Raw genomic sequence first — 112,982 nt, forward strand, 5'->3', positions numbered from 1 at the left:
TCGGGACTCCCGGAAGTGTCGAGAACCGCGCCGGGCCGACGGAACCAGCGCGGGTAGTGGAGACGGGCGACCTCGCCGTCGCTGCGCAAGGCATGACAGCGGTCGAGCTGGAAGGGTTTGACGCCGCTGTCGCCGCGCGTGTCGATGACCTCGCCGGCAAAAGCCTGGATGACCGCCGTCGGCAGCACCTGGGCGAGTTCGGTGATGTGGGTGCAGCCGAGCACGCCGCCGACACGCTGCTGCAGCCCCTTGCGGAAGCCGCGCGCGAGGTTCAGGCCGATCAGCGAGCGGTAGGCCTCGCCGTGGTCGTCGCAGTGGCCGGCGTAGGGCATCCAGCGGGTCCTGGCGCCGGCGTCGACGACGTTCAACGAGGTGTCGACGACGAGCCGGATCAGCATGTCGTGGATCGGCGTGCCGGCCGGGCGCACTTCGCCGGCCAGGCGGGCGTCGCGGGTCTTGGTGTCGATAAGCGTCGCGTCGACCTCCCACAAACCGTCGTCCCGGGCATAGACCTGCACGTCGATCTGACGACGGTGCTTGAGCTGGCGTCGGGCCGCGGCGGGAGGAAGACTCATGGAGGAGGACAGGGCCGGCGGCTGGCCGCTGAAAAAGCGGCGGCAATGTAGCACGCGGCGCCGCGGCCGGCAGGCGGCGGCTGGACAAGCCCTGGACGGCGCTCGGGTGCGCGCCGTCGGCGCTTCACGCGACGATCAATCGAGCTCGGGATCGCCGTCATCGGCGGCGCCGATCGACGGCACGACACGGCGGATCACGTCGCCGTCGAAGCCCCGGCCGGCGAGAAAACGCATCTGCTTCGCGCGGCCGGCCGCATCAGCCGGCACGCTGCCGAAACGCCGGCGCCAGACCTCGCGTGCACGGTCCAGCTCGGTGCTGCGGGCCTGCTCGAGCGTCTGGGAGACCAGCTCGGGCGCCAGGCCCTTGGCCTGCAGGGTCTGGCGCAGGCGGCGGCTGCCGAAACGCGCGCCCTGCGTGAGCACCGACTCGGCGACCCGCGCCTCGCTCAGCAGCCCGGCGGCCTGCAGTTCGTCGAGTGCACGCGCGATGCGCTCGGCGGCGCTGGCGTCGGGGCCGTCCTCGGCGTGGCGGGCGAGCTTGCGCTCGAGCTCGGCACGCGAATGTTCGCGCTGCGCCAGATAACGCAGCGCGCGGCCTTTCAGCGAGGGGGCGGAGAAAGCCATCGAGGTGTCGACCGGGCCGGGTGACGGAGCATCACCCGGCCCCGGAAAGCCACCGGGGCGCGCTCGCGCCCCGGCCGCCGGCCTCAGGCGCCGGCTTCGGCGCCTTCGGCGGCGGGCAGCTGCGGAATGCCGAGCGACTCACGCACCTTGTTCTCGATCTCGCGGGCGATGTCGGGGTTCTCGCGCAGGAACTCGCGCGCGTTGTCCTTGCCCTGGCCGATCTTCTCGCCGTTGTAGGCGTACCAGGCGCCGGACTTCTCGACGATGCGGGCGTTGACACCCATGTCGATGATCTCGCCTTCGCGGCTGATGCCTTCGCCGTAGAGGATGTCGAACTCGGCGGTCTTGAACGGCGGCGAGACCTTGTTCTTGACGACCTTGACCTTGGTCTCGCTGCCGATGACCTCGTCGCCCTTCTTGATGTTGCCGGTGCGGCGGATGTCCAGGCGCACCGAGGCGTAGAACTTCAGCGCGTTGCCGCCGGTGGTCGTCTCGGGGTTGCCGAACATGACGCCGATCTTCATCCGGATCTGGTTGATGAAGATGACCATCGTGTTGGTCTTCTTGATCGTCGCCGTGAGCTTGCGCAGCGCCTGGCTCATCAGCCGCGCCTGCAGGCCGGGCAGCGAGTCGCCCATCTCGCCTTCGATTTCGGCCTTGGGCGTCAGCGCGGCGACCGAGTCGACGACGATCAGGTCGATCGAGCCCGAACGCACCAGTGCGTCGACGATCTCCAGCGCCTGCTCGCCGGTGTCGGGCTGGCTGATCAGCAGGTCCTGCAGGTTGACGCCCAGCTTCTGCGCGTACTGGATGTCCAGCGCGTGTTCGGCGTCGATGAAGGCGCAGGTGCCGCCGGTCTTCTGCATCTCGGCGATGACCTGCAGCGTCAGCGTCGTCTTGCCCGACGACTCGGGGCCGTAGATCTCGACGACGCGGCCGCGCGGCAGGCCGCCGACACCGAGCGCGACATCCAGGCCCACCGAGCCGGTGGACACGACCTGGATGTCCTCGATCACCTCGCCTTCGCCCAGGCGCATGATCGATCCCTTGCCGAACTGTTTCTCGATCTGGGCAAGAGCGGCCTGCAGGGCCTTGGCTTTCTCGGCGTTCAGCGGTTTCGGGGCGTCCATCGGGTTCTCCTTGATTGGCGCCGATTATTGCAGAAACTGGATATTCGTACAGTTCTTTGGTGGGCCCTCGACGGTGGGGTGAGCGCCGACTACACCCTGCCCTGTATCAAGAGGCAAGCCGTTAAAATTTCCACAGCCAGAGCCCGACGACGGGCCCGCCGACGGAGACAGTCATGCGCATCCTCATCGCCGAAGACGACCAGGTCCTGGCCGACGGCCTGTTGCGCTCCTTGCGCGCCTCGGGTTACGCGGTCGACCAGGTCGGCAGCGGCACCGAGGCCGACGCCGCGCTGTCGGCGCACGAGTTCGATCTCGTGATCCTCGATCTCGGCCTGCCCAAGCTGCATGGTTTCGACGTGCTCAAGCGCCTGCGCGCGCGTGGCGCGTCGGTGCCGGTGCTGATCCTCACCGCGGCCGACAGCGTCGAGCAGCGCGTCAAGGGCCTGGACCTGGGCGCCGACGACTACATGGCCAAGCCGTTCTCGCTGCAGGAGCTGGAAGCGCGCGTGCGTGCGCTGACGCGCCGCGGCCTGGGCACCGCCTCCAGCGTCATCAAGCACGGCCCGCTGACCTTCGACGCCACCGGCCGCGTGGCCTACCTCAACGACCAGATGATCGAGCTGTCGGCACGCGAGCTGTCGCTGCTGGAGGTGCTGCTGCAGCGCTCGGGGCGCCTGGTCAGCAAGGACCAGCTCGTCGAGCGCCTGTGCGAGTGGGGCGAGGAAGTCAGCAACAACGCGATCGAGGTCTACATCCACCGCCTGCGCAAGAAGATCGAGCAGGGCCCGGTGAGGATCGCCACGGTGCGCGGCCTGGGCTACTGCCTGGAGAAGATCGCGGCCTGACGGCCCACCCCCGAAGCCCCCCGGGACCTGCGCCCTCGACGGGGCGACACCCGCGGACCGGCGCAGCAGGCCCCTCGGCGTCCGCCCGGGAAGACCAGACGGTATCCTGAAGACGCATGGCGGCCCGCGAACAACGCTCCCTCTTCGGCGAGATCCTCGACTGGATGCTCGCGCCACTGCTGCTGCTGTGGCCGATGAGCGTCGCGCTCACCTGGCTGGTGGCGCAGAACATCGCCAACCGCCCCTACGACCGCGAGCTCGGCGTGATGGTGCGTGTCATCGCGCGCCAGGCCGCGGCCGAACACGAGATGCGGGCGCGCGCCAGCGACGCCGCGCGCCGCAGCCTGGAGCAGGCGGCGACGCAGCTGCTGCGCCCCGACGACAACGACAGCCTGTTCTTCCAGGTGCGCGGCGCGCGCGGCGAGCTCGTCGCCGGCGACGCCGACCTGCCGGTGCCCAGCGACGGCCCGCCGACCGTCGAGCCGCGTTTCCGCGACGACGTGATCCGCGACGAGCCGGTGCGCGTGGCCTACCTCTGGACCGGCGAGGACGCCGGCGGCAACGCCGGGCTGATCCAGATCGCCGAGACGGTGGACAAACGTTCGCGCCTGGCCACCGAGATCATCAAGGGCGTGATCCTGCCGCAGTTCGTCATCCTGCCGGTGGCGGTGCTGCTGGTGTGGCTGGCGCTGGCGCGCGGCATCCGCCCGCTGTCGGACCTGCAGCAGCGCATCCGCCAGCGCGACAGCACCGACCTGTCGCCGATCGAGGACCGCCACGTGCCCGAGGAGGTGGCGCCGCTGGTCGGCGCGATCAACGACCTGCTCGGCCGGCTCGACCAGTCGATCGCCGCCCAGCGCCACTTCCTCGCCGACGCCGCGCACCAGCTGAAGACGCCGCTGGCCGGGCTGCGCACCCAGGCCGAGCTGGCCGAACGCGAACTCGACTTCGGCCGCGGCGACACGCAGTCGATGAAGCACTCGCTGCAGCAGATCGCGCTGTCGAGCCAGCGCGCGGCGCACATGGTCAACCAGCTGCTGTCGATGGCGCGCGCCGAGGACAAGGAGCAGGCCCTGCGCAAGCAGGACGTCGACCTCGCCGCCACGGTGGTCGAGACGGTGCGCGACTTCGTGCCCAAGGCGATGGAGAAGCACATCGACCTCGGCTACGAGGGCCCCGACCCCGACAGCCGCGACGCCCGCCTGTGGGGCCAGCCGGTACTGGTGCGCGAGATGGTGCGCAACCTCGTCGACAACGCGCTGCAGTACACGCCCGCCGGCGGCACCGTCACCGCACGCGTGATGCCCGACCCCTTCGGCCAGGTGCTGGTGCTGCAGGTCGAGGACACCGGCCCGGGCATCGCGCCGGCCGAGCGCGAGCTGATCTTCCAGCCCTTCTACCGTGCGCTGGGCACCGACGTCGACGGCAGCGGCCTGGGCCTGGCCATCGTGCAGGAGATCGCCAACGTGCACGGTGCCGAGATCGGCGTCACCGACGCCGAGCTGCGCCCCGGCAGTGCGCACGGCACGCCCGGCGCGGTGTTCACGGTGCGCTTCCCGCTGAACGGCGACGAGGCGGCCGAGGGGTGAGTCGCGGGGTCAGAAAGCCTGGGGTCAGGTCTCGCGAGACCTGACCCCGCCATGTCGCGTCATGCCGATGCACGCGGCCGATGCGCGCGTCAACTCATCATCAGCCGTCGGCTGCGCGCCACGGACATCAGGATCCCCAGCCCCAGCCCCAGCGTCACCATCGCCGTGCCGCCGTAGCTGACGAAGGGCAGCGGCACGCCGACCACCGGCAGGATGCCGCTGACCATGCCCATGTTGACGAAGGCGTAGGTGAAGACGCTCAGCGACATCGCGCCAGCCAGCAGGCGCGAGAACACCGTCGGCGCCTCGCCGGCGATCATCAGCCCGCGGAAGATCAGGAAGACGAAGGCGAACAGCAGCAGCAGCACGCCGGCCAGCCCGAACTCCTCGCAGAAGGCGGCGAAGATGAAGTCGGTGGTGCGCTCGGGGATGAACTCCAGGTGGGTCTGGGTGCCGTTCATGAAGCCCTTGCCGGTCAGCCCCCCGGAGCCGATGGCGATCATGCCCTGGATGATGTGGAAGCCCTTGCCCAGCGGGTCCTGCATCGGGTCGAGCAGCGTGCAGACGCGGTGGCGCTGGTACTCGCGCAGGATCGGCCATTCGACGCCGGGCTGGCAGATCGTCGGCTCGGCGATGACCAGCGCGATGATGCCGGTGGCGCCCAGCACCAGCACCGGCACGATCAGCTTCCACGACAGCCCGGCGAAGAAGATCACGTACAGGCCGCCGGCCAGGATCAGCAGCGAGGTGCCCAGGTCGGGCTGGTGCATCACCAGCAGCACCGGCACGCCCAGCAGCGCCGCGGCGACGAGGAAGTCGGGCACGCGCAGCAGGCCTTCGCGCTTCTGGAACCACCAGGCGAGCATCAGCGGCATCGCGATCTTCAGGATCTCGCTGGGCTGGATGACGATGCCCAGGTTGAGCCAGCGTGTCGCGCCCTTCTTCGTGATGCCGATGCCCGGCAGCGCGGTCAGCACGACCAGCACGACGCCGACGACGTACAGCGGCACGGCGATCTGCTGCAGCCGCTGCGGCGGCACCTGCGCGACGACGAACATCACCACGAAGGCCAGCAGCATGTTGCGGCCGTGGTCGACGAAGCGCGTGCCGTGGTCGTAGCCGGCCGAGTACATCGTCACCAGGCCGATGGCGACCAGCAGCAGCAGCGCCGCGGCGAGCGGGCCGTCGAAGCCGGAGAACAGCGTCCTGACACGCTGCAGCACCGAGGGACGTTCGAACACCGCGTTCATGGCCGGGCGATCCTCTGCGGGGCGGGCACGGCGGCACCGACCGGCGGCGGCGCGAGCGCCGGGGCCGGCCGGCGTTCGTCCGGCCGCAACGGCGCCGACGGGGCCGACGCGGCCGGCGCAGCGGCCACCGCCGCACCGGCGGCGGCGATCTCCACCGCGATCGGGCCCTGGCCGGGCAGCGGCACGTCCTCGGCGCGCCGCGGCGTGCCGAGCGGCGCGCCGGAGCGGCCGCTGCGCACCGCGGCCAGGTCCTCTTCGCTCGGGTACTGGCCGAGCAGCAGGTAGTCGATGACGCGCCGCGCGATCGGCGCCGCCGACGCGGCACCGAAGCCGGCGTTCTCGACGATCACCGCCAGCACCACACGCGGCGCCTCCATCGGCGCCACCGCGGTGTACAGCGCGTGGTCGCGCTTGTGCTCCTCGAGCTTGGCGGCGTTGTACTTCTCGTTGGAGCGGATCGTCACCGCCTGCGCCGTGCCGGTCTTGCCGCCGCTGGTGTACGGCGCCCCGGCGAAGGCGCCGGCGCCGGTGCCTTCCAGCACCACGCCCTGCAGCGCGCGCATCACCACGGCGACGTTCTCGGGCTTGAGCGCCAGCGGCTCGCGCGGCTGGGCGGCGACCTGGCGCCGTTCGCGCGTGATGACGTCCTCGACCTCGCGCACCAGGTGTGGCGTGTAGCGCTGGCCGCCGGAGGCCAGCGTGGCCATCGCGTTGGCGATCTGCAGCATCGTGAAGTGGTTGTAGCCCTGGCCGATGCCCAGCGAGATCGTCTCGCCGGCGTACCAGCGCTGCTGGTCGGCGCGCTTGTAGGCGCGGCGCTTCCAGTCGGTGGACGGCAGCACGCCGGTGACCTCGCCCTCGAGGTCGATGCCGGTGCGCTGGCCGAAGCCGAACGGCGCCATCAGGTCGTGGATCAGGTCCACGCCCATCTCGTTGGCCAGCGAATAGAAGTAGACGTTGCTGGACTTGACGATCGCGCGGTGCATGTCCACCGGCCCGAGCGCGATGTCGCCGTGGCTGCGGAAGGTGTGGTTGCCGAAGGTCCAGCTGGCGTTGTCCTGGATGACCGTCGAGGCGCTGCGTTTGCCCGACTGCAGCGCGGCCATCGCCATGAACGGCTTGTAGGTCGAGCCCGGCGGGTAGGTGCCGCGCAGCGCGCGATTGAGCAGCGGCCGGTCGATGCTCTCGTTGAGCTCGCGCCAGCTCTCGACGTCGATGCCGTCGACGAACAGGTTGGGGTCGAAGCTCGGCTTGCTGACGAAGGCCAGGATCTCGCCGTTGCGCGGGTCGATCGCGACGAGTGCGCCGCGGCGCTCGCCGAACAGCTGCTCGACCAGCGCCTGCAGCTTGATGTCGATGGACAGCACGAGCTTGTTGCCCGGCGTCGGCGGGTGGCTGGCCAGGCGGCGCACGGCGCGGCCGTTGGCGCTGGTCTCCACCTCCTCGAAGCCGGTGGTGCCGTGCAGCTCGCGCTCGTAGCTCTGCTCCAGGCCGAGCTTGCCGATGTACTCGGTGCCGCGGTAGTTGTCCTGCTGCTCCTCGGGCCAGTCGGACATCGCCTTCTTCTCGGCCTGGTTGATGCGGCCGATGTAGCCCAGCAGGTGGCCGCCGACCTCGCCCAGCGGGTACTGGCGGAACAGCCGCGCCTTGACGTCCACGCCCGGGAAGCGGAAGCGCTGGGCCAGGAAACGCGCCACCTCCTCGTCGCTGAGCTTGGTGCGGATCGGCAGCGACTCGAAGCCCTTGCTCTCCTCGAGCTGGCGCTTGAAGCGGCGGCGGTCGCGGGGCTGGATCTCGACGTGCTCGGCGATGCGGTCGATCAGCTCGTCGAGCTCGACGTCGCCGATGCGCGACGGCGTGATCTCCAGCGTGTAGGCCGAGTAGTTGGTGGCCAGCACGACGCCGTTGCGGTCGACGATCAGGCCGCGGTTGGGCACGGTCGGCACGACGGCGATGCGGTTGTTCTCGGCCTGCGTCGCCAGCTCGTCGTGGCGCACCACCTGCAGGTACACCAGGCGCGCGGCGAGCAGGCCGAAAGCGACGAGAACAAAGGCCGCGGCGGCGATCAGCCGGGCACGGAAACGCCCGAGTTCGAGCTCGAGGTCCTTGATCTCGGTCACAGCGGCCGATTCTCGTCCGGATCCGGCGCGCGGCGCTGCGGCGCCAGCAGCACGATCGTGACGAGCGGCCAGATGAGGGCCTCGATCACCGGCGCCAGAAACATCCACCAGCCGGGGAACATGCCGCCGGCGGCCAGGCGCACGACGAGCGCGACGAGGTGGGCGGCGAAGAACAGCGGCGCGATCTGCAGCGCCTGCTCGACGACCCCGAACCACAGCAGCCGGCGATGCACGAGGGTCGCGGCATAAGCCAGCAGCGAGTACGCCAGCGCGTGCTGGCCGAGCAGCGCGCCCTGGTGCACGTCCAGCAGCAGACCGAAGAAGAAGCCGACGCCGACACCGACGCGGCGCGGCTGGTGCACGGCCCAGAACACCAGCACCACGGCGAGCAGGTCCGGGATCGCCGGGTGGCGCCCGAACGGCAGCAGCATGAAGGCGAAGGCCAGCAGCAGCGTCAGCGCGATGAAGAAGGGGTTGACCGGCAGCAGCAGCTGGTCGGAGCCGCGGGGCATGATCATCGGCGGCCGCTCCCCTTGCGCCGCGCGACCTCGGGCGCCGCCGGCGCCGGCTCGGGCCGCGGCGGCAGCATCGCCGCCAGCGGCTCCAGCACCAGCACGTGGCGCACGCCGTCGCTGCCCGCCGCCGGCGCCAGCGTGATGCGCGCGAAGCCCGATTCCGAGCGCCGTTCGACCGCCACCACCTTGGCCACCGGCAGGCCCGGCGGGTAGACGCCGTCCATGCCGCTGGTCTGCAGCTCGTCGCCGGCGCGCACGTCGTCGTTGGCCGAGGTGAAGCGCAGCTCCATGCCGCCGGCGACGCCGAAGGCGGCGCCGCGCTGCTGGGTGCGCACGTTGAGCACCGGGATCGCGGCGTCCTTGTCGACGAGCAGCGTGACCTCGGAGGTCAGCGCGAAGACGCGCGTGACCTGGCCGAGCACGCCGTGCTGGTTGACGACCGGCGAGCCGGCGACCACGCCCTGGGCCTGGCCGCGGTCGATGACGACCTTGCGCGAGTACGGGTCGGCAGCGTCGTACAGCACCTCGGCGGCCTGCGAGCGCACCGCCAGCGCCGGCTTCAGGTCCAGCAGCGCGCGCAGCCTGGCGTTCTCGGCGGCCAGCGCGCCGGCACGCGCCAGCTGGTCGGCGCTGAGCGCCAGCTGCGCCTGCGCCTCGCGCTCGGCGGCGCGTGCGGCCTCCAGGCCGCGCAGGTAGTCGGCGCCGCCGAAAACCAGTTCGACCGGCACCGCCAGCGCCCGCTGCACCGGCAGCAGCACGATGGCGATCGCCTCGCGCACCGGATCGGCAATGCGCAGCCGCACGTCGGCGACCATCAGGAAGAAGGCCAGCGCGGAGAAGAAGACGAGCTTGGTCAGCGCCGGGGTGCCCTGGCGGAAGAAGGGCGGCGGCGTGCGGTCGAGCGTACCCAGCGGCATGTCGGCTCGCGGCGGGTCAGGACAGGCGGCGCGCGCCCAACGGCCGGCCGGCCGTGCGGGGACACGCGTCGCAGGGGTTCACGCCGTCACTCGGACGTGAAGATGCTTCCCAGGCGCTCCATGCGCTCCAGCGCCATCCCGCAACCGCGCACGACGCAGGTCAGCGGGTCTTCGGCGACGAGCACCGGCAGGCCGGTTTCCTCGGCGAGCAGGCGGTCCAGGTCGCGCAGCAGCGCGCCGCCGCCGGTGAGCATCATGCCGCGCTCGGCGATGTCGGCACCGAGTTCCGGCGGCGTCTGCTCGAGCGCGTTCTTCACCGCGCTGACCATCTGGTTCAGCGGGTCGGTCAGCGCCTCGAGGATCTCGTTGGAGCTGATCGTGAAGCTGCGCGGCACGCCTTCGGAGAGGTTGCGGCCCTTGACCTCCATCTCCTTGACCTCGGAGCCGGGGAAGGCGCTGCCGATGTTCTTCTTGATCGCTTCCGCCGTCGGCTCGCCGATCAGCATGCCGTAGTTGCGGCGGATGTAGTTGATGATCGACTCGTCGAACTTGTCGCCGCCGACGCGGATCGAGCCCTTGTAGACCATGCCGCCGAGCGAGATCACGCCGACTTCGGTCGTGCCGCCGCCGATGTCGACGACCATCGAGCCCGAGGCCTCGGACACCGGCAGGCCGGCGCCGATCGCCGCGGCCATCGGTTCCTCGATCAGGTAGACGTCCGAGGCGCCGGCGCCCAGCGCCGACTCGCGGATCGCGCGGCGCTCGACCTGGGTCGAGCCGCAGGGCACGCAGATGATGATCCGCGGGCTGGGCCGTGTCATCGACCGCGGATGCACCATCTTGATGAACTGCTTCAACATCTGCTCGGTCACCGTGAAGTCGGCGATGACGCCGTCCTTCATGGGCCGGATGGCCTCGATGTTGCCGGGCACCTTGCCGAGCATGGCCTTGGCTTCGGCACCGACGGCCTGGATGGTTTTTTTGCCATTCGGGCCACCTTCGTGGCGGATGGCGACGACGGACGGCTCGTCGAGCACGATCCCCTTGCCGCGCACGTAGATCAGCGTGTTGGCGGTGCCGAGGTCGATCGCGAGGTCCGTCGAGAAATAGCGACGCAGGGAGGCGAACATGTGGGGAGACGGCGGTCGGGAGGCGGCTGGATCGAAAGGCGGGGCCTTGGCGCCTGGAGCGCGGGCGACGCGGTCGCACGGCCGGCTACCGACGAGGCATGTGGGGTAACCATAGATAATACCTGATCACCCCCCGCGCTTGCCCTTGGGCAAGCGCCCATTTGCACCTGTTTCCATGGCCCTCACACCGCAGGACGTGAGCCGCATCGCGCATCTGGCGCGGCTCGAGCTTCAGCCCGACGAAGAGCAGCGCATGCTCGCGCAGCTCAACGACTTCTTCGGCATCGTCGAGAAGATGAGCGCGGTCGACACCAGCGGCGTCGAGCCGCTGTACACGCCGCTGTCGGCGGTGCAGGAAGTCGCGCTGCGCCTGCGCGAGGACCGCGTCACCGAGAGCAACGAGCGCGAGGCCAACCAGCGCAGCGCCCCGGCCGTCGAGGACGGCCTGTTCCTCGTGCCGAAGGTGATCGAATGAGCGCCGCACTGCACCGGCTGGGCGTCGCCGAAACCGCCCGCGCGCTGCGCGCCAAGCAGTTCTCCAGCGTCGAACTCGTGCAGGCGCTGCTGGCGCGCGCCGACGCGCATCGTTCGCTCGGCGCCTTCCTGGCGGTCGACGCCGACGGTGCGCTGGCCGCCGCACGCGCCGCCGACGCCGCGCTCGCCGCCGGCAGCGCCCCGGCGCTCGCGGGCGTGCCGATCGCCCACAAGGACATCTTCGTCACGACGGACCAGCCGAGCACCGCCGGCTCGAAGATGCTGACGGGCTACCGCAGCCCCTTCGACGCCACCGTCGTCGCGCGGCTGAAGGCCGCCGGCACGGTGACGCTGGGCAAGCTCAACTGCGACGAGTTCGCGATGGGCTCGGCCAACGAGAACTCCGCCTTCGGCGTGGTGCAGAACCCCTGGGATACGACGCGTGTGCCCGGCGGCTCGTCGGGCGGCTCGGCCGCGGCGGTGGCCGCGCGCCTGGTGGCCGCCGCCACCGGCACCGACACCGGCGGCTCGATCCGCCAGCCGTCCAGCTTCTGCGGCATCACCGGCATCAAGCCGACCTACGGCGTGTGCTCGCGCTACGGCATGATCGCCTTCGCCTCCAGCCTGGACCAGGCCGGCCCGATGGCGCGTTCGGCCGAGGACTGCGCGCTGCTGCTGTCGGCGATGAGCGGTTTCGACGAACGCGACGCGACCAGCGCCGAGCGCCCGCCGCAGGACTACCACGCCCAGATGCTCGCCGTGCGCGAGGGCGCCAGCGCCACGCGCCCGCTGGCCGGCCTGCGCATCGGCCTGCCGCGCGAGTTCTTCCCCGAAGGCCTGTCGGCCGACGTCGCCGCCGCCGTGCGCGGCGCGCTCGCCGAGCTGGAGAAGCTGGGCGCGACGCTGGTCGACGTCAGCCTGCCGCGCACCGAGCTGTCGATCCCGGTCTACTACATCATCGCGCCGGCCGAGGCGAGCTCGAACCTGTCGCGCTTCGACGGCGTGAAGTTCGGCCACCGTGCAGCCCAGTACACCGACCTGCTCGACATGTACAAGAAGACGCGGGCGGAGGGCTTCGGGCCCGAGGTCAAGCGCCGCATCATGATCGGCACCTACGTGCTGAGCCACGGCTACTACGACGCCTACTACCTGCAGGCGCAGAAGCTGCGCCGCATGATCGCCGACGACTTCCAGGCCGCCTTCCGCGACTGCGACCTGATCGCCGGCCCGGTGGCGCCGACCGTCGCCTGGCAGCTCGGCGAGCAGGGCGACCCGCTGCAGGCCTACCTGGCCGACATCTTCACGCTGCCGGCCAGCCTGGCCGGCCTGCCGGGCATGAGCGTGCCGGCCGGCACCGGCGCCCACGGCCTGCCGGTCGGCCTGCAGCTCGTCGGCAACTACTTCGACGAAGGCCGCTTGCTGCACGCCGCCCACGCGCTGCAGCAAGCGACCGACTTCCACACCCGCGCCCCGGCCGGGTTCTGACGCGATGGCGACCTTCCCCCTCATCCGCGGCTACGAAGTCGTCATCGGCTTCGAGACCCACGCCCAGCTCTCCACCGAGAGCAAGATCTTCAGCGGCGCCTCGACACGTTTCGGCGCCGAGCCCAACACCCAGGCCTGTCCGGTCGACCTGGCGCTGCCCGGCACGCTGCCGGTGGCCAACCGCGGCGCCGTCGAACGCGCGATCCGCTTCGGCCTGGCCGTCGGCGCCAAGGTCGCGCCGCTGTCGATCTTCGCGCGCAAGAACTACTTCTACCCCGACCTGCCCAAGGGCTACCAGATCAGCCAGTACGAGATCCCGGTGGTGCAGGGCGGCAGCGTGTCCTTCCTGCTCGACGGCGAGAAGCGTTCGGTGCGGCTGACCCGCGCCCACCTCGAGGAAGACGCGGGCAAGAGCCTGCACGAGGACTACCACGGCCAGTCGGGCATCGACCTGAACCGCGCCGGCACGCCGCTGCTGGAGATCGTCTCCGAGCCCGACCTGCGCAGCTCGGCCGAGGCGGTGGAGTACGCCAAGGCGCTGCACGCGCTCGTCGTCTGGCTGGGCATCTGCGACGGCAACATGCAGGAAGGCAGCTTCCGCTGCGACGCCAACGTCTCGGTGCGCCGCCCCGGCGAGCCTTTCGGCACGCGCCGCGAGATCAAGAACCTCAACAGCTTCCGCTTCCTGCAGCAGGCGATCGACTTCGAGGTCCAGTGGCAGATCGACCGGCTGGAAGACGGCCTGGCGATCGAGCAGGCCACGGTGCTGTTCAATCCCGACACCGGCGAGACGCGGGCGATGCGCAGCAAGGAAGACGCGCACGACTACCGCTACTTCCCCGACCCGGACCTGCCGCCGCTGGTCATCGCGCCCGACTGGGTGGAGCGTGTTCGCGCCGCGATGCCCGAGCTGCCGGCGGTGATGGCCGAACGCTTCCAGCGCGACGACGGCCTGCCGGCCTACGACGCGGCGATGATGACCCAGAGCCTGGCCTTCGCGCGCTACTACGAGGCAGCGCGCGACGGCTGCGGCCAGCCCAAGCTGGTCGCCAACTGGCTGATGGGCGAGGTCAGCAAGCGGCTGAACGCCGAGGGCGGGGCGATCGACGCCGCGCCGGTGGGCCCGCAGACGCTGGCCGCGCTGATCGGCCGCATCGCCGACGGCACGGTGTCGAACAACGGCGCGCGCCAGGTCTTCGACGCGCTGTGGAGCGGCGAGGCCAGCGACGTCGACGCGGTCATCGAGGCCAGGGGCCTCAAGCAGATGAACGACAGCGGCGCGCTGGAGAAGATCGTCGACGAGGTGCTGGCCGCCAACACCAAGTCGGTCGAGGAATTCCGCGCCGGCAAGGACAAGGCCTTCAACGCGCTCGTCGGCCAGGTCATGAAGGCCAGCAAGGGCAAGGCCAACCCGGCCCAGGCCAGCGAACTGCTGCGCCGCAAGCTCGGCGGCTGAGCCGGACTCGGCAGGCATGGGGCGCCTTCCGGCACCCCATGTCCAGGCTCAGCGCGCCGCGGCCGATGCCGGCTCGGCCGGCATCGGGCCCAGCGTGCCGGGCCGGGCGCCGGCCCACAGCCGGCGCAGGCGCTCCAGTTCGGCGTCGTACAGCCGGTTCACGCGCACCAGCTCGGCTTCCTGGTTGGCCATCGCCGTGCGCTGCGCCTCGGTGGCGGCGTCGTTGGCGTCCAGCGACTGGCGCAGCTTGGGCGGCAGAGGGCGTGCGGGATAGAACTCGGCCTCTTCGGTCAGCGGCTTGCGCTCGGCGGCGAGCATCGCCAGCCGCTGCTCGGAAGCCCGGATCGCCACCCGCACGGTGTCCAGCGCGGCCTCGCGCGCACGCCGGTGCGCTTCCTCGTTGGGGTAGCGCGCCATCAGGTTGCGGTCGCGGCGCACCGCGTCGGCCTGGGCGGCGCGCGCCTCGGCCGCACGGCGCTCGCGGGCCTCGATCTCGGCACGCTCGTCGGCCGTCGGCGTCGGCGGCACGACGCGGCGCAGCGAGCCGTCGCGGTTGAGCAGCCGCTGCTCCTTGGCGATGCACTCCGGGATCGGGCGGTCCGAGGTGATCTTGCGGCCGGCGTCGTCGACGCAGGTGTAGATGCCCTCGGCCGGACGCCCCCCCTGTGCCGCCAGCACCGAGCCGGCCAGCAGCGCGGCGCCGGTCAGCGCGAGGCCGCGAGTGGAAGCGAGACGCCCGGCCCTGGCCATTCAGACCCCGTAGCGCTCGCGATAGGCCTGCACGGCCGGCGCGTACTGCTCGAGCGCGGGGTCGGCGCCGGAGCGCAGGTAGGCCAGCAGGTCGGCCAGGGTCGCGATCGCGACCACGTCCAGCCCGAGCTGCGAGCGCACCGACTGCACGGCCGAGAGTTCGGCGTCGCGCCCGTCGGCGTCGGTCGCCTTCTCCTGGCGGTCGAGCGCGATCGCGACGCCGCAGGGCGTCGCGCCGGCGGCGCGGATCATCGCGATCGACTCGCGCACCGAGGTGCCGGCGGAGATCACGTCGTCGACGATCAGCACGCGCCCGGCAACCGGCGCGCCGACCAGCGTGCCGCCTTCGCCGTGGTCCTTGGCTTCCTTGCGGTTGTAGGCGAAAGGCAGGTTGCGGCCTTCGCGCGCCAGCTCGATGGCGATCGCCGCGGCCAGCGTGATGCCCTTGTAGGCCGGGCCGAAGAGCATGTCGAACTCGAGCCCGCTGGCCACCAGACGGCGTGCATAGAATGAAGCGAGACGGCCCAGCCTGGCGCCGTCGTTGAACAGCCCGGCATTGAAGAAGTAGGGCGACAGCCGCCCGGCCTTCGTGCGGAACTCGCCGAAGCGCAGCACGCCGGCCTCGACCGAGAACTTCACGAATTCTTGCGCCAGGGCGTCGGGGGCGTTCATGGAGGTCATCCCTTGGGTTTTCGACTGGTCACGCTCAACCTGAACGGCATCCGTTCGGCCGCGAGCAAAGGATTTCTCGACTGGGCCGAGGCAGCGGCCGCCGATTGTATGGGGGTGCAGGAGGTCAAGGCGCAAGCCGCCGACGTGGCCGGACGCTTCGAACGGGTGGGCGGCCTCGACGGCCACTTCCACTTCGCGCAGAAGAAGGGCTACTCCGGGGTCGGGCTGTACACGCGCCACGAGCCCAGCGACGTCGTCGTCGGCTTCGACGGCGGCGAGTTCGACGCCGAGGGCCGCTGGATCGAGCTGCGCTTCGACAAGCCCGGGCGCAAGCTGTCGATCATCAGCTGCTACTTCCCCAGCGGCTCCAGCGGCGAGGAGCGCCAGGCCGCCAAGTACCGCTTCCTCGACCTGCTGCAGCCGCACCTGATGGCGCTGAAGGCCGAGCGCGAGTTCATCCTCGTCGGCGACGTCAACATCGCGCACAAGGAAATCGACCTGAAGAACTGGCGCGGCAACCAGAAGAACAGCGGCTTCCTGCCCGAGGAGCGGGCCTGGATGACGCGGCTGCTCGACAGCGGCGTCGTCGACGTCTTCCGCCGCCTCAACCCGCAGCCCGAGCAGTACACGTGGTGGAGCAACCGCGGCCAGGCCTGGGCGAAGAACGTGGGCTGGCGGCTGGACTACCACCTGGCCACGCCGGCGCTCGCCGAGACCGCGCGGCGCGAACAGATCTTCCTGGCGCAGCGCTTCTCGGACCACGCGCCGCTGACGATCGACTACGACTTCTGCCTCTGATCGGCGCCGCTGGCGCTCGTTCAAGTCAGTGTCGCAGGGCCCGCGACACGACACAGGTCAAACAAAGGCGATTGACCAACGGCAGAATGGCCGCGCGACAAGAGGCGGGAAGCAGGGCCGCAGAGCCTGCAAGCATGACCCGCCCGGGACGCACATTTCCTCGGGAGGAAGTCACCGCCTGCCCGCCCTCGTTTGGACGACCGACGAAAGGCGATGACCATGCTCGACCGGCAGCCTGCTGCACGCTCCGCAACGCCCGCTCTGTTGCCGCGCTCGATGACCGAGCGCACCCCGACCGGCGGCTGGGCCCGCTGCCTGGGCCTGATGCTCGACGAGATCGACTACGGCCTCGTGCTGATCGACGCCGCCGGCATCGTGCGCTGGCGCAACCACCGCGCGCTGAGCGAACTCGACGACAGCCACCCGCTGCAGATCACCGCCGGGCGCATCGGGGCGGTGCTGCCCGAAGACGCCGCGCGACTGGCCACCGCGGTCTCCGACTCCATGCAGCGCGGCACGCGCGAGATGCTGACGCTGGGCGCCAGCGGCGAGCGCGTCACGCTGGCGGTCGTGCCGCTGGCGGCCGACGCGCTCGACGGCCAGCCGGCGACGATGCTGCTGTTGTGCAAGCGCCAGGTCTGCGAGGACCTCTCGGTGCGCGGCTTCGCGCGCGCGCACCGGCTGACGCCGGCCGAGACGCGGGTGCTCGAGGCCCTGTGCGCCGGCGTGGCGCCGCAGAAGTTCGCCGAGCACCAGGGCGTGCGCATCTCCACGGTGCGCACCCAGATCGGCAGCATCCGCGAGAAGACCGGCGCACGCAGCATCCGCGCGCTGGTGCGCATGGTCGCGCTGCTGCCGCCGATGGTGCCGGCGCTGCGCGGCGTGGTCTTCGAGCCGATGGAACGCTGGCCGCGCGACCGCGCGTCGGACGGCGCCTGACGGCGCGGCGCGCCTAGGCGCGCGCCGGCGGGCCGAAGTTGCGCGCCGGCTTGGCGGCGCGCTCGTACAGCGGCATCACCTTGGGCAGCTTGGACTGGATGTCGGCGATGCGTGTCGGCCCCGAAGGGTGCGTCGACATGAACTCCGGCGGCGCGTTCTTGTTCGCCTGGATCATCTTGTTCCACAGCGAGACGCCGGCGCGCGGGTCGTAGCCCGAACGCGCCGCCAGGTCCATGCCGACGATGTCGGCCTCGGACTCGTCCTCGCGGCTGAACTTCAGCGTCAGCAGCTGGCCGCCCATGTTGAGCAGCGTGTCGCCGGTCTGGCCCAGGCCGAGCAGCGCGCTGAGCACCCCGGCACCGATGCGCGTGGCCGCGGTCTTGCCCATGCGCTCGCGGGCGTGCTCGCGCAACGCATGCGCGACTTCGTGGCCCATGATCGTCGCGACCTCGTCGTCGCTGAGCTGCAGCTCCTTAAGGATGCCGAGATAGAAGGCGATCTTGCCGCCCGGCATGCAGAAGGCGTTGAGCTGCTTGCTGCCGATGAGGTTGATCTCCCACTTCCAGTTCGCGGCGCGCCGGTTCCAGGGCTGGGCGTACGGGACGATGCGGTCGGCGATGGCCCGCAGTCGCACCAGCTGCGGGTGGTCGGCCGGCGCCAGCGCCTTGGCCGCGCGCGCCTCGCGCAGCATCTGCTCGTACTGCTGGGCGGCGGCCTTCTCGACGTCCTCGGCCGGCACCAGCTTGGCGAACTTCGACTCGCCGCCGACGTCGCCACGAACGCCGTCCTGGGCCATCGCCGGGCCGGCGAGCGCAGCGCCGGCGCCGGCTGCCAGCGCCGTCGTGAACAGGCGCCGGCGGTGCAGCGCGCAGCTGCAGCCCATCGCGTGCAGCATCGGGGGCAGGTCGATCCGGGCGTCGGTTTCGAAGGTGTTCGGCATGGCGTGTCGGACCCGGTCGCCAGCGCCGGGGTTCCGTCGGCGGATTCTAGGAGCGCGGGCCCGGCTCAGTCGTCGGCGGGCACCGGCGCGGCGGGATCGAACTCCAGCGCGCGCACGCTGTCGCGCAGCCAGACCAGCATCACCAGCGCCGGCGCCGCGAGCACCGTGCTGAGGATGAAGAAAGTCGGCCAGCCGATGCTCTCGGCCAGCACGCCGGCCAGCGGGCCGACCCAGACGCGGCCGACCGCGGCGAAGGCCGACAGCAGCGCGTACTGCGTCGCCGTGAAACGCTGGTTGCACAGGCTCATCAGGAAGGCGACGAAGGCCGCCGTGCCCATGCCGCCGGAGATGTTCTCGAAAGCGACCACCATCAGCAGCCCGCCGTCGACCGGCGTCGGCTGCGCCAAGCGCACGAAGCCCCAGTCGAAGGCCGGGATCAGCAGCCCGGGCATCGCGCCCTTGCCGTGCACCGCCAGCCACCAGAAGCCGAGGTTGCTCGCCATCTGCAGCACGCCGAAGACGAGCAGCGAGCGCCACAGGCCCAGGCGCAGCATCAGCGCGCCGCCGACGAGCGCGCCGGCGATCGTCAGCCACAGCCCGATCAGCTTGTTGACGACGCCGACCTCGGCCGAGCCGAAGGCCATCGCCTTCAGCAGGAACGGCGTCATCAGCGAGCCGGCGAAGGCGTCGCCGAGCTTGTAGAGCACGATGAACAGCAGGAAGGCCGCGGCGCCGCGCTGCGAGAAGTAGCTGCGCAGGCCGCCGAGCAGGGTCTCGAAGCGCGCCACGCGCGCCGCCCAGGCAGCCAGCGGCAGCGTGAACGCCAGGCCCATCATCAGCACCGCCAGCTCGAGCCAGCGCGTCTGCAGTGACTGCGCCATCGAGCTGGCGGCCAGCACACCGCCGAACAGCGCCTGCGCCACGCCGGCGCCGAAGCGGTCGGTCAGCATCGCGCCGGCGGCCACCGCGGCGAGCACGGCGAAGAAGCCGGCGAGGTCGTTGCGCGCCAGCGTGGCCTGGCGCGGCGCGGTCTTCAGCCGCGGCAGCGCCAGCGCCGACAGCACCGCCAGCGCCGCCATCAGGCCGGCCATCAGGCGGTAGACCTCGGGCCAGGACCAGCCGCCGCCCTGGGCGGGGTCGGTCCAGATCAGCGCGATGCCGCCGGACAGGATCATCGCCAGGCGGTAGCCCATCACGTTCAGCGACGCGCCCAGGCCGCGCTCGCGGTGCTGCAGCAGGTCGGTGCGGTAGGCGTCGATGACGACGTCCTGCGAGGCCGAGACGAAGGCCACCAGCACCGCCAGCAGCGCGAAGGCGCGGATCGAGTCCGACGGCGAGGTCGTCGACAACGCGAACAGCACGCCGGCCAGCGCGAGCTGCGTCAGCACCAGCCAGCCGCGCCGCCGCCCCAGGCCGGGCAGCTCGAAGCGGTCCATCAGCGGCGCCCACAGGAACTTGAAGGTGTAGGGCAAACCGACGAGGCTGAGAAAGCCGATCGTCGCCAGGTCGATGCCGTCGACCGTCAGCCAGGCCTGCATCGCCTGGCCGGTCAGCGCCAGCGGCAGGCCCGAGGCGAACCCGAGCAGGGTGACGACGGCGAGGCGGTGCAGCGCGGCGGCGCGCTGCGCCAGCGAAGAAGGCATCGGCGGATTCTAGGAGGCGGCCACGCCGCCCTTGACGTCGCGGCAGGCCGCCCTCATCTGGCGGAGATGGATCACCCGCTGCACCTGCGCTGCCCGCATTGCGAGGCCATGAACCGCCTGCCCGCCGCCCGCCTGGGCGAGGCGCCGAACTGCGGCCGCTGCGGCCGTCCGCTGCTCGACGGCCGCCCGGTCGAACTGGGCGACGCCGAGTTCGACGCCGCGGTCGGCTCGAGCACCGTGCCGGTGCTGGTGGACTTCTGGGCGCCGTGGTGCGGCCCGTGCCGGGCGATGGCGCCGGCCTTCGAGCAGGCCGGCCGAGCACTCGCCGGGCGCGCCCTGCTGGTCAAGGTCAACAGCGACGACAACCCGCAGCTCTCGACGCGCTTCGGCATCCGCAGCATCCCGACGCTGATCCGGCTGGAGAACGGGCGCGAGACGCACCGCCACAGCGGCGCGATCCCGGCACAGGCCATCCAGCAGTTCGCGCGCGCGGCGGCCTGAGGCCGCGATCTCAGTTGATGCTCGCGGAAGCGGGCGTCTGCGCGGTCATCAGGCGGGCGATGATGCCCGTCTCCTCGCGCGGCGAGAACGCGTAGGGGTAGAGCGAGCGCTCGTCGGCGTCGAGGTCGACACGGCCGCCGAAGGCCTCGATCTGGTCGCGGATGTAAGCGAAGTCGATCGTCAGCAGCACCGCCGGCGCGTTGACGAAACGGTTCAGGCGCTCCTCGCCGATGACGCGTGCGCCGAGCATGCGCTCGTAGTAGCGCACATGGCGGGGGTTCACCTCCATCACCAGCGCGTCGTAGCCGCGGATGCGGTGGGCGACGATGTAGGCGACGTGGAACAGCGCCGCCAACACACGTTTGCTGCCGGAGATCGGGTCGATCGCCAGCTTGGTGAACTCGCAGACCCGGACGCCGTCGCGGCGCAGGGCCTCCATCTCGGCCGGGAACGCGTCCTCCGCGCTCAAGCCTTCGGCGCTGTCGAGCGCGACGGTGATCGTGCCGATGGTGTCGTCGTTCTCGGTAGCCGACAGCGTGATGCGGTTGGTGGTCTGGTCGCTGGGCAGCGACACGGCGTGGTAGCCGCGCCAGGCGTAACGCTGCTTGAGCAGCGAGTTCGCGCTCTGGCGGCAGACGTAGGAGTCGGCGGAGCGGATTCTGAACACCCGCTCCGGCACGTCCACCGCTGGTGCCCGGGCGGGCAGCGCCCGCCCTTCCGACACCGGGCGCCGCACGGCGCGCTGACCGCCGATCGGCGCGACGATGATCGTGTCAGTCGTCATGAATGGTCTCTTTGGATCCCGATTGCGGTGCGAGTCTGCCCAAGCGCACCCGCCGCGACTGTGAGAAAGGTTTACCAGTCTGCCCGAGGATCGTGAGCTCACTCACGAATGCGCCCCAAAGTTGTAACAGCGGGTTTACAGCGCGAGTTTTGTGGCGTATCGCGAAACATTTGGCGTCGCACCGACGCACCAACGCCGTAAGCGTTTGTATCGGGCCGGGATCCGGGACGGCGTCAGTCGACCTTCACGCCGGCGGCCGCGCGCATTGCCGGGTCGAGGTCGACGAGGTGCCACCATTCGCTCCAGAACACCGGGCGGCGGAAACCGCTGACCCAGGGCTGCCACATGTCGGTGCTGACGCGGTGCACCGACGGCTTGTACGGCATGTAGGCCACCGACAGGATCTTGGCCTGGCGGAAGAGCTCGTCGCGCTCGGGGCCGTCGGGCAGCGCCGACATGCGGTCGTACAGCGCGTCGAAAGCCGGCAGGCTGAAGCGCGCGAGGTTCTGGCCGCCGGCCTGCGGGCCGTGCAGGCGGTCGAAAGCGCTCTGGCCGTCACGCCCCGAGGCCGACGAGCCCAGCGTCCAGATCTGCAGCTTGCCGGCACGCGCCAGCTTCAGCTGCTCGGGCCACTGGCCGGTCTGGAAGGTCGTGCGGATGCCGATCGCCTCCATGTTCTTGCGCCAGAGCTCGTCGAACTGGCGGCTGATCTGCGTCGGCTGGGTGGCGTAGACCAGCACCAGCGACTTGCCGTCGGGCAGCTCGCGCCAGCCGTCGCCGTCGCGGTCGACGTAGCCGTACATGTCCAGCAGCGCACGCGCACGCGCCGGGTCGTAGTCGCCGGCCTCGCTCTTGAACTTCGGGTCGTAGCCGGTCGTGTGCGGCACCACCTGCGACTGCGCCGGGATCGCCTGGCCCTTGCGCACGACGCGGATCTCGCGCTCGACGTCCATCGCCAGCGAGAGCGCCCGGCGCAGTGCCACCTTCTCCGGCGTGTAGCCGCCGACCACCGGGTCCTCCATGTTGAAGTAGGTGATCCCGATGTCGGCGTTGACCTGCTGCGCCGCCAGGATGCCCTTGCGTTCGAGGTTGGGCGCGACGTGGCCGTTGGGCATCGCGACGTTGACGAAGGACCCCGGCACCGAGCCGTACTGCCCGGCCAGCATGTCGATCTGGCCGTTGAGGAAGGCCAGCCAGCGCGGCTGCTCCTCCTCGATGATCGAGATGCGCACCTCGTCGATCATCGGGATGCGCCGGCCCTTGAGGCGCGCCAGGATGGCCTGGCCTTCGGCGTCATCGGCCGCCGGCTCGGCGTCGTAGTGCATCTCGCGGAAGTCCGGGTTGCGCTCGAGCACGATCAGCGAGCTGCGTCGCCACTGCTTGAGCTTGAACGGGCCGGTGCCCACCGGATGCTCGGCGATCTTGTCGCCGTAGAACTCGACGACCTCGCGCGCGATGCCGCCCAGCAGGTCCGACGCCGTCAGGTTCTCCAGGAAACGCGGCGACGGTTCGGACAGCGTGAAGCGGATCGTGTGGCGGTCCAGCGCGCGGATGCCCGGGATCACGTGGTCGTAGTCGAAACGCGTTTTCTGCGCCACGACCTCGCGCCGGTACTCGGCGAGCCCGGCGATGTTGAAGGTCTCGACCCAGCTCCAGAGCTGGCTGCGGTTGGCCGGGTCGGCGGTGCGCAGGAAGGCGTAGACGTAGTCCTGCGCCACCAGCTCGCGCTTCTTGCCCTTGAAGGCCGGATCGTCGGCGTAGTAGATGCCGGGCTGCAGCTTCACCGTCCAGACCTTGTAGTCGGCCGAGACCTCGGGCATGCCGGCGGCCGTCAGCGGGCGGATCTTCACCGGCCGCGCGAGGTGGTCGTAGCGGTACAGCGCCTCGAAGATGTGCGGCGTGACGGTGCGCGAGTACAGGTCGCTGATCTGCGCCGGGTCGAAGCCGGTCTCGGCCGTGGTGAACGCGACACGCAGGATCTTGCGGCCGCCGTCGGCCGCGGGCGCGGCGGCGTGCACGGCGGTGGAGCAGGCCAGCAGCACGCCGGCCAGGAGGGAGAGCAGCTTCATCGTCTCGGCAGATTCAGGACCCGCGGCGCGCCTGCGCCTGCGGGTCGATGTCGACGTACTTCCAGAACTCGCGCACGAAGATGTTGCGGCTGTAGCCGCCCACCCAGGGATGCGCGAGGTCGGTCCAGATGCGGTGCGCGTGCACCTTGTAGGGCATGTAGGCGATCATCAGCTTCTTGGCCGCATCCATCGCCGCCTGGCGCTCCGGCCCGTCGGGCAGCAGCGCCTGCTTCTCGTACAGCGTGTTGAAGGCCGGCAGGTCGAAGCGCGCGTGGTTGGCCTGGCCGCGGTTGGGCCCGTAGCCCAGCGCGAGGAAGGTGTCGCCGTCGGGCTGGCCGGCGCTCCAGCCGACGCCCCACATCATCAGCTTGCCGGCGCGCGAGGCCTTCAGCTGCTCGGGCCACTTGGCGGTCTTGAACACGATGCGGATGCCGATCGCGTCCATGTTCTTCTTCCACAACTCGTTGAGCTTGCGGCTCTGCTGGTCGGGCTGCGTGGCGTACTCCAGCACCAGCGGGCTGCCGTCGGGCTGGTCGCGCCAGCCGTCACCGTCGCGGTCGATCCAGCCGTGCATGTCCAGCAGCGCCTTGGCGCGCGCCGGGTCGTAGTCGCCCATCTCGCTCTTGTAGGCCGGGTCGTAGCCCCAGGCCTCCGGGCCGATCGGCGACTGCGCGCGTATCGCCTGGCCGCCGCGCACGAGGCGGATCTCGCGCTCGACGTCGACCGCCAGCGCGATCGCGCGGCGCAGCGCCACCTTGTGCGGCTCGTAGCCGCCGACCACCGGGTGCTCCATGCCGAAGTACGACACGGCGACGTCCGAACGCGGATAGCGCAGCATCAGCACGCCGCGCTTGGCGAGGTTGGGCGCGAGTTCGTTGTTCGGGAACGCGACGCCGGCGAACTCCGCCGGCACGTTCTCGGCGATGTCCTGCTCCTCGTTCAGGAACGACAGCCAGCGCGGCTGCGGCTCCTCGACGATGGAGATCTGCACCCGGTCGACGAGCGGCAGGCGGCGGCCCTTGAACTCGCGCGCCACGGCCTGCAGGCGCTCGTCGCCGGCGGGCGCCTCCTCGTCGTAGAGCACGCTGCGGTAGCCGGGGTTGCGGTCGAGCTCGATGCGCGAGCTGCGCTTCCAGGCGCCGAGCTTGAACGGCCCGGTGCCGACCGGGTGCTCGCCGATGCGGTCGCCGTAGAACTCGACGACCTCGCGCGCCAGCGCGCCGGTGAACGACGAGTCGGCGAAGTTGTAGAGGAACCGCGGCGACGGCTCGGCCAGCTTCACCTGGAAGGTGTAGCGGTCCAGCGTGCGCAGGCCTTCCACCGGACGGTCGTAGTCGAAGGGCTTGCGCTCCTTGATGGCGCGCGAGCGCAGCTCCGACAGGCCGAGCAGCTTGGCGCCTTCGAGCAGGTAGAGGTTGCCGCTCTTCCAGCGCGGGTCGTAATGGCGCTTGATCGAGTAGACGTAGTCCTCGGCGACCAGCTCGCGCTTCCTGCCCTTGAACGCCGGGTCGTCGGCGAAGTAGATGCCGGGCTTGATGCGGAAGGTGAAGGTGCGGAAGTCCTCCGAGACCTCGGGCATCGCCGCCGCGGTGTTCGGCCGCATGCGCACCGGGCGCGCCAGGAAGGCGAACTCCAGCGGCGCCTCGAAGATGCCCGAGACGACGGTGCGCGAGTACAGGTCGGTGATCGCCGCCGGGTCGAAGCTGGTCTCGGCGATCGGGAAGGCGTAGCGCAGCGTCTTCGGCGCCGCGGCGGGAGTCTGCGCGACAGCCGCGACGGCCGTCGCCAGCAGGCAGGCGGCCAGCGCGGCGGAGCGGACCAAGCGTTTCATCGGGCAGCGGTTGGGTGACGAAAGCGGCGGAGTCTACGGCGCGGCCGCCCCGCCGTGGAGCGGCACCACCCCGCGCCGGCGCGGGGCTCCGGACGGCTCGCAAGCGGCGTGCCCCGCCAGGGCCTGGCGCGTGTCGTGCTTGCCCCGCGCCTTCGCGGGGGAATGCCCCGGCGGGCAAGCCCCGTCGGCGCCCCTACACTCGCGCATCCTGTAACACGGGCCCCGGCACGAGCGGGGCCCGCTTCACGTCGATTCCCAGATGGCGGCTTACCTGATACGACGCCTGTGGCAGATGATCCCGACGCTTGCCGGCGTCGTGCTGCTGGTGTTCCTGCTGTTCAAGTTCTTCGGCGGCGACCCCGCGGAAATCCTGGGCGGCCTCAACGCGACCCCCGAGCAGATCGCGGCGATCCGCCAGGAGCTGGGCCTGGACCAGCCCTGGTCGGTGCAGCTGTGGATCTTCGTGAAGTCGATCCTCACCTTCGACTGGGGCCACAGCTGGGCGACCAACGAGCCGGTGTCCAGCCTGTTCGCCAGCCGCCTGCCGGCGACGCTGACGGTGATGGTGCCGATCCTGATCCTCGACACGCTGCTGGCGCTGCCGATCGCGATGTGGGTGGCCTACCGCCGCGGCTCGCTGACCGACCGCACGATCATGGTCGTGACGACGGTGGCGCTGTCGATCAGCTTCCTGGTCTACGTCATCGTCGGCCAGTACTTCTTCGGCTTCCGCCTGGGCTGGTTCCCGGTGCAGGGCTGGAGCGACTCGACGCTGACCAACCTGCTGACCTACGCGCCGCTGCCGGTGCTGCTGGCGGTGGCCGTCGGCATCGCGCCGCAGACCCGGCTGTACCGCAGCTTCCTGCTCGACGAGCTCGGCCAGGACTACGTGCGCACCGCACGCGCCAAGGGCATGACCGAAGGCACGGTGCTGTTCAAGCACGTGCTGCGCAACGCGATGATCCCGATCCTGACGAACATCGGCCTGGCCCTGCCCAGCATCTTCGTCGGCTCCTTCCTGATCGAGGTCTTCTTCTCGATCCCCGGCCTGGGCCGCGAGGTCCTGCTGGCCGTCAACCGCAGCGACTACCCGGTGATCCAGGCGGTCACCGTGTACCTGGCCGTGCTGACGATGCTGATCAACCTGATGACCGACCTGATGTTCAAGGTCGTCGACCCGCGCGTGGTGCTGAAGTGAGTGCCGTCATGTCTTCCCCGGCCGCCGTCGACTCGGCGCAGCAACGTTCCGAAGGCGTCTGGCACGCCGCCTGGCGCCGCTTCAAGGGCGACCGCGTCGGTGTCGCCTCGCTGGTCGTCGTCGTCGCCTTCCTGCTGCTGATCCTGCTGTCCTGGGCCGGCGTCGTCGCCGGCGACTGGCAGCGCGAGGTCGGCGTGGCCAACGCGCCGCCGAGCTTCATGGGCCCGGCCCAAGCCACCGAGACGACGGCGATCGCGGCCCCGAAGGGCCCGAACGTCGACCTGTCCGACGTCGACCCGCTGGCGCCGCGTTATGCCGAGTGGGCCGAACGCGCCGCCAAGCTGAAGACCGAGGAGACGCCCAAGCTCGAGACGCTGCCGCTGGGCGGCGACCGCCTGGGCCGCGACGTGCTCGAGAAGGCGATCAAGGGCACGCAGATCTCGGTCTTCGTCGGCGTGCTGGCGGCCGTCGTCGCGACGACGATCGGCACGCTGCTGGGCGCCTTCAGCGGCTTCTTCGGCGGCAAGATCGGCGACGCGCTGGAGTGGCTCTACAACGTCTTCGAGTCGGTGCCGGGCATCCTGCTGATCTTCGCCTTCGCCGCGGTGCTGGGCCGGGGCATCGACACCGTGGTGCTGATCCTGGGCCTGACCGGCTGGACCGGCATGTACCGCCAGGTGCGCGCCGAGTTCATCAAGCACTCCAGCCGAGAGTACGTGCGTGCCGCCGAGGCCATCGGCGCGTCCAGCGCCTCGCGCATGTTCCGCCACATCCTGCCCAACGTCAGCCACGTCGTGCTGGTGCGCATGGGCCTGCTGGTCGTCGGCTTCATCAAGGCCGAGGTCATCCTGTCCTACCTGGGCCTGGGCGTGCCGGTCGACCAGGTGAGCTGGGGCACGATGCTCGCCGAGGCGCAGAGCGACCTGATCCTGGGCTACTGGTGGCAGCTCGCCGCGGCCACCGGCTTCATGGCGGTGTTCGTCACCGCGTTCTCGCTGATGGCCGACGCCGCGCGCGACGCGCTCGACCCGAAGCTGCGGGGGCTGGAATGAGCACCGCGCACGACACCGTCCCGACGATGACCCCGCTGCTTTCCATCCAGGACCTGACGGTCCAGTTCCGCATGGGCCAGGGCCAGCGCGCCCAGGCCGTCAAGGGCATCTCGTTCGACGTGCCCGAGAACACCACCGTCGCGCTGGTCGGCGAGTCGGGCTCGGGCAAGAGCGTCACCGCGATGTCGGTGCTGAACCTGCTGCCCGAGAACGCCGAGCGCAGCGGCCGCATCCTGTGGCGCGAGCGCGACCTGCTGCAGACCTCGCTGCGCGAGCTGCAGGCCCTGCGCGGCAAGGAGATCGCCTGCGTCTTCCAGGACCCGATGAGCTCGCTGAACCCGGTGTTCAACGTCGGCCAGCAGCTCGCCGAACCGCTGATGCGCCACCTCGGGCTGACGCGCCGCCAGGCCTGGGCGCGCGCCGAGGAGCTGCTCGGCGAGGTCGGCATCCCCGAGCCCAAGCGCCGCCTGCAGGCCTACCCGCACGAGATGTCCGGCGGCCAGCAGCAGCGCGTGATGATCGCGATGGCGCTGGCCTGCGAGCCCAAGCTGCTGATCGCCGACGAGCCGACCACGGCGCTGGACGTGACGATCCAGCGCCAGGTGCTGGAACTGCTGGGCAAGCTGCGCGAACGCCACCGCATGAGCCTGCTGTTCATCAGCCACGACCTGGGCGTGGTCGGCGAGATCGCCGACCGCGTCGTCGTGATGCGCCACGGCGCGATCCGCGAAAGCGGCCCGGTGGCGCAGATCTTCGCCGCGCCGCAAGACGCCTACACCAAGGCGCTGCTCGCCTGCCGCCCGGCGCTGGACCACAACCCGGGCCGGCTGATGGTCATCGACGACCACATCGCCGGCCGCGGCGCGGCCGCCGTCGCCAAGCCCAAGGACGCCGACGCGCCGGTGGTGCTGGAGGTGCGCTCGCTGGCCAAGAGCTTCTGGCTCAAGGAAGGCCTGTTCGGCAAACGCGAGTTCAAGGCGGTGCGCGACGTCAACTTCAAGCTGCGCCGCGGCCACACGCTGGGCGTGGTCGGCGAGTCGGGCTCGGGCAAGACGACGATGGGGCTGACGCTGCTGCGCCTGCACGAGCCCACCGGCGGCGAAGTCATCTTCGACGGCAAGAATCTGCTGAAGCTGAGCGACCGCGAGCGCCAGCTGATGCGCCGGCGCATCCAGATCGTCTTCCAGAACCCGTACGCGAGCCTCAACCCGCGCTTCACGATTGGCCAGGCGCTGATCGAGCCGATGACGATCCACGGCATCGGCGCCGACACCGCCGAGCGCGAGCAGCGTGCACGCACGCTGCTGGAGAAGGTCGGCCTGGACGGCCGCGCCTTCGGCAAGTACCCGCACGAGTTCTCCGGCGGCCAGCGCCAGCGGGTCGCGATCGCACGCTGCCTGACGCTGGAGCCCGAGGTGCTGGTGCTCGACGAAGCCGTCTCGGCGCTGGACGTCAGCGTGCAGGCCCAGGTGCTGAACCTGCTGAAGGACCTGCAGGACGAACTCGGCCTGGCCTACGTCTTCATCAGCCACGACCTGTCGGTGGTGCGCTTCATCAGCGACGAGGTGATGGTGATGAAGGACGGCCAGGTGGTCGAGCAGGCCAGCGCCGAGCAGATCCTGCTGGCGCCGCAGCAGGACTACACGAAGCGGCTGCTGGCCGCGATTCCGCGCGGGTATCGGGCTCCCCCCCCGTAGCGCCTCCGGCGCTCCCCCCCCCCCAGGGGGCGCCTCCAGTGGGCCGGCATAGCCGGTCCACGGCGTCAGCTTGAGGCGTTGCGGCGCTTAGACGCGCCGCGGCTTCTTCTTCGGCGGCGCGGCCATCGTGCCGCGGCAGCGCGGCGCGCCGCAGTGGCACGCGAAGTCGGCCGGCTCTTCGTCGCCGATGTCCAGCGAGTAGTCGATGAACAGCTCCTCGCCGGCGCGGATCGCGCGCCGGGCCTCGATGGCGATCTGCAGCGTGCCGTCTTCGTCCTCGACCTCGTGGGCCGCGCAGTTGGGCGCGCACGAGTGGTTGAAGTGGCGCGTGCCGTTGCCGCCTTCGCGGCCGTCGATCATCGAGCCGTCGGACAGGCCGAAGAAATAGGTCAGCGCGTTGTCCCAGTCCAGGCGCTCGATCTCGGCGGCGCTCCAGCGCCGGCCGGCGTAGAGGCCCAGGCGCTCGCCGCGGCGCAGGTCGCGCGTGGCGAAGGCGCCGAGGCCGTGCACGTGGCTGTCGCGGACCTCGAAGGCAGGGGCGGCGGCGTCGTTCATCGGCGCGCATTGTGACGGCGGCAGCGCAAGGCAGGCTTTCGAGGCGCCGCGGATAATCCGGCCCATGCAGGACAAGGGTCGCGTGGTGGTGGGCTTGAGCGGCGGCGTCGACTCCGCCGTCAGCGCCTGGCTGCTCAAGCAGCAGGGGTACGAGGTCGTCGGCCTCTTCATGAAGAACTGGGAGGACGACGACGACAGCGAGTACTGCTCGTCGCGCCAGGACTTCCTCGACGCCGCGGCGGTGGCCGACGTCATAGGCATCGACCTCGAGCACGTCAACTTCGCCGCCGAGTACAAGGACCGCGTCTTCGCCGAGTTCCTGCGCGAATACAGCGCCGGCCGCACGCCCAACCCGGACGTGCTGTGCAACGCCGAGATCAAGTTCAAGGCCTTCCTCGACCACGCGATGCGCCTGGGCGCCGAGCGCATCGCCACCGGCCACTACGCCCGCGTGCGCGAACGCGACGGCCGCTTCGAGCTGCTGAAGGGCCTGGACCCGGCCAAGGACCAGAGCTACTTCCTGCACCGCCTGAACCAGGCGCAGCTGGCGCGCACGATGTTCCCGGTCGGCGAGCTGCCCAAGACCGAGGTGCGCCGCATCGCCGCCGAGATCGGCCTGCCGAACGCGAAGAAGAAGGACTCGACCGGCATCTGCTTCATCGGCGAGCGCCCGTTCCGCGAGTTCCTCAACCGCTACCTGGCGCAGGCGCCGGGCGACATCGAGGACGAACGCGGCCGCGTCGTCGGCCGCCACGTCGGCCTGAGCTTCTACACGCTGGGCCAGCGCCAGGGCCTGGGCATCGGCGGCCTGAAGTCCGGCGGCGGCGAACACGCGCCCTGGTACGTGGCACGCAAGGAACTCGAGCGCAACGTGCTGCGTGTCGTGCAGGGCCACGACCACCCCTGGCTGCTGTCGCGCACGCTCGCCGCCGGCGACTGCGCCTGGGTCGCCGGCACGGCGCCGGCCGAAGGCGCGCTGGCCGCCAAGACACGCTACCGCCAGGCCGACGCGGCCTGCACGCTGCGCCGCGACGGCGAGGCCGTCGTGCTCTCGTTCGCCGAACCGCAGTGGGCCGTCACACCCGGCCAGTCGGCCGTGGTCTACGACGGCGAGGTCTGCCTCGGCGGCGGCGTCATCGAATCATCAGAACCTTGAGGCAGGCCCTCGCGGCCCGCGTTGCATGACCGAACCCCAAGCCCCGGCCCGCCCGATGCTCCCGCCGCTGGCCGCCGCGCGCGGCGCGGCTCCCCGGCGGCGCGGCCGGCGCTGGATCTGGCTGGGCGTTGTCGGCATCGCCGCGGCACTCGCTGTCGCCGCCTGGAGCCGGCGTGCGCCCGAGGTGCAGGCCACCGGCGTCGCCAGCGCCTATCCGTCGGCACGTTTCGCCGAACTCAGCGCCTCGGGCTACGTCGTCGCCCAGCGCCGCGCCGCGGTGGCCAGCAAGGCCACCGGCCGGCTGGTCGAGCTGGCGGTGCGCGAAGGCAGCGTCGTCAAGGCCGGCGATCTGATCGCGCGCATCGACGCCGCCGACGTGCTGCCGACGGTCATCGCCGCCGAAGCCGGCGTGCGCCAGGCCGAGGCTGCGCGGCGCCAGGCCGCCGTCGAGCTCGACAACGCGCGTGCCGACCTCGAACGCACGCTGGGGCTCAAGCAGCAGGGCTTCGTCTCGCCGCAGGCCGTCGACGCGGCGCAGCGCCGCACCGACGCCGCCGCCGCCGCACTGGCCGCCGCCGACGCCGCCATCGCCCAGTCGCGCGCGCAGCTCAACGTGCAGCGTGTCGCGCGCGACAACACCGAGATCCGTGCGCCCTTCGACGGCGTCGTGCTGGTCAAGAACGCCAACGTCGGCGACCTGATCACGCCGCTGTCCAGCGCCACCGGCGCGCTCGGCGCCGTGGTCACGATGGCCGACATGTCGACGCTGGAGGTCGAGGCCGACGTGTCGGAGGCCAACGTCGGCCGCATCCGCATCGACCAGCCGGTGGAGATCGCGCTCGACGCGCTGCCCGACAGACGGTTCGCCGGCAGCGTCGCGCGCATCGTGCCCACCGTCGACCGCGCCAAGGCGACGGTGATGACCAAGATCCGCTTCGAGCAGCTGGACCCGCGCATCCTGCCGGAGATGGCGGCGCGCGTCGTCTTCCTGTCGCAGGCCGCGACCGAGGCCGACCGCCAGCCGGTGATGGCGCTCAACCCCAAGGCCGTCGTCGAGCGCGACGGCCGCCGCGTCGTGCTGCGCATCGGCGCCGACGATCGCCTGGAGGCCGTGCCGGTGAGCGTCGGCCGCACGCTGGGCGACGTCGTCGAGATCGCGCCCGGCACGCTGAAACCCGGCGAGCGTGTCGTGCTCGCGCCCGCCGACACGCTGGCCGCCGGCACGCGCGTGACGGTGGCCAAGTGAACACGCCGCCGCTGATCCGCATCCAGGGCCTGCGCAAGACCTACCGCCGCGGCGAGCAGGACATCCCGGTGCTCGAAGGCATCGACCTGGACGTGCACGCCGGCGAGTTCGTCGCGCTGATGGGGCCCAGCGGCTCGGGCAAGAGCACGCTGCTGAACCTGGTGGCCGGCATCGACAAGCCGAGCGCCGGCACGATCGAGATCGCCGGCACCGACATCGCGACGCTGGACGAAGGCCAACTCGCCGACTGGCGCGCCGCCAACGTCGGCTTCATCTTCCAGTTCTACAACCTGCTGCCGGTGCTGACCGCGGCCGAGAACGTCGAGCTGCCGCTGCTGCTGACCAACCTCACGGCACGCGAACGCCGCGAGCGTGTCGCCCAGGCGCTGGCGCTGGTGTCGCTGGCCGACCGCGCCGGGCACTATCCGAACGAACTCTCGGGCGGCCAGCAGCAGCGGGTGGCGATCGCACGCGCGCTGGTCGGCGACCCGACGCTGATCGTCGCCGACGAGCCCACCGGCGACCTCGACCGGCACACCGGCGAGGAGGTGCTGTCGCTGCTGGAGCAACTCGTCGCCGAGCTCGGCAAGACCATCGTCATGGTCACCCACGACCCCAAGGCCGCGGCGCGGGCGCACCGCCTGGTGCACCTGGAAAAAGGCGTGCTGGTCGACGAGGCCGAGGCCGGCTGAACGGGGCGACGCGGTGTTCCTGCTGCGCCTGCTGCTGAAGAACGCGTTCCGCCACCGGCTGCGCACGCTGCTGACCATCGTCGGCCTGATGGTCGCGGTCTGCGCCTTCGGGCTGCTGCGCACCATCGTCGACGCCTGGTACGCCGGCGCCAACGCGAGTTCCAGCACGCGGCTCATCGTGCGCAGCGCGACCTCGCTGACGGTGCCGCTGCCGCTGGCCTATGCCGAGCGGCTGCGCGCCGTCGACGGGGTCACCGCGGTGAGCTGGTCGAACTGGTTCGGCGGCGTCTACATCACCGAGCGCAACTTCTTCCCGCAGTTCGCCGTCGACGGCGCGAGCTACCTGCCGCTGTACCCGGAGTTCGTCGTCGACGACGCCGAGCGCACGGCCTGGCAACGCGACCGCCGCGGCGTGCTCGTCGGCCGCGTGCTGGCGGCCAAGTACGGCTGGCAGGTCGGCGACACGGTGCCGCTGCGCGGCACGATCTACAGCGGCACCTGGAACTTCACGATCCGCGGCATCTACCGCGGCGCCGACCCCGGCGTCGACGAGAACCAGATGCTGATGCACTGGGGCTACATCAACGAGATCCAGCGCCAGCGGTTCGCCGGCCGCGGCGACTCGGTCGGCGTGTTCGTCGTCGGCATCCGCGACCCGAACGACGCCGCGCTCGTCGGCCAGCGCATCGACACGATGTTCCGCAACTCGCTGGCCGAGACGCTGACCGAGACCGAGAAGGCCTTCCAGCTCGGTTTCGTGTCGATGAGCGAGGCCATCCTCGTGGCGCTGCAGGCGGTGAGCCTGATCGTCATCGTCATCATCATGGCCGTGATGGCCAACACGATGGCGATGACGGCGCGCGAGCGCCTGGCCGAGTACGCGACGCTGAAGGCGCTGGGTTTCCCGCCGGAGTTCGTCGTCAAGCTGCTGTTCGGCGAGAGCCTGCTGATCGCCGCGATCGGCGGTGTGCTCGGCGTGCTGGTGACGCTGCCGCTGGCCTCGGCCTTCGCCAACGCCGTCGGCACGCTGTTCCCGGTGTTCCGCGTCGCGCCGGAGACGATCGCGCTGCAGCTGCTGGCGGCGCTGGTCGTCGGCGTCGCCGCGGCGGCCTGGCCGGCCTGGCGCTCGAGCCGCATCGACATCGTCGACGGCCTCAGACACGTCGCCTGAGAGCCGATGCGCCGCGCCGTCCCGCTCGCCTACATCGCACGCAACCTCTGGGTGCGGCGCGTGACGACGGCGCTCACCGCCGCCGGCATGGCGCTGGTGGTCTTCGTCTTCGCCACCGTGCTGATGATGACCGAGGGCATCCGCGCGACGCTGGTGGCCACCGGGCAGGCGGACAACGTCGTCGTGCTGCGCAAGGGCTCCACGGCCGAGATCACCAGCGCGATCGCGCGTGAGCAGGCCGGCGTCATCGAGAGCCTGCCCGGCATCGCCACCGACGCCGCCGGCCAGCCGCTGGTCAGCCGCGAGCCGGTGGTGCTGAACAGCCTGGTCAAGCGCAACGGCAAACCCGGCAACGTGACGCTGCGCGGCACCTCGGCCAACGGGCTGGCGCTGCGGCCGCAGGTGCGCATCGTCGAAGGCCGCTTCTTCCGCCCCGGCAGCGCCGAGATCGTCGTCGGCCGCGCGGTCGCGCGTGGCTACGACGGCGTCGCCCCGGGCTCGACGCTGCGTTTCGCCGGCCGCGACTGGACCGTCGTCGGCATCCTCGACGCCGGCAAGACCGGCTTCGACTCCGAGATATGGGGCGACTCCGAACAGCTGATGCAGGGCTTCCGGCGCCTCGCGTACTCCAGCGTCATCTTCCGCCTCGCTGACCCGGCGGCCTTCGAGCCGGTGCGCGCGCGCCTGGAAGACGACCCGCGGCTGACGCTGGAAGCCAAACCCGAGATCCGCTTCTACGCCGAGCAGAGCGAGCAGCTCGCCAACTTCATCAGCATCCTGGGCACGGCGCTGGCGCTGATCTTCTCCACCGGCGCCATCGTCGGCGCCGCGATCACGATGTTCGGCGCGGTCGCCTCGCGCATCGGCGAGATCGGCACGCTGCGCGCGCTGGGGTTCCGCCGCGAGGCGGTGCTCGTGGCCTTCCTCGGCGAGTCGCTGCTGCTGGCCTTCGTCGGCGGCGTCTTCGGGCTGGCGGCGGCGAGCCTGATGCAGTTCGTCGACGTGTCGACGACCAACTTCGCGACCTTCTCCGAACTCGCCTTCCAGTTCCGGCTGACGCCCGTCATCGGCGCCAAGGCGATCGCCTTCGCGCTGGCGATGGGGCTGATCGGCGGCTTCGTGCCGGCCTGGCGCGCGGCACGGCTGAAGATCGTCGACTGCCTGCGCGCCGCCTGATCAGGCGCCGTCGTACCAGACGACCGGCCGGCCGCCGGCGGTCCAGTCTTCATAGCGGCGCGCGAACAGCGCCTCGATGCGCCCGCGCTTGACCTTGAAGGTTGGCGTGACGAGGTCGTTGGCCACCGTCCAGGCGTCGCGCATCGCCACCAGGCAGACCAGGCGCTCGTGCGGGTCGAGCAGCGAGTTCACCGTCGCCAGATGGTCGGCCAGCGAACGCTCCAGCGCGGCGCGACCTTCGGCGTCGTCGGCCTGCGCCGCGGCGGCCGGGTTCAGCATCACCAGGCCCAGCGGCTGGTGCAGGTGGGCGCCACTGACGCAGCAGGCTTCGACCGCCGGGTGCATCACCAGCTTGTCCTCGATCGGCGCCGGCGCGACGTACTTGCCCTTGCTGGTCTTGAACAGGTCCTTCACGCGGCCGGTGATGCGCAGGTTGCCGCCGTCGTCGAGCTCGCCCTGGTCGCCGGTGTGCAGCCAGCCGTCGGCGGTGAAGGCTTCGCGCGTGAGCTCCGGCTCGCGGTAGTAGCCGGTCATCAGCGCCGGGCAGCGCATCTGGATCTCGCCGCTTTGCGGATCCAGCCGCGACTGCACGCCGTCGTAGGGCAGGCCCACGGTGCCGGGGCGCGGCTGGCCGGGCAGCGTGGCGTGGCTGATGCCGCAGTTCTCGGTCATGCCGTAGACCTCGACGACGTCCAGCCCCAGGCGCGCGTACCAGCGCAGCAGGTCGGGCGGCATCGGCGCGGCACCGCCGGCGGCGAAGCGGCAGGCGTCCAGCCCCAGGCCTTCCAGCACCTTGCGCCGCACGATGCGGCCCAGGCCGGGCACGGCGAGCATCGTGTTCAGCTTGGACGGCGGCATCTTCGCGTGCACGCCCTGCTGGAACTTGAGCCACAGCCGCGGCACCGAGAAGAACACCGTCGGCCGCGCGCGGCGCAGGTCCTCGGCGAAGGTCTCCAGCGTGTCGGCGAAATAGACGCGCATGCCGCTGGCGAGCTGCCCGTGTTCGACCAGCGTGCGCTCGGCGACGTGCGACAGCGGCAGATAGCTCAGCATGCGCGCGTCGGCATCCAGCCCGCCGATGCGCCGCAGCCCCGACTGCAGCGCCCAGGCGAAGTGCGAGAAGCGGTGCATCACGCCCTTGGGCGCGCCGGTCGTGCCCGAGGTGTACATCACGGTGCAGAGCTCGTCGCCGGGGCGCACCGGCTCGCCGGCCAGCGGCGAGTTGGCGGCGACGATGTCGTCCCAGCGCGGCGCGCCGCTGGCCGGGCCCAGCGGCAGCTCGACGCAGGGCAGGCCCTCGGGCACGCCGGCCTTCATCTCGTGCCACGTGTCCAGCTTGCCGACGAAGAGCAGGCGCGCACCGCTGTGTTCCAGCACCTGGCGCACGGTGGCCGCGGCCAGCGTCGGGTACAGCGGCACCGAGACGTGGCCGGCCATCCAGATCGCCCAGTCGGCCATCAGCCAGTGCGCGCTGTTCTTGCCGAGGATGGCGATGCACGAGCCATGCGGCAGGCCGAGCGACACGAGATGCGCCGCCATGCGCCGCGCCTGGCCGACGGCCTCGCCCCACGAGACGTCGCGCAGCGTGCCGCCGCCGGGCTGGGTGAAGGCGATGCGCGCGGGCGCGGTCTTCTCCCAGTGCCACAGGCGCTGCAGCGCGAGCGCGTCGTCGGGCACGGTGTCGGGGATCGTCTCGGACATGGCGGCCACCCGCGGGCCGCGACGGGGCCCGGACGCGGCCAGACTAGCGGCCGCTTCGTGCGGCTGACTCAGGGCTTACGACGAGGCCCGGCCAATGCGAGTGCACGTCACCCCGCGAACACGTGACCGGGACGACCCGCAGTCAGCGCCCGTGGCTCAGCGCGTCGGCGAGCTGTTCCTGCACCTGGCGCACGCTGCGCAGCGCCAGCGTGACGTCGAGTTCGGCCAGCGGCGCGATCGTCGCGGTGACCTCGTCGACGGTTTCGGGTTCGTTGATCAGCGCGTGCGCGATCACCGAGACGGCACCGATGGCGCGCCGGTTGGGCGGCATCTGCGGCGGGAACTCCAGGCCGAACTGCAGCAGCACGTGGTGGCGCACGCAGGCCACCGCGGCCTGGCCCAGGCCCCAGCTCTCGCACAGCGCAGCGCCCAGCGCGTCGTGGCTGACGCCGAAGCCGGCGTGCTCGAGCGTCAGCAGCTCGGTGTCCGAGCGTGCGGCGCGCAGCATCGCGCGGTAGTGGTCGGGCGCGTGGCGGAACAGCACCGCCTTGCCGCATTCCTCGAACAGCCCGGCCGAGTGCGCGGCCCAGGCGTCGAGCGAGAGCTTGTGCGCGATGCGCCCCATCACCAGGCCGCGGCTGGCGGCGCGCGCCCACAGCGGATCGAGCTCGGCCGCCGGCGGGAAGGCGGCCCGCAGGCCGATCTCGAAGGTGATGGCCGCGATCTCGCGCATGCCCAGGTAGGTGATCGCCTGCTGCACGCTCTGCACGCGCCCGCGCAGGCCGTAGAGCGACGAGTTCACCGCCTTCAGCACCGCGGCGGCCAGCGCCATGTCGGCTTCGATCAGCGAGGCAGCGGCGGTGAGGTTGACCTCCTCCTCGGCGAGCAGCAGCGAGAGCTTGACGAGCGCCTCGGGTTGCGCCGGGATGTCGATCTCCAGCGTTCGCAGTTCGGCGTTGACGGACATGGGCGGCTCGGAGGATGCAGGTGAAGCGAAGGCAGAACCCGCACATCGTAGACCCCGGGGCCGGGCGGCATCGGCACAACAGCGGGCGCATGACCGGGCTTCTCCGCCGCACCCGGCACCAGAAAGCGAAAAAGGGCGCCACCGGATCCGGTGGCGCCCCTTCGTGCGTCGTGGCCGTCAGCTCGACACCGCCATGTTCGTTTGATGTGCGGCGGCGCCAAGCTGGGCGTCTGTTTGTCTCCTCGACTCCCCGCCTGCCGCACCGGGCCCTCTGTAGAGGCCCCGACGCGGCGCGAGTGGGAACAATGTAGCGGTGCGTTTCAGCTCGGACATCGGGACTTACCCGCCGCCCGCGATCCACTCCGCTGCACGTTCAGCGATCATCAGGGTCGGAGAATTGGTGTTGCCGCTGGTAATCGTCGGCATCACGCTGGCATCGGCGATGCGCAGCCCCGCCAGGCCGCGCACCCGCAGGCGCGCGTCGACGACCGCGCCGGGATCGTCGTCCCGCCCCATGCGACACGTTCCCACGGGATGGAAGATCGTCGTGCCGATGTCACCGGCCAGACGGGCCAGTTCCTCGTCGCTCCGGTACTGCGGGCCGGGTTTGATCTCACGCGGGCGGTAACGCGCCAGGGCCGGCATCGCGGCGATGCGGCGCGTCAGCCGCAGCGAGTCGGCGGCGACCTGGCGGTCCTCGGCGGTCGACAGGTAGTGGGGCGCGATGCGCGGCGCGTCCTCGGGCCGCGGCGACGCCAGCCGGACCTCGCCGCGTGCGCTGGGGTTCAGGTTGCAGACGCTGGCGGTGAAGGCGTCGAAGCGGTGCAGCGGCTCGCCGAAGGCGTCCAGCGAAAGCGGCTGCACGTGGTACTCGATGTTCGGCGCCGCGTAGGCCGGCGACGAGCGCGTGAACGCGCCCAGCTGCGATGGCGCCATGCTCATCGGGCCGCTGCGCCGCAGCGCGTACTCGGCGGCGATGCGCGCCTTGCCCAGCATGCTGGCCGACAGCGTGTTCAGCGTGCGTGTGCCCTCGACGGCGTAGATCGCGCGGATCTGCAGATGGTCCTGCAGGTTGGCACCGACACCGGGCAGTTCGTGCCGCGTCTCGATGCCCAGCGGCTGCAGCCAGTCGCCACGGCCGATGCCCGAGAGCTGCAGGATCTGCGGCGTGCCGATGGCACCGGCGGCGAGCACCACTTCCTGACGGGCATGAACCACCAGCGGCTCGCCGCCGCCGAGCGGGCGCACCTCGATGCCGGTCGCACGGCCGCCGTCGAGCAGCACGCGGGTCACCGTCGCGCCGGTCCAGACCTGCAGGTTGTCGCGCCCGAGCGCCGGGCGCAGAAAGGCCTTGCTGGTGTTCCAGCGGATGCCCGAACGCTGGTTGACCTCGAAGTAGCCGACGCCTTCGTTGTCGCCGCGGTTGAAGTCCTCGGTCGGCGGGATGCCGGCTTCGCGCGCCGCGGCGGCGAAGGCGTCGAGGATGTCCCAGCGCAGGCGCTGACGTTCGACCCGCCACTCGCCGCCGTGGCCGTGCAGCGCGTCGCCGCCGCGCCAGTGGTCCTCGTGGCGGCGGAAGTACGGCAGGCAGTGCTCCCAGCGCCAGTTGGCGTCGCCCGTCGCCGCGGCCCAGCCGTCGTAGTCGCGTGCCTGGCCGCGCATGTAGATCATGCCGTTGATGCTGGAGCAGCCGCCCAGCACCTTGCCGCGCGGGTAGCGCAGGCTGCGGCCGTTGAGCCCGGCGTCGGGTTCGGTCTGGTAGAGCCAGTCGGTGCGCGGGTTGCCGATGCAATAGAGGTAGCCGACCGGGATGTGGATCCAGTGGTAGTCGTCGCGGCCGCCGGCCTCGACGAGCAGCACGCGGCGCGTGCGCCCGGCCGACAGCCGGTTGGCGAGCAGGCAGCCGGCGGTGCCGCCGCCGACGATGACGACGTCGTACTCGGCGGCGCTCACCACGTGGCCGACAGCCAGGAACGGGCGGGGGTCATGGGTGTCTCCTGTCGTTGTCGTGGGTGTCGCCGGGACTCAGGTCAGCGGGCTGGCGAGCACCGGGAAGAGCTTGAGCATGCCCTCGGCCATGATCTCCACGGCCAGCGCCGCGAGGATCAGACCCATCAGCCGCGTCATCACGTTGATGCCGGTGCGGCCCAGCCAGCCGGCGATGCGCTCGGAGGCGGTGAAGGCCAGAAAGGTCGCGACGCCGACCACGACGCCGTAGCCGACGAGCACCGCCAGCTGCCACCAGTGCCGGGTGCGCTCGGCGTAGATGACCATCGTCGAGATCGTCGCCGGGCCGGTGAGCAGCGGGATCGTCAGCGGCACCACCGCGATGCTGGCACCGGCGTCGACACGCTGGTCACCCTCGCTGACGTCGGCGGGCTTGGTCTCGGCGGGCTGGGCGTTGAGCATGGCGACTGCGCTGAGCATCAGCAGCAGGCCGCCGCCGACCTGGAACGAGGCGATCGAGATGCCGAAAAACTCGATGATCTTCAGCCCCGCCAGCGCGCTGGTGGCGATGACGACGAAGGCCGTGAAGGCGCTGATGCGGATCGTGCGCCGGCGTTGCTCGGGGGAGAAGTTCTGCGTGAAATGGATGAAAAAGGGGACGACGCCGAGCGGGTTGACGATCGCGAGCAAGGCGATCAGCGGCTTGAGGAGATCCATTGCGGCGATGGTAGCGGGCTGCCTCGCCTTGCCGCTTCAGGACAGGCCCGGTCTTGCGGACGCCGCGGCCGTGCGCCAGCCCGCGCGTCGACGCACGAAGCGGGCGCCGAGGGGCCCGATCAACGCCGAGGTATCAAATTAGGGGGCACAACCCCGGATTTCGGGTTTGCCTGGGGGGTCGAAAACAACATTTGACGGCCGCCCTCTTTACAGGCCGCGGCCGGCGGCACCCATAATAGGCCGGTCTGTGTCTGGTAGCCGCGCCTTTGAAATGAATGGTTCACGCAAGGGTAGAAGCTCCGCATGGCTCCTTGGTTCTAGATAGAGGGCTTCTCTGTGGGTAACAAACTGTACGTCGGCAACCTTGCGTATTCGGTGCGCGACGACTCTCTGCAACAAGCGTTCGCGCAATTCGGCACCGTCACGTCCGCCAAGGTGATGATGGACCGCGAAACCGGCCGCTCGAAGGGCTTCGGCTTCGTCGAGATGGGCTCGGACGCCGAGGCGCAAGCCGCGATCAACGGCATGAACGGCCAGTCCCTGGAAGGCCGCGCGGTGGTGGTCAACGAGGCCCGTCCTCGTGAAGACCGTCCGGGCGGCTTCCGCAGCGGCGGTGGCGGCGGCTACGGCGGTGGCGGCAGCTACGGCGGCGGTGGTGGCGGCGGCTACGGCGGTGGCGGCGGTGGCCGCAGCCCCTACGGCGGTGGCGGCGGTGGCCGTGGCCCCTACGGCGGTGGCAATCGCGGCGGCAGCGGCGGTGGCTACGGTGGTGGTGGTGGCGGCTACGGCGGCGGTGGCCGCGGCGGCTACTGATCCAGTGCCGGTTGGCCCGGGCATCGCGTCCGGGCAGCACTGATCAAAAAGAAGGGCGGCGGGCCGACAGGTCCGGCGCCTTTTTTTCGTCTGCCGGCATCGCGCGCCGGGCGCGCGGCAGTGAGCCGCTCAGGCGAGTCAGGCCGTGGGCCGCGCCGGCCTCTGAGACCGCCGTCAGTGCTCGCCGCGACGGGGCTTGCGGCCGCGGCCGGCGAACACGGCGTCGAACAGCGCGTTGGGAAGCAGGCGCAGCAGTTTGGCGACCACGCCCATCTGCCAAGGGATCACGCGATAGCTGATCCCGGCCGAAATCGCACGAAACGCGCGTTCGGCGAACTCGTCCGCAGGCAGCAGGAAGGGCATGGAGTACGGATTTCGCGCCGTCAGCGGCGTCGCGACATACCCGGGCAGGAGCGTCACGACTTTCACGCCGCTGTCACGGCACTCGCCTCGCAGGCTTTCGCAGTAGGCGACGACGGCAGCCTTGCTCGCGCAGTAGGCCCCGTGCCCTGGCAGCCCACGGATCGCCGCCACGCTGGCGATGCCGACGAGGGTGCCGGCACCTCGCTCGCGCATTGCGGCGACAAAGGGATGGAAGGTGGCGGCCAGCCCGACGTTGTTGATGGCGAGCGTCTCGCGCAGGACCTCCAGATCGTCGCGGATCGCCGTGTCCATGCCGACGCTGATGCCGGCATTGGCGATGACGACGTCCGGCAGCCCCTGGGTCTCGATGCACTGGCGCCCGACGGCGGCCATGGCGTCGATGTCGGCCACGTCGGCACGGTAGACCGCCGCCTGCTCCGGCCCCAGGCCCTGCGCCGTGAGCCAGGCGCGAACCTCGTCGACACGCCGCGCCACCAGCGCCAGCCGCCAGCCGGCACGCGCGTAACGCAGCGCCAGCGCCTGGCCGATGCCGCTGGACGCCCCGGTGATGATAACCAGCGGCGCGCTCATCGCGACGCTCGCGGCGGGAACACGCCGCGCATCGGGCCGCTGAGGTCGAGCTTGCGCAGGCCGTGGTCGTACTCCAGCCCCCGCGCCTCGAAGACCGCGCCGTCGGGCGCCGTCACGCGCACCGGAAGGTGGCTGCGCACCCGCTCGCTGACGAGGAAGGCATGCAGGAAGTCGCCGTCCATGCGGATGGTCTGGCCGTTGGCGTCGGTGGTGGTGACGTGCGCGGCGCCCAGCAACTGGACTTCACTGGCGTCACCCGTGGCAAGCGCCCGCCGGGCGTCGGCCAGCGTGACGCGGCCGTCGGGCGTGACGGCGCGGATGCGCACGCGGTCCACCTCGATCTGGTCGGTGGCGGGGTAGTGGCGCAGCTGCGCGCCTTCGATGCGCACCTTCAGCCGGCCATCGGCAGCAAAACGCTCGAGCGCGAAGTCGTTCATCGTGTAGTCGGGTTCCTGGCGCACCGCCTGCTCCGCGGACACGCGAGGCGCCGACGGCGTGTTCTTCACCAGCCACCAGGTCGCCAGGGCCAGCGCAGCCATCAGCAGCAGAGGGAGGTAGGCCGAGACGGCGTCGCGCACACGCAGCGCCCAAGGCACGCGTGGCGGCGGCGCGTCGCCCGGCCGGCGCGGCCCCGGGCCGACGCTGATCGGCACCTCGGGCAGGTCGGGCAGGTGCAGCTCGACGCTCATCGCCGCTCAGGCCGTGTCCAGCGAGGTCAGATGGCCGCGCAGCAGCGCCTCGTAGCGCCCGCAGGCGACGAGCAGCAGGTCGCAGAACTCGCGTGCCGCGCCATGGCCGCCGGCAGCCGTGGTGACGTGGTGCGCCACGGCCTTGACCTCGACGTGCGCATTGGCCGGGGCGCAGGCGAAGCCGGCACGCACCAGCAGCGGCAGGTCGGGCCAGTCGTCGCCGATCGCGGCCAGTTCGTCCCAGCTCCAGCCGCGGCGCGCCAGCAGCGCCGCCGCAGCGGCCAGCTTGTCGTGCACACCGTAGACGGCTTCGGTCAGCCCCAGGTCGGCGACGCGGCGGCGCACCGCCGGCGAGTCGCGCCCGGTGATGACCACCGGCTCGATGCCCGCCTGGCGCAGCAGCTTCAGGCCGTGGCCGTCCAGCGTCGAGAACGCCTTGACGCTCTCGCCGTCGGCGCCGATGTAGATGCGGCCGTCGGTCAGCACGCCGTCGACGTCGAAGATCGCGGCCTTCAGGCCGGTGGCACCACCTTGCGCCTTCAGCAGCAGCTCGGGGGCGAACTGGATCGCCGCCATCTCAGATGACCTTCGCGCGCATCAGGTCGTTGGAGTTCAGCGCGCCGACCAGCCGGCCCTCGGCGTCGACCGCGAGCACGCTGGTGATGCGGTGCTGCTCCATCAGGCCGGCGGCGTCGACGGCCAGCGCGTCCTCGGCGATCAGCCTGGGGCCGGCGTGCATGACGTCGCCGGCGGTGAGGTCGCGCAGGTCGGCGCCGCGTTCGATGAGCCGGCGCAGGTCGCCGTCGGTGAAGATGCCGACCGGCCGGCCGTCGGCATCGACGAGCGCGGTGAAACCCAGGCCCTTGCGCGTCATCTCGCGCAGCACGTCGGCGAAGCTGGCGCCGGCGTCCACGCGCGGCACGGCGTCGCCGCTGCGCATCAGGTCGCGCACGTGCATCAGCAGCTTGCGGCCCAGGCTGCCGCCCGGGTGCGAGCGCGCGAAGTCCTCCTCGCGGAAGCCGCGCGCGTCGAGCAGCGCCACGGCGAGCGCGTCGCCGAGCGCGATCTGCGCCGTCGTGCTGGCCGTCGGCGCCAGGTTCAGCGGACAGGCCTCCTGGTCGACGGCGCAGGAGAGCACGTGGTCGGAATGGCGCGCCAGCGTCGAGCCCGGCTTGCCGGTCATGCCGATGATCGTCACGCCGAGGCGGCGCAGGGCCGGCAGGATGGCGGCGAGCTCGTCGACCTCGCCGCTGTTGCTGATCGCGAGCACGACGTCGCCGGCGATCAGCATGCCCAGGTCGCCGTGGCTGGCTTCCGCCGGGTGGACGAAGAAAGCCGGCGTGCCGGTGGACGCCAGCGTCGCGGCGATCTTGCGGCCGACGTGGCCGCTCTTGCCCATGCCCATCACGACCACGCGGCCGCGGCATTCGAGCATCGCCTGCACCGCGGCCGGGAAGCCTTCGCGCTGGCGTTCGGCCAGGCCGAGCAGCGCACGCGCCTCGATCTCGAAGGTGCGGGCGGCCAGTTCGAGCGCACGCTGGGGGTCGAAGGGGCGCGGCGAGGTCATGGGGCGTGCGGGGTCGAATAGGATCGAAGGATTCTAGATGGCCACCACCCTCGAACTCGTCCTGCTGTACCTCGTCGCCGCGGTGCTGGGGGTCGTGGTCTGCCGTTCGCTGAAGCTGCCGCCGATGCTGGGCTATCTGGTGGTCGGCGTGCTGATCGGCCCCAACGCGCTGGCGCTCGCCCAGGACAGCGCCGGCGTGAAGTACCTCGCCGAGTTCGGCGTCGTCTTCCTGATGTTCGTGATCGGGCTGGAGTTCAACCTGCCCAAGCTGCGCAGCATGCGCACCGTGGTCTTCGGCCTCGGGCTGTCGCAGGTCGCGCTGACGATGATCGGCACGCTGGCCGGCCACCTGCTGCTGGCGGCGCTGTACCAGCGCCTGACCGGCGACCCGTGGCGCATGTCCTGGCAGGGCGCCGTGGTGCTCGGCGGGGCGATCGCGATGTCGTCGACGGCCATCGTCGTCAAGCTGATGGCCGAGCGCCTGGAGCTCGAGAGCGAACACGGCCGGCGCGTGATGGGCATCCTGCTGTTCCAGGATCTGGCGGTGGTGCCGCTGCTGGTGCTGATCCCGGCGCTGAACTCCAGCGGCGAGCAGCTGCTGGTGTCGCTCGGCTGGGCCGTGCTGAAGGCCGCCGGGCTGCTGGCCGTGCTGCTGGTCGGCGGCCAGAAGGTGATGCGCTGGTGGCTGACGCTGGTGGCGCGGCGCAAGAGCGACGAGCTGTTCATCCTGAACCTGCTGCTCGTCACGCTGGGCCTGGCGTGGCTGACCGAACACGCCGGGCTGTCGCTGGCGCTGGGGGCCTTCGTCGCCGGCATGCTGGTCGCGGAGACCGAATACAAGCACCAGGTCGAGACCGACATCCGGCCCTTCCACGACGTGCTGCTGGGGCTGTTCTTCATCACCATCGGGATGAAGCTGGACTGGCGCCCGGTGCTCGACCAGTGGCCGCTGGTGCTGCTGCTGACCACCGTGCCGGTGGCCGCCAAGTTCGCGCTCGTCGCGGCGCTGGCGCGCGGCTTCCGCACCGCGCCCGGCGTCGCGCTGCGCACCGGCCTGTACCTGGCACAGGCCGGCGAGTTCGGCTTCGTGCTGCTGACGCTGGGCGCCGAGCGCGGCCTCGTCGACGCCGAGTGGATGAGCCCGATCCTGGCCAGCATGGTGCTGTCGATGCTGGCGACGCCGTTCATCATCATGCACGCCGACCGCATCGTGATGAAGCTCGCCGCCAGCGACTGGCTGATGCAGTCGGTGCAGCTGACCTCGATCGCCAAGCGCGCGATCCGCACCGAGAAGCACGTGATCATCTGCGGCTACGGCCGCAGCGGCCAGAACCTGGCGCGCATGCTGGACACCCAGCACATCCCGTACATGGCGCTGGACCTGGACCCGGACCGGGTGCGCCAGGCCGCCGCCGCCGGGCAGAGCGTGGTCTTCGGCGACGCGGCCCGGCTGCAGAGCCTGATGGCCGCCGGGCTGGCGCGCGCCAACGCCGTCGTCGTCAGCTACCCCGACACGCCGTCGGCGCTGAAGATCCTGCGCCTGGTGCACGAACACGCACCGGCGGTGCCGGTGATCGTGCGCACCATCGACGACTCCGACCTGGAGACGCTGCGCGCGGCCGGCGCCACCGAGGTCGTGCCCGAGGCCATCGAAGGCTCGCTGATGCTGGCCAGCCACGCGCTGGCGCTGGTCGGCGTGCCGATGCGCACCGTCATCCGCCTGGCGCGCGACGCGCGCGATGCCCGCTACAGCCTGCTGCGCGGCTACTTCCACGGCGCCGACGACGACACCGCCGGCGACCTGCAGCAGGAGCGCCTGGCCACCGTCACGCTGCCGCCGGCGGCGGCGGCGATCGGCGAACGTCTGGCCGACCTGGCGCTGGGTGCGCTGGAGGTCGGCGTGATCTCGGTCCGGCGGGCGTCGGGCCCGCCGGGCAAGCCGGCCGACGACACCGTGCTCGGCGCCGGCGACACGCTGGTGCTCTCCGGGCTGCCGGAGGCGCTGGCACGGGCCGAACAGCGGCTGCTGCGCGGCTGACGTCTCCTGCACCCGACGCCGGCCACCGCCAGCTCTTGCTCCAAGTCAATCGCCATCGCGGCGGCGAGCGGCCGGCCGCGGGGCCGCGCCTATCATCCCGCGCCATGAGCCCGGAGCAATACATCAAGACCCACATCCGGACGGTGCCCGACTGGCCGGAACCGGGCGTGCAATTCCGCGACATCACCCCGCTGCTGTCGAACCCGCGCGTCTTCCGCGTGCTGATCGACCAGTTCGTGCACCGCTACTTCGACGTGCGCCCGTCGGCGATCGCCGGGCTGGACGCACGCGGCTTCATCATCGGTTCGGTGCTGGCCTACGAGCTGAACATCGGCTTCGTGCCGATCCGCAAGAAGGGCAAGCTGCCGTTCACGACGGTCGAGGAGAGCTACGAGCTGGAGTACGGCTCGGCCACCGTCGAGATCCACACCGATGCCGTCAAGCGCGGCGACCGCGTCGTGCTGATCGACGACCTGATCGCCACCGGCGGCACGATGATGGCCGGCCGCAAGCTGCTCGAGCGCCTGGGCGCCGAGGTCATCGAAGGCGCAGCCATCGTCGACCTGCCCGAGCTGCACGGCTCGCAGCGGCTGCGCGACTCCGGGCTGCCGCTGTTCACGCTGGTGAGCTTCGAGGGCCACTGAGCCGATCGCGGGCATCGCCCGCAAGCGACCCCCGACGCCCGCCTGCGCGGGCGTCTGCGTTTTGGGTTCGAGCTGCGGGCCGGGGAGCCGGGGAGGCCCGCGGCGAGTCACTTGCCGATGCAGAACCGCCCGAAGATCTCGCCCAGCAGATCCTCGGTGCCGAACTCGCCGGTGATCTCGCCCAGCGCCTGGTGCGCCAGGCGCAGTTCCTCGGCCAGCAGGTCCAGCGCCGCGTCGCGCTGCGCGGCGTGGGCCTGGGCCAGGTGCAGGTGGGCCAGCGTGCGCTGCAGCGCGTCGACATGGCGCGCACGCGCGATGAACACGCCGTCGGGCTGGGCCTGCCAGCCGGCTCGGCGCAGCAACTCGCGGCGCAGCGTCTCCAGCCCGGTGCCGGCCTTGGCCGACAGCACGACGCCGTCGCCCGCCACCTGGGCGGCGGCGTCGGCCTTGTTGTGCACGTGCAGCACGTCGGCGCCCTGCAGGCGCGTGGCGATCTCGGCTTCGGCAGCCTCGTAGGCGGCGTCGCCGCGGCGCGTCAGGTCGTGCACGAAGAGCACGGCGTCGGCGCCTGCGATGGCTTCCCAGCTGCGGCCGATGCCGATGCGCTCGACCTCGTCGGCGGCGTGCTCGCGCAGGCCCGCGGTGTCGACGACATGCAGCGGCACGCCCTCGATCTGGATCGTCTCGGCAACGCGGTCGCGTGTCGTGCCCGGGATCGGCGTGACGATCGCCAGCTCGGCACCGGCCAGCGCGTTGAGCAGCGAGCTCTTGCCGACGTTGGGCTGGCCGGCGATGACGACGCGCATGCCTTCGCGCAGCAGCGCGCCCTGGCGCGCGCGCGCCAGCGCGGCGCCGATCGCGGCTTCGATGGCGTCCAGGCGTTCGCGCGCCCGCGCCTTCTCGAGGAAGTCGATCTCCTCCTCGGGGAAGTCCAGCGTCGCCTCGACCAGCGCACGCAGCTCGACGATGCGTCCGGCCAGCGTGTGGATCTCGGCCGAGAACGCGCCGTCCAGCGAACGCGCCGCAGAACGCGCGGCGGCCTCGGTGCTGGCGTCGATCAGGTCGGCCACGGCCTCGGCCTGGGCGAGGTCGATCTTGTCGTTGAGGAAGGCGCGTTCGGTGAACTCGCCGGCGCGCGCCAGCCGCAGGCCGATGCCGGCGCCGGCTTCGAGCACACGCGCCAGCAGCAACTGCAGCAGCACCGGGCCGCCGTGGGCCTGCAGCTCGAGCACGTCCTCGCCGGTGTAGGAGTTGGGCGCCGGGAAGTGGATCGCCAGGCCGCGGTCGAGCACCGAGCCGTCGGCGGCGGTGAAGGGCAGCAGCGTCGCTGCGCGCGGTGCCAGCGCGCGCCCGAACAGCGCCTGCACCAGCGGCGCGAGATCGGGGCCGGAGGCGCGCACGATGCCCACCGCGCCGCGGCCGGCGGCGGTGGCGACGGCGGCGATGGGATCACGCAATCGGGCGAGCGACATCGGGCGATTGTCTCCGTCGAGAAGGGCGAAGCCCCCGCGGCTCGCGCCGGCGGGGGCTTCGGGTCTGGCGCACTTCAGCCGGCCGTCAGGCCACGCCGAGCTTCTTGTTGATGTACCACTGCTGCGCGATCGACAGCACGTTGTTCGTCAGCCAGTACAGCACCAGGCCGGCCGGGAAGAAGAAGAACATGACGCCGAACGCCAGCGGCATGAACCACATCAGCCGGGCTTGCATCGGATCGGGCGGCTTGGCCCCCAGCGCCACCTGGACCAGCGACGAGGCGGTCATCAGGATCGGCAGGATGAACCACGGGTCCTTGGCCGACAGGTCGGTGATCCAGCCGATCCACGGCGCGTTGCGCATCTCGACGCTGGACAGCAGCACCCAGTACAGCGCGATGAAGAACGGCATCTGGATCAGGATCGGCAGGCAGCCGCCCAGCGGGTTGACCTTCTCTTCGCGGTAGATGCGCATCATCTCCTGCTGCATCTGCTGCGGCTTGTCCTTGTAGCGCTCGCGCATCTCCATGACACGCGGGTTGATGGCACGCATCTTGGCCATCGACTTGTAGGCGCTGGCGTTGAGCCAGTAGAAGGCGATCTTCAGCAGCACCACGAGCGCGACGATCGCCCAGCCCCAGTTGCCGATCGCCGAGTTCAGCTTGTCGAGCAGCCAGAACAGCGGCTTGGACAGCGGCATCAGCCAGCCGTAGTCCTTCAGGTACTCGAGGCCCGGGGCCAGCGCGGCCAGCGAGGTCTCGAGCTGCGGGCCGACGAAGAGCTGCGACTCCAGCGCCTTGCTGGCACCGGGCGCGACCTCGCCCATCGGCAGCACCATCGCGATGGTGTACAGGTTGTCGCCGATCTTGGCCGTGCGGAACTCGCGCTGGCCTTCGGCGTTGACGATCCAGGCCGACGCGAAGTAGTGCTGGACCATCGCGATCCAGCCGTCGTTGGCGGTCTTGTCGTGGCCGGCGTCGTTCTTGGCGATGTCCTTGAAGTCGATCTTCTTGTACTTGCTGGTCGACGTGAACATCGCCGGCCCGGTGAAGGTCGAGTAGAAGTGCGACTCGCCCTCGGGCGCGTTGCCGTCGCGCGCGAGCTGCAGGTACAGCTGCGGCGTGACCGGCGTGCTGCCCTCGTTGACGAACTCGTGGCGCACGCCGACGGCGTAGTCGCCGCGCTTGAAGGTGTAGGTCTTGACCAGCCGGCGGCCGTCCAGCGGCGCGGTCTCGAAACGCAGCGTCAGCGAGTCCTGGCCGTCGGCCAGCGTGCGCGCCCCCGGGGCGACCGTCATCGGCGTCAGGTGTGTCGGCAGCGCCACGCCGGCCTGGCCGGTGATCAGGCCGGTCTGCGCGACGTACTCGCGCGCGGCGACACGGTCCAGCAGGACCACGTTCTGGTCCGGGTGGTTGGCATCGCGGTAGTTCAGCAGCTCCAGGCGCACGAGCTGGCCGCCGATGCTGTCGAACGTGGCCTTGACGAGATCGGTCGTGACGACGACCTGCTCGCCGCCGGCGGGTGCCGCGGGCTGGGGCACGGCGCCGGCCGGCGTCTGCACGGCGGAGGCCGTCGGCACGCCGGCGGACGCGGCGCTGCCGGGCGCGGACGCGGCCGTCGCGGCCGGACGGGCCGGGCCGCCGAACAGCGACGGTTGGCCGTTGTGCTTGTTCCACGCGTCCCACAACAGGAACAGCGAGGTGACGAAGACCACCCAGAGGATGGTGCGGCGGATGTCGGTCATAGGCTCGGTCTACTGGGCATCGTCCGCACCGGGGCGGACGAGCCGGGTGAACAGTCCCCGCGCGGGGTTCGGAAAGCGCTCGGGCACGGGATCGCAGCCGCCGTCGCACCAGGGATGGCAACGCAGCAATCGCCAGACCGTCAGCGCGCTGCCGCGGGCGGCGCCATGGCGGTCCAGCGCGTCCAGCGCGTACTGGGAACAAGTGGGCTCGAAGCGGCAGGCGTTGCCCAGCCAGGGCTTGAGCAGCAGGCGATAGCCGCGCACCAGCAGCACCAGCAGGTGCCGCGGCAGGTGCACGAGCTCGGCGACCATCTCAGCTGCGCCGCGCGCGGCCGAAGAGCTGCTCGAGCTCGGCGCGTGCGGCCTGGCGCAGCGCGTCGGACGCCGCCGACGGGAACTGCGCCACAGCGAAGGGCGCGCGCAGGCGCACCACCCACAGGCCGGGCGGCAGGACGTCGGCGTGCCGCGCCATCGCGGCGCGGATCTGGCGCTTGAGCAGCACGCGCGTGACCGAACGGCGAGCGTGCCGCTTGGGCACGACGCTGCCGAGCCAGCACCCTTCGGGAGCCGGCCGCGCCGAGTCATCCACAGGCTGCGCACCAGCATGTGCGTCGCCTGTGGACAACTTTGATTCCGCGGTGTGCAGCCGCTGCCAGCGGGACGCACAAGGCCCACCGCTCACGTGGTGAACGGCGAAGTGAGCGCTTCGCGATCGGCTGGGCGTCGCGAGCACGCGCTCGAAGTCGGCCTTCTGCACGATCGGCTTCACGTTCGGTTGCACGAGCGGGCGGACCGGACGCTGCGCGGAGCCTCGACAGGCGGTTCGGGCCGCATGAAGCCGGCGCGCGGCACGTCGACGTGCCGGGCCAGAGCGGCCCGTCTCACCTTAGACGGCGAGGCGCTTGCGGCCCTTGGCGCGACGCGCGTTGATGACGGCACGGCCGCCACGCGTCTTCATGCGCACGAGAAAGCCGTGGGTGCGGGCACGGCGGATCTTGGACGGCTGGTAGGTGCGCTTCATGGTGGAGAACTCTCTCTTACCCTGGGTGAGAAATTCGGAAAACCCTCGATTACAGCAAGAAAAGCGTGTCGCGTCAATCAGTTAGATCGGATGTCCCCAGGTTGTGCTCCAAGGGATGGCGCGACACCGCCCGACGGCGATCTGTGGATAACTGGGTTGAAGTGGCGCCGTCGGCACGTAGAATGCGCCCCTTGCATGACAAGATTTCCACAATGACCGTAGACCTCTGGCAGCGCGGTTGCGAGCGCCTCGCGACCGAACTGCCCGAACATCAGTTCAACACCTGGATCCGGCCGCTGCCGCCGGCCCAGCTCAGCCGGGACGAGGCGGACGCCGCGATCGTGTCGGTGCGGGTGCCCAACCGCTTCAAGCTCGACTGGATCCGCGCCCAGTACGCCGGCCGCATCGAGTCGGTGCTCAGTGACCTGGCGGGCAAGCCGGTGCGCCTGGAGCTGACGCTGGCACCGCGCGCCGAGACGCCGACGCCCGCGCCGCTGCGCGCCAGCAACGGCTACGCCCACGCGACGGTGCCCGCGCCGATGGCGGCGCCGGCCGCTGCCGCCGCGGCCGCGGCGATCGCCACGGCGCCGGCCCCGGCGTCCAACCGCCACAAGCTGAACCCGTCGCTGACCTTCGACACGCTGGTGCCGGGCCGCGCCAACCAGATGGCGCGCACCGCGGCGCTGCACGTCGCCGGCGCGCCGGGCCAGATGTACAACCCGCTGTTCATCTACGGCGGTGTCGGCCTGGGCAAGACCCACCTGGTGCACGCCGTCGGCAACGCGCTGCTGAAGGACCGCCCGGACGCCCGCGTGCTCTACCTGCACGCCGAGCAGTTCATCAGCGACGTCGTCAAGAACTACCAGCGCAAGACCTTCGACGAGCTGAAGGCCAAGTACCACTCGCTGGACCTGCTGCTGATCGACGACGTGCAGTTCTTCGCCGGCAAGGACCGCACGCAGGAGGAGTTCTTCAACACCTTCGAGGCGCTGCTGGCCAAGCGCGCGCACATCATCATGACCAGCGACACCTACCCGAAGGGGCTGGTGGACATCGACGAGCGGCTGACCAGCCGCTTCGACGCCGGGCTGACGGTGGCCATCGAGCCGCCCGAGCTCGAGATGCGCGTGGCCATCCTGATCAAGAAGGCGCTGGCCGAAGGCGCCGAGATGCCCGAGGACGTCGCCTTCTTCATCGCCAAGAACGTGCGCGCCAACGTGCGCGAGCTCGAGGGCGCGCTGCGCAAGGTGCTGGCCTACAGCCGCTTCAGCCAGAAGGACATCAACATCGCGCTGACGCGCGACGCGCTGAAGGACCTGCTGTCGATCCAGAACCGCCAGATCAGCGTCGAGAACATCCAGAAGACGGTGGCCGACTTCTACAAGATCAAGGTCGCCGACATGTACTCGAAGAAGCGCCCGGCCTCGATCGCGCGGCCGCGCCAGATCGCGATGTACCTGGCCAAGGACATGACCAAGAAGAGCCTGCCCGAGATCGGCGAGCTCTTCGGCGGCCGTGACCACACGACGGTGCTGCACGCGGTGCGCAAGATCGCCGACGAGCGCCAGCGCAACAGCGAACTGAACCAGCAGCTGCACGTGCTCGAGCAGACCCTGAAGGGCTGACGGCCGTCACCGAAGGCTGTGCAGGCCTGGGGAAAACTCCGGAACAACCGTGAACTTGTCCCCGCCGTCGCCGGCGCCCGGCAAGTTGTCCAGAAAACGCACCGCCAGAACCACGTCGTGACCCACAACGCTGCCCACCTGCTAAAGCGTTGTCGGAAAGGCGGAAAATAGCGTTGTCCCCAGAAGTTGCCGTCGCCTACTACGACCACCAAGTTAAAGAGGAAGACATGATTGTTCTGAAGGCCGCCCAGGAAAAGTTGCTCGAGGCCCTGCAGTCGGTGGCCGGCATCGTCGAGCGGCGGCACACGCTGCCGATCCTGGCCAACGTGCTGCTGCGCAAGAACGGCCCGGTCGTGGAGCTGACGACCAGCGACCTGGAGATCCAGGTGCGCACCAGCGCCGAGCTCGGCGGCGACGAAGGGCACTTCGCGACGACGGTGGGCGCGCGCAAGCTGATCGACATCCTGCGCGCGCTGCCGGCCGAGCAGACCGTGACGCTGTCGTCGGCGCAGAACAAGCTGACGCTGGCCGGCGGCAAGAGCCGCTTCACGCTGCAGTCGCTGCCGGCCGACGACTTCCCGCTGGTCAACGAGGCGGTCGACTTCGGCCCCACCTTCAGCGTGCCGCAGAAGACGCTGCGCCAGCTGATCAACCAGGTGCACTTCTCGATGGCGGTGCACGACATCCGCTACTACCTCAACGGCATCCTGTTCATCGCCGAAGGCAAGACGCTGACGCTGGTGGCCACCGACGGCCACCGCCTGGCGCTGGCCCAGGGCACGCTGGAGACCGACGTGCCCAACCGCCAGGAAGTCATCCTGCCGCGCAAGACCGTGCTCGAGCTGCAGCGCCTGCTGAAGGACGAGGAGACGCCGATCGAGATGCGCTTCGCCGGCAACCAGGCCAAGTTCGCGTTCTCGGGGCTGGAGTTCGTCACCAAGCTCGTCGAGGGCAAGTTCCCCGACTACAACCGCGTCATCCCGCGCAACCACAAGAACGCGCTCGTCGTCGGCCGCGCCGCGCTGCTGGGCAGCCTGCAGCGTGCCGCCATCCTGACGAGCGAGAAGTTCAAGGGCGTGCGCCTGAACCTCGAGCCCGGCGTGCTGCGCATCGCGTCGTCCAACGCCGAGCAGGAAGAGGCCAAGGAAGAACTCGAGATCGACTACACCGGCGATGCGATCGAGATCGGCTTCAACGTCACCTACCTCATCGACGTGCTGGCCAACATGCAGCAGGAGATGGTGAAGATCGAGCTGCAGGACACCAACGCCAGCGCGCTGTTCACCGTGCCCGAGCAGACGGGCTTCAAGTACGTCGTGATGCCGATGCGCATCTGAGCGCCTGTCGGCGCTCAGTCGCGGCATCGGCATTTCATGCCTTTCCCTGAGCACCCCCCTGCCCCCGCCTAGCGGGGGGTTCTGACTTGATGATGGCCCGAGCAGTGCGGGCCGTCTTGCGAAAGCGCCCATGAGCGATTCGAACCAAACCCCGCCGAACGACTACGGCGCCAGCAGCATCCAGATCCTCGAAGGCCTGGAGGCGGTGCGCAAGCGGCCGGGCATGTACATCGGCGACACCTCCGACGGCACCGGCCTGCATCACCTGGTCTTCGAAGTCGTCGACAACTCGATCGACGAGGCGCTGGCCGGCTACTGCGACGACATCGTCGTCACGATCCACAGCGACAACTCGATCAGCGTCACCGACAACGGCCGCGGCATCCCGACCGGCGTCAAGATGGACGACAAGCACGAGCCCCGGCGCTCGGCCGCCGAGATCGCGTTGACCGAGCTGCACGCCGGCGGCAAGTTCAACCAGAACAGCTACAAGGTCTCGGGCGGCCTGCACGGCGTCGGCGTCTCGTGCGTCAACGCGCTGTCCAAGTGGCTGCGCCTGACGGTGCGCCGCGACGGCAAGGTGCATCGTGTCGAGTTCAAGCGCGGCGTCACGCAGGACCGCGTCATCGAGGTCCGAGACGGTGTCGAGACCAGCCCGATGAAGATCGTCGGCGACACCGACAAGCGCGGCACCGAAGTCCACTTCCTGCCCGACGACGAGATCTTCAGCCACGTCGACTTCCACTACGACGTGCTGGCCAAGCGCCTGCGCGAGCTCTCGTTCCTGAACAACGGCGTCAAGATCCGCCTCGTCGACGAGCGCAACGCGAAGGAGGACAACTTCGCCTTCGCCGGCGGCGTGAAGGGCTTCGTCGAGTTCATCAACCAGGGTAAGAAGGTCCTGCACCCGAACGTCTTCCACGCGATGGGCGAGAAGGCCAGCGAGCAGGGCACGACGATCGGCGTCGAAGTGGCGATGCAGTGGAACGACAGCTACAGCGAGAGCGTCCTCTGCTTCACCAACAACATCCCGCAGCGTGACGGCGGCACCCACCTGACCGGGCTGCGCGCGGCGATGACACGCGTCATCAACAAGTACATCGAGGACAACGAGCTGGCCAAGAAGGCCAAGGTCGAGGTCGCCGGCGACGACATGCGCGAAGGCCTGGCCTGCGTCGTCAGCGTCAAGGTGCCGGAGCCCAAGTTCTCCAGCCAGACCAAGGACAAGCTCGTCTCCAGCGAGGTGCGCGCGCCGGTCGAGGACATCGTCGGCCGGCTGCTGACCGACTGGCTGCTGGAGAACCCGAACGACGCCAAGATCATCTGCGGCAAGATCGTCGACGCCGCGCGCGCCCGCGAAGCCGCGCGCAAGGCACGCGAGATGACGCGCCGCAAGGGCGTGCTCGACGGCATCGGCCTGCCGGGCAAGCTGGCCGACTGCCAGGAGAAGGACCCGGCGCTGTGCGAGCTGTACCTGGTGGAGGGCGACTCCGCCGGCGGCAGCGCCAAGCAGGGCCGCGACCGCAAGTTCCAGGCGATCCTGCCGCTGCGCGGCAAGATCCTGAACGTCGAGAAGGCGCGCTACGAGAAGCTGCTGTCCAGCGACGCCATCGTCACGCTGATCACCGCGCTGGGCACCGGCATCGGGCCCGAGGACTTCAACGTCGACAAGCTGCGCTACCACCGCATCATCGTGATGACCGACGCCGACGTCGACGGCGCCCACATCCGCACGCTGCTGCTGACCTTCTTCTACCGCCAGATGCACGAGCTGGTGGAGCGCGGCTACATCTACATCGCCCAGCCGCCGCTGTACAAGGTGAAGCAGGGCAAGCACGAGCAGTACCTGAAGGACGGGCAGGAGCTCGACGCCTTCCTGCTGAAGGTGGCGCTGGACGGCGCCACCGTGCTGCCCGACGGCCTGGCCGAAGGCGGCCGAGCGGCGCTGCAGGGCGAGGCGCTGGAGCAGCTGGCGCGCAAGTACATCGTCGCCAACAACGTCGTGCAGCGCCTGGGCAACTGGATGGACCTGGACGCGCTGCGCGCCATCGCCAACGGGCTGGAGCTGGACGTCGACAGCGCCGAGGCCGCACAGGCCAGCGCCGCGGCGCTGCAGGCGGCGCTGAAGGACGCGACGGTGGAGTTCCACGTCGACCCGCGCACCGACAAGCCGCTGCTGCGCATCGGCCGCCGCCACCACGGCAACGTCAAGACCAGCGTCATCACGCAGGAGTTCCTGCACGGCGCCGACTACGCCGCGCTGGCCGAGGCCGGCCGCACCTTCAAGGGCCTGCTCGGCGAGGAAGCCGTGGTGCGCCGCGGCGAGGGCGAGAAGCAGAAGGAACAGAAGGTCGCCGACTTCCGCGCCGCGATGGACTGGCTGATGGTCCAGGCCGAAGGCGCCGTCGCCCGCCAGCGTTACAAGGGCCTGGGCGAGATGAACCCCGAGCAGCTGTGGGAAACGACGATGGACCCCAACGTCCGCCGCCTGCTGCGCGTGCAGATCGAGGACGCCATCGAGGCCGACCGCGTCTTCACGATGCTGATGGGCGACGAGGTGGAACCGCGGCGCGAGTTCATCGAGAGCAATGCGTTGAGGGCAGGGAATATCGACGTGTGACGCTTGTTGTAGGCATCGGGCGACTACGCCGCAGCCTGCTGCCGAGACTCCAGTCCTTGTCGGTGGGTCAGATGGTCCAGTTTGGCGTCGTAGCCGACCCGCGGGTCACCTTCTGTGGACGACCGACACTGATGGTTGCCATGCCGGCCGGTACGGCAACCCCGGATGACGTGCGGGGCGTTTTGAACCTGGTCTTGGGCTTCGCTTACCCTGCATTGCACTGAGCTCGTTCAATCGCTCGCGTAGCAGGTTGGTAGCTTGGCCCCCAATACTTTCGGGTGACATGGTGTGCCGCAAGTGCCGCGGATACCATTGACCGCAGACACTCTGACGCAGCGCCTCGTCGCATTTATCTGACCTTCGAGTAATCGACTTGCCGGCTTACTGGCGGTCAAGTGCGGCACGGGCCGGTTCGCGGAAAGAGGAGACTGGGAGGTCAAGTTGCGTCTGCGTCGATTCGAGGTCACGAACTACAAGTGCATTGCCCGAGCTTCCCTGGAGTGGGAAGACATTCTTGTCCTCATCGGCGAGAACAACGCGGGCAAGTCCACCATCCTGTCAGCGATTGCTGCATTTCTGAGCGGCAGCGCCATCAAGGACCCATCGCTCTTCAGGCGGCACCAGACGGATGCTGCCAACGCCATTGAGCTCGTCGGTCACTTCGACAGTCTGACTGAAGACGAGAAGGCGCAGGTTGCTGTTCGCGGCCGCATGAACGGCGACTTCTGGATACTGAAGAAGCGCTACTGGTTCGAGCCCGGGGAGGAGGGAGAGGCCGGTGGGTGGAAGGAGCAGCTCTACTCGTTTTCGAGTACCGAGCGCATTGCTGGCTGGCCCGAGAACGATGCGACCTGGGCTACGTTCCCGCCAGAAATTCAGCCACTGATTGAGGCTCTGCAGAACCGGCCTGCTCGTCCGAATGCGGCGTTGAAGGAAGCTCTGCGTGAAGCCATTCGCCAGCAGCGGCCGGACTTGGTGATTCAAGACGCACCCGACTGGGTTCCGAACCCCGGCGGTGGTGGCAACTGGAAGAGTAACGCCAACTCCATCCTCCCGCGGCCCATCTTCGTCAAGGCCGTCCAAGAGGCCAGCGATGAGACCAACGCCAAGGACGCGTCGACCTACGGGAAGCTGGTCAACCTCATCGTCGAAAGGAGCCTGGCCCGGCGTCAGGAGATGGCTGACCTCCAAGCTGCCGTCGACAAAGTCTTGGCGCTCTTTCGCCCTGACGACGCTAACCCTGGACAACAGGCCCAAGAGGTCAGAGACCTGCAGGACCGCATCAACACGAGCCTGAACGAGGTCGTTGGCGGCAAAGCTCGAATTCGGACGGAAGCTCCGGAGCTTCGGACCATGGTGCTGCCCTCGACCTCGCTCGTCATTCGTGACGAGCATGCAGGTATCGATACTGAGGTGGGGCACCAAGGTCACGGGTTGCAGCGGACGCTTGTCATTACGCTGCTGCAGCTACTCGCAGACGCCCAAGCGCAGGCGGCCGCTGGCCAGCAGCCGGTGCCCCAGCGCGCCACAGTCCTGCTGATTGAAGAGCCCGAGCTCTACCTCCATCCGCAGATGGAGCGGCTCATGCGGGACGTACTGCACAAGCTAGCGGCTCATCCCAGTACGCAGGTGGCGTGCTGCACGCACTCCCCGGTCTTCCTCGATATCGCGGGCAACCACCGCGCCATCGTGCGGATGTTCAAGACGGCGAACGGCGACTCGGCAGCACACCAGGTCACGCAAGACTTGTTTGCGGGGCCAGCCCACCAGGTGGAGAAGGCTCGGCTGCAGACGGTTGCTCGCTTTCATCCAACGGTGAACGAGCTGTTCTTTGCCAAGAGCGTCGTGCTGCTCGAGGAAGGCAGTGCCATCGCGGCCTTCGAGCGCGGCGCGGACTTGATGGGCCTGTTTCAACGGCACAAGCGACTGCGCCGCGAAGTCACTCTGGTGGACTGCAACGGCAAGAAGAACATCCCGCCCTTCCAACGGGTGCTCAACGCATTCCAAATTCCCTACCGAGTCGTACACGACGCCGATGGGAACAACCCAGCGGCGGCCGCCGACAACGCACCGATAGCCGCTCTCATGCCGGCTGGTGAGCCATACAGGATTCACCAAGTCGGGCCCAATGACCTGGAGGGTCTTCTTGGCTATGTTGCCCACAAGGGGCAGAGCAAGCCCTACGTGGCGGTGTGCACCGTCGAAGACCTTCATGCTCGCGGCCAGCTGCCACCAGCTTTCCAAGAGGCTGTGTGCATGGCCTACTTTGGACGACCTGCAGAGCCGCAGCCTGCGCCGTAGGGCTGCCTGCAGGGCTACACATCGCACCTAACAACAAGAGACTGAAAACAAATGCTCACCGGCGAACTCCGCTCCCAAGTCGATGCCATCTGGAACGCCTTCTGGTCCGGCGGTATCTCCAATCCGATGGAGGTGCTCGAACAAATTACCTACCTCCTGTTCATCCGCCGCCTGGACGACGCGCACACGCTGGAGGAAAACAAGGCCCTGATGCTGGGCAAGCCCATCGAGAACCGGGTCTTCCCGGCGGGCGCGGACGAAAGGGGTCGCGACCACCAGGAACTGCGCTGGTCGCGCTTCAAGAACTTCGCACCGGCCGAGATGTACAAGGTGGTGAGCGAGCACGTATTCCCCTTCATCCGCAGCCTGGGCAATGAGGGCAGCAGCTACGCACAGCACATGAAGGACGCCCGGTTCACCATCCCCACGCCAGGTCTGCTGGCCAAGGTGGTGGACATGCTGGACCACGTGCCGATGGAGGACCGCGATACCAAAGGTGACCTCTACGAGTACATGCTCGGCAAGATTGCCGCCGCGGGCCAGAACGGCCAGTTCCGCACGCCGCGCCACATCATCAAGCTGATGGTGGCGATGACGCAGCCCACGCCCAAGGACGTCATTTGCGACCCGGCCAGTGGCACCTGTGGCTTCCTGGTCGCCGCCGGGGAGTACCTGCGGGAGCAGCACCCACAGTTGTTCCGTGACGCTGCCGCCCGAGCGCACTTCCACCTAGGCATGTTCCACGGCTACGACTTCGACAACACCATGCTGCGCATCGGCAGCATGAACATGGCGCTGCACGGTGTGGACGGGCCGGACATTCGCTACAAGGACTCGCTCAGCGAGGAGCATGCAGGCGACGAGGAGAAGTACAGCCTCATCCTGGCCAACCCGCCCTTTGCCGGCAGCTTGGACTACGAGAACACGGCCAAGGACCTGCTGGCCATCGTCAAGACGAAGAAGACCGAGCTGCTGTTCCTGGCGCTGTTCCTGCGGCTGTTGAAGCCTGGCGGCCGCGCAGCGGTGGTGGTTCCCGATGGCGTGCTGTTTGGCAGCAGCAAGGCGCACAAGGAGTTGCGCCGCACGCTGGTGGAGGACCACAGGCTGGACGGCGTGGTCTCGCTACCGGCCGGCGCCTTCAAGCCCTACGCGGGCGTGTCCACCGCCATCCTGCTGTTCACCAAGACCAACTCGGGCGGCACCGAGCACGTGTGGTTCTACGACATGCAGGCCGACGGCTGGAGCCTGGACGACAAGCGGCAGCCGCTGCTGGACGAGGCCAAGCTCGGTCCGACACCGGCCTCAGCGCTGACCGAGGCGGAGCACGCTAAGAACAACCTGCCCGATGCACTGGCGCGCTGGGCGCAGCGCAGCGGCAACGAGAAGAGCCGACCGCGCACCGCGCAGAGCTTCTGCGTGCCCAAGTCCGACATTGCGGCCCAGGGCTATGACCTGAGTCTCAACCGCTACAAGGAAGTGGTGCACGAGGCGGTGGAGCATGAGTCGCCGCTGGCCATTCTCGGCAAGCTAAAGGCCTTGGAGGCGGAGATTCAGTCAGGGATGGCGGAACTGGAGGGGATGCTGAAGTGACTCCGACTTTCCTCAAACTCGGCGACGTTGTCGATGTTCTTTCGGGGTTCGCGTTCAAGTCAGAGTTCTTCAACGACAGTGATGGGTTGCCTGTTGTCAGAATTCGAGACGTTGTGCGCGGATACACGGACACCTACTACACCGGCCCGTATACAGAGCAGTTCGTAGTGCGTGACGGCGACATCCTCATTGGGATGGACGGCAACTTCAACGCAGCCAAGTGGCGCGGGGGCCGAGCGCTTCTCAACCAGCGCGTCTGTAAGGTTACCGCTCGTACCTCGTTAGTCGACGAGGCCTACCTCTTTCACTATCTGCCGATAGCGCTGCGGAGGATTGAGGATGCGACTCCGTTCGTGACGGTCAAGCATCTTTCTGCTGGTGACTTGCGAGAGGAGCGAATCCCTATTCCCCCCCTCGCCGAACAACGCCGCATTGCCGCCATCCTCGACAAAGCCGACGTCCTGCGCACCAAGCGCCGGGAGGCCTTGGCCGAACTCGACCGCCTCGTGCAGTCGATTTTTGTCGAGATGTTTGGGGAGCCCCTCAGCAATCCGAAGGGGTGGCCGCAACGAATGCTCAAGGAGCTAGGCGCTGTTTCCACTGGTGGCACACCGCCAAGCGCCAAGGAGGGAATGTTTGGGGGGGATATCCCCTTCGTTACCCCAGGCGACCTCGAAAGTGGCCAGGCCGTCAAGAGGTGGTTGAGCGAAGCTGGTGCGCAACAAGTCGGAACTGTCAGAGCAGGAGCTGCCCTTGTTTGTTGCATTGGAACAATTGGAAAAGTGAGCATGGCCTCGACCAGAAGCGCATTCAACCAGCAGCTCAATGCCGTCGAATGGCGGCGAGACCTGATAGATGACCGCTTCGGTCTTGCGGTGCTTCGTTTCTTCAAGGCAACCATGGCGGCGCTTGGGGCCTCAACAACGGTCCCAATACTGAAGAAGTCCAGCTTCGAGAAGCTCTCAATACCTGTGCCACCACGAAGCCTGCAAATGGAGTTTTCTAGGCGACTGTCCGAAGTTGAGAAGCTTCAGCAGACGCAGCACAAAGCACTTCAGGCGAACGCGACGTTGTTCGAGTCGCTGCAACACCGTGCGTTTCAGGGAGACCTTTGAGTGCAGCAGCAGAACATCCCCATCGGCACCCTCGTCGACATGTACAAGCGCGGCGAGCTGCGCTTGCCCGAAATCCAGCGTCACTACGTTTGGCGCGCTACCCGGGTGCGGGACCTGCTGGACTCCCTGTATCGGGGCTACCCCAGCGGCTCCATCCTGATGTGGGAGACGGATGAGCCGGTGCCGACGCGTGACTTCGCCATCGCGCAGGAGACCACCGCCTTCGCAGGCCGCAAGCTACTGCTGGACGGCCAGCAGCGCCTGACCTCGCTGACGGCGGTGCTGGGCGGCGAGTTGGTGCAGGTGCGGGGCCGCAAGCGCCCCATCGACATTCTGTTCAACCTGGACCACCCGGACGGCCCGCCCACCGACGACACCGAAGTCACCAGCGACGAAGACTCGCCTGTGGCGGCGGACGACGAGCTGGGCGATGACGCTGAAGGCGCCGACGAAGGTGACGACAACGAACAGGGCCTGCAGGAGAAACTGAACCGCCGCACCTTCGTGGTGGCGAGCAAGAACCTCGCGTCGCTACCCAACTGGGTGTCGGTTACCGAAGTCTTCCGTACGGACGACAACGGAGCCTTGCTTGAGAAGGCAGGCATCGAGTCTCTGAAGGACCCTCGCTACAAGCGTTACTCGGAGCGACTTCAAAGGCTTCGCGACATAAAGAAGTACACCTACGTCGTACACGTGCTGGAGCGCAGCATGAGCTACGAGGAGGTTACCGAAATCTTCGTGCGCGTGAACTCGCTGGGTGCGAAGCTGAAGTCCTCCGACCTGGCCCTGGCGCAGATGACCTCGCGCTGGCCCAACTTGCTCAAGGAGCTGGAAGTCTTCCAGGAGGAGTGCGAGAAAAGCTACTTCACCATCGACCTGGGCCACCTGGTGCGCTCCATCGTCGTGTTTGCCACGCAGCAGTGCTTGTTCCGCAGCGTGGCCAGCACGCCGGTGGAAAAGCTGAAGGAGGGCTGGGCCCAGGCGCAAGAGGGCCTGCGCTTTGCCATCAACTTCCTGCGCAGCAACGCAGGCATCGAGGACGAGTCGCTGCTGTCCTCGCCCATGTTCCTGCATGCCCTGGCGGCGCTGAGCCGGGCGAAGGACAACAAGCTCACCGCTGAAGAGCAGCGGCAACTGCTGCACTGGCTGCTGGTGGCTAACGCCCGGGGCCGCTACTCGCGCGGTTCGACCGAGACCCTGCTCAACGAGGACTTGGCCATCATCTTCCGCAGCGGCAACGTGGCGGCGCTGATGGAGCCGGTCAAGCGCCAGTTCGGCCGTCTGCACGTGGAACCCGGCGACTTGGCAGGCCGTGGCGTGGGCAGCCCGCTGTTCTCGCTGGCCTACCTGGCCCTCAAGGCCCAGGGTGCCAAGGACTGGTACAGCGGCCTGGGCCTGTCGCTCACGCACCAGGGCAAGCTGCACTTCATCCAGTGGCACCACGTGATTCCGAAGTCGCTGTTGAAGGAGCGCGGCTACGAGCCCGGCGAAATCAACGAAATCGCCAACATGGCCTTCATCACCGGCCAGACCAACCGCCGCATTAGTAACAAGGAGGCGGTGAACTACTTGCGCGAGGTAGTGGCCAAGCAAGGTGAGGACGCCCTGCAGAGCCAGTGCGTGCCCGTGGACGAAACGCTGTGGAGCACCGACCGTTACCGTGACTTCTTGACCGCGCGGCGCCAGGCACTGGCCGACCGCATGAACGCCTTCATCAAAGAAAAATCAGGGACATGAGCAACTTCGCCTTTCTCCAGGCCGAGTGGGGGCTGGTGTTCGAAGCGGCCAGCAAGGCCGAGCAACATGCCCATGCCGACGCGCGCAGCAGCTGCTTCTACGCGCGCCGGGCCCTGGAGTTGGCGGTGTCCTGGCTCTACACCCACGACAAGGCGCTGAAGCTGCCGTACCAGGACAACCTCAGCGCCCTCATTCACGAGCCGTCGTTCCGCACCCTCGTAGGCGACCCGCTCTTCACGAAGGCGCGGCTGGTCAAAGACCTGGGGAACCTGGCGGTTCACAGCACCAAGAAAGTCGCGTCGACGGATGCGCTGTCAGCGACGCGCGAGCTGTTCCACTTCTGCTTCTGGCTGGCCCGCACCTATGGCCGCACGGCGCGTCCTGACCCCGGCCTTGCCTTCAAGTCGGAGCTGCTGCCTAAGCCGGCAGAGGGTGTGGCTACCGCCCAGTCGGCCGAACAGCTGAAAAAACTCGGCGAGCAGCTGCGAGAGAAGGACACCAAGCTCTCCGAAGTATTGGCGCGGCATGCAGCGTTGAACGCCGAGCTGCAGAAGCTCCAGGAAGAAGTCGCGGCGGCGAAGAAGGCGAACAGCGCCGTCCCCGACACGCACGACTACTCCGAGGCCGAGACCCGCAAGGCCTTCATCGACCTGCTGCTGCGCGAAGCGGGCTGGGAGCTGAACCCGGTCAAGAACTTCGAGGTCGAGGTCGCCGGCATGCCCAACGGCGAGGGCAAGGGCTTCGTCGACTACGTGCTGTGGGGCGACGATGGCAAGCCGCTGATGTTGGTGGAGGCCAAGCGCACGACCAAGAGCCCAATGGTGGGCCAGCAGCAGGCCAAGCTGTACGCCGATTGCCTGGAGCAGCAGTACGGGCAGCGCCCGGTCATCTGCTACTCCAACGGCTACGAGCACTGGATGTGGGATGACCTGAACCATCCCCCGCGAGCCGTCCAGGGCTTCTACAAGAAGGACGAGCTGATGCTGCTGATGCAGCGGCGAAGCTCTCGCAAGCCGCTGGCCGATGCCGTCATCAACGGCGAAATCGTCGAGCGCTACTACCAGACCCGTGCCGTTCGCCGCGTGGGTGCCACCTTTGAGGTGGAACGACAGCGCAAGGCTCTGCTCGTCATGGCCACGGGGAGCGGCAAGACCCGCACCGTCATCGCGCTGGTGGACCTGCTGATGCGCTGCAACTGGGCCAAGCGCGTGTTGTTCCTGGCCGACCGCGTGGCGCTGGTCAACCAGGCGGTCAATGCCTTCAAGACCCACCTGCCCGACTCAGCGCCGGTGAATCTGGTCACCGACAAGGCGACCGAGGGCCGGGTGTTCGTCTCGACCTACCCGACCATGATGGGTCTCATCGACGAGACGCACGACGGGCAGCGGCGTTTCGGCGTCGGGCACTTCGACCTCATCGTCATCGACGAGGCGCACCGCTCGGTCTACCAAAAGTACGGCGCCATCTTCCAGTACTTCGACTCCCTGCTGGTCGGGCTGACGGCCACGCCCAAGGACGAGGTCGACAAGAACACCTACGGGCTGTTCCAGCTGGAGACCGGCGTTCCGACCGATGCCTATGACCTGGACCAAGCCGTGGCCGATGGCCATCTCGTGCCGCCGGTGGCCATCTCGGTGCCGCTGAAATTTCAGCGCGAGGGCATCAAGTACGCAGAGCTCAGCGACGAGGAGAAGGCGAAGTGGGACGAACTCGACTGGAACGAGGACGGCACCACGCCCGAGGAGGTCAGTGCTGAAGAGGTCAACAAGTGGCTCTTCAACGTGGACACCGTGGACAAGGTGCTCGAGGTCTTGATGACCAAGGGCCAGCGTGTTGCGGGTGGTGACCGCTTGGGCAAGACCATCATCTTTGCGAAGAACAACCCGCACGCGGAGTTCATCGAGCAGCGCTTCAACGCCAACTACCCGGAGCACAAGGGGCACTTCGCCCGGGTGGTAACGTACAAGACCGAGTACGCGCAGAGCATCATCGACGACTTCTCCAAGAAGGAGAAGATGCCGCACATCGCCATCTCGGTGGACATGCTCGACACCGGCATCGACGTGCCGGAGGTCGTCAACCTGGTCTTCTTCAAGCTGGTGCGCTCGAAGACCAAGTTCTGGCAGATGCTGGGCCGCGGCACCCGCCTGTGCAAGGACCTGTTCGGCCCTGGCGAGCACAAACAGAACTTCTTCGTCTTCGACTTCTGCCAGAACTTGGAGTTCTTCAGCCAGAACCCGGCTGGCGGCGAAGGCGCGACGGCCGAGTCGCTGTCTACCCGGCTGTTCAAGGCGCGGCTGGACCTCATCGGCGAACTCGACAAACAAGCCAAGCAAGGCCAGGGAACCCAGGAGTCGCCCCCGCGGCCCTATGGCGGTCACCCGACGCTGGCGGAGATGCGCGAGGGCACCGCGACGCTGTTGTACGAGCGCGTTGCCAACATGAACGTCGATAACTTCGTCGTCCGGCCTCAACGGCAGTTCGTCGAGCGCTACGCAAAGCCCGATGCCTGGAAGTCACTGGCGGCTGACGATTACGACACCCTGGCCCACCGTGTGGCCGGCTTGCCTTCGCAGCTCACCGACGAGGACGAAGAGGCCAAGCGCTTCGATATGCTGGTGCTCCGGGCCCAGCTGTCCATCCTGCAGGCGCGGCCTGACTTTGCGGGCCTTCGCCAAAAGATACAGGGCCTCGCCGAGAAGCTTGAAGACGAGATGGCAATCCCTGCCATCAAGGCCGAAGCCTTGCTCATCCACGCCGTGGCGAGCGACGAGTGGTGGGAGGACGTCACCGTCGCCATGCTCGAGACGGCCCGCAAGCGCCTGCGCGCCCTGGTGAAGTTGTTGCCCAAGGGCCAAAAGAAGGTCGTCTACACCGACTTTGAGGACGAGGTTGGCGAGGGCGTGGTCGTTGACCTGCCACAGGTCGCCGCGGGTCTCAACATGGCCAAGTTCAAGGAGAAGGCGCGGGCCTTCCTCAATGAGCACGAGTCCCACTTGGCGCTGCAGCGCCTGCGGCGGAACCAGGCGCTGACGGCCACAGACCTCGAAGAGCTGGAGAAGATGCTCGTACAGGCTGGCGGCACGCAGTCGCTGCTGGCCGAAGTGAAGAGCGCTGGCCTGGGCCTATTCGTTCGTTCCTTGGTGGGGCTCGACCGCGAAGCGGCGATGCAGGCCTTCAGCGAGCTGGTGAACGGCAGCAAGCTGACCCCGGAGCAGATTGAGTTCATCGAGCTGGTCATCGAGGAACTCACGCAGAACGGCGTGGTGCCGCCGGAGCGGCTGTTCGAGGCGCCCTTCACCGATATCAATGCGCAGGGGCCGACGGCGGTATTCCCGATGGCGCAGGTCATGCACATCAAGAAAGTGCTCGAAGAAATCCAGGCACGGGCTGTCGCCTGAAATTTTCTTCAGGGAATGTAGCGGCAGCTACAAAACCTCGCCCCCGTGCGCTCGGTCTGCTCTTGACAGGTATTCGAGGGTCACTTGTAGGATGTCATCGCAGCTTATGGCTGTTGGTGAGAAGGGCTCGGGCAGCCTACCTTGGAGCGGACACATCGTCCGATGGTTAAGTGCCCCTCGATTTGTACGTCTCACCAAAATCAAGGCGAACGGCGCCGGCGGTCTTCGGACCGTAAATCGCTCGGCAATCTCCAGACCGAAGCGTCCTGAACTGTCTGCTTCTTTGCGGACGGGGGATGCTTGTGTCGAGTTTTTGGGGAGTTGCTTGCGCGGGCTGTAACCGGCTCTCGCCGTTATCCGCTGGGATGGAGCGCGCATCATGAAGCGCGCGAAGCCTGCCATCGCGTACGGCACGCGAGGACGCCTGGGCGGCGCTGACGGCGGTATTCGCCGAGTGGCACCCAGCTTTGGCAAGGTGCTCCACCTAACCAGCAGCGACAAGGCTGGCGACCGGTTTGCGGTCGAGTCCGACGCCGAGCGCTTGGTCAGCCACTTGTTGACGGTCGACCCGCGCGTTCGCCGGTTCGAGCCTCAACCGTTCACCGTCGACTTGGTGGATGGTCGCATCCTGCGCTCACGCGAAGCGGTCGCAGAAGCTCGACAAAAGCATCGCCAGCGCACTGAACCGCCCCGGCTTCCGAGGAGGCTCCTTCGCTTGAGAATGGAGTCAGCATGAGGAAGTCAGTGAAGTTTTCCCCCGAGGTCGTCGAGCGTGCCGTGCGCATGGTGTTCGAGGCCGAGGGCCAGCACGAGTCGCAATGGGCGGCCATCGAGTCCATCGCGGCCAAGATCGGCTGCACGTTGGAGACGCTGCGGCGCTGGGTGCGGCAGGCCGAACGCGACCAGGGGCTCAAGCCCGGGCCGACAACCGAGGAGCAGCAGCGCATCAAGGACCTCGAGCGCGAGGTGCGCGAGCTGCGCAAGGCCAACGAGATCTTGAAGCTGGCGAGCGCGTTTTTCGCCCAGGCGGAGCTCGACCGCCGCTTCAAGTCCTGATGGGCTTCGTCGAAGAACACCGCGCTCGATTCGGGGTCGAGCCGATCTGCCGCGCGCTGCAGGTCGCCCCGTCGTCGATGTGGCGCGAGTTGGCGCGCCGGCGAGATCCGCAACTGCGGCCAGAGCGCCAGAAGCTGGATGCGGCTTTGGTGCCCGAGATCGAGCGCGTCTGGACGGGCAACCTGCGCGTGTACGGGGTGCGCAAGGTCTGGAAGCAGTTGCACCGCGAAGGCCGTGCCGTGGCGCGTTGCACTGTGGCCCGGCTGATGCGGGCCAACGGTTGGCGCGGTGCGATGCGCGGCAAGCGAGTGCGTACGACGGTGCCCGATGCCAAGGCGGCCTGCCCGCTGGACCGCGTCAACCGCGAGTTCCGCGCCGAGCGGCCCAACCAGCTGTGGGTGAGCGACTTCACCTACGTCTCGACCTGGCAGGGCCACGTCTACGTCGCTTTCGTCGTCGACGTCTTCGCGCGGCGCATCGTCGGCTGGCGCGCCAGCGGTTCGATGACCACCGACTTCGTGCTCGACGCGCTGGAGCAGGCGCTTTACGCGCGCCAGCCCGAGCGCGACGGCTCGCTGGTGCATCACTCGGACCGCGGCTCAATACGTGTCTATTCGGTACACCGACCGCCTGGCCGAAGCCCGCATCGAGCCGTCCGTCGGCTCCAAGGGCGACAGCTACGACAACGCGCTGGCCGAGACGATCAACGGGCTGTACAAGGCCGAGCTGATCCACCGGCGTGCGCCCTGGAAGACCCGCGAGGCCGTCGAGTTGGCCACCCTCGAATGGGTCTCGTGGTTCAACCATCACCGCCTGCTCGAACCCATCGGCTACATCCCGCCGGCAGAGGCCGAGGCAAACTACTACCGGCAACTCGCCACCCGTCAGGCCGCGATGGCCTGACTCACACCAACCGGCCTCCGAGATTGCCGGGGCGGTTCAGGACCGGCTGGTGCCGGATGGCAGCTGGTCGGGCAACGTGTTCGACTTCTACCGGCGCGTGTACCGCAAGCTGGTGGCCGATCTGAAAGTGCCCTTCGCGTTGAAGGACGGGCAGCGCCAGGACGACACGCCGGTGCACCAGGCGCTGCGGGAAGCGCTGGTGAACACCCTGGTTCATGCCGACTACACGGGCCGGGTCTCGCTGCTGGTGGTCAAGCGGCCGGACATGTTCGGCTTCCGGAATCCGGGCGGGCTGCGCCTGCCCTTGGCGCAGGTGCTGGCCGGGGGAGAGAGCGATTGCCGCAACCGGCTGATGCATCAGATGTTCCTGATGATCGGCCTGGGTGAGCGCGCCGGCTCCGGCATGCCGAAGATCCTGAGCGGCTGGCAAAGCCAGCATTGGCGCCGGCCGCTGCTGAGGGAGAAGGACGAGCCCGAGCAGACCTTGCTGGAACTGCACATGCTCGACCTGCTGCCGGAGGGGGTGGTCCGCCTGCTGAGGGAGCGCATCGGCCCGGCCTTCGACGACCTGGACCGGGGGGAACGTCTCATCCTGGCCACCGCGGCGATCGAGCAGAGCGTCAATCACGCTCGGCTGGCCGGCATTTCCGGGCTCCACCCGCATGACCTGAGCATCAAGCTGGCCCGCCTGGAGCGGGAGGGCTGGCTGCAATCGACCGGCCAAACCAGGGGCAAGGTGTATTTCCTGCCGGGCACCCGCCCGCTGGCTCCCGAGGATGTGTTCTCCGTATCCGCTGTGCCCGAACCTGCTCCGGACACAAGGCTGCCGAGGTCCGGACATAGCGAGCCGAGGTCCGGACATAGCGATTCCGGCTCCGGTCATAAGCCGCCTGAAGGCGCCTCAGAGAGGGAACCCGTCCGGGATGACCAGGGCTGCCTCCTCACCCCCAAGCTCGACGCGCCGGTGATCGACAGCTTGTTGCCGCTGACTCCGGGCCTGAGGGAGGAGCTCGAAGCTCGGGCCGCGCTGCCACGCACACGCCCCCGGCTGGACCCGCAAGCCATGGAGACGGCCATTCTTGCGGTCTGCACCGGCCGCTATCTGCGCCTCAGTGCCCTGGCCGAACTGCTCAAGCGCAACGCGGACTCGTTGCGCAAGAACCATCTGGACCGCCTGGTCAAGGAAGGGCGTCTGCGGCGGGCCTTTCCGCTGACACCCAATCACGAAATGCAGTCTTACCGCAGCAAGGACTAGGAGCATGCAGGGAGGTGTCAGCGAAGACCATGTCGAACAGGCCACGCTGGGCTGGCTCGCGGCTCTTGGCTGGGAGATCGGCCACGGACCGAATATCTCGCCCCCGGACGCCAGGACGCCGGGCACCGAGCGTGATACCTACCGCGAAGTCGCACTCAAGCATCGTTTGCGTGACGCCATCCGGCGGCTGAACCCGCACATCCCGGCCGGCGCACAGGACGAAGCCTGGCGCATGGTGCTCAATCCCAACGTGCCCGGTCAGGTCCAGGCGAACCGGGCCATGCACCGCTGGCTCGTGGAGGGCGTACCTGTCCAGTACCAGAAGGACGGTGAGACACGGGGCGACCGGGCGAGGCTGGTGGACTGGACTGATGTCGCCGGCAACGACTGGCTGGCCGTCAACCAGTTCAGCGTCCAGGGGCCGAAGCTGACACGTCGGCCGGACGTGGTGCTCTTCCTGAATGGCCTGCCCGTGGTGGTGCTGGAGCTGAAGAACCCGGGCGACGAGAACGCCGACATCTGGGCGGCCTTCAACCAACTGCAGGCCTACAAGGAAGACATCCCGGACCTGTTCGTCAGCAACGAGCTGCTGGTCATCAGCGACGGCATCGAAGCCCGAGTGGGCTCGCTGACCGCGGACCCGGAACGCTTCATGGCCTGGCGCACCATCGACGGGGTGACCGTGGACCCGCTGGGCGCCATGAAGGAGCTGGAAACGCTGGTGCACGGCCTGTTCCAGCGCGACCTGCTGCTGGACTACCTGCGCCACTTCATCCTGTTCGAGGACGAAGGCAGGCTGGTCAAGAAGGTGGCGGGCTACCACCAGTTCCATGCGGTGCGGGCGGTGGTCGAGAGCGTGCTCGAGGCCTCCAACCCCGCGGCCGATGCATCGCGCCGCGGCAAGGGCGGCGTGGTGTGGCACACCCAGGGCGCGGGCAAGAGCATCGAGATGAGCTGCCTCGCAGCCAAGCTGATGCAGCACCCTGCGATGGGCAACCCGACGCTGGTGGTGGTGACCGACCGAAACGACCTGGACAACCAGCTCTTCGGCGTTTTTGCCGGCGCGGCCGAGCTGTTGCGCGAGACGCCGGTGCAGGCCGACACGCGACCCAGGCTGCGCGAGCTGCTGGGCAACCGGCCGTCGGGCGGCATCATCTTCACGACCATCCAGAAGTTCACGCCGGGCGAGGACGAGGACAGTTTCCCCGTGCTCTCGGACCGGCACAACATCGTCGTCATCTGCGACGAGGCGCATCGCAGCCAGTACGGCTTCCAGGCCAGCATGCCCAGGCTGCAGAAGCAGCTGAAGGACGCCCGCAAGGCCTCGGCGGCCAACGAGCCCATGGCGTTGCAGGCGGCGGAACCCGCCGCCAACTACGGCGGGCTGCGCAACGTGCGCTACGGCTACGCCCAGCACCTGCGCGACGGCCTGCCGAATGCGACGTTCGTGGCGTTCACGGGCACGCCGGTGAGTCTGGAGGACCGGGACACCCGGGCCGTGTTCGGCGACTACGTGCACATCTACGACGTCGAGCAGGCGGTCAGGGATGGCGCCACGGTGCCCATCTACTACGAGAGCCGCCTCGCAAGGCTGGAGCTGCGGGAGGCCGACGCGCCGCTGCTGGACGACGAAGTCGAGGAACTCGCCGAAGACGAGGAGGACGACACCGCCAAGGCGGCGCAGCTTCGCCGCTGGGCGGCGCTGGAAAAGCTGGTCGGTGCGCCGCCGCGCATCCAGAAGGTGGCCGCCGACCTGGTGGAGCACTTCGAGAACCGGCTGGCCAGCCTGGACGGCAAGGCCATGGTGGTGGCCATGAGCCGCGAGATCTGCGTGCACCTGTACGACGCCATCGTCGCACTGCGGCCGAGCTGGCACGACCCGGACCCCGAGAAAGGGGCCGTCAAGGTCATCATGACCGGCTCGGCCTCGGACAAGGCCCTGCTCAAGCCCCACATCCACAGCAAGGACGTCAAGAAGCGCCTGGAGCGCCGGTACAAGGACCCAGCCGACCCCTTCAAGCTGGTCATCGTGCGCGACATGTGGCTCACGGGCTTCGACGCGCCGTGCATGCACACGATGTACGTCGACAAGCCGATGAAGGGCCACAACCTGATGCAGGCGATTGCGCGCGTGAACCGCGTGTTCAAGGACAAGCCTGGCGGCCTGGTGGTGGACTACATCGGCATCGCCAACGAGCTGAAGGCGGCGCTGAAGGACTACACGCAGGCCAAGGGCAAAGGCAAGCCGACCATCGCCGCCGAGGACGCCCTGGCCGTGCTGCTGGAGAAGATGGACGTGCTGCACGACATGCTGCACGGCTTCGACTACACCGACTTCCGCACCAAGGCCTGGCAGCTGCTGCCCGGCGTTGCCAACCATGTGTTGGGCCTGGAAGACGGCAAGAAGCGCTTTGCCGACACGGTGCTGGCCGCCAGCAAAGCCTTCGCACTGTGCTGCACACTGGACGAGGCACTGGCACACCGGGACGAGCTCGCCTTCCTGCAGGCCGTGAAGGCGGCGCTGACCAAGTTCGGCACCTCGGGCAAGAAGCTCAGCGACGAGCAGAAGGAACACGCGCTCCGGCAAATCATCAGCAAGGCGGTGGTCAGTGCCGAGGTCGTCGACATCTTCAAGGCGGCCGGCCTGAACCGCCCCGACATCGGCATCCTCTCCGAGGAGTTCCTCGAGGACGTGCGCCACATGAAGGAGCGCAACCTCGCCATCGAACTGCTGGAGCGGTTGCTGAAGGACGACATCCGCTCGCGCTTCAAGACCAATGTCGTTCAGCAGGCCAAGTTCTCCGAACTGCTTCAGCAGAGCCTGCAGCGCTATCGCAACCGGGCCATCGAGACGGCGCAGGTCATCGAAGAGCTCATCGAGATGGCCAAGAAGTTCCACGCCGCCGCCCAGCGCGGCGAGCAGCTGGGGCTCAACGGCGACGAGACGGCGTTCTACGACGCGCTGGCCACCAACGAGGCGGCCGTGCGCGAACTGGGCGACGAGACGCTGAAGGCGATCGCCGTCGAGCTGACGCAGAAGCTGAGGGCCTCGGTGACGGTGGACTGGTCAGTACGCGAGAATGTGCGGGCACGCCTGCGAGTCATGGTGAGGACACTGCTGAAGCGCTACAAGTACCCGCCCGACGGGCAGGAACAGGCGACGGAAACCGTGCTGCGTCAGGCGGAGACCTTATCGGCGGACTGGGTTGCAGCGTAGGCTGACGCCGACAGCCAAAACGCGACTTCGTCTCGCGACAGCGAACGGGGATTCGTCACGACCGGCACCGCGGCCGCGCCCGACACTGCGCCGCGAGGATGACAGGCCACAGTGACTTGGGCAGCATGGTCGGAGAACCTACCCTGTCCCCTGCCCACCGATGGCCACCGTCATCCCCGCACTGAGCACCTGCGTCTCGCGCATGACCCCTGGCGAGCGCCGCACGGCGGAACGCCTGGAACAGAAACTCGACGACGACTACCGGGTCTGGTACGACGTGCCGGTCGGCCCGAAGAACGCGCATCCCGACTTCGTCGTGCTGCACCCGCGCCGCGGCGTGCTGATCCTGGAGGTCAAGGACTGGCGCCTGGAGACGATCCGTGCCGCCAGCAAGCAGAGCTGGGAGATCCTGGCCCAGGGCGTGCCGAAACACGTGCCCAATCCGCTGGAGCAGGCGCGCCACTACGCGCACCAGGTGGTCGATGCCTTGTCGGCGGACCGGCAACTGACCGGCACCGACGGCAAGCTGGCCTTCCCCTGGGGCTATGGCGTCGTGCTGACGCACATCACACGGCGCCAGTTCGAGGCCGCCGAACTCGACCGGGCGATCGAGCCGCATCGCGTGATCTGTGGCGACGAGATGACGGCCACCGTCGACGCCGAGCAGTTCCAGCAGCGCCTGTGGGGCATGTTCCCGTACGCGATGCGCGGGGCGCTGTCGCTGCCGCAGCTCGACCGCGTGCGCTGGATCCTGTTCCCCGAGGTGCGTGTGCAGGTGCAGGCCGGGCTCTTCGACGACAGCGCGGAAGCCGAGACCCTGCCGGACATCATGCAGGTGATGGACCTGCAGCAGGAGCAACTCGCACGCAGCCTGGGCGAGGGCCACCGCGTCATCCATGGTGTCGCCGGGTCCGGCAAGACGATGATCCTGAGCTATCGCGCCGAGTACCTCGCGCGCGCAGGAGCGAGCGCCAAGCCGGTGCTGGTGCTTTGCTACAACCAGCCGCTGGCCGTGCGCCTGCAGGCCGTGATGGCGGCCAAGGGCCTGGGCGACAAGGTGCAGGTGCGCAACTTCCACAAGTGGTGCCGCGACCAGCTCGTGTGCTACGGCCAGCCGCTGCCCGCGCAGGGCCCGTGCATGTTCGACGAGATGGTCAACGGCGTGATCCGCGGCGTCGACCGCAGGCAGATCCCGTCGGGCCAGTACCAGGCGGTGCTGATCGACGAGGGCCACGACTTCGAGGCGGCGTGGCTGAAGCTGGCGGTGCAGATGGTCGACCCCGAGACCAACAGCCTGCTGCTGCTCTACGACGACGCCCAGAGCATCTACCAGCGGCGGCGCGCGCAGCAGTTCAGCTTCCGCAGCGTCGGCATCCAGGCACAGGGCCGCACGACGATCCTGAAGATCAACTACCGCAACACGCGGCAGATCCTGCAGACCGCGAGCATGGTCGCGGCCGACCTGCTGACCGCCGCCGACAGCGGTGACGACGGCGTGCCGCTCGTGCACCCGGTGAGCTGCGGCCGCGATGGCCAGGCGCCGCTGGTCGTCCGCCTGCCGAGCCTGCGCGACGAGGCGTACGCGATCGCCGACCGCCTGCGTGCAGCTCACCAGGAGGGCCATGCCTGGGGCGACATGGCGGTCATCTGCCGCCACTACGACGAGATGGCGCTGTGCGCCGACGTGCTGCGCCAGCGCCAGTACCCGCACCAGGTGCGCAAGGGGGCGGGCACCTTCGACCCGCGTGCCGACACGATCAAGGTGCTGACGATGCACGTCAGCAAGGGGCTGGAGTTCCCGGTCGTCGCGCTGTGCGGCGTCGGCCGCATGCCCGCGGACGGCCTGGACGAGGCCGACGAGGCGCGCCTGTTCTACGTCGCCGCCACGCGCGCGACCCAACGACTGTTCATCCCGCTGAGCGGCAACGGCCGGTTCGCGTCACGGCTGCCGGTGATGCACGACCCGGCCGTCTGACCTCGCGGCTCAGCGCCCCAGCAGCCCGCGCGCCCGCAGCCGCTCGCTGCCTTCGGCGAAGCCGGCCGCCAGCAGCTGCTCGGCCACCTGGGCACGCTGCACCTCGTCGAGCCCGGGCTGGCGATCCAGCCGCTCGAGTTCGGCGCGGGCGGCGGCGATGCGTTCGGCCCAGCGCGCCTGCTCGGCCAGTTCGTCGGCCAGGCGCTGGCGCGCTGCGGGGTCCAGGCGCGTGGCGTCGATCAGTGCGTCGGCGCTCGCGGTCTTCCAGCCGCTGACCAGGCGGGCGCGCAGCGCCGCTTCTTCGTCGCCGTAGAAGGCCCGCGCCCAGGCTTCGCCCAGCCACTGCACCCGCTGGGCGTGGCGCTCGTCGAGCGCGGCGGCGATGCTCTCGGGGTCGTCGGCACGCGGCGCCAGACTGGCCGGCGCGGCACGCAGGCCCTGGTAGGCCTGCCAGATGCGCTCGACTTCGGCGGCCGCGGTGGCCGGCAGCTCTCGCCGTGCCTGCTCGCCCACCCAGGCGCCGATGGTCTCGGCCGGGGCCTGGCCATCGAGCTGCAGCGCGTAGTCGAAACGCCGGCGCAGCACGGCCGAAGGCACGAGGCGGCCGTCGACCACCGGCCCCCAGCCGCCGTCGGGCGTGGTGCCGCGCAAGGCGCTGCGCTCCTGCACCCAGCGCTCGAACTCCGGCGGCACGGCCAGCGTGGCCCGCCAGGCCGGGCGCGCCGGTTCGGCCGGCGCAGCGGCCCGGGCGACGAGTGGAGCCGCTGCAGGTGCCACCGGCGGGCGGGGCTCGTCCGGTGTGTGCCAGAGCAGGCCGAGCGCGAGCACGGCCCCCGTCGCCACGCCGGCGGCGGCCAGACGCGGCGCGCTCACAGCCCCGCCGTCTTCAGACGGTTGGCCTGGCTGCGGTAGAAGGCCACCGGGTCGGACGCGAACAGGTTGCGCAAGCCCAGCGCCTGGTTCACCTCGTCGAGGTGGTTCCAGCCGTAGTCGTCGCGCAGCACCGTGCCCCAATGCGACGAGCAGCGGCCCACCAGCCCGTCGTTGAGCTCGCCGCCGAAGAAGGCCGAGGCCAGCGTCAGGAAGGCGTCGCCCGGGTCGAGCAGGTGGGTGACGACGCTGGTGCCGCCCACCGAGGCATAGCGCACGCCGTTGACCACCGCCGGCCCCTGGCCGCAGGCCGAGGTCGGCGCGCCTTGCGGGAAGCGGGTGTTGAAGGCCGCCGCCCCGGCGCTGTTCAGCGAGGTCAGCGAACCCAGCGAGTCCTGCGGCAGCTGGGGCTGGCCCGAGATCCAGGAGATCACCGTGCCCAGCGCGTTGACGATCGCCGCGACGACGCCGGTCAGCCCGGTGGCTCCGGCCGCTGCCTGGATGCCGTCGGCCACCGGCGAGCCGGTGTGCGGCGAGCCGACCGTCGTCACCGAGGCGACCAGATCCGGCGCGACCGCGGCGACGTAGCGCGCCGTCGGCCCGCCGTGACTGTGGCCGATGAGGTTGAACTTGCCGTAGCCGTAGGCTGCCTTCAGCTGGCGCAGCTGGGCCAGCAGCTGCTCGCCACGCGCCTCGCTGCTCTCCAGCGCCGAGACCGAAGGCGTGAAAACCACCGCGCCGCCCGAGCGCAGCGCCGCCGGCACGCCGTAGAAGTAGTCGACCGGGCCGATGGCGCCGAAACCCAGCATGCCGTGCACCAGCACGATGGGGTAGCGCGTCCGGGTGTAGGTGTCGGCCTGCGCCAGCACCGGCGCCAGGGCGAGGGACAGGGTCAGCGCCAGCGCGGCGCGGCAGGCGCGGATGCGTCGGGTCATGTCTCCTCCTGATCTTCTTGGATGCCGCCTGCGACGACGGCGAGCGCATCACACCCGAGCGACCGGGCGGTCGGCATCAGGGCTTGCCCGTGGCGCCGAGGTGACTCCCCAGATCGCAGGCGACAGGTGGTCACCCGCGGCACACTCGCGGCCGAACGCGACACGCCGTCCCCCGATGAACTCCGGCCGAACCTTCAAGGGCAACAAGAGCTTCCTGCCGAGCAAACCCTGCGCGGTCTGCGGCCGGCCGATGGTCTGGCGCCGCGCCTGGGCGAAGAACTGGGACGAGGTGCGCTATTGCTCCGAGGCCTGCCGCAAACGCAAGACCGCGGAGCGCGGCGCATGAGGCATCTGGTGCTGGTGCTCGGCGACCAGCTCGACGCCGAGGCCGCGGCCTTCGACGGTTTCGACGCCGCGCACGACGCGGTCTGGATGGCCGAGGTCGACGAGGAGTCGACCCACGTGCCGTCGAGCCAGCCGCGCACGGCGCTGTTCCTCGCGGCGATGCGCCACTTCGCCCAGGCGTTGCAAGCCGACGGCCGGCGCGTGCACTACACACGGCTGGACGACGCCGGCAACCGCGGCCGTCTGGCCGACGAGCTGGACGCCGCGATCGAGCGCCTGCAGCCCCAGGCGCTGGTGATGACCGCGCCCGGCGACCACCGCGTGCTGCGCGCGCTGCAGGCTGTCGCCGCAGCGCGCGGCCTGGCGTTGGAGCTGCGACCCGACCGCCACTTCTTCTGCACCGTGCGCGAGTTCGCCGCCCACGCGGGCGCCCGGCGCACGCTGCGGCTGGAGTATTTCTACCGCGAGCAACGCCGCCGCCACGGCGTGCTGATGGACGGCGGCGAACCCTGCGGCGGGCGCTGGAACTACGACGCCGACAACCGCGAGGCCTTCGGCCGCGACGGCCCGCCGCCGCACGCCGAGCCGCCACGTTTCGAGCCCGACGCGATCACACGCGAAGTGCTGGACCTGGTGCGGCGCCGCTTCGCCGGCCACCCCGGGCGGCTGGACTCGTTCGCCTGGCCGGTGACGCGGGCCCAGGCGCTGCACGCGCTGCAGCATTTCGTCGCCGAGCGCCTGGCCGGCTTCGGCCGCTGGCAGGACGCGCTGTGGCCGGGCGAGCCCTGGCTCTGGCACTCGCAGCTCTCGGCGGCGCTGAACCTCAAGCTGCTGAACCCGCACGAGGTCGTGGCCGCGGCCGAAGCTGCCTACCGCGCCGGCCGGGTGCCGCTGGAGAGCGCCGAAGGTTTCATCCGCCAGATCCTCGGCTGGCGCGAGTACGTGCGCGGCGTCTACTGGACGCGCATGCCGGGCTACGCCGAGCTGAACGCCTGGGACGCGCACGAGCCGCTGCCGGCCTTCTACTGGAGCGGCGACACGCCGATGGCCTGCCTGGCCGACGCCATAGTCCAGACGCTGGAGCACGGCTACGCCCACCACATCCAGCGCCTGATGGTCACCGGGCTGTACGCGCTGCTGCTCGGCGTCGAGCCGAAAGAGGTGCACGCCTGGTACCTGGCGGTCTACGTCGACGCGGTCGAGTGGGTGGAGCTGCCGAACACGCTGGGCATGAGCCAGAACGCCGACGGCGGCCTGATGGCCAGCAAGCCCTATGTCGCCAGCGGCCGCTACATCGAGCGGATGAGCGCCGGCCGGCTGTGCGCCGGCTGCCGCTTCCGCCCCGGCGAGCGCACCGGCGACAGCGCCTGCCCGTTCACGACGCTGTACTGGGACTTCCTGCTGCGCCACGAGGCCAGGCTGGCCGCCAACCCGCGCATGGCGATGCCGCTGAAGCATCTGGCCCGCATCGACGAAGCCGAACGGGCGCGCATCGCAGAACGCGCGGCGGCGCTTCGCACCGGCACCGCCGGCGTCTGATCAGACGATCAGCAGCGCCCGGAAGTCGTTGACGTTGGTGTAGGTCGGCCCGGTGACGACGAGGTCGCCCAGGGCCTCGAACAGCGGGTAGCTGTCGTGGCGGTCCAGCAGTTCGGAGGCTTTGAGGCCCGCGGCGGCGGCGCGCGCCAGCGTGTCGGGCGTGACGATGGCACCCGCGTTGCGCTCGACACCGTCGATGCCGTCGGTGTCGGCGGCCAGCACGTGCACGCCGGGCTCGCCCTGCAGCGCCAGCGCGCAGCCGAGCAGGAACTCGCCGGCGCGGCCGCCGCGCCCGCCTTTGGTGCGCACGGTGACGGTGGTCTCGCCGCCGGACAGCAGCACACACGGTTTGGCGAAAGGCTGGCCGCGCCGCGCGACGGCACGTGCCAGCGCCGCGTGCACCTTGCCGACCTCGCGGCTCTCGCCTTCGATCTCGTCGCTGAGCACGTGGGCCTCGACACCGGCCTCGCGCGCCAGCGCCGCAGCGGCTTCCAGGCTTTGCTGCGGGGTCGCGATCAGCTCGACGGCATGGCCGGCGAAACGCGGGTCACCGGGTTTGGGTGTCTCGAAGGCGCCGCTCTCCAGCCCGGCACGTGCCGCCGGCGGCAGCTCGATGCCGTAGCGGCGGCAGATCGCCAGCGCGTCGGCACACGTGGTCGCGTCGGGCACCGTCGGGCCGCTGGCGATGACACCCGGGTCGTCGCCGGGCACGTCGCTGATCAGCAGCGAACACACACGCGCCGGTGCGGCCAGCGCCGCCAGCCGCCCGCCCTTGATCGCCGAGAGGTGCTTGCGCAGGCAATTCATCTCGCCGATCGACGCGCCGCTCAACAGCAGCGCGCGGTTGACGGCCTGCTTGTCCTCCAGCGTCAGCCCCGGCGCCGGCAGCGACAGCAGCGCCGAGCCGCCGCCGGAGATCAGCGCCAGCACCAGGTCGTCGGGCCCCAGGCCCTGCACCAGCGCGGCGATGCGGGCCGCCGCGGCGCGGCCGGCGGCGTCGGGCACCGGGTGCGAGGCCTCGACCACCTCGATGCGCCCGCCGCGCGCGCGGTAGGCCGGCGGCACGTGCTCGTAGCGCGTGACGACCAGCCCGGACAGCGGAGCCTCGGCCGGCCAGGCGGCGTCGAGCGCCGCGGCCATCGCCCCGCCCGCCTTGCCGGCGCCGATGACGACGGTGCGCCCGCGTGGCGGCGGCGGCAGGTGTGCGGCGAGCACCTGCTCGGGCAGCGCGCGGCGCACCGCGGCGTCGTAAAGCGCACGCAGGAAGGCGGGGGGGTCCAGGCGAGGGTCGGGCAGGGCAGGCATCACGCCAGCTTATCGGAGCCGCCGGCAGCCCGGCCGGGCGTGGCCTATGCTCGCAGGCCGTTCCCGAAGTTCCGCATCAGCGCCTTGTCTCCCGCCACCCCCCCCGACGACACCCGCATCACGCGCCTGCCCAACGGCGTGCGCATCGTGACGATCCGCATGCCGCACGTGCACACCGCCAGCATCGGCGTCTTCGTGCGCAGCGGCAGCGCGCATGAATCGAAGCTGGACAACGGCATCAGCCACTTCGTCGAGCACATGGTGTTCAAGGGCACGCTGATGCGCGACGCACGCCGCATCAACCTCGACGCCGAGCGCCTGGGCGCCGAAGTCAACGCCCACACCGACAAGGACCACACCGGCTACACCATGCACGGCCGGCCGGCCGACGTGCCGCAGCTCGTCGAGATGCTGGCCGACCTGGTGCGCCACCCCACCTTCCCGGCCGAGGAGCTGGAGCGCGAGCGCCAGGTGCTGCTGCACGAGTGCACCGAGGACGAGGACGACCCGCTGTCGACCGCGTTCAAGCTCTTCGACAAGGCCTGCTGGGGCACCCACGCGCTGGCCCAGTCGGTGATCGGCCCGCGGCGCAACATCGAACGTTTCGGCCGTGATGCGCTCGTGGACTACCTGCGCCGCCAGTACACCGGCGCCAACGTCGTCGTCGGCGCCGCCGGCGACATCGACGTGCCGGCGTTCGAGGCCGCCGTCGAAGCCGCCTTCGGCACGATGGACGCCGGCCACGAGAACCTCGTCGCCGCGCCGGTCTACGCCGGCGGGGTGGCGACCAAACGCCTGTCGGGCAGCAGCCAGGCGCACCTGGTGCTCGGTTTCCCGCTGCCCGGGCTGGCGGTGCAGGACCCGGCCGGTGTGCTGGCCGCAGCCGTCTTCGGCGAAGGCATGAGCTCGCCGCTGATGGACCGCATCCGCGAGCAGCGCGGCCTGGCCTACTACACCGCCTGCTCGGCCGACGTGCTCGACGTCGCCGGCCAGTTCGTCGTCGAGGCCTCGACCTCGCCGGAGCAGATCGACGAGTTGCTCGCCGAGACGCTGGCGCTGCTGAAGGCCCAGGCCGCCCACGTCGGCGACGAGGACCTGGAGCGCGCCAAGGCCCAGCTCGCGGTACGCCGGCTGCGCGCCCACGAGCGCCCGTATCGGCGCCTCGAGGACGCGGTGCTGGACCTCTACGCCACCGGCACGGTGTGCGACACGCGCACCTGGTGCAGCCGGATCGACGCCGTGCCGGCCGAGACGGTGCGCGCGGCCTTCGCCCGCATGCTGGCCGCCGGGCCGACGGTCGCCTTGTCGGGCGAACTGCCGCGCGCCGCCGGCGAACGCGTGCGTTCGCGGCTCGCCGCGGCCTGAACCGGCTTCAGCGCTTGGGCGGGCGGCCCTGGCCTTCGGGCCGCGGGCCGCGTTCGCCACGCGGGCCTTGCGGGCGTGCGCCGTCACGGCGCGGGCCGGGGCCACGCTCGCCGTCACGGCGCGGGCCACGGTCGGGCCGCGGGCCGCCGGGACGCGCCTCGCGCGGCGGCGTCGGCGGGCGTTCGGCACGTTCGCGACGGGCCTGCTCGAGCACCGCTTCCAGCTCGCTCTCGGCGATGCCCTTCAGCGCGCAGAAGTTGGCCGGCGTCAGCGTCGTCGTCTCGAAGGCGCGCAGCAGCCCGGCGCGGTCGCGGCGCGCGTCGTGGTCGGCCTGCTGCTGGCGGCGCGCCTCGGCGTCGGCGGCACGGGCCGCAGCACGTTCGGCGGCGCGGCGCTGCTCGTGCACGCCACGGCGGCGCGTGATCTCGGCGGCGGCCAGCTCGCGGTGCTCGGCGCTCAGCTCGCCGGCCGGCTGGCCGTCGAGGTCGTAGCGCTGCTCGGACTTCACCAGCGCCGACAGATAGGCGTTGGACGTCGTGTAGCGGTGCAGGAAGACCGACAGCGTGCGGCGCGTGAAGACACCCGGCGCACGCGCCTGGATGTCGGCCTGGATGCGCAGCTTCAGCGGCTTGGGCGGCGGGGCGAACAGCGCCGGGAAGAGCTCGGCCAGGCGCGCGGCGCACTCGGCCGGCGACAGCTCGGCCACCGCGCGTTCGGCGGGCGCGGCCGCGCCGGGTTCGGCCGGCGCCTCGGGTACCGCGGCCTCGGCCGACAGCGCGGGCTCCGGGGCCACGGTGGCGGGGGAAACGGACTCCGCGCCGGTATCGGGCAGGATTTGATCGTCGTCAGGCATGGAACACAGCGCGGAAAGGATCGTGGATTGTCGCCGCTGGCGCGGGCGGGCGCGAGTGCGGTCTGCAAGCGCGTGCCGAATCGAAGGACGGGCCCACGGGCTCAGACCCCGCCGTCAGCGAGCACGACACGGTTCTTGCCCGCGGCCTTGGCGCTCAGGCAGGCCCGTCCGGCCCGGTCGATCAGCGCCACCGGCGCCCCATCCTCGGCCGAGAGCATCGCCAGGCCGATGCTGACCGTCACCCCGATCGACCGCCCGTCGGTGGCGACGAAGGTGGCCGCGGCGACGGCCACGCGGATGCGCTCCATCACCGCCAGAGCCGCCTCGACCGGCGTGTCGGGCAGCACGATGCAGAACTCCTCGCCGCCGTAACGCGCCAGCCAGTCGACCAGGCGCACGTTACCGCCGGCCAGCGCCGCGAACTCGCGCAGCACGATGTCGCCCGACGGCCAGCCGTAACCGGCGTTGATGCCGTGGAAGTTGTCGATGTCGAGCAGCGCCAGCGCCAGCGGCCGGCCGCTGCGCTGCGCCTGGGTGACCTCGCGCGCCAGGCGTTCGTCGAAGTAGCGGCGGTTGTGGGTGCCGGTCAGCGCGTCCTGCAGCGCCTGGCGGCGTGCGCCCTCGACGAGGCGCCGGCCCATGTCGCCGACGATGCGCGCGAGCCGGTCGCTGAACACCTTGGTGACCTCGGTGAAACGCTCGAGGTCGGCGTCGATGTCGGGCGCGTTGCCGCCGCTGACCGAGTTCTCGAAGCACATCAGACGGTCGCGGCCGGCGCCCTTGGCCTCGTACATCGCGGCGTCGGCCTGGCGCATCACCTCGACTTCGCTCAGGTGCGGCCTCAGCACCGTCAGGCCGGCGCTGGCCGTCAGCACGAGGCTATGGCCGGTGGACGGCACCTCGATCGGCGCCGACAGCCGGCGCAGCAGCGCGCGCGCATCGTTGAGCAGGGTCTGCAGGTCGTAGCGGGTGAGCAGCAGCACGAACTCGTCGCCGCCGACGCGGCCGATCGCGTCTTCCGGCGATGAGCCGGCGGCCAGGCTCTCGGCGGCGCTGCGCAGCAGCTGGTCACCGACGGCGTGGCCGCATTCGTCGTTCAGGCGCTTGAAGTGGTCCAGGTCCAGCCGCAGCAGGCCACGCACTTCGCCGGGCAGCATCTCCTCGAGCGCCTTGCGCAGGCGCTGGCCGAAGGCGCGGCGGTTCAGCAGCCCGGTCAGCGTGTCGCGATGCTGCCAGGCCGAATCGCGGTCGCGCCGCATCAGCCGGTCGAGGCGGGCCGCCAGGTGGTGCGCCGACTGCGGCGCACGCACGATCTCGTCGCGCAGGTCGCAGACCTCCAGCGCGACCGCCTCGGCAGCGGCGTCGTGGGCCAGCACCAGCGTCGGGCGGCGGTCGCCGGCGCAGGCGGCACGCAGCGCGGCCTCGTCCCAGCAAGCCGATGTCGGCAGCACACGCAGGTCGGCCGCCAGGCGCGGCGCCGCCGCCAGTGTCGATTCGATGACGCCATAGCCCATGGCGCGCAGCGCCGCCGGCGCATCGGCCACGGCACGAGATTCGTCCGGATTGATCCAGACGATGGTTTCCGCTCCCACTCTGTCCTCCCGGGATGGCGGAACAGGGCAGGCACCACCGACGCCGCGACTTCCGGGTGATCCATCCCCGAGAGGATTTTCGCCGCCCACCGCGGCCGGCCGCCTTGCGCCAGCACCGGGTCGCCTGCAAATCGGCCACGCCGCTCCAGCCGGATTTGCTTGACGTGTCTCAGTTCACGCCATCGGCGCCACAAGCTCTCGAGCGACAAGGGAAAAAGCCGATCAGGACAATCTGGTATTGCCCCGATCGCCACGGCAGCACGTGAAACACGACATCGATCCGACCGCACTCCTGCACGGGAATCCGGCTGGTCCGGCCCGCGAGGCGGCGCCGGTGTGCGCGCCACCTCCACAGGGCGCCGCGATGCAGCGCGTCAGGCGTCTCGTGTTGCGCAGCCTGGTCGTCGGACTGACCGGCTGTGCCAGCGTGCCGGGGCCCAGCACCGGCGGCATCACCTGGTCGCCGGCGCTGGAGCTCGGCGGCAGGACCTACGCCGCCGAATGGGTGCTGCCGGCCGGCGAGCCGCAGGCGCTGCTGGTGCTGCAGCACGGCTTCTCGCGCAGCTGCGCCAACCTGCGCGAGACCATGCGCCGCATCGCGCGCCAGGGCCTGGCCACCTTGTGTGTCAACGCCGACATGGCCTACGGCAATCCGGCGCTGGCCGACACGATGGCCGCGGCGCTGTTGAGCGGCCTCGTGCTGCCGGACGGTCGGCCACTGCCGCAGCGCATCGTCGTCGGCGGGCATTCGGCCGGCGCGGCGTTCGCAGCGCGGCTGGGCTGGCGGCTCGATGCCTCGGCCCCCGCTCGCCTGGCCGGCGCACTGCTGCTGGACCCTGTGCCCGTGCCCGGCTTCGCGGACCAGCTGCGCGCGGTGTCGCACGCTGGCCAGCGGCCGGTGCTGTCGATCGCGGCGGCTCCCGACGGCTGCAACGCCGAGCAGCGTGCGACGCCGGTGCTGCGAGAGCTGCACGATGAAGCCGCGCGAGCCGGCCATGACAGCGTCATCGCCTTCGACATGGGGCCGGGCTCGACGCATGTCGATGCCGAAGGCGAGGACAGCGACTGGCTGGGCCGCACCGTCTGCGGCACGCCATCGGCGGCCAAGGTCGAACAGCTCAGGGCGGTTGCGGCCGGCTGGGCTGCGGACCTCGCTGCCGGCCGCGTCCCGAGCGCCGGGACGCTGCTCGGCACGGCCCGAGATCTCTGAACCCCCCTGCGGTTGTCCCGCGATGCGGGCCTGCGCCGCGGGAGGTCTGCAGTGTCGGCGCGCCTCGGCTGTTATCCAGTATTGATGTCATTTCTCTGATTGGTAGTCGTAGTAGAGGCCCCGTTCGCTGGGGACAAGCACCAAAAGCGCTGCGGAATCAAGAGCTTGCAGGGTCGTCAAGGCTGTGGGCCGACCCCGGTACGGTGGCGTTCGCGTTTCTGGACAACCTGCCGGACAGGCCTCGGCCTGTGGACAACCCGGCGCTTGCGCAAGAACCATCCCCAGAGTTGTCCACAATCGAGTGCCAAGCCGTGCCCAGGCTGGCGCCGAAGTGGAAAACCTGTGGAAGAAGTGCCGCGTGGGCCGTGACGGCCGGGGCAGAGGGGGCGCGCGAACGGCGCCGGGAGGCCCGGATGGCGGCGAGTCTGCCGCGGGGCCTGGAGTCAGCCGCTGACCTTATCAGTCTTTTCCAGGCCCGGCGAGCCTTGAAGCCACGCGCCGCTCGGACACCTTGCACCCCGGGCTGCGAGGTTCAGAATGGGCTCGTCAAAGAGGAGTACGACGATGAAGGCGCAAGTCCAGACCCCCACCCGGTTCGTGGCCCCGAACCTCGACGAGGACTTGCCGCTGGACGCCACGCCGCCCGGCGAAGGCGAGATCGTCCAGCGTCCTGACGGCTGGTACTGGCTGGCTGCCACCGGACGCCAGGAGTTCGGCCCCTACGACAGCGAAGACGAGGCCTTGCAGGCGATGGAAGCGGCCTGCGACGGCGAGATCGAGCCCGGCGAGACGCTGTTCGAGGCCGAGCAGGAACTCGGCATCGCCGACTGGCTGGACCCGGACACTGGCGAGCCCGCCGAAGGCGTGCACACGCGCCTCGAAGACCACTGAACCCCGCCCCGCCCGGGTCGTGAGGCCGGCGGCCCGCGACCGCCCGGGCCGGCCGGCTCAGAAGCCCGCGCCGGGCTGCGCCAGGTAATCCCGTTCGTCGGCCGTGCTGGGCCGGCCGAGCACCGCGTTGCGGTGCGGGAAGCGGCCGAAACGGCGGATCACGTCCCGGTGGCGCTGCGCGTAGTCGAGCGCGTCGGCCAGGCGTTCGTCCTCGGCCGCCAGCGCGGTGAACAGGCGCACCGACTCGTCCTGCAGCGGCAGGCTCTCGGCGTGTTCGAACGGCAGGTAGGCGAACCAGCGCTCGATCGTCGTCAGCGCCTGGTCGGCACCGCTGGCGACCAGCGCCTGGGCCAGCGCCAGCGCGCGGGCGTCACCGGCGAAGGCCCGCGGCTGGCCGCGGAAGATGTTGCGCGTGAACTGGTCGAGCAGCAGGATCTCGGCCAGCGGCACGGCCGCCCAGGCGGGTGGCAGCGTGCCGGCGAGCGCCGCCTCGACCTCGGCGCCGAAACGTTCGGCGACGAGGCGGTCGAAGGCGTCGCTCTTGCGGAACCAGTCGGCCCGCGCCGCGTGCGGCGGCGGGCCGAACCAGAAGCCGAGCGTGTCGGCCGGGGTGTTTACTTCGACCCCGCCTTGAAGCTCGTGAAGATGCGGGTCTGCACGCGGCGGATGTCCTGCGGCACCGCGTCCGGTGACGTCAGCTTCTTCATGTCCTCGGGCGACAGGAAGACCGTCGGGTTGGACGCCACTTCCTTCTTGACGAACTTCTTCGACGCCGCGTTCGGGTTGGCGTAGAAGACCTTGTTCGTCAGCGCCGCATGCACCTCGGGGCGCAGGATGTAGTTGATGAACAGGTGGGCGTTCTTCGGGTGCTCGGCGTCCTTCGGGATGGCCATCGAGTCGAAGAACATCGTCGCGCCGCTCGGCGGGATCAGCACCTGGATCTCGACGCCGGTCTTGCTGTCGATCGCGCGCTGGCGCGAGATGTTCATGTCACCGGCATAGCCCATCACCAGGCACAGCGAGCCGTTGGCCATCTCGTCGATGTAGCCCGACGACGAGAAGCGCGTCACGTAGGGCCGGGCCTTGGCCAGCACCTCGCGCGCGGCGTCGTAGTCCTTGGCGTTCTTGCTGTAGGGCTCCTTGCCGGCGTAGATCATCGCCACCGGCAGCACCTCGGAGGCCGAGTCGAGCACGCTGACGCCGCAGCTCTTGAGCTTGCTGGCGTACTCCGGCTTGAACAGCAGGTCCCAGGCGTTGGCCGGCATCGGCGTCGAGCCCAGCGCGGCCTTGACCTTCTTGACGTTGATGCCGACGGTCACGTAGCCCCAGAGCCAGTCGACGAGGTACTGGTTGCCCGGGTCGACCTTGGCCATCTGCTCCAGCACCGCCGGGTCGAGGTTCTTCCAGTTCGGCAGCAGCGACTTGTCGAGCTTCTGGAACAGGCCGCCTTCGATCTGCGCCTTCGCGAAGTGCGCGCCCGGCACGACGATGTCGTAGCCGGTCTTCCCGGCCACCAGCTTGGCGTGCAGGATCTCGTTGCTGTCGAAGATGTCGTACCGGACCTTGATGCCGGTTTCCTTCTCGAAGTTCTTCAGCGTGTCTTCGGCGATGTACTCGGCCCAGTTGTAGATGTTCAGGACCTTGGGCTCGGTGTTCTGCGCGCCCGCGGCGAAAGCCACGGTGGCGGCGCCGACGGCGAGCAGCGAACGCAGGACACGGGTAGTGCGGGACATGAGGGCTTTTCTCCGGAACGGGTGAGGGCCAGACGGGAAGGGTTCAGGCCGGATTTTCGCCGACCGCGGGCGTGCGCCTCTTGAACATCGCCCAACCTTCCATGGACATCACGGCTTCGTCGCGCTGGTTGAACACTGTCCAGGTCGAGCGCACCAGGCCGACCGTCGGCCGGCTGGCCATCGGCCGCGCCTCGGTGACTTCCATGCGCACCTTCAGCGTGTCGCCGGGGTAGACCGGCTTCTGCCAGCGGATGTTCTCCAGCCCCGGCGAGCCCAGGCTGGCGGCGTCGAGCAGGTACTCGTCGCACATCATGCGCATCGTCATCGCCGCGGTGTGCCAGCCGCTGGCGCACAGCCCCTTGAACAGCGAGTGTTTGGCCGCCTCCTCGTCGAGGTGGAATGGCTGCGGGTCGAACTGGCGCGCGAACTCGACGATCGCCTCGCGGGTGACGGTGGTGGCGCCGAAGCTGCGCACGGTGCCGGCGGGGAAGTCTTCCCAGTGATGACGCTTGTCCATGCGAGGCAGGATAGCGGCCGGGCGGCGACAATGCCGCCGCTGTCGACTCTGTGCTGTCACCCATGACGCAACTGATCCTGGGCCTCGTGCTGTTTCTGGCCGCGCACTCGGTGCGCATCTACGGCGAAGACTGGCGCACGCGTTTGCGTGCGCGGCTCGGCGAGAACGGCTTCAAGGGCCTGTACTCGGTGCTGTCGCTGGTCGGCCTGGTGCTGATCGTGCGCGGCTACGGCGAGGCCCGGCTGGACCCGGTCGCGCTGTGGACGCCGATGCTCTGGACCCGCCACCTGGCCTCGCTGCTGGTGCTCGTCGCCTTCATCCTGAACTTCGCCGCCTACGTGCCGGGCAACCAGATCAAGGCGAAGCTGCACCACCCGATGGTCCTGGGCGTGAAGGTCTGGGCCTTCGCCCACCTGATCGCCAACCACACGCTGGCCGACCTCGTGCTGTTCGGCAGCTTCCTGGTCTGGGCGGTGCTGGACTACCGCGCCGCGCGCCAGCGCGACAGCCGTGCCGGCACGGTCTACGCGCCGGGCCGGCTGTCGATGACGCTGGTGACGGTGGCCGTCGGTGTCGCCGGCTGGGCGGTGTTCGCCTTCTGGGCGCACGCCTGGCTGTTCGGGGTGCGGCCGCTGGCCTGAGCCCCGGCGGGCCGGGGTGACCGGCGTGTGAACAATGCACCACCCGTTCGGGGGGCGAAACGGCCGAAAGCGCTGAAACCGGACTTCCGGGTGATGGCGGGCGGCGCGTGTGCGCGTCAGGATGAAGCCCTGCGAATCGCTTGAGGGGGCGACGATGTCCACGGTCTTCATTTCCCGCCGCCGCGGCCGGTCGGCCGATCTGTCCGTCTCGGCCGCCGAGGCGGCCGCGCGCGGTGTCGCGGCCCCGGCCTGCGGCTGGTACGAGTCCAGCCTCGAACTGATGCAGGGCCTGGCCGTCACCGAGCATCCCGGCCTCGACGAGTTCTTCCACGCCGATCTGGCCGAGCCGTCGGCCGCCGCGGCGCACCCGCGCGGCGTCGGCGGCTGACGCTTCGTCGGCGCCGCCGGCAGTTCGTCGGCCTGCGCCACCGGTCGTCGCAAGCCGCTCGCGACCGGCCTCCCCGCTGCCTACAGTGGACTCCATCGCAGCACGTCACCCCAAGGAGTCCACGATGAACAACCGCCTTGCCCCCCGCCTGTTCGCGCTGGCCAGCGCGGCCTTCTTCACCGTCGTGATGCTCTCGGGCATCGACTCGCTGGCCGCCGCCGACGGCGCCTCGGCCTACATCGCGCAGAGCGCTGCCGCCGCGCCCCGCGCCTGAGCCTGCTTCCTCGGCGACGCCCGGCCCCGGCCGGGCGTTCGTCTTTGTGGACGGCGATCTCCGCGTTCGTGCGGAGCGACAGTGGCCGGCACTTTGCTTAGCCTGGGCTCCACATCGTCAAGGAGCCTCGTCCATGCCCCAGATCGTGCGCCCGCTCGCCGTTCTCGCCCTGGCCTTCGCCGCGTCGGCCGCTTCCGCCCAGTCCACGCTGGACAAGGTCAAGGCCAGCGGTGCCATCGGCGTCGCCTACCGCGAGTCGTCGATCCCGTTCTCCTACCTCGACGACAAGGCGCAGCCGGTCGGTTTCGGCTTCGAGATCTGCGGCCGCATCGTCGACGAGGTGAAGAAGGTCACCGGCCGTTCCGACCTGAAGGTCAACCTGCAGTCGGTGACCAGCGCCAACCGTATCCCGCTGCTGGTCAACGGCACGATCGACATCGAGTGCGGCTCGACGACCAACAACAGCGACCGTGCCAAGCAGGTCGCGTTCGCGATCAACTACTTCTACACCGGCACGCGTTTTCTGGTGCGCGCCGACTCGGGCATCAAGTCGCTGGCCGACCTGAACGGCAAGGTGCTGGTGTCGACCACCGGCACGACCAACTTCCGCATCCTGCGCAACCTGATCAGCGAGAACAAGCTGCCGATCGAGCTGATCGGCGCCAAGGACCACGCCGAGGCCGCGCTGCTGGTGCAAAGCGGCCGCGCCGCGGCCTTCGGCATGGACGACATCCTGCTCTACGGCCTGCGCGCGAGCTCGGCCAACCCGGCCGAGCTGGCGGTCGTCGGCGAGTCGATCCAGGTCGAGCCCTACGCGATCATGGTCCGCAAGGACGACCCGGCGTTCAAGCAACTGGTCGACGGTGTGCTGGCCGGGCTGATGAAGAGCGGCGAGTTCGAGAAGCTCTACCGCAAGTGGTTCCTGTTGCCGATCCCGCCCAAGGGCATCGTGCTGAACGCACCGATGGGCAAGGAGTTGCAGGACAACCTGAAGGCGCTGTCGGACAAGCCGGCCACCTGAGCTCCGCGGCGCCGGCACCACGCCGTCACCGGCCTTCGCATGCCGGCAACGTGGCTGGGCGATGATGTCGCCCTGGCCGGCCGTGGCGCCGGCGCCCAGGAGAACCCGATGCAGCAGATCAACCGCCGGCGCTGGCTGACGCTGGCGCTGTCCTCGCCGGTGGCGTTCGCCGGCTGCGGTGGTGGTACCGACACGAGCAAGGCCCATGTGCGCTTCATCAACGCCAGCTCGTACGACGCGCTGACGCTGACCGTCGACGACGAGCGGCTGTTTTCCGGCATCGCCTGGGGCGACGAGACGAGCTACCGCGACGTCGACCCGGACGACTGCCGCTCGACGATCTCGCGCACCGGCTCGGCGACGGCGCTGGTCTCCAGCTTCACGCCGTCGCTGTCCGAGGACGACGACTACACGCTGCTTGCCTGGGGCCCGGTCGGTGCACTCGGCTGGCAGCTGCTGCACGAGAACACGTCCGAGCCCAAGAGCGACAAGACCAAGGTGCGGGTCTTCAACGGCGCGACCGATGCCGGCGTGCTGGACGTCTACGTCACCGCCGAGGACGACGCGCTGGCCGACTCGGTGGCGATGCAGTCTTCGGCTGCGGTTGGCACGCTGGCGGAGTTCGTGACGATCGACGCCGGAACCTGGCGTGTGCGTGTCACGGCCGCCGGCAGCAAGACCGACGTGCGGCTCGACGTCTCCGGCGTCGTGTTCCCGGGCGGCAAGGTGTTCACGCTGGCGCTCGCGGCCGCGGCCGGTGGTGCGCTGGTCAACGGCGTGCTGCTGCGCGAGCACAAGACGACGCTGACACGCATCGATGCCACCCAGGCGCGTGTGCGTGTCGCCGGTGCCGCCGCCGGCAGCGCCACCGTGACCGCGACCGTCGAGGGCCGCGAGCTGGTGTCCGCCGGCTCGCCGGTGGTCAGCGGCTACGCGCTGGTCGCGGCCGGCGTGCCGGCGGTCACGGCGCGCATCGGCAGCACCGACGTCAGCGCCGCGGTCCCCACGGCGACGCTGGCCGCCGGCCGGGACTACACGCTGCTGATCTACGGCAGTGCCGCCTCGCCGGCCTCGGCCTGGCTCGTCGACGACAACACGCTGTCCACCGGCAGCAGCAAGGCGCGCATCCGCCTCGTCAACGCGGTGGCCGGGCTGGGGTCGACGCTGTCGCTGAAGTCGGGCTCGTCGCAACTGGCCTCCGGCGTCGAGGTCGGCGCCGGCTCGGCCTATGCCGAGGTGTCGGCCACGGCCAGCGGCTCGCTGACCGTCACCTCGCCAGTCGTCGACGGGCCGGTGCTGGCGCTCACGGACCTGATCCTCGAGGGCGGCAAGGTGTACACCGTGCTCGTCGGCGGCACGCCGGCGGCGCCGATCGGCGATCTGGTCGAGGACCACTGAGATGAAGACTGCACTGTTTGCCGCCTGTTTGGGCGTGCTGTCGGCCGCCGCGTCGGCCGAGCCGATCGGCGAGGTCGACACGGTCTTCAAGCTGATCGGGCCGGATCACAAGATCGTCGTCGACGCCTACGACGACCCGGGCGTCAAAGGCGTGACCTGCTACGTCTCGCGCGCCAAGACCGGCGGCATCAAGGGCGGCCTCGGGCTGGCCGAGGACAAGTCCGACGCCTCGATCGCCTGCCGCCAGACCGGGCCGATCTCGTTCCCCAGGCCGCTGCCGCAGCAGGAAGACATGTTCAGCGAACGCATCTCGCTGGTCTTCAAGCGCCTGCACGTCGTGCGCATGGTCGACGCCGCACGCAACACGCTGGTCTACCTGACCTATTCCGACCGTGTCATCGAAGGCTCGCCGCAGAACGCGGTGACCGCGGTGCCGGTCGACCGCGCGACGCCGATCCCGCTCAAGCGCTGAGCGTTCGCGGCGCCGCGCTCCGGCCGGTCAGGCGAGGCGGCCGGCGCGGAAGTCCTCGACGGCTTCGAATATCTCGCGGTTGCTGTTCATCACGAACGGCCCGTACTGCGCGATCGGCTCGCCCAGCGGCCGGCCGGCGACGAGCAGCAGCCGCGCGCCGGCGGTGCCGCCTGTGACGACGATGCCGTCGCCGCGATTGGCCATGATCGCCATCGGCCCGGGCTCCAGCGACCGGCCGCCGAGCTCGACGGCGCCGTGCACGACGACGACGAAGGCGTTGTGGGCCGCCGGCAGCGCCTGCTCGAAACGGGCGCCGGGCGCGAGTTCGAGGTCGACGATCAGCGGCTCGGTCGTGTCGCGTTCGACGGCGCCGGCGACGCCGTGCGTGCGGCCGGCGACGACACGGGCGCGCACGCCGGTCGTGCGCCACTCGGGCACCTGATCGGCCTCGATGTCGCGGTACCAGGGCTCGCGCATCTTCTCGCGCGCCGGCAGGTTCAGCCACAGCTGGAAGCCGTCCATGCGGCCGTCTTCCTGTTCGGGCATCTCGCTGTGCACCAGGCCGCGGCCGGCGGTCATCCACTGCACGCCGCCGGGGCCGACACGGCCTTCGTGGCCGGTGCTGTCGCGGTGGCGCATGCGGCCTTCGACCATCACCGTGACGGTCTCGAAACCGCGGTGCGGGTGGTCGGGAAAACCGGCGATGTAGTCCTCGGCGCGGTCGGTCGCGAAGCGGTCGAGCATCAGGAAGGGGTCGAGCCGGCGCTGCAGGTCGTGCGTCAGCAGGCGCACGAGCTTCACGCCGGCGCCGTCCTGCGTCGGCTGGCCAGCGACCAGGCGTTCGATCGGGCGCGGGTCGAGGAGGGTGGGGGTGAGGGTGCTGTCCATGGTCTGCACTGTAGGAAGGCGGCGGCCTTCCGGGGTTCAGTCGCTCTGTATGCAGCGTTCGGCCGGGGTTACCGGCCCTCACACGGAACGGGGCTTGCCCGGGTGAGCACCCGAGCCCCCCACGACCAGAATGCGCCGGACCCCACCGGTCGCAGGAGAGCGCCGTATGCCCGACGCGATGTCCGAGCTTGCCGCCCGTTTCCGCGCGGTGCGCGCCCACAGCGAGGCGCTGGCGGCGCCTCTGTCCGCCGAAGACCAGCAGCTGCAGGCGATGCCCGACGCCAGCCCGACGAAATGGCACCTGGCGCACACCAGCTGGTTCTTCGAAGCGGTGGTGCTGGCGCCGCACGCACCGGGTTTCAGGCCCTACGACGAACGCTGGGCGCGGCTGTTCAACTCCTATTACGAGAGCCTGGGGCCGCGCCACCCGCGGCCGCAGCGCGGGATGCTGTCGCGGCCGTCGCTGGACGAGGTGCTGGCCTGGCGCCGGGTCGTCGACGCCGGCGTGAACGCCTTCATCGCCGAAGCCGACGCCGACACGCGCGCCGCGGCCTTCCCGCTGGTCGAACTGGGCCTGCAGCATGAGCAGCAGCACCAGGAACTGATGCAGACCGACATCCTCGCCGCGCTGGCGCTGAACCCGCTGGCGCCGGCGGCCTTCCCCGGCGAGCCGCCGCCGTGGCCGGCGGGTGTCGCGGGCTGGCTGGGCTTCGAAGGTGGCGAGGCCGAGATCGGCCACGTCGGTGCCGGCTTCGCCTTCGACAACGAGACGCCGCGCCACGCCGTGCGGCTGCAGCCCTACGAGATCGCGCGCCGGCTGGTGACGAACGCCGAGTACCAGGCTTTCGTCGACGACGGCGGTTACCGCCGTGCGGCGCTGTGGCTGTCCGACGGCTGGGCCGCGGTGCAGGCCCAGGGCTGGACCGGCCCGCTCTACTGGCGCGACGACGGCAGCGAGTTCACGCCGCACGGCCCGCAACCGCGTGCACCGCAGGCGCCGGTGCGCCATCTGTCGTTCTACGAGGCTGCGGCCTACGCCGAATGGGCCGGTGCGCGCCTGCCCACCGAAGCCGAGTGGGAGCACGCGGCGAACTCGGCCGCGCCGCCGTCGCAGTGTTTCGGCGCGCTGTGGCAGTGGACCCGTTCGTCCTACGAGCCCTACCCGCGCTACCGGCCCTGGGCCGGTGCGGTCGGCGAGTACAACGGCAAGTTCATGGTCGGCCAGATCGTGCTGCGCGGCAGCTCGTTCGCGACGCCGCCCGGCCACGCACGCGCCAGTTATCGCAACTTCTTTCCGCCCGGGGCACGTTGGCAGTTCAGCGGCCTCAGGCTGGCGCGCGACGCGTGAGACCTCAGGACTTGTCCGGGGCTCATTCCCGCCTGGCGGGATCGGCCGCAGGCCGGAGGGTGCTCCAGTGAGCTTTGCCGACGACTTCGTCGCCGGGCTGCGCACCCGGCGCATCGCGCCCAAGTGGTTCTACGACGCCGAGGGCTCGCGGCTCTTCGAGCGCATCTGCGAACTGCCCGAGTACTACCCGACACGCACCGAGCTCGCGCTGCTGGACCGCCACGCCGGCGAGTTCGCGGCGCGCATCGGCCCGGGTGCCGAGATCGTCGAGTTCGGTGCCGGCGCCAGCGTCAAGGTGCGGCTGCTGTTGCAGGCGCTCGCGGCGCCGCGGCGCTTCGTGCCGGTCGACATTTCGGGCGAGCACCTGGCCGACGCGGCGGCGGCGCTACGCGCCGACTTCCCCGGCCTGGCCGTCGAGCCGCTGGCGGCCGACTTCACCGCCGCGCTGGAGCTGCCGCCGCCGGCCGGGCGGCGCATCGGCTTCTTTCCCGGCAGTTCGATCGGCAACTTCGAACCCGCCGAGGCCTGCGCGCTGCTGGCGCGTTTCCGCCACTGGCTGGACGGCGGCGCGCTGCTGATCGGCGTCGACCTGATCAAGGAGCCGGCGCTGCTGCACGCGGCCTACAACGACGCCCAGGGCGTGACGGCGGCCTTCAACCTCAACCTGCTGGCGCGTGCCAACCGTGAACTGGGTGCGGACTTCGATCTTTCGGCCTGGGCGCACGCGGCGTTCTACCATCCGCCTTTGCGCCGCATCGAGATGCATCTGGTCAGCCGCCGCCGCCAGGCGGTGTGCGTCGCCGGCGAGGTCTTCGAGTTCGACGAGGGCGACAGCCTGCACACCGAGAACTCGTACAAGTACAGCGTCGACGGCTTCCGTGCCCTCGCGCGGCGCGCCGGCTTCGAGCCGGGCCCGGTCTGGACCGACGCGGCGAGGCGTTTCTCGCTGCACTGGCTGGAGCCGGCCGGCGGCGTCAGCGAGAGGACATCGGGATGAAAGCGATCTGGAAGGGCACCGTCGTCGCCGAGAGCGACGACACGGTCATCGTCGAAGGCAACCACTACTTCCCCGCCGAGGCGGTGAAGCCGCAGTACCTGCTGCCGAGCAACACGCGCACGATGTGCTCGTGGAAGGGCGAGGCGCGTTATCACACGCTGTTCGTCGACGGCGACGCCAACCCCGACGCCGCCTGGTACTACCCGGCGCCGAAGGAAGCCGCGGCCAACATCCAGGGCCGCATCGCGTTCTGGAAGGGCGTGCAGGTCGTCGAGTGAGCGCCGAGTGAGCCCGGCGCTGGGCGCCGTGCACCGGCGCCGTCTGCGCGAGATCTGGCGCTCGGCCGGCTGGCCCTGTCGCGACGCCATCGAGATCGACCTGCTGGCCGCCGGGCTGCTGCAGCGCCGCTGGGACGAGGCCGGGCGCGAGACGCTCGTCGTCACCGATGCCGGCATCACGCTGCTGGCGGCGACGCTGACACGCAACCGCGCCGCCTTCGACGCCCACGAGGCGCTGGTCGCGCGCGTCGCCCGCGAGATGCAGCGTGCCGGGCGCATCGTCTGGCGCGGCCTGGCGCTGCGCGCGCCGCTGGCCGGCGACGACGGCAGCACACGCTGGGCGACCGCGATGCCCGACGTCTTCTCGATCCGCCACACGACGGTCGAGGACTACGCCGAGCCGGTGGTGCATGAGATCAAGGTGCGCCGCGCCGACCTGCTGGCCGACCTGCGCCGGCCCGACAAGGGCGCGGCCTACCGCGCGCTGGCCAGCCAGTGCTGGTACGTCTTCAACGAAGGCATCGCCACGCCCGACGAGGTGCCCGAGCCTTACGGCGTGATGCTGGCCTGTGCCGACGGCCGGCTGGAGGTGGCACGCGCCGCACCGCGCCGTGCGGCGCGCGTGCCGTTTTCGGTCTGGATGGCGCTGGCGCGGGCCAATGCCGAGCCGGCCGACGAGGGTCAGCCCGGGCTGGCCGCCGCCGATCCCGGAGCATGAATAAAGGGCCGGCAGAGGCCGGCCCGACGGACGAAGCTGCCGAAGCTTCTGTGTGTCAGACGGTGCGGGCGCGGCGGCGCTTGGCGCCGACGATGCCGGCCAGCGCGAGGCCCGCCAGCGCCAGCGTGCCGGGCTCGGGGACGCTGCCACCGCTGCCGCCGCCGGATTGCGTGGTGCCGGTGAAGGACAGCAGCTTGAAGTAGTCGTTGCCCTTGTCCAGGTAGCCCGAGCCGTCGGCGGCGTAGCCGCTGGCGCCGAAGTAGCTGCTGATCAGCCACCAGCTCGAGTAGCCGCCGCCGCTGAAGTTCCACGAATAGCTCGGGTCGACGTCGCGGCTGGCCACCAGGGTCCAGCCGCTGCTGGTCAGGTTGCCGGTCGAGTTCGTGGTCAGGTCGGGCGCACCCTGGCCGGTCCAGCGCAGCACCGAGATGTCGGCATCGTTCTCGAACCAGCCGATCGACAGCGCGCTGAGCATCGTCGCCGTCGTGAAGTTCAGCATGACCAGCTCGGTCTTGCCGTTGTTGTCGATGGCGTGCTGCGGGCTGCCGGTCGGTTCGCCGCTGTAGGAGACGCCGATGCCGTTGGTGTACCACTCGGTCATCGAGGCCTTGGCGAAGTTGGCGCCGCTGCCGGCCGCGTAGGCGGTGACGGCCACCGACTTGCCACCCGAGGTGCAGGTGGCCAGCTGCGTGGTGCCGCTGTTCGGCGTGCAGGAGTCGAGCAGGCTCCAGGTGTTCTGCGCCGAGGCGGCACCGGCGAAACCGAGGCCCATCACCATCAGGGCCGACGCCGTCACGTGCTTCATGTTCGTTTTCATCGAATGCCTCTCGAGTTCAGCCGCAGCGCTCCCCGTGCCGCGCCAGGCAGGACATGCAAGGCCCGCGCCAGGCCGGAATTTCCCGGCACATCAAGAACTTGCGTGCGATCCTCGCAGAATCGCCGGGGGAATGTAAGAACTTGCGACACCCCGTGCGCCCCTCACTTGAGGGTCTGCAGCAGCGCCTGGGCGTCCTGCGCCTCGGCGAAGTTCTGGCTGCGCAGCGCGGCCTGGAGCTCCTCGCGGGCCTCCGCGCTGCGCCCCGAGCGGGCGAGCACCGTGGCGAGGTAGAAGCGTGTCGTCGGGTTGCCCGGGTCGCGCAGCCGCGCTTCGCGCAGGCGCTGCAGCGCCTTGTCGGTCTGGCCGGCATGGAACGCCGCCCAGCCGGCCGTGCCGACGATGTGCGGCACGCCGGGCTTCAGGGCCAGCGCCCGCTCGGCCGACGCCAGCGCGGCGCCGTCCTTCTGGCGCAGCTGCACATGGGCGAGGTTGTTCCAGGCCTCGGCGTCCTCGGGCGTCAGCTTCAGCAGCGCCTGGTAGGCGTCGCGCGCGGCGGGCCACTGGCCCAGCCGGGCGTAGCCGTCGGCCAGCACGCGGCGCACGACGGCGTCGCGCGGGTGTGACGCGAGCCACTGCTCGGCGAGCTTCTGCGCTCCCTGCGGGTCCTGCGGCGCCGTCGCGCGCAGCAGCCGCAGCAGCGTGTCGGTGCCTGGCTGCAGGCGGTGGGCCGTGCGATAGGCGTCGATCGCGGCGGCGCGCTGGCCGCGGGCGGTCGCCACGTCGCCCAGCAGCGACGGGCCGACGGCCAGCTTCGGGTTCTGCGTGGCGATCGTGCGGGCGCGCTTCTCGGCGGCGGCCAGCTCGCCGAGGCGGATCTCGGCGTCGACCATCAACGCCTGCAGCGGCAGCGAGTTCGGCCGTTCGGCCAGCGCCTTGGTCAGCGTGTGCTGCGCGCCCTGCGGATGGTTGGCCTGCAACTGCAGCACCGCGATGCGGGCGAGTGCGCCGACGTCGTGGTCGGCCAGCGTCGAGGCGCGGTTCAACCCGGTGCGCGCGCCGGCTTCGTCGTCGTTGGCCAGCGAGATGCGGGCCAGCGCGATCAGCACCGGCACCGCCTCGGGGGCGCGGTTGGACAGGCGCTTGCCGGCCTCGCGTGCGGCCTCGGGCTGACCCTGGCGCAGCAGGAACTCGACGAGCTCCAGCGCCGGGTCGATGACGTTGGGCCCGGCGATGTCGTCGGCCTTCTCGTACCAGCGGCGCGCGTCGTCGAGGCGGCCGCGGCGCTCGGCCAGCTGGGCCATCGCCAGCGTCGGTTCCAGCGCCTTGTCGTCCTTGGCCAGCGCCTGCTGCAGGCGCTGCTGCGCGGCGTCGAACTTGCCGGCGTCGGCGTCCAGGCGCGCGAGCTGCACCTGCGGCGACACGAAGGCCGGGTCGACGGCCAGCGCCTGCTCGAAGGCCTGGCGGGCGCCGGCGGCGTCGCCGCCGCGAGCCTTGGCGCTGCCGAGCAGGTTCAGCAGCCCGGCCTGCTTCGGGTGGTGCTGCAGCAGCGTCTGCAGCACCTGGGTCGCCCGCCGGGTGTCGCCGGCCTGCAGCCGGATCTGCGCCAGCGCGGTGCCGGTCGCGAGCTGCTTGGGATCGGCCTTGAACGAGGCCTCCAGCGCGTCCAGCGCGTCGGGCACGCGGCCGCCGACGGCCAGGCTCAGGCCGAGCAGGCCGCGCATCGGCGCCGAGTCCTGGGTGCGCAGCGCCTGTTCGGCGGTGGCCGCGGCGCGGGTGTGCCGGCCCTGGGCGATCTGGGCCGACGCCAGCAGCAGCGTCGCCTGCGTGTCCGCCGGGTTGCGGCGCAGATAGCCCTCGAGCGACTCGATGGCCTTGTCCAGGTTGTTCTGCGAGATCTGGATCTGCGCCACGAGCTTGGCCGCGCCGCTGCCGGGCTGCGAGCGCTGCACCGCCTCGAGATAGGGCAGGGCCTTCTCGCGTTCGTTGAGGCCGTAGTGCGCGAGGCCGCCCAGCATCAGCAGCTGCGGGCGGTAGCGCAGGTACTCCATCGGCACCGGGTCGAGCAGGCCGGTGACGTCGCGCAGCGCGGCCCGCACCTCGGCGCCGCGCCCGGCTTTTTCGGCCAGCAGGGCCTGCAGGTAGCCGCCGCGCGGGTCCAGCGGCGCCACCTGGCGCAGCTGGGCGATGTCGCGCTGCGCCTCGGCGTCGCGCTTGAGGTCCAGCAGCAGGCCGGCGCGCGAGACCAGCGTCTCGAGGTGGGCGGGCTGGATCGCCAGCGCGCGGCCGTAGGCGTCCAGCGCTGCCTGGCCCTGGCCCCGGGCGTGCGCGATGGTGCCGCGCAGGTAGTGCACCTGGGCCAGGCCGGGGGCCAGCGCCAGCGCCTTGTCGGCCGCGGCCTGGGCCTCGGCGGGCTGGCCCATGCGCAGCCGCACCGTCACTTCGGCCAGCCAGGGCGCGGCGTCGCGCGGGGCCAGCGCCCGTGCCTCGTCGAGCATCTGCAGCGCTGCGCGCGGGTCGCCGGTGTCGGCCGCGGCGTTGGCGCGCACGACGCTCATCGCCGCGCGCAGCTCGGTCGGCAGGCCGGCCGGCGCGAAGCGCGTGTCGGTCAGCACCACCTGCGGCTTGCCCTGGTTGACCAGGGCCGTCGACAGCGGCAGCACGACCTCGGCGCGGTTGACGCCGAGCCGCAGCGCCTCCTCGAACGCGACCTGTGCGCCGACCGAGTCGCCGCTGGCCAGCAGCGCCTTGCCCAGCAGCACGTGCACCGACAGCTGCGTCTTGTCGAGCTTGAGCGCGTTCTTGAGCTGCACGACGGCGCCCGGGTAGTCCTGCTTCTCGTAGCGCGACAGCGCGTCCTCGTAGAAGCGGGCCGACTTCATGTCGGCGGCCTGGGCGGCCAGCGTGCCCGCCAGCGCGGCGGCGATCGCCAGCTGGCGCATCGGGAGGGAGGCGTTACGAATGTTCACCAGCCGATCGTAGAAGACCCCGGCCGGCACCGGCACCCCGCGCGTGGGGCAGCGTGATTTCGGTCATCGGCGGGAGGCGTCGGGCGAGGTTTTCCCCCGCGTTCCGGGGAGGGCGCGCGGCCGGCCCACAATCGGCCTTTTTCGTCCGCTGCCGTCGCCGCCATGAAGCTCCGCCTCGCCGCCTGCTGTCTCGCCGTCTGCCTCGCCTGGGGAACCGCCGCCGCGGCGCCCGGCCTGCCGTCGAAGAACGTCGCCTGGGTGGCGGCCGCCGCCGACGCCGATGTCGACCGCGCCTTCGTGCGGGCCCGCGCCGAGAACAAGCCGGTGCTGCTGTACTGGGGCGCGACCTGGTGCCCGCCGTGCAACCAGCTGAAGGCGACGCTGTTCAACCGCCAGGACTTCGCGCTGCAGGCGCGCGACTTCGTCGCCGTGCACGTCGACGGTGACCGCCCCGGCGCGCAGAAGCTGGGCAAACGTTTCGGCGTCAGCGCCTACCCGACGATGGTGCTGTTCGCGCCCGACGGCCAGGAGATCACGCGCCTGCCCGGCGAAGCCGAGCCCGAGCAGGTGCTGGCGCTGCTGCAGCAGGCGCTGGCCGCCGGCCGGCCGGTGAAGGCGCTGGTCGCCGACGCCACCGCCGGCCGCCCGCTGTCGGCGCACGAGTGGCGCGCGCTGGCCTTCTACGCCTGGGACGTCGACGATGGCCGGGTCGTCGCACCGGCCGAACGTGCCGCGCTGCTGGCGAAGCTGGCCGCCGCGGCGCCGGCTGCCGACGACGAGACCGCCACCCGGCTGTGGCTGAAGGCGCTGGTCGCCGACGAAGGCAAGGGCGGCGTGAAGGCCGATGCCGCGCTGCGTGAGCGCGTGCGCCGCGTCGCCGCCGAGCCGGCGCTGGCACGCCGCCATGCCGACGTCTTCGCCGGCAGCGCTGCCGATCTGGTGCGGGCGCTGGCCGACGGTGCGCCGGAGAAGTCGCCGCTGGTGCCGCTGTTCGACAGCGCGCTGCAGCGCCTGGCCGCCGACACCACGCTGTCGCGTGCCGACCGGCTGGGGGCGCTGGGTTCGCGCGTCGAGCTCGCCCGTCTGGGTGCGCCCGAGGACGCCGTGAAGGCCGAGCTGCCCGCCGCGCTGCGCCAGGCGGTGCGCGAGCACATCGCCCGCGACGACCGCGAGATCAGCGACGGCTACGAGCGCCAGGCGGTGATCACCGGCGGTGCCTACGTGCTGGCGCGGGCCGGGCTCTGGGACGAGAGCGACGCGCTGCTGAAGGCCAACCTGGCGAAGAGCCATTCGCCGTACTACCTGATGAGCCAGCTCGGCGGCAACGCGCGCAAGCTCGGCCGCAACGACGAGGCGCTGGGCTGGTACCGCCAGGCCTTCGAGAAGAGCGAAGGCCCGGCGACGCGGCTGCAGTGGGGCGGCGGCTACCTCGCCGCGCTGGTCGATCTGGCGCCGAACGACGGTGCGCGCATCGAGAGCACCGCCGCGACGCTGATCGACGAGGCCGGCCGCGACGCCGGTGCCTTCCAGGGCCGCAGCGTGCGCTCGCTTCAGCGCATGGGCACGAAGCTCGTGGCCTGGAACGAAGGCGGCCGCCACGCCGCGGTGATGAAGCGGCTGCAGGCGCGGCTGGACGGTGTCTGCCGCAAGGCGCCCGCGGCCGACGGCGCGCGCGACACCTGCCGCACGCTGCTGAAGCCGCGCACCACCGGCTGACGCGGGGCTTTGATACCCTCGCGCTCCATGCCGCGCGCCATCCTCGACGACGAGCATCTGCACCCCGCGATCCGCGACCGTGTCGCGGCCCACCACGCCGACCTCGTCGACGAGGTGCGGCGGGCGGTCGCCGCCCACGCTGTCGTCGTCGTCGGCATGGGCTGGAACCCGTTCCCGCGCAAGGCGCGGCGCCTGCTGGACGCTGCCGGCATCGCCCACCACGACCTGGACTACGGCCACTACCTCGGCCAGTGGCGGCGGCGCAATGCGCTGAAGATGTGGAGCGGCTGGCCGACCTTCCCGATGGTCTTCGTGCGCGGCGTGCTCGTCGGCGGTTACGACGACCTGAAGCGCCTGCACGACAGCGGCGAACTGCGCCGCATGCTCGCGTGAGCGGCCGTCCGCTGCGCCTGCTGGCGGCCCTGGCCGCGCTCGTGCTGGCCGGCCCCGCCGTGGCCGCGACGCAGGCCTGCCGCCTGCCCGGCGTCGAACACGAGGCGCGCTGCGGTATCGTCAAACGCGCTCTGGACCCGGCCCGACCGGACGGCCCGACCGTCGACATCCACTACGCCGTGCTGCCCGCGGTGGCGCGCCGGCCCAAGCCTGACCCGGTGCTGTTCCTCGCCGGCGGCCCGGGGCAGGGCGCGATCGACATCGCCGGCACGGTGCAGCGCCTGATGGGGCGCCTGGGCAGCCGGCGCGACATCGTGCTCGTCGACCTGCGCGGTACCGGCCGCAGCGCGCCGCTGGACTGCGCCGACAGCGACCCGCTGGGGCCGCTGGCCGCCGGTGCCGACCCGGCGCGCCGCCTGGCGGCGCTGAAGAGCTGCCGCGAACGGCTGCAGAAGCTGCCCTACGGCGACCTGCGTTTCTTCACGACGACGCTGGCGGTGCAGGACGTCGACGCGGTTCGGCGCGCCGTCGGCGCCGAACGCATCGACCTCGTCGGCGTGTCCTACGGCACACGCGCGGCGCTGGAGTACCAGCGCCAGTTCCCGCAGGCGGTGCGCCGGCTGGTGCTCGACGGTGTCGCGCCGCCGGACATGGTGCTGCCGGCGGCGGTGTCGGTCGACGCCCAGGCCGCGCTGGACGGCCTGCTCGACGCCTGCGAGCTCGACACCGCCTGCCGCGCACGTTTCCCGGCGCTGCGCGCCACCTGGAGCACGCTGCTCGCGTCGCTGCCGCGCGAGGTGGAGCTCATGCACCCGTTCACCGGCCGGCGCGAGACGCTGGCCGTGTCGCGTGATCTCGTCGCCAGCCTGGTGCGCCAGGCGCTGTACGTGCCGGCCTGGACTTCGGCGCTGCCGGCGGCGATCGCCGAGGCGGCGGCCGGACGTTTCGACGGCCTGTTCGCGCTGGCCTTCAGCGGCCTGGACATGCGCGGGCGCGGCATCGCGCAGGCGCTGCATTTTTCGGTGATCTGCGCCGAGGACGCGCCGCGTGCGGCCTCGGACGAAGCGCCGGGGCGCGACTTCGGCAGCACCTTCGCCGACGAGTACGCCGCGGCCTGCCGCGACTGGCCGCGCGGCGAGGTGCCGCCGGCCTTCTACCGCGTCGTGCCCAGCCCGGTGCCGGCGCTGCTGCTGTCCGGCGGTGCCGACCCGGTGACGCCGCCGCGCCACGGCGCCCGCACGGCTGCGGCGCTGGGGCCGAAGGCGCGTCACGTCGTCGTGCCCGGGGCTGGCCATGGCGTGCTGGCCGTCGGCTGCATCCGCGACGCGGTGTTCCGTTTCATCGATGCCGAGACCGAGGCCGATGCGCTGGCGGTCGACTTCGGCTGTGCCGCGACGCTGCCGCGGCCGGCCGTCTTCGTGCCGCCGGGAGGGCCGCGATGATCGAGGTGCGCGGGCTGCGCAAACGTTTCGTGCAGGGCCGCGGCAAGGCCGCGCGCAGCGTGCTGGCCGTCGACGGCGTCGATTTCCGCGCCGACGACGGCCGCATCACCGGCCTGCTGGGCCCCAACGGCGCCGGCAAGACGACGACGCTGCGCATCCTGTCCGGGCTGATCCCGGCCGACGAGGGTGCGGCCGAGGTCGACGGCCTCGACGTCGCGACGCGCACGCGCGAGGCCCAGTCGCGGCTGGGTGTGCTCGGCGACTCGCGCGGCCTGTATCCGCGGCTGACGGCGCGCGAGAACATCACGTACTACGGCCGGCTGCACGGCCTGGACGCGGCGGCGGCCGACGCGCGTGCCGAGACGCTGGCCACGCTGCTGGAGATGGTGCCGCTGCTGGACCGCCGCACCGACGGCTTCAGCCAGGGCGAACGCATGAAGACCGCGCTGGCGCGTGCGCTGGTGCACGACCCGGCGAACATCGTGCTCGACGAACCGACCAACGGCCTGGACGTGCTGGCCACGCGCGCGCTGCGCGACACGCTGCGCCGGCTGCGCGACGAGACCGGCAAGTGCATCGTCTTCTCGACGCACGTGATGCAGGAGGTCGAGCGCCTGTGCGACCGTGTCGTCGTCGTCGCGCACGGCCGCGTCGTCGCCGACGGCAGCGTCGCCGAGCTGCGCGAGCGCGCCGGCACGCCCGATTTCGAGGAAGCCTTCGTGCGCCTGGCCTTCGGCGCCGAGGCGCAGGCGGCACGATGAGCGGCTTGCTGAAGTCCGCCTGGACCGTGTTCCGCAAGGAGCTGGTCGACGCGCTGCGCGACCGACGCACGCTGCTCACCGTGCTGCTGAGCTCGGTGGCGATGGGGCCGCTGGTGCTGGTGCTGCTGTCGGCGCTGGTGTCGTCGATGGAGGAGCGAGCCGAGGCGCGCGAGCTGCTGGTGCACGACATCGCCGCAGCGCCGACGCTGCGCAACTACGTCGAGCGCCAGACCTGGACGCTGAAGGAGGCGCCCGCCGACTACGAGGCGCAGCTGCGGGCGCGCACGCTGGGCGACCCGGTGCTCGTCGTGCCGAAGGACTTCGAAGCGCGCCTGGCACGCGGCGAGCCGGTCGAGCTGGAACTGGTGGCCGACAGCGCGAACACCCGTTCGGCCGTCGGCGGCCGGCGTGTCGAGCGCCTGATCGAAGGTTTCGTGCAGGAGCAGGCGTCGTTGCGGCTGGCGCTGCGTGGTGTCGCGCCGCAACTCGTGCAGGTGGCACGGGTCGAGAACCGCGACCTCGCCGACCCGGCCTCGCGCGCCGCGCAGCTGCTGGCCATGCTGCCGTTCTTCGTGCTGATGGCCGTGGTCTACGGCGCGCTGAACGCGGCGCTGGACACGACGGCCGGCGAACGCGAGCGCGGTTCGCTCGAGCCGCTGCTGTGCAACCCGGCGTCGCGCTGGGTGCTGGTGCTGGGCAAATGGGGCGCGGTGGCCGCGGTCGGCGTCGCGATCGCGGTGCTCAGCGCGGCGAGTTTCCTGCCCGGCCAATGGCTGCTGCGCAACGACGCGCTGGCGGCGCTGTTCCGCTACGGCGCCTACGAGGCCGGCGCCTTCGTCGCGCTGCTGCTGCCGCTGGCGGCGGCGGTGGCGGCGGTGCTGATGGCGGTGGCCATCCGCTGCCGCAGCTTCAAGGAGGCGCAGGCGAGCGCGACGGTCGTCGTGCTCGCCGTGTCGCTGGCGCCGCTGGTCTCGGTGTTCAACCAGGAAGGCGACGCGGCCTGGTTCACCTGGGTGCCGGCGCTGGGCCAGGTGACGCTGATGAACCGCGTGCTGCGCGGCGAGACGCTGGACGCGGCGGCCCTGCTGCCGCCGGTGCTGGTCTGCGCTGCGCTCAGCGTGGTGGCGCTGGCCTACGTGGCACGCACGCTGCGCAGCGCGGCGCTGAAATGATCAGCGCTTGACCGGGCAGGTGCTGAAGCCGAACAGCGGGTACAGCGGGCAGAAGCCGACGGCGCCGGTGAGCAGCGGCACGACGCCGACCCAGCCCCAGACGCCGATGAACCCGGCGAGCGTCATGCCGATCAGCGCGAGGCCGAGCACGATGCGGAGAATGCGGTCGATGCCGCCGACATTGGATTTCATGGCTCACTCCTGACGGTTGAACGGCGGGAATGCCGTGCGTCGAAGTGTGCGCAGTGAGGGGGTGGCGCGTCGGTGACTGCGGTCACACGGGGCGGGGCGCTTCGCCGGCGGCCAGCGCGCGCAGCGCGGCGCTGTCGAGCAGGTCGATGCGCTCGCGGCCGACGGCGATCCAGCCCTGGCGCTCGAAACGTTTGAGCAGCCGGCTGACGATCTCGCGCACCGTGCCCAGCTCGTCGGCCAGGCTCTGGTGCGTGGCGCGCAGCACCGTGCCGCGGCCCAGCAGCGCGGCGGCCAGGCGCTGGTCCAGGCGCTGGAAGGCCACCGCCTCGGCCAAGGCCATCAGATCGGCCAGGCGGTCGGCGAAGATGCCGAAGACGTACTGGCGGAACGGCGCGTGCGTGCACCAGCGTTCGAAGCCGGCCGGGTTCAGCAGCACGAGTTCGGTGTCTTCGGCGGCGATGCCGTGCGCGCTCATCGCCGCGTGGCCGAACAGGCAGGACGCCGAGACGACGCAGAGTTCGCCCGGCGTCACCCGGTACAGCTCCAGCGAACGCCCGCCCGGCGAGCCGCGGGCGACACGCACCGCGCCGCCGAGCACCATCGGGAAGCCGCCGCAGGGTGCGCCTTCGTCGAACAGCAGCATGCCCGCCGGCGCTGTCAGATGCATCGCATCGCGTGCGAGCACGGCCTGCGCTTCGCCGGCCGGCAGCGCGGCGAGCATCGGGTACTGCGCCAGCAGGCGCTCGTGCAGCGAGGGATCGGCGGCAGGGGTCACGTCGGGGAGGTCGCGGTTTCGAGGCGGTTGAGCCAGGCCAGCGCGTGCTCGCGCGAAGCGCCGCACATCTCGGCCGAGGGCTCGAGCCCGCCGCAGACGGCCGGGCGTTCGGGGCGGCCGAAGAGACGGCAGCGTTCGGCCTCGTCGAGCTGGATGCAGCGCACGCCGGCGGGTTTGCCTTCGGGCATGCCGGGGATCGCGCTGCTGATCGACGGCGCGATGCAGCAGGCGGCGCAGCGTTCGCGGCAGGGCAGGGGCTCGGGCATGGTCCGCATGCTATCGCGGTGATGCCGACAATCGATCCCCGGCCGGGCGCCGTGTCTTCAGAATGAGAGCCATTCTCAAATGGAGTCCGGCATGGCCAAGTCCGCCGCTTTCGGTGTCCTGCACGTGGGCATCTCGTTCACCATCGGCTACCTGCTCACCGGCAGCATCGCGATCGCCGGGGCGATCACCCTGATCGAGCCGGTGGCCAACACGATCGCGCACTACTTCTTCGATCGCTGGTGGGATCGTCGACACGAAGCCGCCCGGGTGAGCGTGCCCTCGTAAAATCCGCGGCCTCATGCTGCATCCCCAAGCGTTCGACGTCATCGTCGTCGGCGGCGGTCACGCCGGAACGGAAGCCGCGCTCGCCGCCGCCCGCATGGGCTGCACGACGCTGCTGCTGACCCACAACATCGAGACGCTGGGGCAGATGAGCTGCAACCCGTCGATCGGTGGCATCGGCAAAGGCCATCTCGTCAAGGAGGTCGACGCGCTCGGCGGCGCAATGGCCGAAGCCACCGACGAGTCGGGCATCCAGTTCCGCATCCTCAACGGCAGCAAGGGCCCGGCGGTGCGCGCCACGCGCGCCCAGGCCGACCGCGTGCTCTACAAGGCCGCGATCCGCCGCCGGCTGGAGAACCAGCCCAACCTGTGGCTGTTCCAGCAGGCCTGCGACGACCTGATCGTCGAAGGCGACCGCGTCACCGGCGTCGTCACCCAGATCGGCCTGCGCTTCAACGCGCGTGCCGTCGTGCTGACCGCCGGCACCTTCCTCGACGGGCGGGTGCACGTCGGGCTGGAGAACTACCGCGCCGGCCGCGCCGGCGACCCGGCGGCGACGACGCTGTCGGCCCGGCTGAAGGAGCTGAAGCTGCCTCAGGGCCGGCTGAAGACCGGCACGCCGCCGCGCATCGACGGCCGCTCGATCGACTTCTCGCGCCTCGAAGAGCAGCCCGGCGACCTGGACCCGGTGCCGGTGTTCGGTTTCCTCGGCACGCCGGAGATGCACCCGCGCCAGCTGCCGTGCTGGATCACGCACACCAACGAGCGCACGCACGAGATCATCCGCAGCGGCTTTGACCGCAGCCCGATGTTCACCGGCATCATCGAAGGCGTCGGCCCTCGTTACTGCCCGAGCATCGAAGACAAGATCAACCGCTTCGCCGACAAGAGCTCGCACCAGATCTTCCTCGAGCCCGAGGGGCTGACGACGCACGAGTTCTATCCGAACGGCGTCTCGACCTCGCTGCCCTTCGACGTCCAGCTCGGCGCGATCCGTTCGATGCCGGGCCTGGAGAACGCGCACATCCTGCGCCCCGGCTACGCGATCGAGTACGACTACTTCGACCCGCGCGAGCTCAAGCCCAGCTTCGAGACCCAGGCGATCGGCGGCTTGTTCTTCGCAGGCCAGATCAACGGCACGACCGGCTACGAGGAAGCCGCGGCGCAAGGCCTGTTCGCCGGCGCCAACGCCGCGCTGCAGGCCCAGGGCCGCGAGCCCTGGACGCCGCGCCGCGATCAGGCCTATCTGGGCGTGCTCGTCGACGATCTCGTCACCAAGGGCATCACCGAGCCCTACCGCATGTTCACCAGCCGCGCCGAGTACCGGCTGCAGCTGCGCGAAGACAACGCCGACCTGCGGCTGACGGCGATCGGCCGCGAGCTGGGCCTGGTCGGCGACGCGCGCTGGGATGCCTTCTGCCGCAAGCGCGAACGCCTGGAGCGCGAGCAGCAACGTCTGAAGAGCACCTGGGTGCGTCCGGCGACGCTGGCCGCCGCCGACGCCGAACGTTTCATCGGCAAGGCGCTGGAACACGAGTACAACCTCGCCGACCTGCTGCGCCGGCCCGGCGTCGACTTCGACGCGGTGTGGGCGGCGGCCGCCGCGGCCGGCGTCCCCGACGTTGTTTCACGTGGAACATTGCAGGCCGAATACGGCGCGCGCGAAGCCGACGCGGTGATCGAGCAGGCCGAGATCGCGATCAAGTACGCCGGCTACATCGACAAGCAGGTCGACGAGGTGCAGCGCGCCGCGCACTACGAGCAGATGAAGCTGCCCGAGGAGCTGGACTACGCCCAGGTCACCGCGCTGTCCTTCGAGGTGCGGCAGAAGCTGACGCGGCATCGGCCCGAGACGCTGGGCCAGGCCTCGCGCATCTCCGGCGTGACGCCGGCGGCGATCTCGCTGCTGCTGGTGCACCTGAAGAAAGGCCGCTTCAAGGGCTTCACCGCCGACGAGGCCTCGGCATGACCGCCACGACGCCGGCCGCGGTCTGCGCGGCGCTGGGGCTGGAGGTCACGCCGGGCCAGGTCGAGGCCCTGGAGCGTTACCTGGCGCTGCTGCAGCGCTGGAACGCCACCTACAACCTGACGGCGGTGCGTGACCCGGCGCAGATGCTGACCCAGCATCTGGCCGACTGCCTGGCCGTCGTGAAGCCGCTGGCCGCGCGCCTGCCGGCCGGGCGCGTGCTCGACGTCGGCAGCGGCGGCGGCCTGCCGGGTGTCGTGCTGGCGATCATGGGCTGGGACGTGACCTGCGTCGACACGGTCGGCAAGAAGGCGGCGTTCATCCGCCAGGCCGCCGCCGAGCTGCGGCTGCCGCGGCTGCAGGCGCAGCACGCGCGCGTCGAGCAGCTGAAGGCCGCACCGTTCGACGTTGTCACGTCACGCGCTTTCTCGTCGCTGGCCGACTTTGTCACGCTGACCTCGGCGCTGCTGAAGCCCGACGCGTGCTGGATGGCGATGAAGGGCAGGGTGCCCGACGACGAGATCGCCGCGCTGCCGACCGGCGTCGAGGTGTTCCACGTGGAACACCTGTCGGTGCCGGGCCTGGACGCGCAGCGCTGCCTGGTCTGGATGCGCAAAACCTGAGGCCACGCCAGGGCGGGCTGCACAAACTGGGGTACGCTCCCCGGCTTCCTGGAGGGTTCACGATGCTCGGCATCGCCGACTACGGCGCGTTCTGCGCGGCCGTTCTGCTGTTTCTCGCGTTGCCCGGGCCGGGCAACCTGGCTTTGCTGACCTCGACCGCCAAGGGCGGGCTGCGTGCCGGGCTGGCGGCGACCTTGGGTGTCATCGTCGGTGATCAGGTGCTGCTCTGGCTGGCCGTGGCTGGTGTCGCGGCGCTGCTCGCGGCCTATCCGACGGTGTTCGCCGCGGTGCAGTACGCGGGCGCTGCCTACCTCGGCTGGCTGGGCCTGAAGCTGCTGGTGTCGCGCGGCGGCGTGGCGGCGGCGGTGCCGATCACCCCGGGGCGCTACGCCCGCCAGGCCTTCTTCATCACCCTGCTCAACCCGAAGGCCATCGTCTTCTACATGGCCTTCTTCCCGCTGTTCATCGATCCGTCCGCCCACCGCGGTGCCATCACCTTCGCGGCGATGGCGGTGACGATCGCGGCGCTGACCTTCGCCTACGGCCTGATCGTCTGCCTGCTGGCGCGCGCCATGGGCGACGAGATCGGGCGTCGCCGCCGCGTGGCGAAGGCGCTGGAGCGCCTGGCCGGTGTGTTCCTGATCGGCTTCGGCCTGAAGCTGGTGGCATCGTGAAGATCTTCTGCATCGCCAATCAGAAGGGTGGGGTCGGCAAGACGACGACCACCGTGAACCTTGCCGCCGGCCTGGCCCTGGTCGGCCAACGTGTGCTCGTCGTCGATCTCGATCCGCAGGGCAACGCGACGATGGGCTCGGGCGTCGACAAGCGTGCGCTGCCGCTGTCGGTCTACGACGTGCTGCTGGAGAGCGCGACGGTGGCCGAGGCGCGCCAGCGCAGCAGTGCCGGCTACGACGTGCTCGGCGCCAACCGTGAACTGGCCGGCGCCGAGGTCGAACTCGTCGAGCTCGAGCGCCGCGAGCGCCGCCTGAAGCAGGCGCTGGCCGCGGCCGAAGCCGACTACGACTTCGTGTTGATGGACTGCCCGCCGTCGCTGAGCCTGCTGACGCTGAACGGCTTGTGCGCCGCGCACGGCGTCGTCGTGCCGATGCAGTGCGAGTACTTCGCGCTCGAAGGACTGTCGGACCTGGTCAACACGATCAAGCAGGTGCACGCCAACCTGAACCCCGAGTTGAAGCTGATCGGCCTGCTGCGGGTGATGTACGACCCGCGCATCACGCTGCAGCAGCAAGTGGCCGAGCAGCTGAAGGCGCACTTCGGCGACAAGGTGTTCAACACGGTGATCCCGCGCAACGTGCGCCTGGCCGAGGCACCGAGCTATGGCCAGCCGGGCGTCACCTTCGACCCGTCGAGCAAGGGCGCGATGGCCTTCGTCGAGTTCGCACGCGAGATGGTGGCGCGGCTGGGCTGAGCGGCCCCGGCGCGCGCCGGAGCTTCATGTTCCACGTGGAACACGGGCCGCCCGGCGGCCTGCGGCAACAAACGAAAACGGCGCCCCGCGGGGCGCCGTTTTGCTGCCGTGGCGATCGCCTCAGAGCCCCAGGCCTTCGTCCAGTCCGAGGTGCAGGTTCATCGTCTGCACCGCGGCGCCGCTGGCGCCCTTGCCGAGGTTGTCCAGGCGCGCGACGAGCAGCACCTGCGTGTCGCTGGCGAAGACGAAGACGTCGATGCGGTTCGTGTCGTTGGCTGCCTGCACGTCGAGGAACCCGTGTTCCAGCGTCGCCGCGTCGCGCAGCGGCATCACGCGGATGAAACGTTCGCCGGCGTAGTGCGCCGTGTAGGCGGCGTGGATCGCCTCGGGCGTCACGCCGGGCAGCTGTGCCAGGTGCAGCGGCACCGACACCGCCAGGCCCTTGTAGAACGGCCCGACCACCGGCACGAACAGCGGCGCCGCGGCCAGCCCGGTGTGCGCCGCCATCTCGGGCAGGTGCTTGTGCGCCAGGCCCAGCGCGTAGGGCCGCGGCGCGTCCAGTTCCGGATTGCCGCCGGCCTGGTACTGCTCGATCATCTTCTTGCCGCCACCCGAGTAGCCGGTGATCGACGTGGCGCTGACCGGCAGCGTGGCCGGCACCAGCCCGCCATCGACCAGCGGGCGCAGCAGCGCGACGAAGGCCGTCGCGTGGCAGCCCGGGTTGCTGATGCGCTTGGCGGCGCGCAGCGCGTCGCGCTGGCCCGGCGCCAGTTCGGGGAAGCCGTAGGCCCAGCCCGGCGCCGTGCGGTGCGCGGTGCTGGCGTCGATCAGGCAGGTCTTCGGGTTCGTCACCAGCGCCGCGGCCTCGCGCGCTGCGGCGTCGGGCAGGCAGAGGAAGGCGACGTCCGCAGCGTTGAGCAGGCGCGCACGTTCGCTGGCGTCCTTGCGCAGGTCGGGCGCGATCTTCAGCAGCTCGATGTCCGAGCGGCCGGCCAGGTACTCGTGGATCCGCAGGCCCGTCGTGCCTTCCTGTCCGTCGACGTAGACCGTGTAGTTCATCGCTGCCTCTCGCGCACAATTCGTGGGGTGAACAGTCGAGGATAAGGCAAGGTGATGACCTTGGACGAACGTGTGCTGGTGCTGCCCGGATGGCTGGGCTCCGGCCCGGAGCACTGGCAAAGCCGCTGGGAGGCGCTGCACGGTTTTCAGCGTGTGCA

At 70.2% G+C, this 112,982-nt stretch carries 100 protein-coding genes, 2 pseudogenes and 1 other annotated feature (1 of these 103 running past the window's edge); of the genes and pseudogenes, 58 read left to right on the plus strand and 44 right to left on the minus strand.

Annotated elements, in window-relative coordinates:
• From G5B56_RS03720 to recA, 3 genes are all read right to left on the minus strand, one after another.
• On the minus strand, positions 1 to 575 hold a 575-nt coding region (locus G5B56_RS03720), incomplete at its 3' end, for a DUF2889 domain-containing protein (RefSeq protein WP_164962375.1).
• A gap of 135 nt (positions 576 to 710) precedes the next feature.
• A complete protein-coding gene (recX, locus tag G5B56_RS03725) occupies positions 711 to 1,199 on the minus strand; it encodes a recombination regulator RecX (protein ID WP_164962376.1) in 489 nt (162 codons plus the stop codon).
• 83 nt (positions 1,200 to 1,282) lie between these two features.
• Complete coding sequence (recA, locus tag G5B56_RS03730; RefSeq protein WP_009857918.1) at positions 1,283 to 2,329, minus strand: recombinase RecA; 1,047 nt, start codon at positions 2,327 to 2,329, stop codon at positions 1,283 to 1,285.
• A 173-nt stretch (positions 2,330 to 2,502) separates the two neighbouring features.
• Here recA and G5B56_RS03735 point away from each other — a divergent pair, with 173 nt between their 5' ends.
• Together G5B56_RS03735 and G5B56_RS03740 are read left to right on the plus strand one after the other, a co-directional pair.
• A complete protein-coding gene (locus tag G5B56_RS03735) occupies positions 2,503 to 3,174 on the plus strand; it encodes a response regulator transcription factor (RefSeq protein WP_009857919.1) in 672 nt (223 codons plus the stop codon).
• 116 nt (positions 3,175 to 3,290) lie between these two features.
• Positions 3,291 to 4,763 carry a sensor histidine kinase gene (locus tag G5B56_RS03740; protein WP_164962377.1) on the plus strand — a complete coding sequence of 491 codons (1,473 nt, stop codon included), beginning with the start codon at positions 3,291 to 3,293 and terminating at the stop codon, positions 4,761 to 4,763.
• An 89-nt stretch (positions 4,764 to 4,852) separates the two neighbouring features.
• Here the strand turns inward: G5B56_RS03740 and rodA are convergent, their stop codons facing one another.
• From rodA to G5B56_RS03765, 5 genes are all read right to left on the minus strand, one after another.
• Positions 4,853 to 6,013, minus strand: a complete 1,161-nt coding sequence (gene rodA / locus G5B56_RS03745; RefSeq protein WP_009857921.1) for a rod shape-determining protein RodA — start codon at positions 6,011 to 6,013, stop codon at positions 4,853 to 4,855.
• The gene (gene mrdA / locus G5B56_RS03750) at positions 6,010 to 8,133 is read right to left on the minus strand and encodes a penicillin-binding protein 2 (protein WP_029718392.1); all 2,124 of its coding nucleotides are present in this window, start codon (positions 8,131 to 8,133) and stop codon (positions 6,010 to 6,012) included. Before mrdA ends, rodA begins: the two co-directional genes overlap by 4 nt.
• Complete coding sequence (gene mreD / locus G5B56_RS03755) at positions 8,130 to 8,651, minus strand: rod shape-determining protein MreD (RefSeq protein ID WP_164962378.1); 522 nt, start codon at positions 8,649 to 8,651, stop codon at positions 8,130 to 8,132. Before mreD ends, mrdA begins: the two co-directional genes overlap by 4 nt.
• Positions 8,648 to 9,565 carry a rod shape-determining protein MreC gene (mreC, locus tag G5B56_RS03760; RefSeq protein ID WP_009856759.1) on the minus strand — a complete coding sequence of 306 codons (918 nt, stop codon included), beginning with the start codon at positions 9,563 to 9,565 and terminating at the stop codon, positions 8,648 to 8,650. Before mreC ends, mreD begins: the two co-directional genes overlap by 4 nt.
• Before the next feature lie 86 nt (positions 9,566 to 9,651).
• A complete protein-coding gene (locus G5B56_RS03765) occupies positions 9,652 to 10,695 on the minus strand; it encodes a rod shape-determining protein (RefSeq protein WP_009856758.1) in 1,044 nt (347 codons plus the stop codon).
• 175 nt (positions 10,696 to 10,870) lie between these two features.
• Here G5B56_RS03765 and gatC point away from each other — a divergent pair, with 175 nt between their 5' ends.
• The 3 genes from gatC to gatB are packed head-to-tail and all read left to right on the plus strand — an operon-like array spanning position 10,871 to position 14,110.
• Complete coding sequence (gene gatC, locus G5B56_RS03770) at positions 10,871 to 11,170, plus strand: Asp-tRNA(Asn)/Glu-tRNA(Gln) amidotransferase subunit GatC (RefSeq protein WP_164962379.1); 300 nt, start codon at positions 10,871 to 10,873, stop codon at positions 11,168 to 11,170.
• Positions 11,167 to 12,654, plus strand: coding sequence for an Asp-tRNA(Asn)/Glu-tRNA(Gln) amidotransferase subunit GatA (gene gatA, locus G5B56_RS03775; RefSeq protein WP_164962380.1), 1,488 nt, complete (start codon positions 11,167 to 11,169; stop codon positions 12,652 to 12,654). Before gatC ends, gatA begins: the two co-directional genes overlap by 4 nt.
• Before the next feature lie 4 nt (positions 12,655 to 12,658).
• Complete coding sequence (gene gatB / locus G5B56_RS03780) at positions 12,659 to 14,110, plus strand: Asp-tRNA(Asn)/Glu-tRNA(Gln) amidotransferase subunit GatB (RefSeq protein WP_164962381.1); 1,452 nt, start codon at positions 12,659 to 12,661, stop codon at positions 14,108 to 14,110.
• A 48-nt stretch (positions 14,111 to 14,158) separates the two neighbouring features.
• Here the strand turns inward: gatB and G5B56_RS03785 are convergent, their stop codons facing one another.
• Complete coding sequence (locus G5B56_RS03785) at positions 14,159 to 14,860, minus strand: DUF4124 domain-containing protein (protein WP_009856754.1); 702 nt, start codon at positions 14,858 to 14,860, stop codon at positions 14,159 to 14,161.
• Positions 14,861 to 15,532 (minus strand): orotate phosphoribosyltransferase, encoded by a 672-nt coding sequence (pyrE, locus tag G5B56_RS03790; RefSeq protein WP_138938810.1) that lies wholly within the window; start codon positions 15,530 to 15,532, stop codon positions 14,861 to 14,863.
• Between the two features lie 12 nt (positions 15,533 to 15,544).
• On the opposite strand from pyrE, the gene G5B56_RS03795 reads away from it, so the two are divergent.
• Positions 15,545 to 16,330 carry an exodeoxyribonuclease III gene (locus G5B56_RS03795; protein ID WP_029718393.1) on the plus strand — a complete coding sequence of 262 codons (786 nt, stop codon included), beginning with the start codon at positions 15,545 to 15,547 and terminating at the stop codon, positions 16,328 to 16,330.
• A gap of 276 nt (positions 16,331 to 16,606) precedes the next feature.
• A complete protein-coding gene (locus G5B56_RS03800) occupies positions 16,607 to 17,269 on the plus strand; it encodes a helix-turn-helix transcriptional regulator (protein ID WP_230247138.1) in 663 nt (220 codons plus the stop codon).
• Between the two features lie 13 nt (positions 17,270 to 17,282).
• On the opposite strand, the gene G5B56_RS03805 is transcribed toward G5B56_RS03800, so the two are convergent.
• Both G5B56_RS03805 and G5B56_RS03810 read right to left on the minus strand, forming a co-directional pair.
• On the minus strand, positions 17,283 to 18,209 hold the full coding sequence (locus G5B56_RS03805) for a M48 family metallopeptidase (RefSeq protein ID WP_009856750.1): 927 nt from the start codon (positions 18,207 to 18,209) through the stop codon (positions 17,283 to 17,285).
• Positions 18,210 to 18,274: 65 nt separating this feature from the next.
• A complete protein-coding gene (locus tag G5B56_RS03810) occupies positions 18,275 to 19,852 on the minus strand; it encodes an AmpG family muropeptide MFS transporter (protein WP_164962382.1) in 1,578 nt (525 codons plus the stop codon).
• Between the two features lie 66 nt (positions 19,853 to 19,918).
• On the opposite strand from G5B56_RS03810, the gene trxC reads away from it, so the two are divergent.
• On the plus strand, positions 19,919 to 20,353 hold the full coding sequence (gene trxC, locus G5B56_RS03815; RefSeq protein WP_009856748.1) for a thioredoxin TrxC: 435 nt from the start codon (positions 19,919 to 19,921) through the stop codon (positions 20,351 to 20,353).
• Between the two features lie 10 nt (positions 20,354 to 20,363).
• Here the strand turns inward: trxC and G5B56_RS03820 are convergent, their stop codons facing one another.
• The 3 genes from G5B56_RS03820 to G5B56_RS03830 form a co-directional block, all read right to left on the minus strand.
• Complete coding sequence (locus tag G5B56_RS03820; RefSeq protein WP_009856747.1) at positions 20,364 to 21,137, minus strand: N-acyl amino acid synthase FeeM domain-containing protein; 774 nt, start codon at positions 21,135 to 21,137, stop codon at positions 20,364 to 20,366.
• Between the two features lie 233 nt (positions 21,138 to 21,370).
• The gene (locus tag G5B56_RS03825) at positions 21,371 to 23,206 is read right to left on the minus strand and encodes an ABC transporter substrate-binding protein (RefSeq protein WP_164962383.1); all 1,836 of its coding nucleotides are present in this window, start codon (positions 23,204 to 23,206) and stop codon (positions 21,371 to 21,373) included.
• Between the two features lie 13 nt (positions 23,207 to 23,219).
• Positions 23,220 to 25,037: an ABC transporter substrate-binding protein gene (locus G5B56_RS03830; RefSeq protein WP_164962384.1), complete on the minus strand. Its 1,818-nt coding sequence runs from the start codon at positions 25,035 to 25,037 to the stop codon at positions 23,220 to 23,222.
• A gap of 259 nt (positions 25,038 to 25,296) precedes the next feature.
• Here G5B56_RS03830 and G5B56_RS03835 point away from each other — a divergent pair, with 259 nt between their 5' ends.
• Genes G5B56_RS03835 through G5B56_RS03845 form a run of 3 tightly spaced genes read left to right on the plus strand, consistent with a single transcriptional unit; the run spans position 25,297 to position 28,984 of the window.
• Positions 25,297 to 26,235 carry an ABC transporter permease gene (locus G5B56_RS03835; RefSeq protein ID WP_164962385.1) on the plus strand — a complete coding sequence of 313 codons (939 nt, stop codon included), beginning with the start codon at positions 25,297 to 25,299 and terminating at the stop codon, positions 26,233 to 26,235.
• 8 nt (positions 26,236 to 26,243) lie between these two features.
• Complete coding sequence (locus tag G5B56_RS03840) at positions 26,244 to 27,287, plus strand: ABC transporter permease (RefSeq protein ID WP_164962386.1); 1,044 nt, start codon at positions 26,244 to 26,246, stop codon at positions 27,285 to 27,287.
• A 26-nt stretch (positions 27,288 to 27,313) separates the two neighbouring features.
• Entirely contained in the window at positions 27,314 to 28,984 is a 1,671-nt protein-coding gene (locus G5B56_RS03845; protein WP_164962387.1) for an ABC transporter ATP-binding protein, read from the plus strand.
• Between the two features lie 87 nt (positions 28,985 to 29,071).
• On the opposite strand, the gene G5B56_RS03850 is transcribed toward G5B56_RS03845, so the two are convergent.
• Complete coding sequence (locus tag G5B56_RS03850; RefSeq protein WP_164962388.1) at positions 29,072 to 29,539, minus strand: SET domain-containing protein; 468 nt, start codon at positions 29,537 to 29,539, stop codon at positions 29,072 to 29,074.
• Between the two features lie 64 nt (positions 29,540 to 29,603).
• On the opposite strand from G5B56_RS03850, the gene mnmA reads away from it, so the two are divergent.
• The 5 genes from mnmA to G5B56_RS03875 are packed head-to-tail and all read left to right on the plus strand — an operon-like array spanning position 29,604 to position 34,980.
• Positions 29,604 to 30,695 carry a tRNA 2-thiouridine(34) synthase MnmA gene (gene mnmA / locus G5B56_RS03855; RefSeq protein WP_164962389.1) on the plus strand — a complete coding sequence of 364 codons (1,092 nt, stop codon included), beginning with the start codon at positions 29,604 to 29,606 and terminating at the stop codon, positions 30,693 to 30,695.
• A 55-nt stretch (positions 30,696 to 30,750) separates the two neighbouring features.
• On the plus strand, positions 30,751 to 31,941 hold the full coding sequence (locus G5B56_RS03860; protein WP_164962390.1) for an efflux RND transporter periplasmic adaptor subunit: 1,191 nt from the start codon (positions 30,751 to 30,753) through the stop codon (positions 31,939 to 31,941).
• On the plus strand, positions 31,938 to 32,633 hold the full coding sequence (locus G5B56_RS03865; protein WP_164962391.1) for an ABC transporter ATP-binding protein: 696 nt from the start codon (positions 31,938 to 31,940) through the stop codon (positions 32,631 to 32,633). The genes G5B56_RS03860 and G5B56_RS03865 overlap by 4 nt, the downstream gene beginning before the upstream one ends.
• A 13-nt stretch (positions 32,634 to 32,646) precedes the next feature.
• Positions 32,647 to 33,804 (plus strand): FtsX-like permease family protein, encoded by a 1,158-nt coding sequence (locus G5B56_RS03870; protein ID WP_164962392.1) that lies wholly within the window; start codon positions 32,647 to 32,649, stop codon positions 33,802 to 33,804.
• 6 nt (positions 33,805 to 33,810) lie between these two features.
• The gene (locus G5B56_RS03875) at positions 33,811 to 34,980 is read left to right on the plus strand and encodes an ABC transporter permease (protein WP_164962393.1); all 1,170 of its coding nucleotides are present in this window, start codon (positions 33,811 to 33,813) and stop codon (positions 34,978 to 34,980) included.
• Here the strand turns inward: G5B56_RS03875 and G5B56_RS03880 are convergent, their stop codons facing one another.
• The 4 genes from G5B56_RS03880 to G5B56_RS03895 all read right to left on the minus strand — a co-directional run bounded on the left by G5B56_RS03880 (position 34,981) and on the right by G5B56_RS03895 (position 40,312).
• The gene (locus tag G5B56_RS03880; RefSeq protein WP_164962394.1) at positions 34,981 to 36,681 is read right to left on the minus strand and encodes an AMP-binding protein; all 1,701 of its coding nucleotides are present in this window, start codon (positions 36,679 to 36,681) and stop codon (positions 34,981 to 34,983) included.
• Between the two features lie 142 nt (positions 36,682 to 36,823).
• Positions 36,824 to 37,648, minus strand: a complete 825-nt coding sequence (locus tag G5B56_RS03885; protein WP_009856734.1) for an HDOD domain-containing protein — start codon at positions 37,646 to 37,648, stop codon at positions 36,824 to 36,826.
• Between the two features lie 339 nt (positions 37,649 to 37,987).
• Complete coding sequence (locus tag G5B56_RS03890) at positions 37,988 to 39,601, minus strand: GMC family oxidoreductase (protein WP_164962395.1); 1,614 nt, start codon at positions 39,599 to 39,601, stop codon at positions 37,988 to 37,990.
• Positions 39,602 to 39,673: 72 nt separating this feature from the next.
• Positions 39,674 to 40,312 (minus strand): MarC family protein, encoded by a 639-nt coding sequence (locus G5B56_RS03895; protein ID WP_009856732.1) that lies wholly within the window; start codon positions 40,310 to 40,312, stop codon positions 39,674 to 39,676.
• 336 nt (positions 40,313 to 40,648) lie between these two features.
• On the opposite strand from G5B56_RS03895, the gene G5B56_RS03900 reads away from it, so the two are divergent.
• Positions 40,649 to 41,125 carry an RNA-binding protein gene (locus tag G5B56_RS03900; RefSeq protein ID WP_029718398.1) on the plus strand — a complete coding sequence of 159 codons (477 nt, stop codon included), beginning with the start codon at positions 40,649 to 40,651 and terminating at the stop codon, positions 41,123 to 41,125.
• A 174-nt stretch (positions 41,126 to 41,299) separates the two neighbouring features.
• Here G5B56_RS03900 and G5B56_RS03905 read toward each other — a convergent pair whose 3' ends face one another.
• From G5B56_RS03905 to G5B56_RS03920, 4 genes are read right to left on the minus strand one after another with little or no spacing between them, the layout of a single operon-like run.
• Entirely contained in the window at positions 41,300 to 42,079 is a 780-nt protein-coding gene (locus tag G5B56_RS03905; RefSeq protein WP_164962396.1) for an SDR family oxidoreductase, read from the minus strand.
• Positions 42,076 to 42,768 carry an LPS export ABC transporter periplasmic protein LptC gene (gene lptC / locus G5B56_RS03910; protein ID WP_009856729.1) on the minus strand — a complete coding sequence of 231 codons (693 nt, stop codon included), beginning with the start codon at positions 42,766 to 42,768 and terminating at the stop codon, positions 42,076 to 42,078. The genes G5B56_RS03905 and lptC overlap by 4 nt, the downstream gene beginning before the upstream one ends.
• A 6-nt stretch (positions 42,769 to 42,774) precedes the next feature.
• Positions 42,775 to 43,344, minus strand: a complete 570-nt coding sequence (locus G5B56_RS03915; protein ID WP_164962397.1) for an HAD family hydrolase — start codon at positions 43,342 to 43,344, stop codon at positions 42,775 to 42,777.
• 1 nt (position 43,345) lies between these two features.
• Positions 43,346 to 44,335, minus strand: coding sequence for an SIS domain-containing protein (locus tag G5B56_RS03920; RefSeq protein ID WP_009856727.1), 990 nt, complete (start codon positions 44,333 to 44,335; stop codon positions 43,346 to 43,348).
• 37 nt (positions 44,336 to 44,372) lie between these two features.
• On the opposite strand from G5B56_RS03920, the gene G5B56_RS03925 reads away from it, so the two are divergent.
• Together G5B56_RS03925 and G5B56_RS03930 are read left to right on the plus strand one after the other, a co-directional pair.
• Entirely contained in the window at positions 44,373 to 46,373 is a 2,001-nt protein-coding gene (locus tag G5B56_RS03925; protein WP_009856726.1) for a monovalent cation:proton antiporter family protein, read from the plus strand.
• A gap of 104 nt (positions 46,374 to 46,477) precedes the next feature.
• Positions 46,478 to 47,017 (plus strand): adenine phosphoribosyltransferase, encoded by a 540-nt coding sequence (locus G5B56_RS03930; RefSeq protein WP_009856725.1) that lies wholly within the window; start codon positions 46,478 to 46,480, stop codon positions 47,015 to 47,017.
• 107 nt (positions 47,018 to 47,124) lie between these two features.
• Here the strand turns inward: G5B56_RS03930 and mnmE are convergent, their stop codons facing one another.
• The 5 genes from mnmE to rpmH all read right to left on the minus strand — a co-directional run bounded on the left by mnmE (position 47,125) and on the right by rpmH (position 51,254).
• Positions 47,125 to 48,489, minus strand: coding sequence for a tRNA uridine-5-carboxymethylaminomethyl(34) synthesis GTPase MnmE (mnmE, locus tag G5B56_RS03935; protein ID WP_164962398.1), 1,365 nt, complete (start codon positions 48,487 to 48,489; stop codon positions 47,125 to 47,127).
• Positions 48,490 to 48,574: 85 nt separating this feature from the next.
• Entirely contained in the window at positions 48,575 to 50,233 is a 1,659-nt protein-coding gene (gene yidC / locus G5B56_RS03940; RefSeq protein WP_009856723.1) for a membrane protein insertase YidC, read from the minus strand.
• A 9-nt stretch (positions 50,234 to 50,242) separates the two neighbouring features.
• Positions 50,243 to 50,545 carry a membrane protein insertion efficiency factor YidD gene (gene yidD / locus G5B56_RS03945; protein WP_009856722.1) on the minus strand — a complete coding sequence of 101 codons (303 nt, stop codon included), beginning with the start codon at positions 50,543 to 50,545 and terminating at the stop codon, positions 50,243 to 50,245.
• Position 50,546: 1 nt separating this feature from the next.
• Complete coding sequence (locus G5B56_RS03950; protein ID WP_310733800.1) at positions 50,547 to 51,014, minus strand: ribonuclease P protein component; 468 nt, start codon at positions 51,012 to 51,014, stop codon at positions 50,547 to 50,549.
• A gap of 105 nt (positions 51,015 to 51,119) precedes the next feature.
• Complete coding sequence (gene rpmH / locus G5B56_RS03955; RefSeq protein WP_006299042.1) at positions 51,120 to 51,254, minus strand: 50S ribosomal protein L34; 135 nt, start codon at positions 51,252 to 51,254, stop codon at positions 51,120 to 51,122.
• A 212-nt stretch (positions 51,255 to 51,466) separates the two neighbouring features.
• On the opposite strand from rpmH, the gene dnaA reads away from it, so the two are divergent.
• The 13 genes and pseudogenes from dnaA to G5B56_RS04020 all read left to right on the plus strand — a co-directional run bounded on the left by dnaA (position 51,467) and on the right by G5B56_RS04020 (position 75,386).
• On the plus strand, positions 51,467 to 52,879 hold the full coding sequence (gene dnaA, locus G5B56_RS03960; RefSeq protein ID WP_240920644.1) for a chromosomal replication initiator protein DnaA: 1,413 nt from the start codon (positions 51,467 to 51,469) through the stop codon (positions 52,877 to 52,879).
• A gap of 227 nt (positions 52,880 to 53,106) precedes the next feature.
• Positions 53,107 to 54,216: a DNA polymerase III subunit beta gene (gene dnaN / locus G5B56_RS03965; protein WP_164962678.1), complete on the plus strand. Its 1,110-nt coding sequence runs from the start codon at positions 53,107 to 53,109 to the stop codon at positions 54,214 to 54,216.
• A gap of 130 nt (positions 54,217 to 54,346) precedes the next feature.
• Positions 54,347 to 56,836, plus strand: coding sequence for a DNA topoisomerase (ATP-hydrolyzing) subunit B (gyrB, locus tag G5B56_RS03970; RefSeq protein ID WP_009855988.1), 2,490 nt, complete (start codon positions 54,347 to 54,349; stop codon positions 56,834 to 56,836).
• A 441-nt stretch (positions 56,837 to 57,277) separates the two neighbouring features.
• Positions 57,278 to 59,137 carry an ATP-dependent endonuclease gene (locus tag G5B56_RS03975; RefSeq protein ID WP_164962400.1) on the plus strand — a complete coding sequence of 620 codons (1,860 nt, stop codon included), beginning with the start codon at positions 57,278 to 57,280 and terminating at the stop codon, positions 59,135 to 59,137.
• Between the two features lie 51 nt (positions 59,138 to 59,188).
• Positions 59,189 to 60,727, plus strand: coding sequence for a class I SAM-dependent DNA methyltransferase (locus tag G5B56_RS03980; RefSeq protein WP_164962401.1), 1,539 nt, complete (start codon positions 59,189 to 59,191; stop codon positions 60,725 to 60,727).
• Positions 60,724 to 61,842 (plus strand): restriction endonuclease subunit S, encoded by a 1,119-nt coding sequence (locus G5B56_RS03985; RefSeq protein WP_164962402.1) that lies wholly within the window; start codon positions 60,724 to 60,726, stop codon positions 61,840 to 61,842. Before G5B56_RS03980 ends, G5B56_RS03985 begins: the two co-directional genes overlap by 4 nt.
• Positions 61,843 to 63,579, plus strand: a complete 1,737-nt coding sequence (locus G5B56_RS03990; protein ID WP_206023477.1) for a DUF262 domain-containing protein — start codon at positions 61,843 to 61,845, stop codon at positions 63,577 to 63,579. It begins immediately after the preceding gene.
• The gene (locus G5B56_RS03995; RefSeq protein WP_164962403.1) at positions 63,576 to 66,980 is read left to right on the plus strand and encodes a DEAD/DEAH box helicase family protein; all 3,405 of its coding nucleotides are present in this window, start codon (positions 63,576 to 63,578) and stop codon (positions 66,978 to 66,980) included. Before G5B56_RS03990 ends, G5B56_RS03995 begins: the two co-directional genes overlap by 4 nt.
• A 379-nt stretch (positions 66,981 to 67,359) precedes the next feature.
• The gene (locus G5B56_RS04000; protein ID WP_164962404.1) at positions 67,360 to 67,716 is read left to right on the plus strand and encodes a hypothetical protein; all 357 of its coding nucleotides are present in this window, start codon (positions 67,360 to 67,362) and stop codon (positions 67,714 to 67,716) included.
• Positions 67,713 to 68,939: pseudogene (locus tag G5B56_RS04005) on the plus strand (IS3 family transposase). Before G5B56_RS04000 ends, G5B56_RS04005 begins: the two are co-directional and overlap by 4 nt.
• Positions 67,991 to 68,107, plus strand: a sequence feature (AL1L pseudoknot). Its footprint overlaps the pseudogene before it by 117 nt.
• Positions 68,940 to 69,015: 76 nt before the next feature.
• Positions 69,016 to 70,194 carry an ATP-binding protein gene (locus G5B56_RS04010; RefSeq protein ID WP_164962405.1) on the plus strand — a complete coding sequence of 393 codons (1,179 nt, stop codon included), beginning with the start codon at positions 69,016 to 69,018 and terminating at the stop codon, positions 70,192 to 70,194.
• Positions 70,195 to 70,198: 4 nt separating this feature from the next.
• Positions 70,199 to 73,411 (plus strand): type I restriction endonuclease subunit R, encoded by a 3,213-nt coding sequence (locus G5B56_RS04015; protein WP_164962406.1) that lies wholly within the window; start codon positions 70,199 to 70,201, stop codon positions 73,409 to 73,411.
• Between the two features lie 160 nt (positions 73,412 to 73,571).
• The gene (locus G5B56_RS04020) at positions 73,572 to 75,386 is read left to right on the plus strand and encodes a DEAD/DEAH box helicase (RefSeq protein WP_206023478.1); all 1,815 of its coding nucleotides are present in this window, start codon (positions 73,572 to 73,574) and stop codon (positions 75,384 to 75,386) included.
• Between the two features lie 9 nt (positions 75,387 to 75,395).
• Here G5B56_RS04020 and G5B56_RS04025 read toward each other — a convergent pair whose 3' ends face one another.
• The gene (locus G5B56_RS04025; protein ID WP_164962407.1) at positions 75,396 to 76,259 is read right to left on the minus strand and encodes a lipase chaperone; all 864 of its coding nucleotides are present in this window, start codon (positions 76,257 to 76,259) and stop codon (positions 75,396 to 75,398) included.
• The gene (locus G5B56_RS04030) at positions 76,256 to 77,191 is read right to left on the minus strand and encodes a triacylglycerol lipase (protein WP_164962408.1); all 936 of its coding nucleotides are present in this window, start codon (positions 77,189 to 77,191) and stop codon (positions 76,256 to 76,258) included. The genes G5B56_RS04025 and G5B56_RS04030 overlap by 4 nt, the downstream gene beginning before the upstream one ends.
• 175 nt (positions 77,192 to 77,366) lie before the next feature.
• On the opposite strand from G5B56_RS04030, the gene G5B56_RS04035 reads away from it, so the two are divergent.
• Both G5B56_RS04035 and G5B56_RS04040 read left to right on the plus strand, forming a co-directional pair.
• Positions 77,367 to 77,537: a DUF2256 domain-containing protein gene (locus G5B56_RS04035; RefSeq protein WP_164962409.1), complete on the plus strand. Its 171-nt coding sequence runs from the start codon at positions 77,367 to 77,369 to the stop codon at positions 77,535 to 77,537.
• Complete coding sequence (locus tag G5B56_RS04040; protein ID WP_164962410.1) at positions 77,534 to 79,075, plus strand: cryptochrome/photolyase family protein; 1,542 nt, start codon at positions 77,534 to 77,536, stop codon at positions 79,073 to 79,075. The genes G5B56_RS04035 and G5B56_RS04040 overlap by 4 nt, the downstream gene beginning before the upstream one ends.
• On the opposite strand, the gene G5B56_RS04045 is transcribed toward G5B56_RS04040, so the two are convergent.
• Positions 79,076 to 80,380 carry a glycerate kinase gene (locus tag G5B56_RS04045; RefSeq protein WP_164962411.1) on the minus strand — a complete coding sequence of 435 codons (1,305 nt, stop codon included), beginning with the start codon at positions 80,378 to 80,380 and terminating at the stop codon, positions 79,076 to 79,078.
• Between the two features lie 84 nt (positions 80,381 to 80,464).
• Between G5B56_RS04045 and G5B56_RS04050 the strand changes: the two genes are divergently transcribed.
• Entirely contained in the window at positions 80,465 to 81,745 is a 1,281-nt protein-coding gene (locus G5B56_RS04050; protein WP_240920647.1) for a pitrilysin family protein, read from the plus strand.
• Between the two features lie 7 nt (positions 81,746 to 81,752).
• On the opposite strand, the gene G5B56_RS04055 is transcribed toward G5B56_RS04050, so the two are convergent.
• Together G5B56_RS04055 and G5B56_RS04060 are read right to left on the minus strand one after the other, a co-directional pair.
• The gene (locus G5B56_RS04055) at positions 81,753 to 82,538 is read right to left on the minus strand and encodes a ProQ/FINO family protein (RefSeq protein ID WP_240920651.1); all 786 of its coding nucleotides are present in this window, start codon (positions 82,536 to 82,538) and stop codon (positions 81,753 to 81,755) included.
• A gap of 161 nt (positions 82,539 to 82,699) precedes the next feature.
• Positions 82,700 to 84,190 carry a diguanylate cyclase gene (locus tag G5B56_RS04060; protein WP_138938776.1) on the minus strand — a complete coding sequence of 497 codons (1,491 nt, stop codon included), beginning with the start codon at positions 84,188 to 84,190 and terminating at the stop codon, positions 82,700 to 82,702.
• A gap of 364 nt (positions 84,191 to 84,554) precedes the next feature.
• Here G5B56_RS04060 and G5B56_RS04065 point away from each other — a divergent pair, with 364 nt between their 5' ends.
• Entirely contained in the window at positions 84,555 to 85,400 is an 846-nt protein-coding gene (locus tag G5B56_RS04065) for a S9 family peptidase (RefSeq protein ID WP_029718405.1), read from the plus strand.
• 564 nt (positions 85,401 to 85,964) lie between these two features.
• Complete coding sequence (locus G5B56_RS04070; protein WP_009856000.1) at positions 85,965 to 86,291, plus strand: hypothetical protein; 327 nt, start codon at positions 85,965 to 85,967, stop codon at positions 86,289 to 86,291.
• 57 nt (positions 86,292 to 86,348) lie between these two features.
• Here G5B56_RS04070 and G5B56_RS04075 read toward each other — a convergent pair.
• The 3 genes and pseudogenes from G5B56_RS04075 to G5B56_RS04085 form a co-directional block, all read right to left on the minus strand.
• Positions 86,349 to 86,873 (minus strand): annotated as a pseudogene (locus tag G5B56_RS04075) (DUF924 family protein); the annotation flags it as partial.
• A 32-nt stretch (positions 86,874 to 86,905) separates the two neighbouring features.
• Positions 86,906 to 88,024 (minus strand): polyamine ABC transporter substrate-binding protein, encoded by a 1,119-nt coding sequence (locus tag G5B56_RS04080; protein WP_029718407.1) that lies wholly within the window; start codon positions 88,022 to 88,024, stop codon positions 86,906 to 86,908.
• A 43-nt stretch (positions 88,025 to 88,067) separates the two neighbouring features.
• On the minus strand, positions 88,068 to 88,541 hold the full coding sequence (locus G5B56_RS04085) for a MaoC family dehydratase (protein ID WP_009856003.1): 474 nt from the start codon (positions 88,539 to 88,541) through the stop codon (positions 88,068 to 88,070).
• Positions 88,542 to 88,603: 62 nt separating this feature from the next.
• On the opposite strand from G5B56_RS04085, the gene G5B56_RS04090 reads away from it, so the two are divergent.
• From G5B56_RS04090 to G5B56_RS04115, 6 genes are all read left to right on the plus strand, one after another.
• On the plus strand, positions 88,604 to 89,182 hold the full coding sequence (locus G5B56_RS04090; RefSeq protein WP_009856004.1) for an NnrU family protein: 579 nt from the start codon (positions 88,604 to 88,606) through the stop codon (positions 89,180 to 89,182).
• 154 nt (positions 89,183 to 89,336) lie between these two features.
• Entirely contained in the window at positions 89,337 to 89,570 is a 234-nt protein-coding gene (locus G5B56_RS04095) for a hypothetical protein (RefSeq protein WP_009856005.1), read from the plus strand.
• A gap of 124 nt (positions 89,571 to 89,694) precedes the next feature.
• Complete coding sequence (locus G5B56_RS04100) at positions 89,695 to 89,844, plus strand: hypothetical protein (RefSeq protein WP_164962413.1); 150 nt, start codon at positions 89,695 to 89,697, stop codon at positions 89,842 to 89,844.
• Positions 89,845 to 89,977: 133 nt separating this feature from the next.
• The gene (locus G5B56_RS04105; protein ID WP_164962414.1) at positions 89,978 to 90,865 is read left to right on the plus strand and encodes an amino acid ABC transporter substrate-binding protein; all 888 of its coding nucleotides are present in this window, start codon (positions 89,978 to 89,980) and stop codon (positions 90,863 to 90,865) included.
• Between the two features lie 108 nt (positions 90,866 to 90,973).
• Positions 90,974 to 92,263, plus strand: coding sequence for a DUF4397 domain-containing protein (locus G5B56_RS04110; RefSeq protein WP_164962415.1), 1,290 nt, complete (start codon positions 90,974 to 90,976; stop codon positions 92,261 to 92,263).
• 1 nt (position 92,264) lies between these two features.
• Complete coding sequence (locus G5B56_RS04115; protein WP_164962416.1) at positions 92,265 to 92,735, plus strand: CreA family protein; 471 nt, start codon at positions 92,265 to 92,267, stop codon at positions 92,733 to 92,735.
• Positions 92,736 to 92,762: 27 nt separating this feature from the next.
• Here G5B56_RS04115 and G5B56_RS04120 read toward each other — a convergent pair whose 3' ends face one another.
• A complete protein-coding gene (locus tag G5B56_RS04120) occupies positions 92,763 to 93,623 on the minus strand; it encodes a pirin family protein (protein WP_164962417.1) in 861 nt (286 codons plus the stop codon).
• A gap of 166 nt (positions 93,624 to 93,789) precedes the next feature.
• Between G5B56_RS04120 and egtB the strand changes: the two genes are divergently transcribed.
• Genes egtB through G5B56_RS04140 form a run of 4 tightly spaced genes read left to right on the plus strand, consistent with a single transcriptional unit; the run spans position 93,790 to position 96,964 of the window.
• Entirely contained in the window at positions 93,790 to 94,971 is a 1,182-nt protein-coding gene (gene egtB, locus G5B56_RS04125) for an ergothioneine biosynthesis protein EgtB (RefSeq protein WP_164962418.1), read from the plus strand.
• A gap of 40 nt (positions 94,972 to 95,011) precedes the next feature.
• Positions 95,012 to 95,968: an L-histidine N(alpha)-methyltransferase gene (egtD, locus tag G5B56_RS04130; RefSeq protein WP_240920670.1), complete on the plus strand. Its 957-nt coding sequence runs from the start codon at positions 95,012 to 95,014 to the stop codon at positions 95,966 to 95,968.
• Entirely contained in the window at positions 95,965 to 96,246 is a 282-nt protein-coding gene (locus tag G5B56_RS04135) for a DUF427 domain-containing protein (RefSeq protein WP_009856013.1), read from the plus strand. The genes egtD and G5B56_RS04135 overlap by 4 nt, the downstream gene beginning before the upstream one ends.
• Before the next feature lie 7 nt (positions 96,247 to 96,253).
• A complete protein-coding gene (locus tag G5B56_RS04140; RefSeq protein WP_164962420.1) occupies positions 96,254 to 96,964 on the plus strand; it encodes a hypothetical protein in 711 nt (236 codons plus the stop codon).
• Between the two features lie 55 nt (positions 96,965 to 97,019).
• On the opposite strand, the gene xdp1 is transcribed toward G5B56_RS04140, so the two are convergent.
• Positions 97,020 to 97,769: an exosortase-dependent surface protein XDP1 gene (xdp1, locus tag G5B56_RS04145; RefSeq protein WP_009856015.1), complete on the minus strand. Its 750-nt coding sequence runs from the start codon at positions 97,767 to 97,769 to the stop codon at positions 97,020 to 97,022.
• A gap of 173 nt (positions 97,770 to 97,942) precedes the next feature.
• A complete protein-coding gene (prsT, locus tag G5B56_RS04150) occupies positions 97,943 to 100,747 on the minus strand; it encodes an XrtA/PEP-CTERM system TPR-repeat protein PrsT (protein ID WP_230247177.1) in 2,805 nt (934 codons plus the stop codon).
• Between the two features lie 162 nt (positions 100,748 to 100,909).
• Between prsT and G5B56_RS04155 the strand changes: the two genes are divergently transcribed.
• The 5 genes from G5B56_RS04155 to G5B56_RS04175 are packed head-to-tail and all read left to right on the plus strand — an operon-like array spanning position 100,910 to position 106,231.
• Complete coding sequence (locus G5B56_RS04155; protein ID WP_164962421.1) at positions 100,910 to 102,463, plus strand: thioredoxin family protein; 1,554 nt, start codon at positions 100,910 to 100,912, stop codon at positions 102,461 to 102,463.
• Between the two features lie 27 nt (positions 102,464 to 102,490).
• Positions 102,491 to 102,856 carry a glutaredoxin domain-containing protein gene (locus G5B56_RS04160; RefSeq protein ID WP_009856018.1) on the plus strand — a complete coding sequence of 122 codons (366 nt, stop codon included), beginning with the start codon at positions 102,491 to 102,493 and terminating at the stop codon, positions 102,854 to 102,856.
• Positions 102,853 to 104,298, plus strand: coding sequence for an alpha/beta hydrolase (locus G5B56_RS04165; protein ID WP_164962422.1), 1,446 nt, complete (start codon positions 102,853 to 102,855; stop codon positions 104,296 to 104,298). The genes G5B56_RS04160 and G5B56_RS04165 overlap by 4 nt, the downstream gene beginning before the upstream one ends.
• Complete coding sequence (locus tag G5B56_RS04170) at positions 104,295 to 105,059, plus strand: ATP-binding cassette domain-containing protein (protein ID WP_164962423.1); 765 nt, start codon at positions 104,295 to 104,297, stop codon at positions 105,057 to 105,059. The genes G5B56_RS04165 and G5B56_RS04170 overlap by 4 nt, the downstream gene beginning before the upstream one ends.
• Positions 105,056 to 106,231, plus strand: a complete 1,176-nt coding sequence (locus tag G5B56_RS04175; protein ID WP_164962424.1) for an ABC transporter permease — start codon at positions 105,056 to 105,058, stop codon at positions 106,229 to 106,231. Before G5B56_RS04170 ends, G5B56_RS04175 begins: the two co-directional genes overlap by 4 nt.
• Here G5B56_RS04175 and G5B56_RS04180 read toward each other — a convergent pair whose 3' ends face one another.
• The 3 genes from G5B56_RS04180 to G5B56_RS04190 form a co-directional block, all read right to left on the minus strand.
• Positions 106,232 to 106,423, minus strand: a complete 192-nt coding sequence (locus tag G5B56_RS04180) for a DUF2892 domain-containing protein (RefSeq protein ID WP_164962425.1) — start codon at positions 106,421 to 106,423, stop codon at positions 106,232 to 106,234. It abuts the gene before it with no gap.
• Between the two features lie 82 nt (positions 106,424 to 106,505).
• Positions 106,506 to 107,198, minus strand: a complete 693-nt coding sequence (locus tag G5B56_RS04185) for a Crp/Fnr family transcriptional regulator (RefSeq protein WP_009856023.1) — start codon at positions 107,196 to 107,198, stop codon at positions 106,506 to 106,508.
• A complete protein-coding gene (locus tag G5B56_RS04190) occupies positions 107,195 to 107,464 on the minus strand; it encodes a YkgJ family cysteine cluster protein (RefSeq protein WP_164962426.1) in 270 nt (89 codons plus the stop codon). The genes G5B56_RS04185 and G5B56_RS04190 overlap by 4 nt, the downstream gene beginning before the upstream one ends.
• 91 nt (positions 107,465 to 107,555) lie before the next feature.
• On the opposite strand from G5B56_RS04190, the gene G5B56_RS04195 reads away from it, so the two are divergent.
• The 5 genes from G5B56_RS04195 to G5B56_RS04215 all read left to right on the plus strand — a co-directional run bounded on the left by G5B56_RS04195 (position 107,556) and on the right by G5B56_RS04215 (position 111,765).
• Positions 107,556 to 107,750, plus strand: a complete 195-nt coding sequence (locus G5B56_RS04195; protein WP_037289928.1) for a DUF2061 domain-containing protein — start codon at positions 107,556 to 107,558, stop codon at positions 107,748 to 107,750.
• Between the two features lie 13 nt (positions 107,751 to 107,763).
• Complete coding sequence (gene mnmG, locus G5B56_RS04200; RefSeq protein ID WP_164962427.1) at positions 107,764 to 109,716, plus strand: tRNA uridine-5-carboxymethylaminomethyl(34) synthesis enzyme MnmG; 1,953 nt, start codon at positions 107,764 to 107,766, stop codon at positions 109,714 to 109,716.
• Positions 109,713 to 110,336: a 16S rRNA (guanine(527)-N(7))-methyltransferase RsmG gene (gene rsmG, locus G5B56_RS04205; protein ID WP_009856027.1), complete on the plus strand. Its 624-nt coding sequence runs from the start codon at positions 109,713 to 109,715 to the stop codon at positions 110,334 to 110,336. The genes mnmG and rsmG overlap by 4 nt, the downstream gene beginning before the upstream one ends.
• Before the next feature lie 62 nt (positions 110,337 to 110,398).
• On the plus strand, positions 110,399 to 111,010 hold the full coding sequence (locus G5B56_RS04210; RefSeq protein WP_164962428.1) for a LysE family transporter: 612 nt from the start codon (positions 110,399 to 110,401) through the stop codon (positions 111,008 to 111,010).
• Positions 111,004 to 111,765, plus strand: coding sequence for a ParA family protein (locus G5B56_RS04215; RefSeq protein ID WP_029718411.1), 762 nt, complete (start codon positions 111,004 to 111,006; stop codon positions 111,763 to 111,765). The genes G5B56_RS04210 and G5B56_RS04215 overlap by 7 nt, the downstream gene beginning before the upstream one ends.
• Positions 111,766 to 111,885: 120 nt before the next feature.
• Here the strand turns inward: G5B56_RS04215 and argC are convergent, their stop codons facing one another.
• Positions 111,886 to 112,824 (minus strand): N-acetyl-gamma-glutamyl-phosphate reductase, encoded by a 939-nt coding sequence (argC, locus tag G5B56_RS04220; RefSeq protein WP_164962429.1) that lies wholly within the window; start codon positions 112,822 to 112,824, stop codon positions 111,886 to 111,888.
• A gap of 54 nt (positions 112,825 to 112,878) precedes the next feature.
• Here argC and G5B56_RS04225 point away from each other — a divergent pair, with 54 nt between their 5' ends.
• Positions 112,879 to 112,982, plus strand: partial view of an alpha/beta hydrolase gene (locus tag G5B56_RS04225; RefSeq protein WP_164962430.1) — the 5' portion only. It continues 448 nt past the right edge of the window; 104 of the gene's 552 nt are visible here — the first part of the coding sequence; it begins with the start codon at positions 112,879 to 112,881; its stop codon lies off the right edge, out of view.

This window comes from Rubrivivax sp. JA1026 (assembly GCF_011065555.1).
Lineage (GTDB): Bacteria > Pseudomonadota > Gammaproteobacteria > Burkholderiales > Burkholderiaceae_C > Rubrivivax > Rubrivivax benzoatilyticus.

Excerpts from the sequence above, each read along its gene's own strand:
- G5B56_RS04080 (WP_029718407.1), bottom strand. The coding sequence starts at position 88,024 with ATGTCCCGCACTACCCGTGTCCTGCGTTCGCTGCTCGCCGTCGGCGCC.
- trxC (WP_009856748.1), top strand. The coding sequence starts at position 19,919 with ATGGATCACCCGCTGCACCTGCGCTGCCCGCATTGCGAGGCCATGAAC.
- G5B56_RS03930 (WP_009856725.1), top strand. The coding sequence starts at position 46,478 with ATGAGCCCGGAGCAATACATCAAGACCCACATCCGGACGGTGCCCGAC.
- G5B56_RS03825 (WP_164962383.1), bottom strand. The coding sequence starts at position 23,206 with ATGAAGCTGCTCTCCCTCCTGGCCGGCGTGCTGCTGGCCTGCTCCACC.
- G5B56_RS03980 (WP_164962401.1), top strand. The coding sequence starts at position 59,189 with ATGCTCACCGGCGAACTCCGCTCCCAAGTCGATGCCATCTGGAACGCC.
- G5B56_RS04040 (WP_164962410.1), top strand. The coding sequence starts at position 77,534 with ATGAGGCATCTGGTGCTGGTGCTCGGCGACCAGCTCGACGCCGAGGCC.
- G5B56_RS03800 (WP_230247138.1), top strand. The coding sequence starts at position 16,607 with ATGACCGAGCGCACCCCGACCGGCGGCTGGGCCCGCTGCCTGGGCCTG.
- G5B56_RS04095 (WP_009856005.1), top strand. The coding sequence starts at position 89,337 with ATGTCCACGGTCTTCATTTCCCGCCGCCGCGGCCGGTCGGCCGATCTG.
- pyrE (WP_138938810.1), bottom strand. The coding sequence starts at position 15,532 with ATGAACGCCCCCGACGCCCTGGCGCAAGAATTCGTGAAGTTCTCGGTC.
- dnaA (WP_240920644.1), top strand. The coding sequence starts at position 51,467 with ATGACCGTAGACCTCTGGCAGCGCGGTTGCGAGCGCCTCGCGACCGAA.
- egtB (WP_164962418.1), top strand. The coding sequence starts at position 93,790 with ATGCCCGACGCGATGTCCGAGCTTGCCGCCCGTTTCCGCGCGGTGCGC.
- yidC (WP_009856723.1), bottom strand. The coding sequence starts at position 50,233 with ATGACCGACATCCGCCGCACCATCCTCTGGGTGGTCTTCGTCACCTCG.
- G5B56_RS03835 (WP_164962385.1), top strand. The coding sequence starts at position 25,297 with ATGGCGGCTTACCTGATACGACGCCTGTGGCAGATGATCCCGACGCTT.
- G5B56_RS04120 (WP_164962417.1), bottom strand. The coding sequence starts at position 93,623 with ATGGACAGCACCCTCACCCCCACCCTCCTCGACCCGCGCCCGATCGAA.
- G5B56_RS04020 (WP_206023478.1), top strand. The coding sequence starts at position 73,572 with ATGGCCACCGTCATCCCCGCACTGAGCACCTGCGTCTCGCGCATGACC.
- G5B56_RS04135 (WP_009856013.1), top strand. The coding sequence starts at position 95,965 with ATGAAAGCGATCTGGAAGGGCACCGTCGTCGCCGAGAGCGACGACACG.
- G5B56_RS03850 (WP_164962388.1), bottom strand. The coding sequence starts at position 29,539 with ATGAACGACGCCGCCGCCCCTGCCTTCGAGGTCCGCGACAGCCACGTG.
- G5B56_RS03740 (WP_164962377.1), top strand. The coding sequence starts at position 3,291 with ATGGCGGCCCGCGAACAACGCTCCCTCTTCGGCGAGATCCTCGACTGG.
- G5B56_RS03805 (WP_009856750.1), bottom strand. The coding sequence starts at position 18,209 with ATGCCGAACACCTTCGAAACCGACGCCCGGATCGACCTGCCCCCGATG.
- G5B56_RS03885 (WP_009856734.1), bottom strand. The coding sequence starts at position 37,648 with ATGTCCGTCAACGCCGAACTGCGAACGCTGGAGATCGACATCCCGGCG.
- G5B56_RS04155 (WP_164962421.1), top strand. The coding sequence starts at position 100,910 with ATGAAGCTCCGCCTCGCCGCCTGCTGTCTCGCCGTCTGCCTCGCCTGG.
- G5B56_RS03880 (WP_164962394.1), bottom strand. The coding sequence starts at position 36,681 with ATGTCCGAGACGATCCCCGACACCGTGCCCGACGACGCGCTCGCGCTG.
- G5B56_RS03785 (WP_009856754.1), bottom strand. The coding sequence starts at position 14,860 with ATGGCCAGGGCCGGGCGTCTCGCTTCCACTCGCGGCCTCGCGCTGACC.
- G5B56_RS04115 (WP_164962416.1), top strand. The coding sequence starts at position 92,265 with ATGAAGACTGCACTGTTTGCCGCCTGTTTGGGCGTGCTGTCGGCCGCC.
- argC (WP_164962429.1), bottom strand. The coding sequence starts at position 112,824 with ATGAACTACACGGTCTACGTCGACGGACAGGAAGGCACGACGGGCCTG.
- G5B56_RS03905 (WP_164962396.1), bottom strand. The coding sequence starts at position 42,079 with ATGAGCGCGCCGCTGGTTATCATCACCGGGGCGTCCAGCGGCATCGGC.
- G5B56_RS03810 (WP_164962382.1), bottom strand. The coding sequence starts at position 19,852 with ATGCCTTCTTCGCTGGCGCAGCGCGCCGCCGCGCTGCACCGCCTCGCC.
- G5B56_RS04030 (WP_164962408.1), bottom strand. The coding sequence starts at position 77,191 with ATGACCCGACGCATCCGCGCCTGCCGCGCCGCGCTGGCGCTGACCCTG.
- G5B56_RS03920 (WP_009856727.1), bottom strand. The coding sequence starts at position 44,335 with ATGACCTCGCCGCGCCCCTTCGACCCCCAGCGTGCGCTCGAACTGGCC.
- yidD (WP_009856722.1), bottom strand. The coding sequence starts at position 50,545 with ATGGTCGCCGAGCTCGTGCACCTGCCGCGGCACCTGCTGGTGCTGCTG.
- G5B56_RS04100 (WP_164962413.1), top strand. The coding sequence starts at position 89,695 with ATGAACAACCGCCTTGCCCCCCGCCTGTTCGCGCTGGCCAGCGCGGCC.
- G5B56_RS04195 (WP_037289928.1), top strand. The coding sequence starts at position 107,556 with ATGGCCAAGTCCGCCGCTTTCGGTGTCCTGCACGTGGGCATCTCGTTC.
- G5B56_RS04110 (WP_164962415.1), top strand. The coding sequence starts at position 90,974 with ATGCAGCAGATCAACCGCCGGCGCTGGCTGACGCTGGCGCTGTCCTCG.
- recX (WP_164962376.1), bottom strand. The coding sequence starts at position 1,199 with ATGGCTTTCTCCGCCCCCTCGCTGAAAGGCCGCGCGCTGCGTTATCTG.
- G5B56_RS04175 (WP_164962424.1), top strand. The coding sequence starts at position 105,056 with ATGAGCGGCTTGCTGAAGTCCGCCTGGACCGTGTTCCGCAAGGAGCTG.
- G5B56_RS03840 (WP_164962386.1), top strand. The coding sequence starts at position 26,244 with ATGTCTTCCCCGGCCGCCGTCGACTCGGCGCAGCAACGTTCCGAAGGC.
- rpmH (WP_006299042.1), bottom strand. The coding sequence starts at position 51,254 with ATGAAGCGCACCTACCAGCCGTCCAAGATCCGCCGTGCCCGCACCCAC.
- G5B56_RS03875 (WP_164962393.1), top strand. The coding sequence starts at position 33,811 with ATGCGCCGCGCCGTCCCGCTCGCCTACATCGCACGCAACCTCTGGGTG.
- G5B56_RS04070 (WP_009856000.1), top strand. The coding sequence starts at position 85,965 with ATGAAGGCGCAAGTCCAGACCCCCACCCGGTTCGTGGCCCCGAACCTC.
- G5B56_RS04015 (WP_164962406.1), top strand. The coding sequence starts at position 70,199 with ATGCAGGGAGGTGTCAGCGAAGACCATGTCGAACAGGCCACGCTGGGC.
- G5B56_RS04180 (WP_164962425.1), bottom strand. The coding sequence starts at position 106,423 with ATGAAATCCAATGTCGGCGGCATCGACCGCATTCTCCGCATCGTGCTC.
- G5B56_RS03895 (WP_009856732.1), bottom strand. The coding sequence starts at position 40,312 with ATGGATCTCCTCAAGCCGCTGATCGCCTTGCTCGCGATCGTCAACCCG.
- G5B56_RS03915 (WP_164962397.1), bottom strand. The coding sequence starts at position 43,344 with ATGGCGGCGATCCAGTTCGCCCCCGAGCTGCTGCTGAAGGCGCAAGGT.
- mnmG (WP_164962427.1), top strand. The coding sequence starts at position 107,764 with ATGCTGCATCCCCAAGCGTTCGACGTCATCGTCGTCGGCGGCGGTCAC.
- recA (WP_009857918.1), bottom strand. The coding sequence starts at position 2,329 with ATGGACGCCCCGAAACCGCTGAACGCCGAGAAAGCCAAGGCCCTGCAG.
- G5B56_RS03765 (WP_009856758.1), bottom strand. The coding sequence starts at position 10,695 with ATGTTCGCCTCCCTGCGTCGCTATTTCTCGACGGACCTCGCGATCGAC.
- mnmA (WP_164962389.1), top strand. The coding sequence starts at position 29,604 with ATGCAGGACAAGGGTCGCGTGGTGGTGGGCTTGAGCGGCGGCGTCGAC.
- G5B56_RS04085 (WP_009856003.1), bottom strand. The coding sequence starts at position 88,541 with ATGGACAAGCGTCATCACTGGGAAGACTTCCCCGCCGGCACCGTGCGC.
- mnmE (WP_164962398.1), bottom strand. The coding sequence starts at position 48,489 with ATGTCGCTCGCCCGATTGCGTGATCCCATCGCCGCCGTCGCCACCGCC.
- G5B56_RS03925 (WP_009856726.1), top strand. The coding sequence starts at position 44,373 with ATGGCCACCACCCTCGAACTCGTCCTGCTGTACCTCGTCGCCGCGGTG.
- G5B56_RS03845 (WP_164962387.1), top strand. The coding sequence starts at position 27,314 with ATGACCCCGCTGCTTTCCATCCAGGACCTGACGGTCCAGTTCCGCATG.
- mreC (WP_009856759.1), bottom strand. The coding sequence starts at position 9,565 with ATGCCGCTGGGTACGCTCGACCGCACGCCGCCGCCCTTCTTCCGCCAG.
- lptC (WP_009856729.1), bottom strand. The coding sequence starts at position 42,768 with ATGAGCGTCGAGCTGCACCTGCCCGACCTGCCCGAGGTGCCGATCAGC.
- G5B56_RS04065 (WP_029718405.1), top strand. The coding sequence starts at position 84,555 with ATGCAGCGCGTCAGGCGTCTCGTGTTGCGCAGCCTGGTCGTCGGACTG.
- G5B56_RS04090 (WP_009856004.1), top strand. The coding sequence starts at position 88,604 with ATGACGCAACTGATCCTGGGCCTCGTGCTGTTTCTGGCCGCGCACTCG.
- G5B56_RS04045 (WP_164962411.1), bottom strand. The coding sequence starts at position 80,380 with ATGCCTGCCCTGCCCGACCCTCGCCTGGACCCCCCCGCCTTCCTGCGT.
- G5B56_RS04210 (WP_164962428.1), top strand. The coding sequence starts at position 110,399 with ATGCTCGGCATCGCCGACTACGGCGCGTTCTGCGCGGCCGTTCTGCTG.
- G5B56_RS04035 (WP_164962409.1), top strand. The coding sequence starts at position 77,367 with ATGAACTCCGGCCGAACCTTCAAGGGCAACAAGAGCTTCCTGCCGAGC.
- G5B56_RS04160 (WP_009856018.1), top strand. The coding sequence starts at position 102,491 with ATGCCGCGCGCCATCCTCGACGACGAGCATCTGCACCCCGCGATCCGC.
- G5B56_RS03995 (WP_164962403.1), top strand. The coding sequence starts at position 63,576 with ATGAGCAACTTCGCCTTTCTCCAGGCCGAGTGGGGGCTGGTGTTCGAA.
- G5B56_RS04170 (WP_164962423.1), top strand. The coding sequence starts at position 104,295 with ATGATCGAGGTGCGCGGGCTGCGCAAACGTTTCGTGCAGGGCCGCGGC.
- G5B56_RS04105 (WP_164962414.1), top strand. The coding sequence starts at position 89,978 with ATGCCCCAGATCGTGCGCCCGCTCGCCGTTCTCGCCCTGGCCTTCGCC.
- xdp1 (WP_009856015.1), bottom strand. The coding sequence starts at position 97,769 with ATGAAGCACGTGACGGCGTCGGCCCTGATGGTGATGGGCCTCGGTTTC.
- gatC (WP_164962379.1), top strand. The coding sequence starts at position 10,871 with ATGGCCCTCACACCGCAGGACGTGAGCCGCATCGCGCATCTGGCGCGG.
- mreD (WP_164962378.1), bottom strand. The coding sequence starts at position 8,651 with ATGATCATGCCCCGCGGCTCCGACCAGCTGCTGCTGCCGGTCAACCCC.
- rsmG (WP_009856027.1), top strand. The coding sequence starts at position 109,713 with ATGACCGCCACGACGCCGGCCGCGGTCTGCGCGGCGCTGGGGCTGGAG.
- gyrB (WP_009855988.1), top strand. The coding sequence starts at position 54,347 with ATGAGCGATTCGAACCAAACCCCGCCGAACGACTACGGCGCCAGCAGC.
- G5B56_RS04000 (WP_164962404.1), top strand. The coding sequence starts at position 67,360 with ATGAAGCGCGCGAAGCCTGCCATCGCGTACGGCACGCGAGGACGCCTG.
- G5B56_RS03860 (WP_164962390.1), top strand. The coding sequence starts at position 30,751 with ATGCTCCCGCCGCTGGCCGCCGCGCGCGGCGCGGCTCCCCGGCGGCGC.
- G5B56_RS03735 (WP_009857919.1), top strand. The coding sequence starts at position 2,503 with ATGCGCATCCTCATCGCCGAAGACGACCAGGTCCTGGCCGACGGCCTG.
- gatB (WP_164962381.1), top strand. The coding sequence starts at position 12,659 with ATGGCGACCTTCCCCCTCATCCGCGGCTACGAAGTCGTCATCGGCTTC.
- gatA (WP_164962380.1), top strand. The coding sequence starts at position 11,167 with ATGAGCGCCGCACTGCACCGGCTGGGCGTCGCCGAAACCGCCCGCGCG.
- G5B56_RS03830 (WP_164962384.1), bottom strand. The coding sequence starts at position 25,037 with ATGAAACGCTTGGTCCGCTCCGCCGCGCTGGCCGCCTGCCTGCTGGCG.
- G5B56_RS04190 (WP_164962426.1), bottom strand. The coding sequence starts at position 107,464 with ATGCCCGAGCCCCTGCCCTGCCGCGAACGCTGCGCCGCCTGCTGCATC.
- rodA (WP_009857921.1), bottom strand. The coding sequence starts at position 6,013 with ATGAACGCGGTGTTCGAACGTCCCTCGGTGCTGCAGCGTGTCAGGACG.
- dnaN (WP_164962678.1), top strand. The coding sequence starts at position 53,107 with ATGATTGTTCTGAAGGCCGCCCAGGAAAAGTTGCTCGAGGCCCTGCAG.
- G5B56_RS03820 (WP_009856747.1), bottom strand. The coding sequence starts at position 21,137 with ATGACGACTGACACGATCATCGTCGCGCCGATCGGCGGTCAGCGCGCC.